107 protein-coding genes, 1 pseudogene and 1 riboswitch (2 of these 109 cut by a window edge) are annotated in these 112,541 nt (G+C 62.3%); of the genes and pseudogenes, 57 read left to right on the top strand and 51 right to left on the bottom strand.

Going from position 1 to position 112,541, the window contains the following annotated elements; genetic code table 11:
* From J3364_RS11230 to J3364_RS11240, 3 genes are all read right to left on the bottom strand, one after another.
* Nucleotides 1-256, bottom strand: partial view of an acyl-CoA thioesterase gene (locus J3364_RS11230; RefSeq protein ID WP_349558440.1) — the 5' portion only. The gene continues 146 nt to the left of window position 1, outside the view; the window shows 256 of its 402 coding nt (coding positions 1-256); the start codon lies at nt 254-256; its stop codon lies beyond the left edge, outside the window.
* Between the two features lie 67 nt (nt 257-323).
* On the bottom strand, nt 324-1,676 hold the full coding sequence (locus J3364_RS11235) for a TRAP transporter large permease (RefSeq protein WP_349558590.1): 1,353 nt from the start codon (nt 1,674-1,676) through the stop codon (nt 324-326).
* Nucleotides 1,677-1,705: 29 nt separating this feature from the next.
* Complete coding sequence (locus tag J3364_RS11240) at nt 1,706-2,260, bottom strand: TRAP transporter small permease subunit (RefSeq protein WP_349558441.1); 555 nt, start codon at nt 2,258-2,260, stop codon at nt 1,706-1,708.
* A 410-nt stretch (nt 2,261-2,670) separates the two neighbouring features.
* Between J3364_RS11240 and J3364_RS11245 the strand changes: the two genes are divergently transcribed.
* From J3364_RS11245 to J3364_RS11270, 6 genes are all read left to right on the top strand, one after another.
* Complete coding sequence (locus J3364_RS11245) at nt 2,671-3,723, top strand: substrate-binding domain-containing protein (protein WP_349558442.1); 1,053 nt, start codon at nt 2,671-2,673, stop codon at nt 3,721-3,723.
* 207 nt (nt 3,724-3,930) lie between these two features.
* A complete protein-coding gene (gene pstC / locus J3364_RS11250) occupies nt 3,931-5,319 on the top strand; it encodes a phosphate ABC transporter permease subunit PstC (RefSeq protein WP_349558443.1) in 1,389 nt (462 codons plus the stop codon).
* Complete coding sequence (pstA, locus tag J3364_RS11255) at nt 5,312-6,583, top strand: phosphate ABC transporter permease PstA (protein ID WP_349558444.1); 1,272 nt, start codon at nt 5,312-5,314, stop codon at nt 6,581-6,583. The genes pstC and pstA overlap by 8 nt, the downstream gene beginning before the upstream one ends.
* Nucleotides 6,584-6,597: 14 nt before the next feature.
* On the top strand, nt 6,598-7,479 hold the full coding sequence (gene pstB / locus J3364_RS11260) for a phosphate ABC transporter ATP-binding protein PstB (protein ID WP_349558445.1): 882 nt from the start codon (nt 6,598-6,600) through the stop codon (nt 7,477-7,479).
* A 26-nt stretch (nt 7,480-7,505) separates the two neighbouring features.
* Nucleotides 7,506-8,225 carry a phosphate signaling complex protein PhoU gene (phoU, locus tag J3364_RS11265; RefSeq protein ID WP_123634712.1) on the top strand — a complete coding sequence of 240 codons (720 nt, stop codon included), beginning with the start codon at nt 7,506-7,508 and terminating at the stop codon, nt 8,223-8,225.
* Nucleotides 8,226-8,375: 150 nt separating this feature from the next.
* Nucleotides 8,376-9,227 carry a DUF2059 domain-containing protein gene (locus tag J3364_RS11270; RefSeq protein ID WP_349558447.1) on the top strand — a complete coding sequence of 284 codons (852 nt, stop codon included), beginning with the start codon at nt 8,376-8,378 and terminating at the stop codon, nt 9,225-9,227.
* Nucleotides 9,228-9,247: 20 nt separating this feature from the next.
* Here the strand turns inward: J3364_RS11270 and J3364_RS11275 are convergent, their stop codons facing one another.
* Both J3364_RS11275 and J3364_RS11280 read right to left on the bottom strand, forming a co-directional pair.
* Nucleotides 9,248-10,231 carry a PA2778 family cysteine peptidase gene (locus J3364_RS11275; protein ID WP_349558448.1) on the bottom strand — a complete coding sequence of 328 codons (984 nt, stop codon included), beginning with the start codon at nt 10,229-10,231 and terminating at the stop codon, nt 9,248-9,250.
* 4 nt (nt 10,232-10,235) lie between these two features.
* A complete protein-coding gene (locus tag J3364_RS11280) occupies nt 10,236-10,637 on the bottom strand; it encodes a PA2779 family protein (RefSeq protein WP_131478700.1) in 402 nt (133 codons plus the stop codon).
* A gap of 334 nt (nt 10,638-10,971) precedes the next feature.
* Between J3364_RS11280 and ada the strand changes: the two genes are divergently transcribed.
* From ada to J3364_RS11310, 6 genes are all read left to right on the top strand, one after another.
* Entirely contained in the window at nt 10,972-12,057 is a 1,086-nt protein-coding gene (ada, locus tag J3364_RS11285) for a bifunctional DNA-binding transcriptional regulator/O6-methylguanine-DNA methyltransferase Ada (RefSeq protein WP_349558449.1), read from the top strand.
* Nucleotides 12,054-12,962 (top strand): DNA-3-methyladenine glycosylase family protein, encoded by a 909-nt coding sequence (locus J3364_RS11290; protein ID WP_349558450.1) that lies wholly within the window; start codon nt 12,054-12,056, stop codon nt 12,960-12,962. Before ada ends, J3364_RS11290 begins: the two co-directional genes overlap by 4 nt.
* Nucleotides 12,963-13,071: 109 nt before the next feature.
* Nucleotides 13,072-13,425: a DUF1428 domain-containing protein gene (locus J3364_RS11295; RefSeq protein ID WP_349558451.1), complete on the top strand. Its 354-nt coding sequence runs from the start codon at nt 13,072-13,074 to the stop codon at nt 13,423-13,425.
* An 85-nt stretch (nt 13,426-13,510) separates the two neighbouring features.
* The gene (locus J3364_RS11300; RefSeq protein ID WP_349558452.1) at nt 13,511-13,735 is read left to right on the top strand and encodes a hypothetical protein; all 225 of its coding nucleotides are present in this window, start codon (nt 13,511-13,513) and stop codon (nt 13,733-13,735) included.
* A 102-nt stretch (nt 13,736-13,837) separates the two neighbouring features.
* The gene (locus tag J3364_RS11305; RefSeq protein WP_349558453.1) at nt 13,838-14,464 is read left to right on the top strand and encodes a LysE family translocator; all 627 of its coding nucleotides are present in this window, start codon (nt 13,838-13,840) and stop codon (nt 14,462-14,464) included.
* 19 nt (nt 14,465-14,483) lie between these two features.
* Nucleotides 14,484-14,738, top strand: a complete 255-nt coding sequence (locus J3364_RS11310) for a DUF2164 domain-containing protein (RefSeq protein WP_349558454.1) — start codon at nt 14,484-14,486, stop codon at nt 14,736-14,738.
* Between the two features lie 137 nt (nt 14,739-14,875).
* Here the strand turns inward: J3364_RS11310 and J3364_RS11315 are convergent, their stop codons facing one another.
* The gene (locus tag J3364_RS11315; protein WP_349558455.1) at nt 14,876-16,156 is read right to left on the bottom strand and encodes a maltoporin; all 1,281 of its coding nucleotides are present in this window, start codon (nt 16,154-16,156) and stop codon (nt 14,876-14,878) included.
* 361 nt (nt 16,157-16,517) lie between these two features.
* On the opposite strand from J3364_RS11315, the gene J3364_RS11320 reads away from it, so the two are divergent.
* Together J3364_RS11320 and J3364_RS11325 are read left to right on the top strand one after the other, a co-directional pair.
* Nucleotides 16,518-17,453 (top strand): 5'-nucleotidase, encoded by a 936-nt coding sequence (locus J3364_RS11320; protein WP_349558456.1) that lies wholly within the window; start codon nt 16,518-16,520, stop codon nt 17,451-17,453.
* A gap of 39 nt (nt 17,454-17,492) precedes the next feature.
* Nucleotides 17,493-17,912, top strand: coding sequence for a GFA family protein (locus J3364_RS11325; RefSeq protein ID WP_349558457.1), 420 nt, complete (start codon nt 17,493-17,495; stop codon nt 17,910-17,912).
* Between the two features lie 43 nt (nt 17,913-17,955).
* Here the strand turns inward: J3364_RS11325 and J3364_RS11330 are convergent, their stop codons facing one another.
* The 5 genes from J3364_RS11330 to mnmH form a co-directional block, all read right to left on the bottom strand.
* Nucleotides 17,956-18,321: a histidine triad nucleotide-binding protein gene (locus J3364_RS11330; protein ID WP_349558458.1), complete on the bottom strand. Its 366-nt coding sequence runs from the start codon at nt 18,319-18,321 to the stop codon at nt 17,956-17,958.
* 28 nt (nt 18,322-18,349) lie between these two features.
* On the bottom strand, nt 18,350-19,636 hold the full coding sequence (locus tag J3364_RS11335; RefSeq protein WP_349558459.1) for an FAD-dependent monooxygenase: 1,287 nt from the start codon (nt 19,634-19,636) through the stop codon (nt 18,350-18,352).
* 77 nt (nt 19,637-19,713) lie between these two features.
* Entirely contained in the window at nt 19,714-20,220 is a 507-nt protein-coding gene (locus J3364_RS11340; protein ID WP_123634694.1) for an aminoacyl-tRNA deacylase, read from the bottom strand.
* 188 nt (nt 20,221-20,408) lie between these two features.
* The gene (locus J3364_RS11345; protein WP_349558460.1) at nt 20,409-21,248 is read right to left on the bottom strand and encodes a mechanosensitive ion channel family protein; all 840 of its coding nucleotides are present in this window, start codon (nt 21,246-21,248) and stop codon (nt 20,409-20,411) included.
* A gap of 214 nt (nt 21,249-21,462) precedes the next feature.
* Nucleotides 21,463-22,563, bottom strand: a complete 1,101-nt coding sequence (gene mnmH, locus J3364_RS11350) for a tRNA 2-selenouridine(34) synthase MnmH (protein ID WP_349558591.1) — start codon at nt 22,561-22,563, stop codon at nt 21,463-21,465.
* 71 nt (nt 22,564-22,634) lie between these two features.
* On the opposite strand from mnmH, the gene J3364_RS11355 reads away from it, so the two are divergent.
* Nucleotides 22,635-23,294 (top strand): class I SAM-dependent methyltransferase, encoded by a 660-nt coding sequence (locus J3364_RS11355; protein ID WP_349558461.1) that lies wholly within the window; start codon nt 22,635-22,637, stop codon nt 23,292-23,294.
* Nucleotides 23,295-23,756: 462 nt separating this feature from the next.
* Here the strand turns inward: J3364_RS11355 and J3364_RS11360 are convergent, their stop codons facing one another.
* Nucleotides 23,757-24,185: a VanZ family protein gene (locus J3364_RS11360; RefSeq protein ID WP_349558462.1), complete on the bottom strand. Its 429-nt coding sequence runs from the start codon at nt 24,183-24,185 to the stop codon at nt 23,757-23,759.
* 91 nt (nt 24,186-24,276) lie between these two features.
* On the opposite strand from J3364_RS11360, the gene cysZ reads away from it, so the two are divergent.
* The 3 genes from cysZ (at nt 24,277) to J3364_RS11375 (ending at nt 30,580) form a co-directional block, all read left to right on the top strand.
* Entirely contained in the window at nt 24,277-25,023 is a 747-nt protein-coding gene (gene cysZ, locus J3364_RS11365; protein WP_349558463.1) for a sulfate transporter CysZ, read from the top strand.
* A 58-nt stretch (nt 25,024-25,081) separates the two neighbouring features.
* Complete coding sequence (rapA, locus tag J3364_RS11370; RefSeq protein ID WP_349558464.1) at nt 25,082-27,943, top strand: RNA polymerase-associated protein RapA; 2,862 nt, start codon at nt 25,082-25,084, stop codon at nt 27,941-27,943.
* Nucleotides 27,944-28,129: 186 nt separating this feature from the next.
* Complete coding sequence (locus J3364_RS11375; protein ID WP_349558465.1) at nt 28,130-30,580, top strand: acyl-CoA dehydrogenase; 2,451 nt, start codon at nt 28,130-28,132, stop codon at nt 30,578-30,580.
* 68 nt (nt 30,581-30,648) lie between these two features.
* Here J3364_RS11375 and J3364_RS11380 read toward each other — a convergent pair whose 3' ends face one another.
* The gene (locus tag J3364_RS11380) at nt 30,649-30,963 is read right to left on the bottom strand and encodes a DUF190 domain-containing protein (protein ID WP_349558466.1); all 315 of its coding nucleotides are present in this window, start codon (nt 30,961-30,963) and stop codon (nt 30,649-30,651) included.
* A 5-nt stretch (nt 30,964-30,968) separates the two neighbouring features.
* Nucleotides 30,969-31,361: a fluoride efflux transporter CrcB gene (crcB, locus tag J3364_RS11385; protein WP_349558467.1), complete on the bottom strand. Its 393-nt coding sequence runs from the start codon at nt 31,359-31,361 to the stop codon at nt 30,969-30,971.
* 192 nt (nt 31,362-31,553) lie between these two features.
* A riboswitch (Fluoride riboswitch) is annotated at nt 31,554-31,673 on the bottom strand.
* A gap of 336 nt (nt 31,674-32,009) precedes the next feature.
* On the opposite strand from crcB, the gene J3364_RS11390 reads away from it, so the two are divergent.
* Both J3364_RS11390 and J3364_RS11395 read left to right on the top strand, forming a co-directional pair.
* A complete protein-coding gene (locus J3364_RS11390) occupies nt 32,010-32,216 on the top strand; it encodes a cold-shock protein (RefSeq protein ID WP_123634704.1) in 207 nt (68 codons plus the stop codon).
* 193 nt (nt 32,217-32,409) lie between these two features.
* A complete protein-coding gene (locus J3364_RS11395) occupies nt 32,410-33,681 on the top strand; it encodes a D-amino acid dehydrogenase (RefSeq protein ID WP_349558468.1) in 1,272 nt (423 codons plus the stop codon).
* A 19-nt stretch (nt 33,682-33,700) separates the two neighbouring features.
* On the opposite strand, the gene J3364_RS11400 is transcribed toward J3364_RS11395, so the two are convergent.
* Nucleotides 33,701-34,996: a glycerophosphodiester phosphodiesterase family protein gene (locus tag J3364_RS11400; RefSeq protein WP_349558469.1), complete on the bottom strand. Its 1,296-nt coding sequence runs from the start codon at nt 34,994-34,996 to the stop codon at nt 33,701-33,703.
* Between the two features lie 126 nt (nt 34,997-35,122).
* Here J3364_RS11400 and J3364_RS11405 point away from each other — a divergent pair, with 126 nt between their 5' ends.
* Complete coding sequence (locus J3364_RS11405; protein WP_349558470.1) at nt 35,123-35,854, top strand: lysophospholipid acyltransferase family protein; 732 nt, start codon at nt 35,123-35,125, stop codon at nt 35,852-35,854.
* Nucleotides 35,855-35,902: 48 nt separating this feature from the next.
* Nucleotides 35,903-36,472, top strand: a complete 570-nt coding sequence (locus J3364_RS11410) for a glutathione S-transferase family protein (protein ID WP_349558471.1) — start codon at nt 35,903-35,905, stop codon at nt 36,470-36,472.
* A 44-nt stretch (nt 36,473-36,516) separates the two neighbouring features.
* On the opposite strand, the gene J3364_RS11415 is transcribed toward J3364_RS11410, so the two are convergent.
* Complete coding sequence (locus J3364_RS11415; protein ID WP_349558472.1) at nt 36,517-37,242, bottom strand: dienelactone hydrolase family protein; 726 nt, start codon at nt 37,240-37,242, stop codon at nt 36,517-36,519.
* Nucleotides 37,243-37,448: 206 nt separating this feature from the next.
* Here J3364_RS11415 and J3364_RS11420 point away from each other — a divergent pair, with 206 nt between their 5' ends.
* Nucleotides 37,449-38,057, top strand: a complete 609-nt coding sequence (locus tag J3364_RS11420; RefSeq protein ID WP_349558473.1) for a Yip1 family protein — start codon at nt 37,449-37,451, stop codon at nt 38,055-38,057.
* A 480-nt stretch (nt 38,058-38,537) separates the two neighbouring features.
* Here the strand turns inward: J3364_RS11420 and J3364_RS11425 are convergent.
* A pseudogene (locus J3364_RS11425) lies at nt 38,538-38,714 on the bottom strand (TetR/AcrR family transcriptional regulator); the annotation flags it as partial.
* A gap of 96 nt (nt 38,715-38,810) precedes the next feature.
* On the opposite strand from J3364_RS11425, the gene J3364_RS11430 reads away from it, so the two are divergent.
* Complete coding sequence (locus J3364_RS11430; RefSeq protein ID WP_349558474.1) at nt 38,811-39,653, top strand: SDR family NAD(P)-dependent oxidoreductase; 843 nt, start codon at nt 38,811-38,813, stop codon at nt 39,651-39,653.
* Here the strand turns inward: J3364_RS11430 and J3364_RS11435 are convergent.
* Nucleotides 39,622-42,213: an EAL domain-containing protein gene (locus tag J3364_RS11435; RefSeq protein ID WP_349558475.1), complete on the bottom strand. Its 2,592-nt coding sequence runs from the start codon at nt 42,211-42,213 to the stop codon at nt 39,622-39,624. The two genes, J3364_RS11430 and J3364_RS11435, sit on opposite strands and share 32 nt — an antisense overlap.
* Before the next feature lie 263 nt (nt 42,214-42,476).
* Between J3364_RS11435 and J3364_RS11440 the strand changes: the two genes are divergently transcribed.
* The 7 genes from J3364_RS11440 to J3364_RS11470 all read left to right on the top strand — a co-directional run bounded on the left by J3364_RS11440 (nt 42,477) and on the right by J3364_RS11470 (nt 48,200).
* Nucleotides 42,477-43,070 (top strand): DUF938 domain-containing protein, encoded by a 594-nt coding sequence (locus J3364_RS11440; RefSeq protein ID WP_349558476.1) that lies wholly within the window; start codon nt 42,477-42,479, stop codon nt 43,068-43,070.
* Between the two features lie 42 nt (nt 43,071-43,112).
* The gene (ilvD, locus tag J3364_RS11445; protein WP_349558477.1) at nt 43,113-44,789 is read left to right on the top strand and encodes a dihydroxy-acid dehydratase; all 1,677 of its coding nucleotides are present in this window, start codon (nt 43,113-43,115) and stop codon (nt 44,787-44,789) included.
* Nucleotides 44,790-44,875: 86 nt separating this feature from the next.
* A complete protein-coding gene (locus J3364_RS11450) occupies nt 44,876-45,505 on the top strand; it encodes a TetR/AcrR family transcriptional regulator (RefSeq protein WP_349558478.1) in 630 nt (209 codons plus the stop codon).
* A 143-nt stretch (nt 45,506-45,648) separates the two neighbouring features.
* Nucleotides 45,649-45,972 (top strand): thioredoxin, encoded by a 324-nt coding sequence (trxA, locus tag J3364_RS11455; RefSeq protein WP_349558479.1) that lies wholly within the window; start codon nt 45,649-45,651, stop codon nt 45,970-45,972.
* Nucleotides 45,973-46,082: 110 nt separating this feature from the next.
* A complete protein-coding gene (locus J3364_RS11460; RefSeq protein WP_349558480.1) occupies nt 46,083-46,547 on the top strand; it encodes a CopD family protein in 465 nt (154 codons plus the stop codon).
* Nucleotides 46,548-46,778: 231 nt separating this feature from the next.
* Nucleotides 46,779-47,681 (top strand): D-alanyl-D-alanine endopeptidase, encoded by a 903-nt coding sequence (pbpG, locus tag J3364_RS11465; RefSeq protein ID WP_349558481.1) that lies wholly within the window; start codon nt 46,779-46,781, stop codon nt 47,679-47,681.
* 27 nt (nt 47,682-47,708) lie between these two features.
* Nucleotides 47,709-48,200: an asparaginase domain-containing protein gene (locus tag J3364_RS11470; RefSeq protein ID WP_123635145.1), complete on the top strand. Its 492-nt coding sequence runs from the start codon at nt 47,709-47,711 to the stop codon at nt 48,198-48,200.
* Between the two features lie 16 nt (nt 48,201-48,216).
* Here J3364_RS11470 and J3364_RS11475 read toward each other — a convergent pair whose 3' ends face one another.
* The 4 genes from J3364_RS11475 to J3364_RS11490 all read right to left on the bottom strand — a co-directional run bounded on the left by J3364_RS11475 (nt 48,217) and on the right by J3364_RS11490 (nt 51,731).
* Nucleotides 48,217-48,909, bottom strand: coding sequence for a pseudouridine synthase (locus tag J3364_RS11475; RefSeq protein WP_349558482.1), 693 nt, complete (start codon nt 48,907-48,909; stop codon nt 48,217-48,219).
* A gap of 150 nt (nt 48,910-49,059) precedes the next feature.
* Complete coding sequence (locus J3364_RS11480; protein WP_349558483.1) at nt 49,060-49,806, bottom strand: THxN family PEP-CTERM protein; 747 nt, start codon at nt 49,804-49,806, stop codon at nt 49,060-49,062.
* A 160-nt stretch (nt 49,807-49,966) separates the two neighbouring features.
* On the bottom strand, nt 49,967-50,512 hold the full coding sequence (gene nudE / locus J3364_RS11485; RefSeq protein WP_349558484.1) for an ADP compounds hydrolase NudE: 546 nt from the start codon (nt 50,510-50,512) through the stop codon (nt 49,967-49,969).
* A gap of 4 nt (nt 50,513-50,516) precedes the next feature.
* A complete protein-coding gene (locus J3364_RS11490) occupies nt 50,517-51,731 on the bottom strand; it encodes a lytic murein transglycosylase (RefSeq protein WP_349558592.1) in 1,215 nt (404 codons plus the stop codon).
* Nucleotides 51,732-51,932: 201 nt separating this feature from the next.
* Between J3364_RS11490 and J3364_RS11495 the strand changes: the two genes are divergently transcribed.
* Nucleotides 51,933-52,757, top strand: coding sequence for a response regulator (locus J3364_RS11495; RefSeq protein WP_349558485.1), 825 nt, complete (start codon nt 51,933-51,935; stop codon nt 52,755-52,757).
* Between the two features lie 6 nt (nt 52,758-52,763).
* Here J3364_RS11495 and phoR read toward each other — a convergent pair whose 3' ends face one another.
* The 5 genes from phoR to J3364_RS11520 form a co-directional block, all read right to left on the bottom strand.
* Complete coding sequence (gene phoR, locus J3364_RS11500; RefSeq protein ID WP_349558486.1) at nt 52,764-54,077, bottom strand: phosphate regulon sensor histidine kinase PhoR; 1,314 nt, start codon at nt 54,075-54,077, stop codon at nt 52,764-52,766.
* A 67-nt stretch (nt 54,078-54,144) separates the two neighbouring features.
* The gene (gene phoB / locus J3364_RS11505; protein WP_349558487.1) at nt 54,145-54,837 is read right to left on the bottom strand and encodes a phosphate regulon transcriptional regulator PhoB; all 693 of its coding nucleotides are present in this window, start codon (nt 54,835-54,837) and stop codon (nt 54,145-54,147) included.
* Between the two features lie 201 nt (nt 54,838-55,038).
* Nucleotides 55,039-55,929, bottom strand: a complete 891-nt coding sequence (gene ubiA / locus J3364_RS11510) for a 4-hydroxybenzoate octaprenyltransferase (protein ID WP_349558488.1) — start codon at nt 55,927-55,929, stop codon at nt 55,039-55,041.
* 79 nt (nt 55,930-56,008) lie between these two features.
* A complete protein-coding gene (locus J3364_RS11515) occupies nt 56,009-56,605 on the bottom strand; it encodes a chorismate--pyruvate lyase family protein (protein WP_349558489.1) in 597 nt (198 codons plus the stop codon).
* On the bottom strand, nt 56,586-57,143 hold the full coding sequence (locus J3364_RS11520; RefSeq protein ID WP_349558490.1) for a hypoxanthine-guanine phosphoribosyltransferase: 558 nt from the start codon (nt 57,141-57,143) through the stop codon (nt 56,586-56,588). The genes J3364_RS11515 and J3364_RS11520 overlap by 20 nt, the downstream gene beginning before the upstream one ends.
* A 272-nt stretch (nt 57,144-57,415) precedes the next feature.
* Between J3364_RS11520 and rd the strand changes: the two genes are divergently transcribed.
* Nucleotides 57,416-57,583, top strand: a complete 168-nt coding sequence (gene rd / locus J3364_RS11525; RefSeq protein ID WP_123635153.1) for a rubredoxin — start codon at nt 57,416-57,418, stop codon at nt 57,581-57,583.
* 65 nt (nt 57,584-57,648) lie between these two features.
* A complete protein-coding gene (locus J3364_RS11530) occupies nt 57,649-58,803 on the top strand; it encodes an FAD-dependent oxidoreductase (protein ID WP_349558491.1) in 1,155 nt (384 codons plus the stop codon).
* A 52-nt stretch (nt 58,804-58,855) separates the two neighbouring features.
* Here the strand turns inward: J3364_RS11530 and J3364_RS11535 are convergent, their stop codons facing one another.
* On the bottom strand, nt 58,856-59,224 hold the full coding sequence (locus J3364_RS11535) for a hypothetical protein (RefSeq protein WP_349558492.1): 369 nt from the start codon (nt 59,222-59,224) through the stop codon (nt 58,856-58,858).
* 145 nt (nt 59,225-59,369) lie between these two features.
* Here J3364_RS11535 and tesB point away from each other — a divergent pair, with 145 nt between their 5' ends.
* Nucleotides 59,370-60,236: an acyl-CoA thioesterase II gene (gene tesB / locus J3364_RS11540; protein WP_349558493.1), complete on the top strand. Its 867-nt coding sequence runs from the start codon at nt 59,370-59,372 to the stop codon at nt 60,234-60,236.
* Nucleotides 60,237-60,267: 31 nt separating this feature from the next.
* Here the strand turns inward: tesB and J3364_RS11545 are convergent, their stop codons facing one another.
* The 3 genes from J3364_RS11545 to J3364_RS11555 all read right to left on the bottom strand — a co-directional run bounded on the left by J3364_RS11545 (nt 60,268) and on the right by J3364_RS11555 (nt 64,680).
* A complete protein-coding gene (locus J3364_RS11545) occupies nt 60,268-62,841 on the bottom strand; it encodes an EAL domain-containing protein (RefSeq protein ID WP_349558494.1) in 2,574 nt (857 codons plus the stop codon).
* Between the two features lie 233 nt (nt 62,842-63,074).
* Nucleotides 63,075-63,530 carry a flavodoxin gene (locus J3364_RS11550; protein WP_349558495.1) on the bottom strand — a complete coding sequence of 152 codons (456 nt, stop codon included), beginning with the start codon at nt 63,528-63,530 and terminating at the stop codon, nt 63,075-63,077.
* A 61-nt stretch (nt 63,531-63,591) separates the two neighbouring features.
* Nucleotides 63,592-64,680 (bottom strand): GGDEF domain-containing protein, encoded by a 1,089-nt coding sequence (locus J3364_RS11555; protein WP_349558496.1) that lies wholly within the window; start codon nt 64,678-64,680, stop codon nt 63,592-63,594.
* A 441-nt stretch (nt 64,681-65,121) separates the two neighbouring features.
* Between J3364_RS11555 and J3364_RS11560 the strand changes: the two genes are divergently transcribed.
* Both J3364_RS11560 and J3364_RS11565 read left to right on the top strand, forming a co-directional pair.
* A complete protein-coding gene (locus tag J3364_RS11560; protein ID WP_349558497.1) occupies nt 65,122-66,687 on the top strand; it encodes an inorganic phosphate transporter in 1,566 nt (521 codons plus the stop codon).
* A 97-nt stretch (nt 66,688-66,784) separates the two neighbouring features.
* Nucleotides 66,785-67,051, top strand: coding sequence for a hypothetical protein (locus J3364_RS11565; protein ID WP_123635161.1), 267 nt, complete (start codon nt 66,785-66,787; stop codon nt 67,049-67,051).
* A gap of 346 nt (nt 67,052-67,397) precedes the next feature.
* Here the strand turns inward: J3364_RS11565 and J3364_RS11570 are convergent, their stop codons facing one another.
* The 5 genes from J3364_RS11570 to J3364_RS11590 form a co-directional block, all read right to left on the bottom strand.
* The gene (locus tag J3364_RS11570) at nt 67,398-67,868 is read right to left on the bottom strand and encodes an Mpo1 family 2-hydroxy fatty acid dioxygenase (protein WP_349558498.1); all 471 of its coding nucleotides are present in this window, start codon (nt 67,866-67,868) and stop codon (nt 67,398-67,400) included.
* Nucleotides 67,869-67,993: 125 nt separating this feature from the next.
* The gene (panP, locus tag J3364_RS11575) at nt 67,994-69,664 is read right to left on the bottom strand and encodes a pyridoxal-dependent aspartate 1-decarboxylase PanP (protein WP_349558499.1); all 1,671 of its coding nucleotides are present in this window, start codon (nt 69,662-69,664) and stop codon (nt 67,994-67,996) included.
* 261 nt (nt 69,665-69,925) lie between these two features.
* Nucleotides 69,926-70,264, bottom strand: coding sequence for a DUF503 domain-containing protein (locus J3364_RS11580; RefSeq protein ID WP_349558500.1), 339 nt, complete (start codon nt 70,262-70,264; stop codon nt 69,926-69,928).
* Between the two features lie 84 nt (nt 70,265-70,348).
* Nucleotides 70,349-72,055 carry an isovaleryl-CoA dehydrogenase gene (locus J3364_RS11585; RefSeq protein ID WP_349558501.1) on the bottom strand — a complete coding sequence of 569 codons (1,707 nt, stop codon included), beginning with the start codon at nt 72,053-72,055 and terminating at the stop codon, nt 70,349-70,351.
* A gap of 4 nt (nt 72,056-72,059) precedes the next feature.
* Nucleotides 72,060-72,707, bottom strand: coding sequence for a TetR/AcrR family transcriptional regulator (locus J3364_RS11590; RefSeq protein WP_349558502.1), 648 nt, complete (start codon nt 72,705-72,707; stop codon nt 72,060-72,062).
* A 300-nt stretch (nt 72,708-73,007) separates the two neighbouring features.
* Here J3364_RS11590 and J3364_RS11595 point away from each other — a divergent pair, with 300 nt between their 5' ends.
* Complete coding sequence (locus J3364_RS11595; RefSeq protein ID WP_123635167.1) at nt 73,008-73,238, top strand: hypothetical protein; 231 nt, start codon at nt 73,008-73,010, stop codon at nt 73,236-73,238.
* A 146-nt stretch (nt 73,239-73,384) separates the two neighbouring features.
* Nucleotides 73,385-74,404: a lipase secretion chaperone gene (locus J3364_RS11600; protein WP_349558503.1), complete on the top strand. Its 1,020-nt coding sequence runs from the start codon at nt 73,385-73,387 to the stop codon at nt 74,402-74,404.
* A gap of 18 nt (nt 74,405-74,422) precedes the next feature.
* On the opposite strand, the gene lpdA is transcribed toward J3364_RS11600, so the two are convergent.
* The gene (lpdA, locus tag J3364_RS11605; RefSeq protein WP_349558504.1) at nt 74,423-76,561 is read right to left on the bottom strand and encodes a dihydrolipoyl dehydrogenase; all 2,139 of its coding nucleotides are present in this window, start codon (nt 76,559-76,561) and stop codon (nt 74,423-74,425) included.
* Nucleotides 76,562-76,906: 345 nt separating this feature from the next.
* Between lpdA and hemB the strand changes: the two genes are divergently transcribed.
* The 4 genes from hemB to J3364_RS11625 are packed head-to-tail and all read left to right on the top strand — an operon-like array spanning nt 76,907 to nt 82,183.
* Complete coding sequence (gene hemB / locus J3364_RS11610; protein ID WP_236012249.1) at nt 76,907-77,845, top strand: porphobilinogen synthase; 939 nt, start codon at nt 76,907-76,909, stop codon at nt 77,843-77,845.
* Between the two features lie 35 nt (nt 77,846-77,880).
* Nucleotides 77,881-79,986 carry a polyphosphate kinase 1 gene (ppk1, locus tag J3364_RS11615; protein ID WP_349558505.1) on the top strand — a complete coding sequence of 702 codons (2,106 nt, stop codon included), beginning with the start codon at nt 77,881-77,883 and terminating at the stop codon, nt 79,984-79,986.
* Nucleotides 79,987-79,991: 5 nt separating this feature from the next.
* Nucleotides 79,992-80,894 carry a cobalamin-binding protein gene (locus tag J3364_RS11620; RefSeq protein ID WP_349558506.1) on the top strand — a complete coding sequence of 301 codons (903 nt, stop codon included), beginning with the start codon at nt 79,992-79,994 and terminating at the stop codon, nt 80,892-80,894.
* A complete protein-coding gene (locus J3364_RS11625) occupies nt 80,891-82,183 on the top strand; it encodes a DUF945 family protein (RefSeq protein ID WP_349558507.1) in 1,293 nt (430 codons plus the stop codon). Before J3364_RS11620 ends, J3364_RS11625 begins: the two co-directional genes overlap by 4 nt.
* Here J3364_RS11625 and ggt read toward each other — a convergent pair.
* From ggt to J3364_RS11645, 4 genes are all read right to left on the bottom strand, one after another.
* The gene (gene ggt / locus J3364_RS11630; protein WP_502882510.1) at nt 82,176-83,879 is read right to left on the bottom strand and encodes a gamma-glutamyltransferase; all 1,704 of its coding nucleotides are present in this window, start codon (nt 83,877-83,879) and stop codon (nt 82,176-82,178) included. The genes J3364_RS11625 and ggt overlap by 8 nt on opposite strands.
* An 8-nt stretch (nt 83,880-83,887) precedes the next feature.
* Complete coding sequence (locus J3364_RS11635) at nt 83,888-84,136, bottom strand: YfhL family 4Fe-4S dicluster ferredoxin (protein WP_123635174.1); 249 nt, start codon at nt 84,134-84,136, stop codon at nt 83,888-83,890.
* 152 nt (nt 84,137-84,288) lie between these two features.
* Nucleotides 84,289-84,771 (bottom strand): pantetheine-phosphate adenylyltransferase, encoded by a 483-nt coding sequence (gene coaD, locus J3364_RS11640; protein WP_123635175.1) that lies wholly within the window; start codon nt 84,769-84,771, stop codon nt 84,289-84,291.
* Between the two features lie 151 nt (nt 84,772-84,922).
* Nucleotides 84,923-86,368 carry a coniferyl aldehyde dehydrogenase gene (locus J3364_RS11645; RefSeq protein ID WP_349558509.1) on the bottom strand — a complete coding sequence of 482 codons (1,446 nt, stop codon included), beginning with the start codon at nt 86,366-86,368 and terminating at the stop codon, nt 84,923-84,925.
* A gap of 269 nt (nt 86,369-86,637) precedes the next feature.
* Between J3364_RS11645 and J3364_RS11650 the strand changes: the two genes are divergently transcribed.
* A complete protein-coding gene (locus J3364_RS11650; RefSeq protein WP_349558510.1) occupies nt 86,638-87,333 on the top strand; it encodes a TetR/AcrR family transcriptional regulator in 696 nt (231 codons plus the stop codon).
* Nucleotides 87,334-87,500: 167 nt separating this feature from the next.
* On the opposite strand, the gene yihA is transcribed toward J3364_RS11650, so the two are convergent.
* A complete protein-coding gene (yihA, locus tag J3364_RS11655; protein WP_349558511.1) occupies nt 87,501-88,163 on the bottom strand; it encodes a ribosome biogenesis GTP-binding protein YihA/YsxC in 663 nt (220 codons plus the stop codon).
* Between the two features lie 270 nt (nt 88,164-88,433).
* Between yihA and J3364_RS11660 the strand changes: the two genes are divergently transcribed.
* The 3 genes from J3364_RS11660 to J3364_RS11670 all read left to right on the top strand — a co-directional run bounded on the left by J3364_RS11660 (nt 88,434) and on the right by J3364_RS11670 (nt 90,781).
* A complete protein-coding gene (locus J3364_RS11660; protein ID WP_349558512.1) occupies nt 88,434-89,048 on the top strand; it encodes a c-type cytochrome in 615 nt (204 codons plus the stop codon).
* Nucleotides 89,049-89,243: 195 nt separating this feature from the next.
* Nucleotides 89,244-89,876 (top strand): thiol:disulfide interchange protein DsbA/DsbL, encoded by a 633-nt coding sequence (locus J3364_RS11665; protein ID WP_349558514.1) that lies wholly within the window; start codon nt 89,244-89,246, stop codon nt 89,874-89,876.
* 35 nt (nt 89,877-89,911) lie between these two features.
* A complete protein-coding gene (locus J3364_RS11670) occupies nt 89,912-90,781 on the top strand; it encodes an endonuclease/exonuclease/phosphatase family protein (protein ID WP_123635180.1) in 870 nt (289 codons plus the stop codon).
* 89 nt (nt 90,782-90,870) lie between these two features.
* On the opposite strand, the gene rpmG is transcribed toward J3364_RS11670, so the two are convergent.
* From rpmG to radC, 3 genes are all read right to left on the bottom strand, one after another.
* Nucleotides 90,871-91,026: a 50S ribosomal protein L33 gene (rpmG, locus tag J3364_RS11675; protein WP_123635181.1), complete on the bottom strand. Its 156-nt coding sequence runs from the start codon at nt 91,024-91,026 to the stop codon at nt 90,871-90,873.
* Nucleotides 91,027-91,037: 11 nt separating this feature from the next.
* The gene (gene rpmB, locus J3364_RS11680) at nt 91,038-91,274 is read right to left on the bottom strand and encodes a 50S ribosomal protein L28 (RefSeq protein ID WP_004579959.1); all 237 of its coding nucleotides are present in this window, start codon (nt 91,272-91,274) and stop codon (nt 91,038-91,040) included.
* Between the two features lie 208 nt (nt 91,275-91,482).
* The gene (gene radC / locus J3364_RS11685) at nt 91,483-92,160 is read right to left on the bottom strand and encodes a RadC family protein (RefSeq protein WP_349558515.1); all 678 of its coding nucleotides are present in this window, start codon (nt 92,158-92,160) and stop codon (nt 91,483-91,485) included.
* 227 nt (nt 92,161-92,387) lie between these two features.
* Between radC and coaBC the strand changes: the two genes are divergently transcribed.
* The 4 genes from coaBC to argB all read left to right on the top strand — a co-directional run bounded on the left by coaBC (nt 92,388) and on the right by argB (nt 97,830).
* Nucleotides 92,388-93,599: a bifunctional phosphopantothenoylcysteine decarboxylase/phosphopantothenate--cysteine ligase CoaBC gene (gene coaBC, locus J3364_RS11690; RefSeq protein WP_349558516.1), complete on the top strand. Its 1,212-nt coding sequence runs from the start codon at nt 92,388-92,390 to the stop codon at nt 93,597-93,599.
* A 25-nt stretch (nt 93,600-93,624) separates the two neighbouring features.
* Complete coding sequence (gene dut / locus J3364_RS11695; protein ID WP_349558517.1) at nt 93,625-94,086, top strand: dUTP diphosphatase; 462 nt, start codon at nt 93,625-93,627, stop codon at nt 94,084-94,086.
* Nucleotides 94,087-94,166: 80 nt separating this feature from the next.
* On the top strand, nt 94,167-96,809 hold the full coding sequence (locus J3364_RS11700; RefSeq protein ID WP_349558518.1) for a phosphomannomutase/phosphoglucomutase: 2,643 nt from the start codon (nt 94,167-94,169) through the stop codon (nt 96,807-96,809).
* A 124-nt stretch (nt 96,810-96,933) separates the two neighbouring features.
* The gene (gene argB / locus J3364_RS11705) at nt 96,934-97,830 is read left to right on the top strand and encodes an acetylglutamate kinase (protein WP_349558519.1); all 897 of its coding nucleotides are present in this window, start codon (nt 96,934-96,936) and stop codon (nt 97,828-97,830) included.
* Nucleotides 97,831-97,838: 8 nt separating this feature from the next.
* On the opposite strand, the gene J3364_RS11710 is transcribed toward argB, so the two are convergent.
* Nucleotides 97,839-98,276 (bottom strand): PilZ domain-containing protein, encoded by a 438-nt coding sequence (locus J3364_RS11710; RefSeq protein ID WP_349558520.1) that lies wholly within the window; start codon nt 98,274-98,276, stop codon nt 97,839-97,841.
* A 172-nt stretch (nt 98,277-98,448) separates the two neighbouring features.
* On the opposite strand from J3364_RS11710, the gene J3364_RS11715 reads away from it, so the two are divergent.
* Genes J3364_RS11715 through argA form a run of 3 tightly spaced genes read left to right on the top strand, consistent with a single transcriptional unit; the run spans nt 98,449 to nt 102,327 of the window.
* Complete coding sequence (locus tag J3364_RS11715) at nt 98,449-99,828, top strand: hypothetical protein (protein ID WP_349558521.1); 1,380 nt, start codon at nt 98,449-98,451, stop codon at nt 99,826-99,828.
* On the top strand, nt 99,803-100,987 hold the full coding sequence (gene argE / locus J3364_RS11720; RefSeq protein WP_349558522.1) for an acetylornithine deacetylase: 1,185 nt from the start codon (nt 99,803-99,805) through the stop codon (nt 100,985-100,987). The genes J3364_RS11715 and argE overlap by 26 nt, the downstream gene beginning before the upstream one ends.
* 32 nt (nt 100,988-101,019) lie before the next feature.
* On the top strand, nt 101,020-102,327 hold the full coding sequence (gene argA, locus J3364_RS11725; protein WP_349558523.1) for an amino-acid N-acetyltransferase: 1,308 nt from the start codon (nt 101,020-101,022) through the stop codon (nt 102,325-102,327).
* Here argA and J3364_RS11730 read toward each other — a convergent pair.
* A complete protein-coding gene (locus J3364_RS11730; RefSeq protein ID WP_349558524.1) occupies nt 102,324-103,424 on the bottom strand; it encodes an aminopeptidase in 1,101 nt (366 codons plus the stop codon). The two genes, argA and J3364_RS11730, sit on opposite strands and share 4 nt — an antisense overlap.
* Nucleotides 103,425-103,631: 207 nt before the next feature.
* Here J3364_RS11730 and J3364_RS11735 point away from each other — a divergent pair, with 207 nt between their 5' ends.
* Both J3364_RS11735 and J3364_RS11740 read left to right on the top strand, forming a co-directional pair.
* Entirely contained in the window at nt 103,632-107,387 is a 3,756-nt protein-coding gene (locus J3364_RS11735) for a DUF1631 family protein (protein ID WP_349558525.1), read from the top strand.
* A 153-nt stretch (nt 107,388-107,540) separates the two neighbouring features.
* Nucleotides 107,541-108,407 carry a phosphoribulokinase gene (locus J3364_RS11740; RefSeq protein WP_123635193.1) on the top strand — a complete coding sequence of 289 codons (867 nt, stop codon included), beginning with the start codon at nt 107,541-107,543 and terminating at the stop codon, nt 108,405-108,407.
* Between the two features lie 291 nt (nt 108,408-108,698).
* Here J3364_RS11740 and J3364_RS11745 read toward each other — a convergent pair whose 3' ends face one another.
* The 4 genes from J3364_RS11745 to J3364_RS11760 all read right to left on the bottom strand — a co-directional run bounded on the left by J3364_RS11745 (nt 108,699) and on the right by J3364_RS11760 (nt 111,840).
* A complete protein-coding gene (locus tag J3364_RS11745) occupies nt 108,699-109,544 on the bottom strand; it encodes a pirin family protein (RefSeq protein WP_349558526.1) in 846 nt (281 codons plus the stop codon).
* Between the two features lie 39 nt (nt 109,545-109,583).
* Nucleotides 109,584-110,186 (bottom strand): FMN-dependent NADH-azoreductase, encoded by a 603-nt coding sequence (locus J3364_RS11750; RefSeq protein ID WP_349558527.1) that lies wholly within the window; start codon nt 110,184-110,186, stop codon nt 109,584-109,586.
* Between the two features lie 154 nt (nt 110,187-110,340).
* Nucleotides 110,341-111,135 carry an adenosylmethionine decarboxylase gene (speD, locus tag J3364_RS11755; RefSeq protein ID WP_123635196.1) on the bottom strand — a complete coding sequence of 265 codons (795 nt, stop codon included), beginning with the start codon at nt 111,133-111,135 and terminating at the stop codon, nt 110,341-110,343.
* Between the two features lie 282 nt (nt 111,136-111,417).
* A complete protein-coding gene (locus J3364_RS11760; RefSeq protein WP_349558528.1) occupies nt 111,418-111,840 on the bottom strand; it encodes an OsmC family protein in 423 nt (140 codons plus the stop codon).
* A 324-nt stretch (nt 111,841-112,164) separates the two neighbouring features.
* Between J3364_RS11760 and crp the strand changes: the two genes are divergently transcribed.
* Nucleotides 112,165-112,541 carry the 5' portion of a cAMP-activated global transcriptional regulator CRP gene (crp, locus tag J3364_RS11765; protein ID WP_004579976.1) on the top strand. It continues 265 nt past the right edge of the window, so only the first 377 of its 642 coding nucleotides appear in the window; it begins with the start codon at nt 112,165-112,167; the stop codon falls past the right edge of the window.

Genomic DNA, 112,541 nt, shown 5'->3' on the forward strand with positions numbered 1-112,541 from the left:
TGTCCACCAGGTCGGTGTAGCAGGCCACCTGCGAGCCCACCCGCAGGGGAGACAGGAACTCCATGCGTTCGATCGCCACCGTGGCATTACGCCCACGGGAGAGGCGGCCGGCCGTTGTGGCGGCGGCCATGTCCATCTGTTTCACCAGCCAGCCGGCAAAGACGTCGCCGTTGGCATTGGTGTCCGAGGGCAGGGGCACGACCTGCAGGGCAAGCTGGCCCCGGGGATTGGGTTTGTCGTCGTCCGTCAGATTCATGGATGTGTTTCGCCAGTCAAACTCTTATTGATTATGAAATGTGCGTGCGGAGCCATGGCCCGATGGCTTATCCGTACAGCGCATCGGGCAGACCAGTGGCCAGTACCGGCCAGATGGCCAGCAAAATGAGCATGATCAGCTGAATGATAATGAAAGGGATCACGCCACGATAGATCTGGGAGGTTTTAATTTCCGGCGGCGCCACGCCGCGCAGGTAGAACAGCGAGAAGCCGAAGGGGGGCGTCAGGAAGGACGTCTGCAGGTTCAGGGCAATCATGATACCCAGCCAGACCGGGTCCAGTCCCATTTTCAGCAGCACCGGCGCCACGATCGGCACCACCACGAACGTGATTTCGATGAAGTCCAGGATAAAACCCAGCAGGAAGATCACCACCATCACCACGATCATTGCGCCGACCACGCCGCCGGGCATGTCGTTGAAGATTCCATGGATCAGTTCATCGCCGCCGTAACCCCGGAACACCAGCGAGAAGATGGCCGCGCCCACCAGGATCAGGAACACCATACAGGTGACCCGGGTGGTCTGCTGGCAGACCTCTCGCAGCACGGTCATGCCCAGTTGCCGGCGGATAGCGGCCAGGATGGTCGCCCCCAGGGCACCGACACCGGCGGCCTCGGTGGGCGTGGCAATGCCGGCCAGGATCGAGCCCAGTACCGCGACGATCAGGATCATGGGCGGCGTCAGGTCGCGCCACAGGTTGAGATCCCGCTCGCTCTTTTCTTCCTCGGTCCGGTTGTCGGACGGGGCGGCGGACGGTTTGATGAAGGCGACGGCGACGATATAGAGGATGTACAGCACCACCAGCAGCAACCCGGGGATCAGGGCGCCGACGAACAGGTCGCCCACCGAGACGGTGTCCGGGCTGAAAATGCCCTGCATCCGCTGGGCCCGCTGGTAGGCGCTGGACATCACATCCCCCAGCAGCACCAACGCAATCGAGGGCGGAATGATCTGACCCAGGGTGCCGGTGGCGCAGATGGTGCCGGTGGCCAAGGACGGGCTGTAACCCCGCTTGATCATCGTGGGCAGTGAAATCAGGCCCATGGTGACCACGGTGGCGCCGACAATGCCGGTACTGGCCGCCAGCAGCATACCGACGATGGCCACCGACACGCCGAGCCCGCCACGCACGCCCTTGAACAGATCGGCCATGCTTTCCAGGAGGTTCTCGGCAATTTTTGATTGCTGCAGCATGCAGCCCATAAAGATGAACAACGGCACCGCGATCAGGGTTTCGTTGGTCATCAGCCCGTACAGGCGGTTGGGTGTGGCGCCCAGGAAGCTGGTATCGAACACGCCGAACAGCATGCCGCCAAAGGCAAAGGCCAGGGCGGTACCGGCCAGCGAGAAAGCCACGGGGAAGCCTGCCATCAAAACGATGCAGACCACTCCGAACATGATCAGCGGGAGGAACTCGACAACAGGACTCACAGGGTATCCTCCGCGGCCGGACCGGTTTCCTTGGGAATCGCGCCGGCCAGAACGGCAATATTGCGCATCACTTCAGCGATGCCCTGGATCACCATAAACACGCACATGAGCGGGATCAGGGTCTTGAGCAGGTAAACCAGGGGAATGCCGCTGGTCTCCGGGGAGCGCTCCTTGATCGCCCAGGAACTATCCACGTAGCCCAGGCTGACAAAGAAGATGAAGATCATCACCGGCATCAGTAGGAAGAGCGTGCCGAGCAGGTCCACCAGGGCCTTGCCCTTGCCGGACAGGCGCGTGTAGAGAATATCCACCCGCACGTGTTCGTTGTATTTCAGGGTATAGGCGCTGGCCAGCAGGAACACGATCGAGTGCAGGTACATGACGCTTTCCTGCATGAAGATCGACGAGTGGTTGAACAGGTAGCGCAGCACAACGACGGCAAAGGTCAGGACCACCATGCCGATGTTGAGCCAGGCCAGGGTGCGTCCAGTGCGTTCCGTGAATCCGTCCAGGTAGCCAGTAAGGCGAAGGAGAAGGCTGTTTTGAGTCATGGTTTTTATAGTGATTTGTTGTTTGAGTGGGCGCCGCGATAACCGGCTCCCCAGCTCTCATGTTAGTGGCATCGGACGCATCTGCAACAAAAATGATCGCCCCGACCGACCAATGGCTAAGAGGGTCGGATGGGCGGGCCATAAAGGATGACGGTTTCCGTTTCATGACACGCGGGGCTCACTGATGGCTTATATCAATCGCCGTGTTCTGCATCAAAGCGGCGTGTTGACAGCGCGCACCAAAAAAATCTAGACGGTGGTGCTTGCTGTAATATAAGTGTCACAAAGAGTCCTTAGTCTTCTCACTCATCGGCTCACGACTGCCGGTTTGTAAAGCGGGCCTGGTTGACGCACACATTCACAACGACCAGCAGAGCCCGCGAAAAAAATCGCATGTATGGAGGCTCAACGTGAAAACTATCAAGACAGCTGTCGCCAGTGTTGCGGTAGCCGGCGCCCTGGCTGCCGTATCCACGCCGACCCTGGCTCGTGACACCATCAACATCGTCGGTTCGTCCACGGTTTACCCGTTCGCGACGGTTGTGGCTGAGCGTTTCGGCCGTAACACCAAATTCCCCACTCCGAAGCTGGAATCCACCGGTTCCGGCGGCGGTCTGAAGCTGTTCTGTGCCGGCGTCGGCACCGAGCACCCCGACATCACCAACGCATCCCGTCGTATGAAGCCGAGCGAGTTCGAACGCTGCCAGAGCAATGGCGTGAAGGACATCGTCGAAGTGAAAATCGGCAGTGACGGCATCGTGATCGCCAGCTCCAACAAGGCCGAAAACCTGGATGTGAATCTGAAAGAACTGTACCTGGCCCTTGCCAAACAGGTTCCGGACCCCGACGGTGGTGACAAGCTGGTCGCCAACCCGTACAAGAACTGGAGCGACGTCGATTCCAGCCTGCCTAACAAGCCGATCCGCGTGATGGGTCCGCCGCCGACGTCCGGTACCCGCGACGCGTTCGTCGAGCTGGCCATGGAAGGTGGCTGTGAAGAAGTGGCCAACATCGAAGAACTGGCTGGCGACAAGAAAGACGAAGTCTGCCAGGGCATCCGTGAAGACGGCGCCTTCATCGAAGCCGGCGAGAACGACAACCTGATCGTTCAGAAGCTGGCCAGCGACACCAGCGCCTACGGCATTTTCGGCTACAGCTTCCTGGAAGAGAACTCCGGTACCCTGCAGGCCGCCACCATCAACGGTGAGCAGCCGACCCAGGAGGCCATCTCCAGCGATGCCTACCCGCTGGCCCGTTCACTGTGGTTCTACGTGAAGAAAGCGCACGTAGGCGTGATCCCGGGGATCCCCGAGTATGTGGGCGAGTTCACCAGCGAAAGCACCTGGGGTCCGAACGGCTACCTGGCTGACGTCGGCCTGATTGCACTGCCGCGCGATGCCCGCGTTCAGCAGGCCAAGAACGCCAAGGCAATGACGCCGATGACGGGTGACGAGCTGAAATAAGCCCGCTCAGTCAGGCAGTCACGGGAAGTGCGGGGCCGATATCGGCTCCGCACTTTTCGCATATTGAAGGCCGCATCAAAAGATGACTTTGTGACTCAGTCGAAGCAGCAGGCTAGACTGGTGTCCCACACAAGGGAGTCCCTGCAACGGTCTGATTCAGACGGGTCATTGCAGAGGCTTCTTTGAATTCACCGAAAGAGAGACAACATGCAACCGGGTAATCTGTTTCCGCTGGTGGTGGTGTTGATCGGGATCGCCTTTGCGCTGGGCTACGCCCGGTCCCGGGCACTCGCGACCCCGCTGGGCGGCATCCGACACCTCAAGTCGCTGCCGTTCTACTACGCGGCACGCGCGTCGCTCTGGTGCGGCCTGCCGGCCCTGATCATCTTCGCCCTGTGGCTGGGCTTCGAGGACAAGGTGATCCAGACGCTGGTGATCGGCTCACTGCCGGCGGACATCCAACCGGATTCGCCGGGCCGGGCCAGCCTGATCCTGTCCCAGATCAGCAATGTGGCGTCCGGTGCCCTGTCGCCGGAATTTGTGCCCGAGCCTATCGCCGGTGCAGCAGATCGCCTGACCGCTCTGCGGGCTGAAAGCAAACTGATGATGACCATCCTGGTCATTTGTGTGGCGGTACTGGGGGCGTTCGTCGCCTGGTTGCGGATCGCGCCGCACATCAATGCGCGGGCGAAAGTCGAGTCGACCCTTCGCAAGATTTTCTTCATGTGTGCCGGACTGGCCATCCTGACCACCGTGGGCATCATCTTCTCGGTGATTTTCGAGACCATCCATTTCTTCCACAAAGTCTCGTTCCTGGAATTTTTCTTCGGCACCAGCTGGAGTCCGCAGACCGCGATCCGAGCGGATCAGGTCGGCTCGTCCGGTTCCTTCGGCATGATTCCGCTGTTTGTCGGCACCCTGCTGATTTCCGGGATCGCCATGGTGGTGGCGGTGCCGGTGGGGCTGATGTCGGCCATCTACCTGTCGGAGTATGCCTCCAAACGCATGCGCAGCATCGTCAAGCCGCTGCTGGAACTGCTGGCCGGTGTGCCGACGGTGGTGTACGGCTTCTTCGCGGCGCTGACGGTGGCGCCGTTCATCGCCGATGCGGCCGGCTGGATGGGGCTCGATGCCTCAACCGAAAGCGCGCTGGCCGCCGGTCTGGTGATGGGCATCATGATCATTCCGTTTGTGTCATCGCTGTCCGACGACGTGATCAACGCGGTGCCGCAGACCATGCGCGACGGTTCCCTGGCCCTGGGTGCCACCCAGGCGGAAACCATGACCAAGGTGATTTTCCCGGCCGCCCTGCCGGGCATCATGGGCGGCATCCTGCTGGCCGTGTCGCGCGCCATTGGCGAAACCATGATCGTGGTGATGGCAGCGGGACTGGCGGCCAACCTCACCATCAACCCGCTGGAAGCCGTGACCACTGTCACCGTGCAGATCGTGACCCTGCTGACCGGTGACCAGGAATTCGACAGTGCCAAGACGCTGTCCGCTTTCGCCCTGGGCATGATGCTGTTCATCGTGACCCTGGCGCTGAACGTCATCGCTCTTCATGTTGTACGCAAGTACCGGGAACAGTATGAATAATCATGAGCAGGCGGCGCTGGTCCGCCAGTCCCTCAAACGGCGCTATCGCAAGGAGCGCCGCTTCCGCCTCTACGGCATCCTGGCGATTGCCATTGCCCTGGCCGCCCTGGTGACGCTGTTCGCGGACATCATCGGCAAGGGGTATACCGGGTTCATCAAGACCACCATGACCCTTGAGGTCCGGTTCGACCCGAAAGCCATGTACCTGGAGGACGCCACGGACAAGGATGCCTTCAGCATGGCCGACTTCAAGGCGCCGCTGCTGGCCGCCCTGCACGGCGTCGTGCCGGAAGCCGGCGACAGTGACGATCGGGATCTGGGGCACCTGTTGAGCAGTTACGCCGCCAACAAGGTGCGCGATACCCTGGAAGCGGACCCGTCGCTGCTGGGCACTACCCAGACCATGACCTTCCTGGTCAGCGATGATGTCAGCGTCTACGTGAAGCACGCCGACGATCCCAACTATTCCATCCAGCTGTCCGAGAAACAGCAGGGCTGGGTGGATCAGCTGCAGGAGCGGGGCATCATCCAGAACAGCTTCAACGATGTGTTCTTCCAGAATGGCGACAGCCGGGATCCGGGGCATGCCGGTGTCCTGGGGGCAATCGTGGGCTCCGTACTGACCATGGTGGTAACGCTGCTGCTGTCGTTCCCGATCGGTGTGGCGGCGGCGATCTACCTCGAGGAATTCGCGCCACAGAACAAATTCACCGATTTCATCGAGGTGAACATCAACAACCTGGCGGCAGTGCCGTCGATCATCTTCGGCTTGTTGGGTCTGGCGGTGTTCATCAACCTGTTCGGTCTGCCGCGCTCGGTGCCGTTGGTGGGCGGCCTGGTGCTGACGCTGATGACGTTACCGACCATCATTATTTCCAGCCGGGCTGCTATCAAGAGCGTGCCGCCGTCGATCCGCGAAGCGGCCGAAGGCATCGGCGCGTCCAAGATGCAGGTGGTGCTGCACCATGTGCTGCCGCTGGCGCTGCCGGGCATGCTGACCGGTTCCATCATCGGCATGGCCCAGGCGCTGGGGGAAACCGCGCCGCTGCTGCTGATTGGCATGGTGGCCTTTATCGTGGATGTCCCGTCCGGCTTCGTGGATGCCGCCACGGTGCTTCCGGTACAGATTTTCCTCTGGGCGGGCAGCCCGGAACTTGCCTTTATTGAACGGGCATCCGCCGCGATCATGGTCTTGCTGACCTTCCTGATCGGCATGAATGCCCTGGCCATCTGGCTGCGCCGTCGCCTTGAGCGTCGGTGGTAACAGGAGATTTGAGTATGAATACGATGAATCCGGCGATTGACCAGGACGTGCCGGTCAAAGACGAGCCCGAGACCAATGCCGGGGCGACGTTCAATGACGCCGAACTGGAAGGTCGAACGGTCGGTAAGCCTTTTGCCGACGATCCGAAGTTCACCCTGCGTGACGTGGAAGTCTTTTACGGCGATGCCCGCGCCATCAAGGGCATCAGCCTGGATATCGCCAAGAACGAGGTGATTGCCTTTATCGGTCCGTCCGGTTGCGGTAAATCCACCTTCCTGCGCTGCCTGAACCGGATGAACGACAGCATCGATATCTGCCGCGTGAAAGGCCAGTTGCAGCTGGACGGCGAGGACATCTACGACGCCAAACGGGATGTGGTGGAGCTGCGTGCCCGGGTGGGTATGGTGTTCCAGAAGCCCAACCCGTTTCCCAAATCCATCTACGACAACGTGGCCTACGGCCCGCGCATCCACGGGCTGGCCAACCGCAAATCGGACCTGGATGACATCGTCGAACGCAGTCTGCGCGGCGCCGGCCTCTGGAATGAGGTCAAGGACCGTCTGGATTCTCCCGGAACCGGCCTTTCCGGCGGCCAGCAACAGCGGCTGTGTATCGCCCGAGCCATCGCCGTGAGTCCGGAAGTGGTGCTGATGGATGAGCCCTGTTCAGCACTGGATCCGATCGCCACCGCGCGCATTGAAGAGCTGATCGCTGAACTGTCCCAGAGCTATACGATCATCATCGTGACGCACTCGATGCAGCAGGCGGCCCGCGTGTCCGATCGGACGGCCTATTTCCACCTGGGCCACCTGGTGGAGGTAAATGAAACCAACAAGGTGTTTACCGCACCCCAGCATGAGCTGACTGAATCCTACATAACCGGCCGGTTTGGCTGATCCAGGTTTGCGAGCGGAGATTGATGATGAAGAATGACGAAGACGTATACGGCGATCACATATCCCACCAGTTCAACGAAGATCTGGCCGGTCTGAAGGAAGATTTCCTGCGCATGGGCGGGATGGTCGAGCAGCAGGTGGTGGATGCCATCGACGCGCTGATCGAAGGTGACGGCCATCGCGCCGACGAGATCCGGGCACGGGACAAGCAGGTCGACCAGCTGGAGCTGGAAATCGACGAGGAAGCGACCCGCATCATCGCCCGGCGCCAGCCAGCGGCGCGGGATCTGCGCCTGGTGTTGTCGGTCATCAAGATGGTGGCGGATCTGGAGCGGATCGGCGACGAAGCCAAGAAGATCGCCAAGTTTGCACTGAGCCTGTCCGAGGAAGGCAAGGCGCCGCGCGGTTACGTGGAGACCCGTCACATCGGCAATCACGTTAGCCAGATGCTGCGCGACAGTCTGGATGCCTTTGCCCGACTGGATTCCGAGCTGGCCCTGCGCATCATGAAGGAAGACAAGCGGGTGGACGAAGAGTACCAGGCCGCCACGCGCACGCTGGTCACCTTCATGATGGAAGATCCCCGCAACATTACCCGCTGCATGTCCGTCATGTGGGTGCTGCGCGCGCTCGAGCGGGTGGGTGACCATTCCTGCAACATTGCCGAGCATGTGATCTTCATGGCCAAGGGTGAGGACGTGCGCCACACCCCGATGGAAGAAGCCGAGAAGGTTGTCAGCAACTGAGTGTGACTCCCGAGGCGGTCGGACCGGTTGTCCGGTCGGGCCGCCTGTCCACTTTCTCACCAAACCGTCATCCAATCGTACTGCAGATCCCTTGCTGCATCCGGGACGCCATGGCATAACGGGCGGACCGAAAACAGGAGCACATCTGTAATGCGAGCGATTCCTTCCCCCAATGTATTAGCCCCGTTGCGGCGTTTGACCCTGATGGCGCTGGTGCTGGCCAGCAGTCTGGCGGACGCCAGCCCCTTGTCCGAATCCGTGGTCAGCGAGTCACCGCTGGGCGAGATCATCGACCAGTACCCGGCGATGATGAGCGAGGGCATTCGCGAGGGTCTGAAGCAGACCGGCCAGGTGGATCCGATGGTCGCCGACATGGTGGGTGGCATCGTCAGTCGGGCCTTCAGCAGTGCGGCCATCCGTCAACAGGTGGTGGATGATCTGGCCAGCAAACTCGACGACGGCCAGCTGGAAGCGGTCCGGGACTGGTACCAGACGCCTTTGGGCCAGCGGATCGCTCAGGCGGAAGTTGCCGCGTCCCGCCCGGCGGCTTGGAAGACCATCGAGACGCAGGGCCCATCCCTGGTGAAAAAATACGAGGGCACCGAAAGGGCCGACACCTTCTCCCGCTTCGACCGCGTCTCCCGGGCGACCGAAAGCACGGTGGATACGGCCGTGGCCGTGCAACTGGGGCTGGCGTCGGCCATGTCCGCCTTCAGCGGCAAGGAGGGCCCGACCCTGGAGCAGATGAAGCAGCAGATCGAGGATCAACGCTTCATGCTGCGCGGTGCCGTGGAGCAGCAGGTCTACGCCGCCTACCTGTATACCTACGAGCACTTCAGCATCGATGAGATCGATCAGTATCTGGATTTTCTGGAAACCGATGCCGGGGCCGCCTATAACCGGGTCGTCACCAACAGCATTCAGCAGGCCATCCTGAAACCGGTGGAGTCGGTCGGTAACCAGTTGGTGCGGCTGCTCAACCCCAACGCCGCCGGCTCATAACGCCGGAGCCGGTCGACCGCTCAGGGGATGGGGCAATCCACCACGGGGCAGTCGGCCGGTGCGTTCCCTTCGATAGCCGCGCTCGTCGCGTCGTCATAGCGCTCCGGCTTCAGGCTGCGGGCGCAGGCATGGGCGCGGGCGGCGGCTTTACCACAGCCTTGTTTTGCCAAGGCCTCGCCGAGGTTGTTCCAACCGGCGTTGATGCGCGGAAAATCGGCGGTCAGGCGCTGATACTGCTTCGAGGCCTCGTCCCAGTGCTGCTGCCGATAGGCGATGTTACCCAGACCAAGCAAGGCCGCGGGCTGATCCGACCAGGTCGCCAGGGCGGTCTGGTAGGCGGCGCGGGCGGCTTCCAGCTGGCCGGTGGTCTCCAGGTCGTTGGCGCTGACCAGATAGTCCAGCGGTTCGGCCGTGGCGGGCAACTCGCGGGGCGGTAACATCACCCGGGCCCAGTTGTCCGCCCGGTCCCACGTTGCCATAAAGGCCGTCAGCGGCTCGTGGTAGGCCTTTTCCGTGCCGCTGTGGAGAATCATCTCATTCGCCTGGGTGTCGTAGCCGATCACCACCGCAAAGTGCCACTGGGGCCACCAGCCAAAGCGCAGATTTTGCAGGACCAGCACCGGGTGACCGGCGTCGATTTCGGCCAGGACGTCGTCCAGCGTCGGTTTCAGCGGATACACCAGCATGCCGTGCTGGCGGGCGGCAGCGACCATTTCCAACTGCAGGGAACCGTGGCGCTCCGGCAGGTAAACCTGTCCCACCAGAGCCTCCGGCGTGACGTCCGCCCCCTGGGTGTTGAGCATCATCGCCAGGGCTGCGGGGCCGCATTGGTATTGTTCCTGGGGATAGAACGGCACCGTGTCCAACTGACGGGAGGGCGTCTGGTCGAGCTGAGCCTTATCCGGCCAATGCGCGGTGGTGGCGCAACCGCTGAGCAGGCTGAAAATCAGGAAGAGCAGGGCGGCCCCGGTCGGAGCCACCCTGAAAGCATTCACTGACGGCATGGCGTTAGCGGATGCAGTTGATGAACGGGAAGATATCGGTGGCGCAGAGCATGTCGGTGATGATGAAGATCACCAGGAACAGCACGATGATGCCGACGACGCCCTCACCGGTGGGGGCATCCGCCAGCTGTTGCTTGAAGGAGGCCAGTTCGGACGGCGTCAGGCTCTGGATCCGGTCCCGGACTTCCTGTTCGCTCACGCCCATGTCGGACAGCGCCTGTTTGACGTCGTCACGGGCCAGCATGCGGGTGAGGTCTTCACGGTCGATGTCGGCCCGCTGTTGGGTCAGCAACTCGCCGGTACCGACGACGCTGGCGGAGGCCGGGGCTGCAGCCAGGGTAAAGAGCAGCATCACGACGGACATCAGGGTGGCGATGGGGCGGTTGTACTGCCTTATTGTGTGCATCAGCTTTAACTCCTGTCATACGCTGTCTGGACGCCGGCCAGAGTAGGCAACGACGCCTGCAATTTATGATTCAACCGTCATCATATAGTTTAGGGCCAGATGACGTCGGTGCCGAGAATCCAGGGTTAACAGGGTTTAATGTGACGCTTAAAGCGACGTAGTCTTGCGCCGCAGATGACCCCACAAGGCCCAGTCCCAGTGGGTTCCCCACCTCACCGGATCGTAATCAGGGGCGGCCTTGAATCGTCCGGATTCGGGCGCAAGAAACGGAGTGTCCGGGGTAGGCCGCGGCGATAGTCTTGGCGTAGGATGACCGAATCAGAGGAGGGGTGAGATGCTCACCAACGCCACAACCGCAGCGATTACCGACGACCCGCGCTGGCCCCTGTTGCTGGCTCGCGACCCGGCGGCCGACGGTGCCTTCGTCTATTCCGTGCGAACCACCGGAGTCTACTGCCGCCCCAACTGTCCGTCGCGGCTGGCCAAACCCGAGAACATTGCCTTTCACGCCACACCAGCGGAGGCCGAGCGGGCCGGGTTCCGGCCGTGTCGACGCTGCCGGCCGGAGGCAGGGTCTCCAGCCAGTGAGCGGACTGAAAAGGTGGCGGCGATTTGCCGGCTGATCGACACCGCCGAAACCCCGCCCGACCTGGAGAGCCTGGGGCGGGCCGTCGGCTGGAGCCCCGCTCACCTCCAGCGCACCTTTAAGGCGGTGACCGGCATCTCGCCAAAGGAATACGCGGCCGAACGACGGGCTGACCGGGTGCGTTCCGCCCTGGCGCAGGGCGAGTCGGTGACCGACGCTGTCTACGCGGCCGGCTACAGCTCCAGTGGTCGTTTCTATCATGAATCCAGTGAGGTACTGGGAATGACCCCCAGCCGTTATCGGGACGGCGGCCCCGACAGCCGGATCCGCTTTGCGGTGGGTGCCTGCTCGCTGGGCGCCGTGCTCGTGGCCCAGAGCCAGGGGGGGATTTGCGCCATCCTGTTGGGCGATGATCCCGAAGTGTTGGTCCGCGACCTGCAGGATCGTTTCCCGGCGGCCGACCTGGCGCCGGGTGGGCCGGATTTTGATTCCGTGGTGAGTCAGGTGGTTGGCCTCGTCGAGGCACCGGAGCTGGGCCTGGATCTGCCGCTGGACATTCGCGGCACCGCCTTCCAGCGTCGGGTCTGGGACGTCCTGCGCCAGATCCCGCCCGGCCAGACCCTGAGCTATACCGAAGTGGCCGAACGCATCGGTTCCCCGAAATCGGTGCGGGCCGTGGCCGGCGCCTGTGCCGCCAATCGGCTGGCCTGCGCTATTCCCTGCCACCGCGTGGTGCGCAACGACGGCGGCTTGTCCGGCTACCGCTGGGGTGTGGAGCGTAAACGCCGCCTGTTGGAACACGAAGCCAGGGCGTCCTCAGGAGAACGCCGTTGAGTGAACCTTCGCCCCTCCGGACAACCATCCCGCTGCCAGCCGGCTTTCGCGCCCGGGATGTCCTGGCCTTTCACCGCCGTGACAGCGAGCAGCTGGCTGAGCAGGTCACGGAGCAGCGTGTCCGCAAAGGGTTGTTCTGGGACGGCGTGCCGGCGTGTCTGGCGCTGGATTTCGGGACGAACCAGGTTGTGGTTGAGCTGGTGGTGGACGGTCGCCGACCCGAAGGTAGCCTGGCCCGGCTGGACCAGATGACGCGTCGCATGTTGGGGCTGACCCAGCCAGTGGAGGCCTTCGAGGCAGCGATGGTCGACCACCCGCAATTGGGCCCCGTGGTCGCCCGCAACCGCGGGTTACGGGTGCCGCAAACCGCTACGCCGTTTGAAGCCCTGACCTGGGCGGTGACCGGACAACAGATCAGCGTCAGTGCGGCCGTCTCCGTCCGCCGACGATTCATCCAGGCCGCCGGAGCGGCGCATTCCAGCGGGCTGTGGTGTGTGCCGGATGCCCGCAGGGTCGCGCAAACCGAGCCCGCCGTGTTGCAGGCGGCCGGGTTGTCCCGGACCAAGGCGGCGACGCTCAAGGCCGTCAGTGAGCAGGTGGTCGCCGGCGAGCTACCGCTGGAAGATCCCCTGGCTGAGACGTCTGCCGAGGCCATAGGCGCACAATTGAACCGGATCAAAGGCATCGGACCCTGGACCGTCAGCTATGCCCTGATGCGGGGTTTTGGCTGGATGGATGGCTCCCTTCACGGTGACGTTGCGGTGCGCCGCAACCTGCAGACTCTGCTGGAAACCCCGGAAAAACCCACCGAAGCCGAGACCAAAGCCTGGCTCGAACCCTTCTCGCCCTGGCGCGCCCTGGTGGCGGCCCACCTTTGGGGACTGCAGTCCGCCGCCGGGTATTAGTTCCCGAAGCCGGCGCCCCTGTTGCCGTCGATTTTTTTGCACCGAGAGTCGAAATACCGGCTCCCCGTTCGACCAATACCTGTCACCCATCAATCAAAGGAGAGGCGACATGGCTTACGTTGACGGATTTGTGGTGCCGGTTCCCAAAGCGAACAAAGAGGCGTACCTCAAGATGGCCCGGGAGGCCGCGGCGATCTTTCGGGACCACGGTGCGCTGCAGCTGGTGGAATGTTGGGGCGACGATGTGCCGGAAGGGAAGCTGACCTCCTTCCCCATGGCCGTCCAGTGCAAGGCGGACGAAGTGGTGGTGTTTTCCTGGATCCTGTGGCCTTCGAAGGCGGTTCGGGATACCGGCTTGAAGCAAGCCATGGAAGACCCGCGCATGAACATGGACATGAGCAAGATGCCGTTCGACGGCAAGCGGATGATCTTTGGCGGGTTTGAGCAGGTGGTGGATGCGTGAGGGATCATCAGGTCTGCCTTCCATGGCCATCTTCTAGTAAGCTCTCCGCTCCATATCCAGACAGGTTTTAACGGGAGTATCAGCGGTGGACATAGGCCTCTTATTCGGACTGTTTGCAATTGCGGTGGGACTGGTCTCGCTGGTGGGCCGCCATCTTGCGCCGGAGAAATTCCTCAAGCTGCAGATCCTGCAGCAGAAGCTGGGCAAGCGGAACGGCTACATCCTGCATTTCCTGGCCTACACCGTTCTGCCGCTGCTGGTGGGGATCTCCATCCTGATCCAGGCCTACGTTCCCGGCACGGCTTCCTGATGGATTCAGGCTCAAAGTCGCTGAAAGGGATACGCCCGGGCGATTGAGGGTGGTAAGTTTCCGGTATTCCCCTGACGTGCAGCGGAGCCCCTGGAGGTGCCTGTGTCCCTGGAAACCTGGTTTGCCTTTGTGATCGCGTCCACCGTCCTGTTGGTGATCCCGGGGCCGACCATCCTCGCGGTGATCAGCTACGCGGTGAGCCATGGCCGTTCGGCGACGATGCCGCTGGTGGCTGCCGTCGCCCTGGGCGATACGACGGCGGTTGCGGCGTCCATTATCGGACTCGGCGCCCTGCTGGCCACCTCGGCCTTCTGGTTTACCGTTATCAAACTGGCCGGCGGTCTGTATTTGTTGTATCTCGGCTTCCGGCTGTTCCGGGCGGGCTTGTCGCCGCTGGCCCTGCCGGATACCGTGGCTGCCCAATCCCGCTGGCGGCTGTTTGCCAACACCTATGTGGTCACGGCACTGAACCCGAAGGGCATCGTCTTTTTCCTGGCGTTTCTGCCGCAGTTTGTCACTGCCGGGCCGGAGAGCCATGGTCAGCTTTGGCTGTTGGCGGCCACATTTGTCGCTCTGGGCGCCCTCAATGCCGCCCTCTACGCCCTGTTTGCCTCCTCCGCCCGACGCCTGATGACCTCGTCCCGTTCGCGCCGCTGGTTTAACTGCACGGGCGGATCGTTATTGTCAGCAGCCGGAATATGGGCCCTGCTGGCCCGGCGTCCGGTGTAAGTGTCTCGCGGAGTTGATCATGGAAAAGATCCGGTTTACCACGGAAGAAAAGCGACAGGTGGTGCAGAAGGTAAAGCTCTATTTCAGGGAAGAGCTGGACCAGGATATTGGGCAGTTCGACGCGGAGTTCCTGATCGATTTCTTCGCCGGGGAAGTGGGCGCCTACTTCTACAATCGCGGACTCTATGACGCCCAGGCCCTGTTCCAGAAAAAGGTGGACGAACTGGGGGAAGCGGTGCTCGAGCTGGAGCAGCCCACTGATTTCCGCAAATAGTCGCAGGGTTGGCGCTTCGTGTGACGGGAAAGGGTTGTCGCCGCCTTGGAAGCCGCATAGACCGATTGAATCAAAAAGGCGTGGGTCAGCCGAAGCTGCCCACGCCAAAAGACGCAACAAGGAGAGTTAGCGGAGGTTTACCACCACACTTCAGCCTGGGCGCCGAAGGTCACGCCATCCGTATCGTCGATATCGATGGCATCCTGGTCGGGGCCGTTGGCCACGACAGCGGCATTGTAGTTGTCGCTCCAATGCGCGTAAGTCGCGAACAGGCGCAGCTGGGGACGTGCGAAGAAGGTGCGGCCCGGTTCCCACTGCTGGGACAGGGTCACTTTCTGCAGGTCGTAGTCGTCTTCGCCGTCAGCATCCGGCTTCACTTTGTCGAGACCCAGTTCGACCGCCGTGCTCATCAGGTCATTCCAGTAATAGGTCGGCCGGAAACCGGCTGACATCCACTGACCGCCGTCATTGCTGTCGAAATCGTTGTCCTGGTAGATGCCAACATAGAACATCTGCAGGTTTTCGGTGCCGACGGGAATGACACCCTGATCAATCACACGGTACATCTTGCCGCTGTAGACACTGTTGCTTTTACCGGTGCCATTGATCATGGAATCCGTGGCGTACTGAAGGGTGAATTTGTTGTAGCCACCGAGGAAATCGGACTGCTTGTGCTCTGCGGTCACCATGTAACCGCTCTGGTCGTCGGCGATGTTGGCGTCATCCTGAGCGTCGGTCAGGTTGGCGTGGCCATAGTCGAAACCGACTTCCAGCGTGCCGCCCGGGTTGACCGGCAGGTCGGTCCAGCGGACGTCGAGGATGTCGTTGGTCACGTCGTCGTCGGTGCTGACGTTGGTGCCAGAGGTGTCGTTGGTGGAACGGGTCCAGGCCAGATGCAGCTTACCGGTACCGACGTCGATGTCTTCCAGGCCCACACCCGGACCGGAAACATCCCAGTAGTAGAAGTCATTGATGTGCACGTCATGACGCTGGTAATAGCGCTTACCGATCCAGAGTGTGGAGCCCGGCAGGGATTTAATGACGTTTTTACCCTGAACGTTGAACTGCCTTACGCCCACATTGGCGTTGCCATCGGAGCTGAATTCACCGTCGTTTTCCTGGTTGGTGACGTAGGCAATCATGGAGTCTACGTAAAAGCTGGTATCGCCTTCCTTGTAGACTTCATCACCCATCTGGATTTCAGCGTAGGTTTCGCACTCGTTACCGAGACGGTATTTGGCGCCGGCGCCGGCAGCCTTGAAACAGGCCTGGTCACCACCGCCAACGGTGTCACCGATACCGGAACGGAAGTAGCCGTGGAAATCGACAGCTGCGGCAGAGGTTGAGACCATCACGGCCGCGACGGCGGCAGCCAGTTGATGGCGACGGAGCAGAGGAAACTTATTGTTATCGCTCATGATCTTTGTCCTGGTGTTGTTGTTAGTCAGACATGGAGCGCAACGCGGGTTGTCCTTCTTCCCGGAGGACGTGGGTTCTGCGAGCCACTCCCGCTTGCGGCTCCTCATCCTTTTGCAATTTTTTAGGGGTGTAGCCCTGAGGCGTATTTGCAAAAGTGTTAGTAAAATTACATACAAAGACCTTAAAAATAAAGTCAGGGAGTCGCTTAAAGAGGTCTTATTTCTAAAAAACGCCGATCTTTTTTGTTACTGACTTGATACATGTTCAAAAATTACGAGGCGCTTCAACAGGATCCATCATTGGGTCTGAAGGTCACCGTTCGGCTATCCTGCCGAACAGACAGAATGAGCCGAGGTAGGCATGCCGTTTCCAATCGAACAGAAACTGGTGATTGCGGTGGCGTCCAGCGCGCTCTTTGATTTGAGCGAATCCGACGCCGTCTTTCGCGAGGAGGGGCCCAACGCCTATCGCCACTACCAGGAGCGGCAGCTGGACGTTCCGCTGGGCAAGGGTGTGGCTTTTCCCTTTGTGCGGCGTTTCCTGAGCATCAACCGGCATTTTGCCGAAGAGCGGCCGGTGGAGGTCATCCTGCTGTCCCGTAATTCGGCGATTACCGGCAAACGGGTGTTTCGTTCGATCCGCCACCACGGCCTGGACATCACCCGGGCGGCTTTCCTCGAAGGCAAATCACCATATCCCTATATTCCGGCATTCAACGCTTCCCTGTTTTTGTCAGCCAACCAGGGGGATATCCGGCACGCGGTCGAGGCTGGCTATCCGGCGGGCCTGGTGCTGCCGTCGGCGGTGGTGGACGATGACAGTGACGGGGAGCTGCGTATCGCGTTCGACTTCGACGGCGTCATTGCCGACGACGCCTCGGAGCGGATTTACAAAGAGGGCAAGCTGGCGGATTTTCACCGGCATGAGCAGGATCAGGCCGACGTACCGCTGAACCCGGGGCCCTTGGCGGACCTGTTCCGCAAGCTGTCGCTGCTGCAGGCGCTGGAGGACAAGGCGGTGGACCAAAATGCCGACTATCGCCGCATTCTGCGGATGGCGATTGTCACTGCCCGCAATGCACCGGCTCACGAGCGGGTGGTCACCACGCTGGAGCACTGGGGCGTGAACGCCAACGAAACCTTCTTCCTGGGTGGTATGACCAAGGAGCGCATTCTCGCAGTATTGCGCCCGCATATGTTCTTCGATGACCAGAAAAGTCACCTGTCATCCGCCGGCGGTGCGATTCCGATGGTGCATATTCCATTCGGCATCGCCAACGCGGCGCCCGCGCTATAGTGATTCCATACCAGCAGGCAAATCATCGGGAGGGAGAGCATGGAGCACACACAGATCATGAAGGGGCAGTGCCTGTGCGGCGCCGTCAGCATAACAGCGCCACGACGTGACCGGGTCGAAGTGTGTCACTGCGGCATGTGCCGCCGTTGGGGTGGCGGGCCCCTGTTGGCCGTCCACTGCGGTCAGGAGGTCCAGATCACCGGACTCGACAGCGTGACCGTCTACACCTCGTCGGACTGGGCAGAGCGGGGCTTCTGCAATCGCTGCGGCACGCACCTGTTCTACAAGTTCAAAGGCTCGGGCCAATACGCCATGACGGCCGGCTTTTTCGAGACGGGAACGGACTTCGCGATGGGCAACCAGATCTTTATCGACAGCAAGCCGGGCTATTACGACTTTGCCAACCAGACGCCGATGCTGACCGAGGCCGAGGTTCTGGAACGCTACGGGATCAAATAGTCTGCAGCGGGTCGGGAGCCGGCCCGCTGCGCCTGCGCAAACGTCAGGCCTGCTTCATGCGATCCGTGTAGGGCGGCCAGCCCAGCGGTTTGCCGGCCAGCAGGTGAAGATGGAGATGGAACACGGTCTGGCCGGCCTGCTCGCCGCAGTTCATCACCACCCGGTAACCGCTTTCGTCAAACCCCATCTCCCTGGCCAGGTCGCGCGCGACCGTGAACAGATGGCCGATCAGCGTTTCCTGATCGTCCTTGAGGTCGTTGATGGTGGCGATCCGGACCTTGGGAATGATCAGCAGGTGCACCGGAGCCTGCGGGTTGATGTCCTTGAACGCCAGGCTCTGGTCGTCTTCATAGACGATGTCGGCCGGAATCTCGCGATTGATGATCTTGTCGAAGATGGTTTCCGCCATGATGGCTCCTTTGTCGGTGTTGTCCGTGCTATTTCAGAAAGGCGGGCCGCGGCGCCCGGTCGACCAGTTGCTGCAGGAGCGGCGGCAGGGTGTCGTCGATTCCCATGGCGTAGCGGGCGACCTGATGCTTGGCGAAGGGCAGGTGATTGGCCAGCGCCAGCCCCAGGTTGCGCGCCAGATGGACCGGCGGCAGACGATTGCTGAAGGCATGGTAGAACAGGTCCATGGCCAGCATCATGCGCCGGTTGGCCGGGCGCCGTCGGCGTTCATAGCGCGCAAGCAAGGCTGGCGTTGCGATCGGGAGACCGGCACGACGGGCTTCCACCACTTCTTGCTGCAACACTTCCGCGTCCTGGAAGCCGAGATTGACGCCCTGGCCGGCCAGGGGGTTGATGGTGTGGGCGGCATCCCCGACCAGCGCGATGCGATCCACGGAATAGCGTTTGGCGTGCTGACGGGCCAGGGGGAAGCTGGCCCGCCCGGCAACGGCTGTCAGCGGCGGCAGGTCGGCCGGAAATGCATCGGTAACGGCGGCCAGGAAATCGCTGTCCGGAAGCTGTTTGAGACTGGCCAGGCGGGCCGGGTCGTCGTACCAGACGAGGGAAGCCCAGCTGTACTCTCCGTCGCTGTGCAGGGGCAGGAAGGCGCGTGGGCCACTGGGGTGGAATGCCTGCCAGGTGATGTCCTGTTGGGGCCCGGTGTAACGCACGCTGGCCACCAGCGCCTGCTGGGCGTATTGGTCGCGGGTGGTGCCAATGCCGGCCAGCTGGCGGATGCGGGACTGGGCACCGTCGGCGCCCACCAGTAATTCGGCGTGCAGGATACGGCCATCGTCCAGGGTGAGCGTCACCTGTGCATCGTCCGATACGGCTGAGACGATGTGGTCCGTGGTCATCCGCTCGACGCGCGCGCACTCGCCGGCCTGATCCCACAGCGCCCGTTGGGTGATGCGGTTCTCGACGATGTGGCCGAGGTGGTCCCGGCCCAAGGGAGCCGCTTCAAACGTGGTCCGCGCGATGCCACTGGGCATCAGGCGACTCAGGGGATGAGGCGCCGCATCCCACACCGACAGACGCCGGTAGGGCACCGCCCGCATGCTGCGGATGCGAGACCAGGCGCCGAGCCGCTCCAGGTAGGCTTCGCTGCCGGCGCTGATGGCTGAAACCCGCAGATCCGGCTCGCGGGCCGGATCAAAGGCGGCGGGTTCCTGGCGGTCGAGCAGGGCAACCGTGAGCCCGGCCCGGCCCAGGCCATTGGCGAGTGCGGCGCCGACCATGCCGGCGCCGACGATGATCACGTCGAAAGTTTGCGTCATGTCCGCTTCCTGATTCGAATGGCCTCATATTAGAGCCCGTTCGAAACCACCGCAAACCCCGACGTGCCCCGCCCGTGCTAGGACACTTTGCGCAGCCAGGCCGGCCGTGGCGAATCCGGACGCCGGAATCCCTGGTTGATCACCATGGGATTGGACAGTCGCAGGAAGTCGCTGGTCGCCATGCGAATCGACTCGGTATGACTGCCGGCGGCGAACACCAGGTGAGCCTGGCTGGTCAGCGCCTCGCTGCAGTAGACCGACATGCCGTAGAGATTGCCGAACGGCGGCATGGCGCCCACCTCGCAGTGGGCGAACCGGTCCTTGAACTCGTCCTCGTCGGCGAGTTGGACGAAGTCTGTATCGAGTACATAGGAGAGCCGATCCCAGCGGACGCGCCAGGTGGCCGGCATGACGAGCATGGCCATCTTGCCGTCGAGTTCGACGATGACCGTCTTGACGACCTCATCACCGCACACGTGCGCATGATGCGCCAACTCCTGGGCGGTGAAAGCCGGAGGGTGGGAGAGGCAGTCGTAGGGTACTGCCTTAGCGTCGAGAAATTCTTTCAATTGCTGAACCGGCATCGAGACAACCTCCAACCAGCAATGACAGCACGAACCCCTGCGCCGCCATGCGGACAAAGGCCACCTGTTTCACTGGCAAGCATAGTTCAGCGGTCGGAGAACGCGAGGCGCGGGTGTGGGGAATGTGACGGACGGCTGATCTGGCGGGATGGATGGAGCCCGGCGGGCGCCGGGCTCCGGGGCGGGGGTTATTCCCCTTTGGTTTCATACAAATGAACGTCGCGCTGCGGGAAAGGGATGGTGACCCCTTCGGCGTCGAAGGCTTTCTTGACCTTTTCCTGCATGTCCCAGATCAAAGGCCAGACGTTGGGAGTGTCGGTCCAGACGCGAACATTGATATCGACGGAGCTTTCACCCAGTGAGCCCACAAAGATGTTCGGGGCGGGATCGGCGTGGGAGCGCTCGTCTTCCTCGATCAGACGCTTGAGGATGGCCTTGGCCTTGTCGATGTCGTCGCCGTAGCCGATGCCAAAGACCATGTCGGCCCGCCGCGTGTTGTAGGCGTTGACGTTGGTCAGGCTGGCGTTGGACAGCTGGCCGTTGGGAATGACGATGCGGCGGTTATCGAAGGTGTTGATGATGGTGTAGAGGATCTGGATTTCAACAACACTGCCGAAGAAGCCCTGGGCTTCGATGACATCACCGACCTTGAACGGCTTGAAGATCAGGATCAACACGCCGCCGGCAAAGTTGGCGAGGCTGCCCTGCAGGGCCAGACCCACCGCCAGGCCGGCGGCACCCATGATGGCTACGAACGAGGTGGTGGCAATGCCGACCATCGAGGCCACTGAGATGAACAGCAGGATCTTCAGGACGGCGCCGATCAGGCCGCACAGGAATTTGTTGAGTGTCGGATCCTTGGCGCCCAGTTTCTTGTCCAGGACGCTGATAAAACGATTGATCAGCCAGAGGCCGATGATCAGTGTGACGATCGCCAGAATCACCTTCGGCGCGTACGCCATCACCATGCCGTAGGCCATCTGGGCCAGTTCAGCGACCTGTCCGTCGCCGGAGAAGAGATTTTCCATGAGAACTCCTTGTTGCTGTCTTTAATTCCGGTTTGGATTGCTGGAACGCCGGAGAGGTGGCACCGCGGCCCCGCGTACTTGAGGTTTACTGGTTTTATATAGCAGAAAATGCCGAGTCAAATACACCGCTGGATCAGGTCGTTATCGGCCAGTCTCTCAGCGGAGACTGTACGTCGCCGGTCGTTATTGGATTCATTGTGTGCCATGTGGGATTTCAGCCTGATGCGTTGGCAGCCCACTCGCGAAGCTCGTCGGGATTGCCCCGGGCCGCGATGCGTCCGGCTTTCTGGCTCAGTTGATAGTCGTACATGGGATCGTAATAGTCCTGCAGCAGCACCTGAATCCACTCGGCGTGACGGCTGACGTCGCCGCTTCGCTGCTGTTCGTCCAGGGCCTGAACCATCACGTCCCTCAGCGCCTGGTGGCGCTGGCCACCGAGGCGTTTGCGGATCCGGTCCAGGGCGCTGAGCAGGTAGTCTCGGAAATTCAGCCAGCCGGCCTCCTCGCCATCACGCTCGATAAAGGCGGCGAGCATGTCGGTGACGTAGTCCTGGCGGATGATGTCGACCCGCTCTTCGAGTGTGTTCTCCAGAATCAGCAGCGGTGCTTCGGCCATGCGGTCGCGCAGATTGTGGGGCAGGGCGCAGCGCCCCACCAGCCGACTCTCGTCTTCCAGGAAGACCGGGCCGCCAAACCGGTGTTTTGCCTTGAGCAGGGCGATCGCCACGCGGTTTTCAAAGTCGATCTGGCTGGGCTGCGGCGTCAATGTCCGGCCAAAGCTGGAACCCCGGTGATGGGCCATGCCTTCCAGGTCGACCGGATTGGGGGTGTCCAGCAGGACCCGGGTCTTGCCGGTTCCGGTGCGGCCGCTGATGATGTAGATCGGCAGCTCCGGTAGCAGGGCCTCCTGGGCGTCGATCAAAAAGCGCCGGAGGGCCTTGTAACCGCCCTTGACCAGCGGGAAGTCGACACCGGCATCGTGGATCCAGCGCTGGGTCAGCTGCGAACGCAGGCCGCCGCGGAAGCAGAACAGATACCCGTCCGGATGCTGCTGGGTGAACCGGATCCAGGACTCGATCCGCTGCTGCTTGATGTCGCCCTGCACCAGTTGATGGCCCAGTTCGATCGCGGACTGCTGACCGGCCTCCTTGTAGCGGATACCCACCCGGTGCCGCTCGTCGTCGTTCATCAGGGGCGCATTGATGGCGGTGGGAAAGGAGCCCTTGCTGAACTCCACCGGGGCTCGGACATCCATCAGCGGCGTGTCGTTGAGGAAGAGGTCGAGGTAATCCTGGGTGTCGGGTCTGGGCATTATTTCGGCAGTCTGGAAGTGGTGGGCGCAGTATAACGGATGGCCGGCCCCGTATCAGCCGGTTAGAATGCGGCATGCTCCAGACCCATGACCACCTCAACACGCGCATGCGCCGCACCCTGAGCCGGGGGCGCGTTGCGCTCACGGCCCCTGCCGGTTGTCCGGCCATCGACCTGTACCTGTTCGATCCCGCAGTGCTGGAAGGTCCGCTCAGTCACGATGAAGCCCAGGCCGTGGTGGCCGAACCGGCCTACTGGTCCTTCTGCTGGGCCAGTGGGCAGGTGCTGGCGCAATACATCCTGGCTCATCCGGAATCGGTCGCCGACCGGCGGGTGATCGATTTCGGGTCGGGATCGGGCATCGTGGCCATCGCTGCAGCCCGGGCGGGGGCCCGCCAGGTGGTGGCCTGCGACATCGATGACGATGCCTTGGCCGCGGTGATGGCCAATGCCGAAGCCAATGGCGTGCAGGTGGACTTGTGTGACGACTGGCACCGGCGCGGGGATGGATTCGACGTGGTCACCGCGGCGGATGTGCTGTACGACCCGGAGAACCGACCGTTGCTGTCGGCGTTTCGTGAGGCAGCGCCGCGGGTTCTGCTGGCGGATTCCCGGGTGAAGGATCTGGGGGACGATCACTACCTCCTGCAGACGGTGCATGAGGCCCGAACCTGGCCGGACCTGCACGAATTCGAGGAGTTCAATCGCGTGCGTATCTATCAGGCGCAAAGGTAGGCGTCGGCTTTGGGGTGGCGGTACAGGCATAAAAAAGGGCAACAAACGTTGCCCTTCGTCGGAACGGGTATTCGCATCCCTGCGCGCGTAGACACCCTGTCGCGTTTTGAAGTCCCTGGCCAACTCCGTGGCGCCGGCGTCCGAGCCAGCGATCCAGTAATTAGAGTCCCTTAAGCGTGAAGTCCCTTTGTTCCCTGCTTCCCCTCACAATCCTGTGAGGAACTTCTCCGTGTATCGTCCTTTCCCTGTCTTCCTGACAATTTAACTATATCAATCTGAATATGATTTTCGTGTGACGGTGTTCCTGTAGAAATGTGACGGTTGCGTCATGGAATCTGAATACCCTTAAATAACATTAAGATACAAATTTAAGGTTGGCGTTGTTGTACCACTCCCACAGCACAAAATCGCCATTTCTTACGTGGGTGTGCGATATTTCCTACGCGGATGCTGGAAGGTTTCCTACGAGGCAGCCGAAAGGCGGGCACCGGTAAAGCGCCAGAGGATGAGACCGGCGGCGATACCCAGGCTGTCGGCAAAGACATCCAGCAGCGACGTTTCCCGGTAAGGCAGGGGGAACTGGACAATCTCGATGAGCACCCCAAAACCCAGCATGGCCACGGCGACGTGCAGGGCTTTCATCTGCGGCCAGCCCAGGCGGGTGAGCAGGGTGACCTCGATGAAGGCCACCAGATGGTTGATCTTGTCCCAGCTGGAGACCTCGATCGGATGGTCCAGTTGCGCCGTGGCCAGCCACAGGATAACGGCCATCGACACGAACAGGGCAGCGCGCCACAGGCGGGTTTGATGGATCAGCGAGCGAAGCAGGTCGGTCATGGTGTGGATCGATGCTCCCGGGGTTGTGGCGGGTATGGTCAATGAGCCGGTCATGGTATGCTCTGCGCCCGAATTCCGCCAGGGGGCCCTGCATTCGCCAGAGGCTTCCGGCCGGAACTGCGCCAGGAAACCGGAGGAGACTGACATGCTTAAGGGCAATTTCTTTCAAGGCCTGGGCTGCCTGGGAGAGGGTTTCCGGCTGATCCGCCGGCCCGGCCTCCGGTTGTTCGTGATCATCCCGATCGTCCTCAACATCATCCTGTTTGCTGCCCTGTTCTATTTCATGGCCCACGGCTTCAGCGCCCTGATTGCCATGGCGATGGGCTGGCTGCCCGACTGGAACTGGCTGCAGTCCCTCGACTGGCTGTTCTGGCTGCTCTATGGCGTGGTCATCCTGCTGATGATGGCCTACGGCTTTGTGATCGTTGCCAACCTGATCGGTTCCCCGTTCTACGGCTATCTCGCCGAGTTGACCGAAAAGGAACTCACTGGCCAGGAAGTGACCGTCGACGGTGGCTGGGGGCAGATCATCAAGGACATTCCACGGGCACTCTGGCGCGAAGTCCAGAAGATCCTCTACTACCTGCCCCGGGCGGTCCTGTTGCTGGTCCTGGGGTTGGTGCCCGTCGTGAACCTGGTGTCGGCGGTCCTCTGGTTCCTGTTCAACAGCTGGATGATGGCGCTGCAGTATGTGGATTATCCGGCCGATAACCACCGGGTCAGCTTTGGCAACCTGCGTCGCATGCTGGCGGCCAAGCGCCTGTCGGCCATGGGCTTCGGTTTGCCGGTGGCGCTGGCCGCCATGGTCCCGGTGCTCAACCTCTTTGTCGTGCCCGCCGCGGTGTGCGGCGCGACGGCCTACTGGGTTCGCGAGCGTTCAGGCCAGGCCTGAACCCGCGCCCGGGCTCCCCTTTTTCCGTTCAAATCAGTTCTGCAAGGTGAATCAAAGCATGGAATTTGTCATTGGTCAGCGGTGGGTCAGTCACAGCGACGCCTCCCTGGGTCTGGGTATCGTCACGGATATCTCCGGCCGTCGGGTGACCCTCGGGTTCCCAGCGGTGGACGAGGAGCGGACCTACGCCACCGATAACGCGCCGTTGGCCCGGGTCAGCTACCAGCTGGGCGACACCATAGAGACGTTCGACGGCGAATCGCTCACCGTGCGGGCGGTGGAGGACATCGACGGCGTCCTCATGTATCACGCCGAAGATGCTGAGGGTGAGCTCCAACAGATCTCCGAGGTCAAGCTGGGTAGCCATGTGCGTTTTACCGACCCGCGCCAGCGCCTGTTCGCCGGTCGCTTCGATCGTAACGGGGCCTTCCGGCTGCGTATGGCCACGGTCGAGCACCAGGAGCGCCTGCGCCAGTCACCGGCCCGGGGCCTGATCGGCGCGCGCACCAGCCACCTGCCGCACCAGATCTATATTGCCGGCGAAGTGGCACGGCGTTACGCGCCGCGGGTGCTGCTGGCGGACGAAGTGGGTCTGGGCAAGACCATCGAGGCGGGTCTGATCCTGCATTCCCAGCTCCAGACCGGCCTGGCCCGCCGCGTGCTCATTGTGGTGCCGGACTCGCTGATCCATCAGTGGCTGGTGGAAATGCTGCGCCGTTTTAACCTGTCGTTTTCCATCGTCGATGGTTCCCACTACGAGCTGGACGACGCGGCCGACAAGATCCTGGCGATGCTGGGAGAGGCCTCGGACGAGGACGACGATGGGGACGGTGAAAACCCCTTCGAACAATCTCAACTGGTCCTGTGCAGTCTGGACTTCCTGGCCGGCAGCGAGAAAGCCCAGCGGGACGCCCTGCGAGCCGGATGGGATCTGATGGTGGTGGACGAGGCCCATCACCTGGCCTGGTCGCCGGAAGCGGCCAGCCCGGAATACCAGGCGGTGGAAAAACTGGCGGCCGAGATCCGCGGTCTCCTGTTGCTGACCGCGACACCAGAGCAGATGGGCCTGGCCGGCCACTTTGCCCGCTTGCGGCTGCTGGACCCGGCCCGCTATCCCGACCTGGCGGCCTTCGAGCAAGAGGAAGCGCGCTACGCGGATATCAATGCCCTGGTGCGGGATCTCCAGGCCCGTGGCGGTCAGCCGGATGCGCAGCAACGGGAGCAGCTCGCCAACTGGCTGGGTGACGAGCTGGACGGGCTGTTGGCTAAAGACGACAGCGGCGAGGCCCTGATCAACACCTTGCTGGACCGCCACGGCACCGGCCGCGTACTGTTCCGCAACACCCGCTCAGCCATCCAGGGCTTTCCGGAGCGTCGCGTGCATCCGGCGCCGTTACCCTGCCCGGATCTGTATGCCGAGCGCCGTGCTGGTGAAGACGGGATGGCGCCGGAAGCCGGGCTGGTGGAAGAGACCTGGCTGGCGGATGATCCCCGGGTGAACTGGCTGGAAAAAACGCTGACCGGCCTGCGTCCGGCCAAGGTGGTGGTGATTTGTGCCAACGCCGAGACCGCTACCGCGCTGGAGCATCACCTGCAACTGCGCGCCGGCATTCGCAGTGCCGCCTTCCACGAAGGCCTGAGCCTGGTGGAGCGGGACCGTGCCGCCGCCTACTTCACCGAGACGGAACAGGGTGCCCAGGCGCTGATCTGCTCCGAGATCGGCAGCGAAGGCCGCAACTTCCAGTTTGCCCATCACTTGGTGTTGTTCGACCTGCCGGCCAACCCGGATCTGCTGGAGCAGCGTATTGGTCGCCTGGATCGGATCGGGCAGGGGGATGTGATCGATATTCATGTGCCCTACCTGGAAGGCACGTCTCAGGAAACTCTGTTCCACTGGTATCACGACGGCCTCGATGCCCTGAGTCGCAACACCGCCGTGGGCGTGGCCGTGAAAGCCGAAGTACAGGCGCAACTGGACGCTGCGCTGGACAATCCGGAAGCCGATCGGCAGGCCCTGATCGATGCGACCCGCGAGCAGGCCGAGGCCTTGCGTGAGCGCCTGCAGGCCGGTCGGGACGCCCTGATCGAGATGAATTCCTGCCGCCCGGAAGCGGCCCAGACGCTGATCGAAGCGATCGAGACCGAAGAGCAGGCGTCCGGCCTGGTGGATTACATGACCGAGGCCTTCGATATCTTCGGCGTCGAGACCGAGGACCACACCGAAACATCGGACGTGCTCAAACCGTCCGACCATATGCTGACCGGCCACTTCCCGGGATTGCCGCAAGACGGTATCACCGTAACCTTCGACCGTCAGCAGGCCCTGGAGCGGGAAGACCTGGCGTTCCTGAGCTGGGAGCACCCCATGGTGGCCGGCGTGATGGAGCTGATGACCGATTCGGAGCTGGGGAACGCGGCGCTGGCGAGCCTGTCCGTGAAAGGGCTGCCGCCGGGTACGCTGCTGTTGGAGACCCTGTTCACCCTGCATTGCCCAGCGCCGGACAGCCTGCAGCTGTCCCGTTGCCTGCCGTTGGCGCCGCTGCGCCTGCTGGTGGACGTGAATGGCAAGGACCTGTCCGGCGCGCTACCCCATGATCGGCTCAACGAACTCTGTTCCAACATCCGCCGGCGCACGGCCCAGGCAGTGGTGCCGCAGGTGCGTGCCGAGGTCGAAACCATGATCGACCACGCCGAAGGCTTTGCCGCCGAGCGGCTGGGTGAGGTGCAGGCATCGGCGCTGCAGCGGCTGCGTGCACTGATTACCCCGGAAGTCGATCGCTTGCGGGCCCTGCAACCGATCAATCCGGCGATCCGTGACGAGGAGATCCAGTTCTTCGAAGCGCAGCTGGCGGCCGGCGAGGCGGCCATCGACAAGGCGCGCATGTCGCTGAGCGGCCTGCGGGTGATCGTGTCGTCGTAAGAGGTCGGAACGGTGCCTGGATCACGCCATCGGGGATTCGCCGAAAGGCGCATTGACAGATGGCGACTCAGTCACTGGCCGGGAGCCATCCATTGCGGTAGGTTAAACGTAGCATTAAGTGGATTGCCAAGGGCTGCCCGTGTGGCAGCCCAGTCATTTCAATAACATGGAAGACTGAGACCGCCTATGACGACTTTGATTCTAGTCCTGTTGTCCCTTGCCGGACTGCTTCTGGTATTACGCAAGGAGTCCGGTGCCAAGTCGGCGATTGGCGTGATGGCCGGGTTCGGCCTGGTGTCGCTGATTTTCGCCTCCGGCTGGCTGGCGCTGGTGCTGTTCGCCGGTGCCGTGATCACCGCCGCCTGTGGTCTGCCCGGTTTCCGCAGTGCCTGGCTGACCCCGCGTATTTTCGCCATGTTCAAGAAAGTGGCGCCCAAGGTGTCCGACACCGAGAAGGTGGCCCTGGAAGCGGGCAGCGTCGGCTGGGACGGTGAGCTGTTCACCGGTCGGCCGGACTGGCAGAAGCTGCTGATCGACCGCAACAACGGCCTGACTGACGAAGAGCAGGCGTTTATCGATAACCAGTGCGTACACGCCATCAGCCTCTGCAACGCCTGGGACGTGGCCGTCGAGCGGGCCGACCTGCCGCAGGAAGTGTGGGATTACCTGAAGAAGGAAGGGTTCTTCGGGATGATCATTCCCAAGGAATACGGCGGCCTGGAATTCTCCGCCAAGGCGCAGTCGGCTGTGCTGCAGCGTCTGGCGTCCAACGAGTCGCTGATGGTATCCGTCGGCGTGCCCAACTCCCTCGGCCCCGGCGAGTTGCTGCTCAAATACGGTACCGAAGAGCAGAAAAACCACTACCTGCCGCGTCTGGCGGATGGCCGTGACATTCCCTGCTTCGGTCTGACGGGGCCGCGGGCCGGTTCCGATGCCACCTCGCTGCCGGACACCGGCATCGTCTGCAAGGGCGAATTCGAGGGCAAGGAAGTCATCGGCCTGCGCCTGAATTTCGAGAAGCGCTGGATCACCCTGGCGCCGATCGCCACGGTCGTCGGTCTGGCGTTCCGCATGTTCGACCCGGATAACCTGCTGGGTGACCAGGAAGACCTGGGCATTACCTGCGCCCTGGTGCCCCGCGAAACCAAGGGCATGGAGATTGGTCGCCGCCATTGCCCGATCGGCTCCCCGTTCATGAACGGGCCGATCAAGGGTAAGGACGTCTTCATCCCGCTGGACTACATCATCGGTGGACCGGATATGGCCGGTGAAGGCTGGCGCATGCTGGTCGAGTGCCTTTCCGTGGGCCGCTGTATCACGCTGCCGTCAGGTGCGGCGGGCGCTGCGGCTGCGGCCGTGGGCACCGCTGGTGGCTTCACCCGCGTACGCCGTCAGTTCAATACGCCGGTGGCGGAAATGGAAGGCGTACAGGGCCCATTGGCGCGGATCGCCGGCCTGACCTACATCGCCCAGTCGTCGGTCTACCAGACGGCCAACATGGTGGACAAGGGCGAGAAGCCGGCCGTTCCGTCAGCCATCCTCAAGTACCACCTGACCGAAATGCAGCGCCAGTGCCTGACCGATGCCATGGACGTCCATGGCGGCAAGACGGTCACCTTGGGGCCGCGTAACTACCTGGGTATCGGCTACAGCGGTGCGGCGGTCTCCATCACCGTGGAAGGCGCCAACATCATGACCCGCAGCCTGATGATCTTTGGTCAGGGCGCTATCCGCTGCCATCCGTACGTGCTGGAAGAGCTGGCGGCGAAGGACAACGACGATGTCGACGCGTTCGACCGCGCCTTCTTCGGCCACGCCGGGCTGATCTTCGGCAATGCGGCGCGGGCCTTCACCCAGGGTCTGGGGCTGGGCCATCCGGATGTGCCGTTCGATGCCGTCACCCGGCGCTACGCCCAGGCCGTCTCGCGTTTCAGTGCCGCCTTTGGCCTGTGTGCCGATGCCGCCATGACCACGCTGGGTTCACAGCTCAAGATGCGCGAGCTGATTTCCGCCCGCCTGGGGGACATGCTGGCCAATCTGTACCTGGCTTCCATGGTGCTGAAGAACTGGAACGAAACCCAGCCGGTGGAGGGCGAGAAGGAACTGGTCCAGTACAGCCTGGGTCTGTTGTTGCACCGCACCGAGACCGCCCTGGACGAACTGCTCCAGAACCTGCCCAATCGGCCGGTGGCCTGGGCACTGCGGGCGCTGACACTGCCACTGGGCCGGCGCTGGGATATGCCGCATGACGACGTGTCACGGGCCCTGGCCAAATCCATTACCCTGGCGACGCCGCTGCGCGAGAAACTGCTGCGTCCGGCCTGGACCACCCACGTCGAGGGCGGAGTGGACAACCCGGTGGCGCAGTACAACGATCTGCTGGTCGAATACGAGCGTGCCGAGAAACTCTATCGCGCGGTGAACAAGGCATACGCCAAGGGCGAGCTGCCGCAGGAAGCGTTGCATCCGGAAGACCGTTTCGAGGCGGCCCTGAAGGCGGACATCCTGAGCCAGGAGGACGCGGAATTCATGCGTGATTACGAAGCCCGCGTACTGGAAATGCTCACGGTCGACGATTTCGCCTTCGATGCCTTTGCGCAGCAGAAGGACTCCATCGTCCGCCACGACGCGGCCTGATCCGATCCCTTCAGCCCCGCCCGATCCGGCGGGGCTTTTTCGTTACGGCGACGGAATCGCCGGACACCTCAGCCCAGCTCCCCGTATTCCACTTCCTTGCGAATGCAGAAAACGTGAATGCCTGCCTGTTTGACGTCCTCGATCAACTGGTCGCCGGTGGCGGAGTCCACCACGAACATGATTTCCACCGGCTGATCGGCCAGCTCGAAGAAATGCGCCGAATGCAGATGGCCGCCGGCGCCTAGCCCTTCACGGTCGATCCGTTTGGTCATCCGGGAGATGCCCCGTTTTTTGGCCATATCGGTGATCAGTTCGCAGACCCGCTTGTTGTTGTGGCGGCGGTTCTCCGGTGTGATGAAGATGATTTCGTAGCCTTTTTCCATGTTGCTCACCCCGCAGTTATCCAGCGAATGAAGAGGAACGTGCCCATACCGGCCAGCGTCATCAGCAGCGAGCCGCCCACGTGCATGGCAATGCCGCCCAGCGCCCACATGAAACGTCCGCCCTGTAACAGTGTCACCATTTCCGCGGAAAATGTGGAGAAGGTTGTGAGCGCGCCCATAAAGCCGGTGATGACGAACAGGCGCCACTCCGGAGACAGGTTCACGGCTTGCGAGAAGATCATGATCGACAGGCCGATCAGGTAGCCGCCCAGCAGGTTGGCGACCAGGGTGCCCAGCGGCACCGTTGGGAACAGGGCGTTGAGCTGTAAACCGAGAAACCATCGCAGGAGTGCGCCGCAGGCAGCCCCCGCGCTGATGGCAATGACCGACATCCACATGAAGACAGGCCTCACTTTGGTTGCGTTATACCGGGATTGCTGGCGCAAGGGAGCAGGCGAGGTGGTGCGCGAGGTATGTCGTGGGAACACGCCCGACCGGCGGGGCGCCCACAGTAAACGGGACGTGATGAATAGACATACCTGTATCGAACCGTACCCCAGGAGTGGATCACAGGCTCCTAAAGCGGACAGCGGTTTACAGGCATCATCAGCGACATCGCAAATTGAAAGGGGGCGAATGCAGCGGTTTTGGGCGGCGACGAGAGCGTATCCCACGCCGACCGATGGAGGAATGCCATCTCCTGTGACCTTAAGTTAATGAAAAAGCGCCGTTCGTGCAACGGTGACCCCGCGTGAAGCCCCTGCTGCAGCGGCGTTGGCGCGACCGCGCAGGCATGCGACTAACGTAGTTATACCTACAACGTAAATATCTGTTGGCAAACTTCAGGATCAGCGGTACAGTGACCCGGTAGGAAAGTTATAGCAAAGCGTTTCATAAATAAGACGTATCCCTCTGTAGTTAAGTAGTGCATCGTCCTGTTTTTGATTATGCGAATTGCGTTTCCGAATACCGCCTTGGAGAGTGAGTGTATAGACACCCGTTTTCCAGGCACTTATTGAATATTGAATACAGACAGGAACAGAGTTATGTCTACAGAGACCGGTACCGTTAAGTTCTTCAATGAAACCAAGGGCTTCGGCTTCATCACTCGTGAAAGCGGCCCGGACGTTTTCGTTCACTACAGCGCCATCCAGGGTTCAGGCTTCAAGACCCTGGCTGAAGGCCAGCAGGTCGAGTTCACTGTAACTCAGGGCCAGAAAGGTCCGCAGGCTGAGAACGTTACTCCGCTCTAAGCCGTATTAGTACGAGCGTTACGGCGGGTCACCAGACGCGCCGGACAATCGAGAAAGGGCAGCCTCCGGGCTGCCTTTTTTTGTGCCCGAGTTTTCGCTTCCAGCAGCTTGTCTTCGGAAAATACCCATCCCGTTCAGGTTGACGGATGCCGCTCCAATCACTGTGATAGGACAGGACGTCAAGGAGGCAGTTATGCACATTGTGGTTATCGGGGCCGGGGTTGTTGGAGTCACGACGGCCTGGGCCCTGCAGCAGCGGGGACATGAGGTTACGGTGATCGAGCGTCTTGAAGGGGTCGGCCAGGAAACCAGTAAAGGCAATGCCGGCCAGCGCTCCTATGGCGTGGTGTATCCCTGGGCGTCGGCGGCGATGGTGCGCAAGGCGCTGCCTTGGTTGCTGGACCGCCAGGGCCCGCTGAAAATGAGCATGCCGCCTTCCCTGAAGACCCTCCGCTTCCTGCTGGACACCCTGCGATTTGCCTATGCGCCGGGCGTTTTCGGCCTGAACAAGCGGGCCATGCTGCGCCTGGGTATTCACAGCCGAACCTGCTTCCAGGCGCTGGAAGAGGCGGTGGAGCTGTCGTTCGATGGGGATCATGCCGGCCTGTTGCACCTGGCCAGCTCACCATCGGCCATGACCGACTACGCGGATACCGCCGCCCTGCTGGCTGAACTGGGCATTGAGCACGCTCTACTGACCCCCGATCAGGTCCGTGACGTCGAGCCCGGCATGCGCGGTCCCGGTCCCCTCTTCGGCGCGCTGCAATACACCACCGACGGCACCGGCGACTGCCACCTGTTTTCACGGGCACTGGCCGAGGCCTGTGAGAAGCGCGGTGTGACTTTCCGGTTCAACACGTCGGTGCGGCGCCTGGTGGCCGACGACCGGCACGTCCATGCGGTGGAAGTGGCGGATGCCGGCGGCGCTGTGGAGCGTATCGAAACGGACGCGGTGGTCATGTCGGCGGGTTGTGCCTCGCCGGAACTGCTGCGGCCGCTGGGACTGCGCCTGCCGGTCTACCCGGTGAAAGGCTACTCGTTGACAGCGCCACTGATCGACCGCGAGCGGGCGCCGCGTTCCACGGTTCATGACGACAACTACAAGGTGGTGTCTACGCGCCTGGGAGACCGGCTTCGCGCGACCGGCTTTGTCGAACTGGCGGATTTCGACCGGCGGATTCACGAATCGCGGCTCGATACCATCAAGGCGTCGGTGGCGTCCCGTTTTCCGGGGGCGGCCGATATGGACCGGGCCAGCACCTGGACCGGTTTCCGGCCCATGACACCAGATGGCCCGCCGGCCATCGGCCGCGGCACCCGCGATAACCTCTACCTCAACACCGGTCACGGCACCTTCGGCTGGACCCTGTCCGCCGGCAGCGCCGATCTGATCGCGCAGGTGATTGACGGGGAGACGCCGTCGCTGGATCTGGATGCTTTCCGGCCTGGCCGCTTCGCCGAATAGCGAGCGGCCAGGTGGGGCCTCAGAGTTTCATGCAGTTAGCGTAGTAAGTGACGGTGGCGGGCCAGTCCGAAAAGATAGCCATGACGCCGACATCCCGCGCCAGCACGTCCAGCACGGTGTACATATCACCATCGTTATTGATGGCGTCATTCACGGACTGGTAATACCAGCCGCCGCCCTCGGCCAGCGGACCGCTTCGCTCCATGCTCCATGCGATCATGTCCAGACCGGCGGCTTTCGCGTGTCGGGCGTAGTCGGAGGGCACAATCTCACCATACGGGTCCAGATCGATCAGCTTCCAGATCGGCGGCGCCACAATGTTAACCCCCTGACTTTTCAGAGACTGCAAGTAGGCGAGGGACGTGACGTCCGGCTCGTTGGGACGCTGGTCGAGGAAGACGGCCTGTTGGCCGAACGCCGGCGCTTCCTGAATCCAGAACAGGATGTCCTCGAGCTGGAACGATTGCGGCCAGACATCGCGTGGATCGACGCCGGCATCGCGGTAATCCTGAATCATCTGCCGGGCGTAATCCTCCTGGGTGTAGTCGCCCTCGAACGGCATGTCCTCCACCGGGGCCTTGAGCTCCGGAGTAAACTTGACCCCCAGTGATTTGAACAGCGCGATACTCTCGCGATGGGTCATCAGCGTGCCTTCCGTGGCATAGAGATCGGTGCGCCAGCCCGGCGTTCCCTCGACGAATGCTTCGGGGGTGGTGGCTTGCGGGTTGTAACCGTCCATCTTGCCCTTGAGCTGTTTGAACTCGGCGAGCGTAATATCGCTGGTGCGGCATTCGGCCGAGGCCGGGGTACCGCTGGCGGGATCGGCCGGCACAAACGGCTGGGTGCATTTCGCATTCAGTTCGGGAAGGGTGACGATGTTGGTGGTGGTCGCCAGATCGTTCTGGGCGTGGCGGCACACCAGTTGGCGATCCTTGGTGAAGGCCACATCGCACTCAACAATGCCGGCACCCATGCGGGCCGCGGCGATGTAGGATTCGCGAGTATGCTCGGGAAACTGCAGCGGGGCGCCGCGGTGGCCGATGGAAAACGCCGTCCGCTTCACCGGCTTCTTTGAGCAGGCCTGAAGCCGACGTTTGAGAGGCCCGTTGTCCATGTGGTTGACCAGGAAATAGGGGCGAGGTCCCAACTGGATGTTGTCGTTGCCGTGGTGTGGATGGTGTCCGGGGTGGCCCCGGCCGGAACGGTCGTCGTGATCATGATCCCGCCAGTTGCCCGCCTGCAGGTCGGCACTGCCCAGGACGTTGAAGAGAATGGCCAATGACAGCAGCCACGGCCAATGTCGTACTGGTTTCATAGTAAGATCCTTTTACCATCAGAAGGGTGGGTTGCTGCTTCAGGCTGCCTGTGATCCGTGACAGGGCCGTGAAGGTAGGATGAAGCATGGCACCGTTTCAGCAGACCAAGGACCGTAGTCGATTCCATGAAAGCCCTGAAATCAGTCTGGATCATATTCTGGGGTATTGCCCTGACGCTGCTCCTGTTCCTGCCCATCGTCGTTGCGGCGTTGTTGGGACGGCGTGGCGATATGGCCTTCCACGGCACCCAGGTCTACGCATGGATCCTGCTCAGGATGACGGGCATGCGTCTGAAGGTGACCGGTCGCGAGCATATCGAAGCGGGCCGGCGCTACGTGATTCTCAGCAATCACGCGTCCTACCTGGACCCGCCGGCGCTGGTGCTGGCCCTGGGCATCCAGTATCGCTGGGTCATCAAGAAGGAGCTGCGCAAGGTGCCGCTGTTCGGTCTGGCGCTGGAAGCTTCCCGCAACCTGTTTATCGACCGGGCCAAAGGTAGCGATGCCATGCAAAGCATTCGCGAGGCGGTGGCGCAGCTGCCAGACGGTACCGGCGTGCTGCTGTTCCCGGAAGGCACTCGCAGCTGGGACGGCGAGCTGCTGCCATTCAAGAAGGGCGGTTTTGTGATTGCCAAGGACGGCCAGCTGCCGATCCTTCCGATCACCATCCGCGGCAGTCACGACCGGTTGCCCAAAGGCACCGGGGCGTTCACGCCGGGCGAGATCGAAGTGGTGATTCATCCGCCCATTCCCACCGAAGATCTTTCTCTGGAAGAGCTGATGGAAGAGACCCGGGACCGGATTGAAAGCCGTCTGCCGCTGCCTGAGAAGAAAGCCGAGCAGGTGCGTTACACTTGAACCCTGGCGCCCTGCAAACATTCACTGGCCATCATATGGAACAACGTCATGAAATTGATCGGTTCGACCACCTCGCCCTACGTACGCCGCACGCGCCTGTTGCTCGGTGACACCGACTACGAATTCGTCAACCTGGACATCTATGGCGAAGGTCGGGACGAACTGCGACGCAACAACCCGGCGCTGAAAATTCCCGTGCTGATCGACGGTGATCAGGAAGTGTTCGACTCCCGCGTGATTTCCCGCTACATCGCCGGAAAACGGGGGGATACGCCGCTGAGTTGGGAGCAGGAAAACCAGCTGACCCTGATCGACGCGATCAACGATTCGGCGGTCACATTGGTGCTGTCCATGAAGTCCGGCATCGATGTGGAACAGGATCTGATGTTCTACAACCTGCAGCGCGAGCGCATCATGATGTCCATGCGGACCCTGGCGGCCATGATTGACGCCGGCGAGTTCGAAGCCTGGCAATATCCGGCCATGTGTCTGTACAGCCTGGTGGACTGGCTGGAGTTTCGGGATGTGGTGGATTTCACCGGGGTGGAGAGTCTGCTGTCGTTCCGTGACCGCAACCGGGAGCGGCCCATGGTGGCGGATACCGATCCCCGAAGCTGATAGCATCGGGCTCCGGTTAGCCGGAGCCCGCGCCGTTTGGCCGTTTAACCGAACAGTCGGCGGTAGAAGGCAAGGGAGCCTTCCCAGGCATCCTGCGCCGCATCGGCGTCGTAGCCCACCGGGAAGCCGAATTTCTGCCCCTTGGCGGTGGCCCCCGGATTGGTGAAGCCGTGTTGGGCGCCTGGGTAATTGATCAGGTCGAAGCGCACGCCCGCTTCCTGCATTTCCTCGACGAACGCCGCCACCTGGGACGGTGGAATCATGGCATCGGCGCCGCCGGTATAGACCTGCAGATGGCCCTTGATGTCGCCCGGCTTGATGGCGATTTCGGTGCCCAGGTTGCCGTGGAAACTGACCACGCCTTTCAGGTCCAGTCCCAGGCGGGCCATGTTCAGCGATACCGCACCGCCGAAGCAGTAGCCCTGGGAGGCGATCCGCTCCGGATCCACACTGTCGTGGGCCTTCAGCACCTCCAGGGCGGCCCGGTAACGTTTCTCGAGTTCGCCCGGGGTGTCCTTGACCGCCAGCATCATGCTCTTTGCCTCGTCCGGCGTTTCAGCCTGCCGGGCTTCTCCATACATATCAACGGCGAAAGCGGTATAGCCTTCCTGCGCGAGTTTTTCTGCCTGTTCGCGGACAAAGTCGTTCAGTCCCCACCATTCATGAACCAGGAGGATGCCGGGGCGCGGGCTGCTCTGACTCTCGTCATAAGCGATGTGGCCGATGTAGCGCTGGCCGTCGATCGTGTACTCCAGTGCTTCGCTTTTCATAGGAACTCCTTGGTCGCGTGGCGATGAATGTCCGTCCACGGACACTAGACCGGTCGTCTATCGGCGTCAAAGGCCGGGATGAGGAAGGTCAGCCCGAAGGCCCGATTGTATAATCATTAACCGGTTTTCCGGGTTTGATCTATGCTGTGATGAGGGACGCTGAAGGCCGTTCCGGCTGCCGTCGAACAAGAAACGAGGAGAGGGCTATGCTTCTCAAACATGCTTTCGGTCTGTTCACCCATCCCGACAGCGAATGGGCTGAAATCCGCCGGGAACACGAAACACCCTGGCATGTGCTCTGGGCTTACGTGCTGGTCCTGGCCGCGATCGGGCCGATCTGTGCTTACATCTCCACGGCCATGTTTGGCTGGACCGTGGGCAATGAACGCCTGATCAAGCTCTCCAATATCAGTGCCGTACAACTCAGCGTACTGACCTATGTCGCGATGTTGGTGGGGGTGTTTGCGCTGGGCTGGATGATTGACTGGATGGCCACCACCTACGGCGCCAAGAGTGAGAACGACAAGTCCAATGGCATGGCGCTGGCGGCTTACGCGGCGACACCGATGTTCCTGGCCGGATTTGCGCTGCTCTACCCGGTGCCCTGGTTCAACGCCCTGGTGTTCCTGGCCGCGGCGGCCTATTCCGGTTACCTGTTATTCGACGGGTTACCGATCGTGATGGGTATCCCCAAGGAGCGGGCCATCGTCTACGCCGGCGCGGTGCTGACGGTTGCCCTCGTGATCCTGGTTACCACCCGCATCGGTTCGGTCCTGATCTGGAACTACGGCTTCGCGCCCCAGTTCATCGGTTGATCCAACCTCGCTACCCTGACCGGTCTGAGCCAGCCGTTCCCGGGTGGCCCTGGCGATGCGGATTTCCTGTTCGGTGTAGTGGCCGACCATCCGGGCCAGCCCGTCGGCCAGTTCGTCGAAGCTGATCGTCGGGTTGGGATCGGTCAGGTGGCGGACCACCGCGAAGATGCCGCCGTGGATCATGATGTAGCTCATGGTCGGGATGTTTCGGATCTGCAGGGTCTCGGGGTGATGCATCAGGTACTGGGTGACCAGGTCCGACAGCGCTTTCTGCAACGGCTCCAGATACATCTCGAAGTCCAGCGTCATGGCGTGCTGCACACAGTTGAGATAGCGCCCGTCGTTGTGCTGCAGGAACTCGCGGAAGGCCTGCAGCAGGGCTTTGACCGCCTCGTCTATCGGCATCCGAACAAGTCGGGGCACCTGGGGCTGGATCATCGCGACCGTGTCGGCCACGAAACGCTGGGACATCTCGCTGAAAATCGCTTCCTTGTTGTCGAAGTATTCGTACAGCGAACCGACGCCAACCCCGGCAATATCAGCGATCTGTCGCGTCGTGGTGGCCGCCGGGCCACTTTGGGCCATGGCGATGAAGCCGGCCTCGACGATGGCGTTGACGGTCGCCCTGGAACGTTCCTGTTGCGGTTTTCTCGCCATATTTTTTCCGAATTGAATCCGAACAAGTCTTCGCTTTAATTTCTCGTCAGGCTGGGCCGATCGATGGCCCTCACACTCAACCAGTTTAGGTGGCCCATGTTCGGAAGTCGTTTGCCCCAGAAACCGGACCGCCCGGTTTCTGCAGTCGTAACCGGTGCCGGTAGCGGAATCGGTCGGTCCTTTGCCCTGGAAATTGCCCGTCGTGGCGGAGCCGTCCTGTGTTCGGACATCAACGAAGCCAGCGCCCAGGCGACCGCTGAGGAGATTCGCGCTCTCGGGGGCGAGGCTCACGCGGTGGTCTGCGATGTCAGCAAGCTCAGCGCCGTACAGAAATTGGCGAAGGACGCCGAAGCGCTGCTGTCCGAGCCCGTCAGCCTGGTGATCAACAACGCCGGGGTCGGCGTCGGCGGGACGCCGGTAGGGGAAACCACCATGGCGGACTGGAAGTGGACGCTGGGGATCAATCTGTGGGGTGTTATCCACGGCTGCCACGTGTTTGCACCGAAGCTTCGGGAGCAGGGCTATGGTGGCATCATCAACGTCGCCTCTACAGCCAGCTATTCGGCGGCGCCGCTGATGGGGCCCTATAACGTGTCCAAGGCGGGCGCGCTGGCGCTGAGCGAGACGCTGTCGGCCGAGCTGGCCGGTACCGGCGTCAAGGTGACGGCGTTGTGCCCGACACTGGTCAAGACCAACATCGGTGACAATGGGCGCATCATCGGCGACACCTCCAGGCTGTTCCACCGGCTGATGGACCGTTTCGGCGTGTCCCCGGACAAGGTGGTGCGGATGACGCTGGATGCCCACCAGCGCGGTGATCTCTACGTCATGCCTCAGTTTGATGCCCGCCTGATCTGGCGGACCAAGCGATTTGTGCCGCGCAGTTACGCGATGGGTGTGGGGCTGGTCAATCGCTTTGGACTGAGTCGTATCCACTGACCGAGGTCGCGGCAAGCGGGGCCGGGCGCCCCCAGAAATAACCCTGCCCACAGAGTCCGGGGTAGCGCTTGAGCCATTGGGCCACCGCCTCGGATTCGACCCCTTCCACCACAATCCGTAATCCCAGGGCTTCGCCCAGTTCCACCGCGGCGTGGAAAATCCGCTGACGTACGGAATCCGTCGGTATGTCAGTGAGGAAGCTGCGGTCGATCTTGAGCTCGTCCAGGCTGAAGGTGGCCAGGGCGCTCAGTGAAGAATAGCCGGTGCCGAAGTCGTCCAGGGCGATGCGGAAGCCGGCGTGACTCAGTTTCTCCAGCATCTGCCGGGCCTGGTCCACATCCCGCATGACGGCGGTTTCAGTAATTTCCAGCATCAATCGCTGGGGCGACACGCGATGGCGGGCCAGGATCGCCAGGGCCTCGCTGTGGAAGTCGGTTCGGGCGAGATCCCGGGCGGAAATATTGACCGACACGGTGACCGGCGCCCCGCTTTGCTGTTCCAGGGCGGCCAGGTCCTGTGCCGCGCGCTCGATGGTCCAGAGCGTCACACCGTGAATGGCGCCCACCTGCTCGGCAAAGGGGATCCACTGGCCGGGGCTGATGGCGCCGTACTCCGGATGCTGCCAGCGAATCAGCGCTTCGTAGGCGAGCACCCGCTCATCGATGAGGCTGACCTTGGGCTGGTAGTGCAGCTGGATGCCACCCGTGCGCAGGGCGCGGTCCAGGTCGAGGATCAGGAAGTGCTGCAGGTTCTGCTTGCGCTCGGTGTAGGGGTCGTAGACGTTGATGGTCACGTCGGTGGACAGGGCGGCAAAGCCGGCCCGGGAGATCAGTTCACTGCCGCTGCCGCCGTGTTCCGGGGCGTAGGCCAGGCCCAGTCGCGCCATCCAGCTGAAGGCGTAGTGATCTTCGCTGAAGGCCTTTTCCAGCCAAGTGCGAATCTCGTTCCAGGGGATGCTGTCCACGTCGGTACGCAGGGCGATGACGTGATTGAAGGTGTCCACGGTGCCCAGCGGGTGGCCGCGGAACAGCACCAGCTGGCGGGGGAAAGCGGTCTCCAGGAACCGGCAGAGCCGGGTCAGGTATTTGCGCAGCAGGTTCTCGGCTTCCTGATAGCCTAGCGCCCGTTCGATTTCACCGTAGCGTTCCAGACGCAGCAGGCCGACCACAAAAGGTGCGTGTGACGCGGCGAGCTGGTCCAGGGTCTGCTCCACGACCGGCCGGTCCGGGCGACCGGTGACCCGGTGAGAGGCCATCAGCTGGTCGTAGTCCTGCTCCAGTCGGGCGCGCAGGCGCCGTTCTTCGACCACCTTGAGAGTCGCATCGAAACGCCGGCGTCGTTCTTCCACCAGGCGGTACCCGACGACCAGCGTGAGGAATACCGACGCGGCACCGGTCCCCAGGTAGAAACCGGAGCTGGTCAACGCATTGACCGGCATCCAGCCCACTGTCCGTGCCATGGCCGTCGCGGCGCCGGCCAACAGCAGGAGCAGGGCGATCGCGAGGTGACGCGCCGATACGCTGCTGGGCCAGCGCAGCAGCGACAGTCCCAGGACCAATACCAGGGTGGCGCTGCCGGCGATCAATACGGTTCCCTGGCCCAGCAGCGGCAGATGCAGCGGAGCCAGTAGGGCGAGCATCAGCATGACACCGTTGCCGGCCTGGCAGAGCCGTGCCGGGCGACCGGTCAGGTGCAGGAAATGTCGGGTAAAGCCCAGCAAGGCGGCGGCGCTGAGGGCCAGCATGGGCGTGAGCAGGTTGTTCAGGGCCGGCCACTCGGGCCAGACCAGCCAGAGACCGAATCCATCCACACACAATTGGCTGTAGAGAATGCTGGCCAACAGGCAGGTGAGCCAGGCGGCGGCCATGCTGCGCAGCGTGAGCAACAGGGCCAGATCGAACACCAGGGCAAAGAGCAGGACGCCATAGAGGACGGCTTTCCAGGCGATCACGTTGCCGGCCTGGCTCAATAGATGTTCGGGATGGGACAAGTGCAGGGGGAACAGGGTGGGGCCGGCGTTGATGACTTCAAAAAGGAGCGTGTTCTGGCTGTGCGGGGCCAGGCGTAGGGGCCAGATCAGCGATGGCAGCTCCACCAGGCGCTCGCCGAAGGGGAAACTGTCGCCCAGTGTCGGCAGGGTATGCGGCGGTTCGTGACCGACGATACGAACGGCCCGTACCTGATCCAGGGACGGCGCCTGCAGATCCAGGAGCAGGGGCATCGTATCGGCGGTGGGATTGTCGAGTGTCACTCGGAAGGTGGCGGGCCCGGACAGATAGCCCAGGCCGTTGTCGTTTGGTGCGAGCGTTTGCCAGCCGGCCTCGTTTTTCCAGGATTGCTCGGACAGGATTCGATCCAGGCTGGTCAGTCGGTAGCTCACGTGTGACTGGCCCGGCTCAAGGGCGGCGGTAGGCAGCAGCGGGGGGAGCAGGCGGCTGTCCGCACCCGGGTCGAAGGCCGGCGTCAGGTTGAGAAGATAACCATAAATGCCGAGGGCCAGAAACAGCGCCAGCGGAAACCACATCCAGTATCGGCCACGAGGCGCGTGCGGATCAGCCATGGCGGCCTCGCATGATGTTGGGGTGCTTCCGTTCCGGCATGGGCCCTTCCTGGACAAGGCTGTCCAACCTATCGTCACCGGTTACATTTCACTTACACACGGTAAAGTTATGTAACATGCTGAATTTGCGCACATTTTACTCCATTTGAAGATTTTTTGCATTTCATCTTTTGGTGATTTGAGGTCGGCGCCACAGATCAGAGGGCAGCGCCTTATTTAACGGGGTGTTACCCTGAAGCGATGTCCCTGTGGAGCGACTCCGGATGAAGCCTGTTGCCGAACATTGCCTGCGAAATCAGGCGCCCATTGCAGAGGCCCTGCGGCCTTATCTGGACGCGGGCGGCCGTTGGCTTGAACTGGGCAGCGGGACGGGACAGCACGGCGTGTTCATCGCCGGGCGGGAGCCTCAGGTGACCTGGCAGTTGACCGACCTGGCCGAATCCCTGCCCGGTTTGCGGGCCTGGCAATCGGAAGCCGGACTGACCAACCTGCCGCCGCCGGTGTTGCTGGACGTGACCCGGACCGGACCGCCGGCGCATGATTATGCCGGCGTCTTTACCGCCAACACGGTGCACTTTGTCGGCTGGACCGTCGTGGACGCGCTGTTACGCTGTGCATCGGAAGCGCTGGCCGCTGACGGCTGGTTGGCGATTTACGGGCCCTTCAATCGGGAGGGACAATACACCAGCGCGGGCAACGCCGCGCTGGATGCCTGGTTGCGGGAGCGTGATCGCGACAGCGGTATCAAGGACGAGGCGGATGTGATCGAGCAGGCCGCCCTCTATCACCTGGCGTTCGTCACGGCACAGGCTATGCCGGCGAACAATCGTCTGCTGATGTTCAAGAAGAACGGATAAGCGCCGCCCGGATCGAGCGGGTGCGGTGCAACGGGAGAGACTATGAGCGAAGACAAGCGACGCCGCTATTCGAGCCCCGTGGTCGACGGCCTCGGGAAATCCGCCAGCCGCGCCATGCTGCGCGCGGTCGGCTTTACCGATGAGGACTTCAAGCGCCCCCAGGTGGGCATTGCGTCCACCTGGAGCAACCTGACGCCCTGCAATATGCACATCGACGGGCTGGCCCGGGAAGCGGCCAGCGGTGCCGACGAGGCCGGTGGCAAGAGCCTGATCTTCAACACCATTACCGTGTCCGACGGGATCGCCAACGGCACCGAAGGCATGAAGTATTCGCTGGTGTCGCGGGAAGTGATCGCTGACTCCATCGAAACCGTGGCGGGCTGCGAAGGCTTTGACGGGCTGGTTGCCATCGGCGGGTGTGACAAGAACATGCCCGGTTGCATGATGGGGCTGGCCCGACTCAATCGGCCGTCCGTTTTCGTCTACGGCGGTACCATCCAGCCCGGTGACAATCACACCGATATCATCTCGGTGTTCGAGGCCGTCGGTGCCCACGCCAAGGGCGACATGGACCTGATCGAGGTGAAACAGATCGAGGAGACGGCAATTCCCGGACCGGGCTCCTGCGGCGGCATGTATACCGCCAACACCATGGCCTCGGCCATTGAGGCGATGGGTATGAGCCTGCCGGGCAGCTCGGCGCAGAATGCGGTCTCCGAGACCAAGGAAGCGGATTGCCGGGCCGCCGGTGCGGCGGTGCTCAACCTGCTGGACAAGGACATCAAGCCCCGCGACATCATGACCCGCGAGGCGTTCGAGAATGCCATCACCGTCGTTATTGCCCTGGGCGGCTCCACTAACGCCGTGCTGCACCTGCTGGCCATGGCCAGTACCGCCGAAGTGGACCTGGAGATCGATGACTTCGTCCGCATTGGCAAACGGGTGCCCGTGCTGGCGGACCTGCGACCCAGCGGCCACTACATGATGTCGGAACTGGTGGCCATCGGCGGCATCCAGCCGCTGATGAAAATGCTGCTGGAGGCGGGCATGCTGCACGGCGACTGTCTGACCGTCACCGGCAAGTCGCTGGCGGAAAACCTGGCGGACGTGGCGCCCTATCCGGACAGCCAGACGATCGTGCATGCCCTGGACAACCCCATCAAGAAAGACAGTCACCTGCGGATCCTGCGGGGAAATCTCGCGCCCACCGGCGCCGTGGCAAAGATCACCGGCAAGGAAGGCACCCACTTTTCCGGTCGGGCCCGGGTATTCCATTCCGAGGAAGAGGCCCAGGCCCGGATCATGGATGGCACCGTGGTGGCCGGCGACGTGCTGGTTATCCGTTACGAAGGCCCCAAGGGCGGGCCCGGCATGCGTGAAATGCTGACGCCAACCTCGGCCATCATGGGCAAGGGCCTGGGGAGCGATGTCGCGCTGATTACCGACGGTCGTTTCTCCGGTGGAAGTCACGGTTTCGTGGTGGGCCACATTACCCCGGAGGCGCAGGACGGCGGCCCGATTGCCCTGGTGGAGGATGGCGATACCATTACCATTGATGCCGAGGCCAACACCATCGAGCTGGCTATTTTCGACGATGAAATGGAAGCCCGCCGGGCCCGCTGGCAGGCGCCGGCGCTGCGCTACCCGAGAGGGGTGCTGGCCAAGTACGCACGGACGGTCAACTCGGCCTCCAAGGGCGCTGTGACGGACGCCTCCTGAAGGCGTGAGGGGCCAAGGGAGGCGCTCGATCCTCTGGCCCCATGAGCCATTTGACGCTAACTAGACGACTGGTCTAATATAAATTAATGATGACAACGCTTTCCAAATCCCAAGCCAGACCCGGCAACGAAACCCGGACCGAGCTGATTCGTGTCGGCAGCGATATTATTGCCCGCCGCGGATTCAACAACACCGGTATCAACGTGGTGTTGAAGGAGGCGGGAGTGCCCAAGGGCTCCTTCTACTATTATTTCGGTAGCAAGGAGGATTTCGGGCTGGCGGTGATCGATGATTTTGCCGCCGCGTCCGACGCCCGACTCGACAATACGTTGGGCGATCACACCCAGCCGCCGCTGGTGCGGATACGCCGTTACCTGGACACTTCCATCGCCGATATGGCGGCCTGTGATTTCTGTCGCGGGTGCCTGATCGGCAATCTGGGGCAGGAGCTGGCCGGTCAGAACGAAGCTTTCCGGGCGCGTCTGGACGGGATTTTCGGTGCCTGGCAGAAACGGTTTGCCGGCTGCCTGGATGAGGCCCGCGAGCGCGGTGATATACAGAGCGAGATGGATCCCGATGCCCTCGCACAACTGCTGCAAATGGGCTGGCAGGGAGCGACATTGAGGGCCAAGGTGGCCAAGTCCGTGGTTCCGATGGAGCGCTTTGCGGCGATGTTTTTCGAGACCGTGCTCGGCGTGCCGGTGCCTGGTGCTTGAGGGCGCCAAGCTCGCAAATGATTGATTCGAAGTGGAGAGGCGGTCTGCTGTGACCGTCTTTTTTTGACACGGGATACTAGTAGACTGGTCTATAAAATGCCGGTGATGACAGGTCATCGGTTCCAAGCAGAGGAGGACAAGCCATGACTCAACCCATTGCAGTAACCGTCGACACCTTCGAAAAAGACGTCCTGCAGGCGGATAAACCCGTACTGGTGGACTTCTGGGCGGCCTGGTGCGGCCCCTGTAAATCCATCGCCCCGCTGCTGGAGGATATCGCCGACGAACGCGCCGATAGCCTGCGGGTCGCCAAGGTGGACGTGGACGCCCAGGGCGAACTGGCGGTGAAGTTCGGCATTCGTTCGATTCCCACGCTGATGCTGTTCAAGGACGGCGAACCGGTCGGTACCCAGGTGGGTGCGGTTGGCGCTGGCGCCCTCGATGCCTTTATCGCCGAACACGCCTGATTGAAGACGGACAACCCCGTTGCCCGGGGTTGTCCGAAGCATCCGCCGACGCCCATCTGGAAGCGGCTATCTGGTAGAGTGCGTTCATTCCGGATTGAGGAGTGATAACCATGGGATACCTGATAGCCCTGCATACCCTGGCGGCCGTGATCTGGGTCGGCGGGATGTTCTTTGCCTACATGGCGCTACGGCCCGCCGCAGCCAGCGTGTTGGAACCCGCCCAGCGGGCACCGCTGTGGTGCCAGACGCTGACTCGCTTCTTCGCCTGGGTCTGGGCGGCCATTGCGGTCCTTCTGGTGACCGGGCTGACAACCCTGTTCCTCTACTTCAACGGCATGGCCGGAGCCGGCTGGCACATCCACGTCATGATCGCCCTGGGCGTTGTCATGATGCTGCTGTTCATGCACGTCTGGTTTGCCCCGTTTCGCCGCCTGAAACAGGCCGTAGCGGCCAACGATATCCCCGAAGCCGGTCGCCGGATCGGCCAGATCCGCCGCTTCGTCGGGATTAACCTGATCCTGGGGCTGATCGTGATTGTGGTCGCCTCCGGCGGGCGTTACGTGTTCTTTGGCTGAAAGCGGCCCGGACCGGTTGGATTGTTACAAACGTCCGGTCGGGGCTGAATTCTGTGGACCATCCGTGTATAAAACCTGAGAGCTTCTGATGGACGCCGGCGTAGCCTCCGCGCACGCCATGGTCGCGTTTTTCAGCGAATCAGAGGCTCGCCTGTTCAACAAAAACAGCCCGAACCCGGAGGTCAGGTCAGAATGCAATGGGGCGGATGCCGATCGCGATTTCTCTTTCTTATGCTGTGGCTGGGCCTGGCTGCCCGCGCCTGGGCCGCGCCGGATCCGGCCGGCCTGGAACTGGCCTCGGTGAATGCGGCCGTTGCCTACATGGATGACGGCGACCTGATCTACAGCAAGCATCCGGACCGTTCCGTGCCGATCGCCTCGGTCACCAAGCTGATGACCGCCGTGGTGGTGATGGATGCCGGCCAGCCATTGAATGAGTGGATCGAGGTTTACAAACGGCATCGGGCGGCGCCGAACAATGGCTATTCACGCATCCGCATCGGCTCGACCCTGAAGCGCGGCGACATGTTGCGGATCGCGCTGATGTCTTCGGAAAACCTGGCGGCCTACACCCTGGCACGTCATTATCCGGGAGGTTTTGATGCGTTCGTGCGGGCGATGAACGACAAAGCCCGGGAGCTGGGTATGAGCCACAGTCACTTTGTGGAGCCCACTGGCCTGTCGCCCAAGAATCATTCCTCTGCCGGTGACCTGGTGAAACTGGTGCGGGCCGCCTTCAAGCATCCTGAACTGCGCCGATACACCACGACTGAATATTACACCGCCCATTTTCGCCAGCCGCGTTATTCGCTGGCGTTCGGCAACACCAACATTCTGGTTCACCGTAAAAGCTGGCAGGTGGAACTGAGCAAGACGGGATACCTTACCGAAGCCGGACGCTGCCTGCTCATGGTGACCCGGATCGACGGTCGCGAAGTCATTTCCGTGCTGCTGGATTCGTTCGGAACGCGTACGCCCATCGGCGATGCCGGGCGCGTCAAGCGTTGGTTGACCACCGGTCATGGCGGTTCGATTGCCAAGGCGGCCCGGAACTATGAGAATCGTCGCAATGCCTACTACGCTGAAAAGAACGCCGGATCGACCGATACGCAGACGGCGAAACTCGATCCGTAGAGCGATGTGAACAGGAGAGTCGGGACGATGAGCGACGATGGACTGCTGGTGCTGACCACAGGCGGTACGATCGACAAGATCTATTTTGATGCCAAGAGTGAATACAGCACCGGGGACAGCGAGTTTCCGGAGATCGCCCAATTGGCGCAGGTACAGATGCCCTACCGGCTGCAGTCCGTGTTTCGCAAGGACAGCCTCGACATGACGGACGAGGACCGGGAGGTCATCCGGGAGGCGGTGGCCGCGGCGTCCGAGAAACGGGTGTTGATCACCCATGGCACCGACACCCTGGTGGAGACCGCCCGCCGGTTACTGGATATACCCGGCAAAACGATCGTCCTCACCGGTGCCATGCAGCCTTCCCGCATGCGCCTGACCGATGCCCCGTTCAATGTCGGCTTTGCACTCGGTGCGCTGCAGAGCCTGCCCGAAGGGGTCTATGTGGCGATGAGTGGCCAGATCCTGGACCCACGCAAGGCCCGCAAGAACCGCGAAGCCGGTCGTTTCGAGACCGATTGAGCGGCAGCGTGGCCTGTCAGCCCAGGCTGTCGATTTCGTCCAGAGTCAGTGCGCGGAACTCGCCCGGCGCCAACGCCGGATCCAGATGCACCGCTCCAATGGCTTCCCGGTGAAGGTTGTTCACGTGATTGCCCACCGCGGCCAGCATCCGCTTCACCTGATGATAGCGGCCCTCACTGATGACCAGTCGCAACTGCCGATCCCCCAATACCTCCACCTGCGCCGGCGCCGTCGGCTTGTTTTCGCCCTTGAGCAGGACGCCGGCGCGGAGTTGGGCCAGCATGGCAGCCGTGCAGGGCTCCGCCAGCTCCATACGGTAGGTCTTGTCGCATTGTGAACGCGGCGACGTGACCCGGTGTGACCACTGGCCGTCGCTGGTGAGCAGGAGCAGGCCGGTGGTATCCCGGTCCAGGCGACCGGCAATATGCAGGTCGCGGCGCAGCTCTCGCGGCACCAGGTCGAGCACCGTCGCGTGCTCGTCATCGCGGGTGGCGCTGACGACATCGAGCGGCTTATTCAGCATCAGGTAGCGATCACCGGGCAGGGACACCGGTTCGCCGTCGAGGCAGACGACTTCTCCCCCTGCAAGTTGCGTGGCGGCTTTTTTACAGGTCTGCCCGTCCACACTGACGCGCTCGGCCAGAATGAACCGGCGAGTCTCTTTGCGAGAGAGATTCTTGCCTTTGGAAATCAGGTAATCGAGGCGCAAGGTGACAGGGGGCTCTTGAGAAATTTGAGGCATTGTCGCCGGAACATTCCTCAGTGGCAATGCGGCTGGCGAGATCTCACGATCGGACGCCGGATCCTATAACAAAAAGCCCCGCAGGAGCGGGGCTTTTCTGGCGACCGGGATGTCCGATCAAGCGGCGCGTCGACGTGCGGCGCCCAATGCCAGCAGACCCAGACCCATCAGGCCAAGCGTGCCCGGTTCCGGGACGTCGCGGACATTGAGGCTTGCAAGCAGGTTCACTGACGTCTGACTGTACTCGGATGTTGTCAGCATGGACGAATCGCCCTCAAAGCCCAGAATGCTCAGGGAGTAGATTTCTGAACCGATCGTGAATTCAGAACTGGTCAGGGCGTTGTCAAAAATGATCTGAACGATGTCGTCGACCGGTCCGTCGTGGGTGGTGTAAGACGTATCAATACCGAAAATGGCCAGGAACTGACAGAGGCTTCCGCAATGTTCAACGGGCGCATTATTCGGTGTTTCATTATGCAGGAAGGTGAATGCAAAGGGGCCTTGCGACGTGCTGCCGTCTGCCGTTGAGAAATCGGCGTAGATGTTGAGGTCTACACTGTCGATGGCGCTTTCATTCGAGATCGGGTAGTTGTAATGCGTGAACGTTCCGAGTGAGAACGGCGAGGAATCGTTAATGGTTACGGAAGGCGGAGCGCTTCCCACGAAACCATAGCCGCTTTGCGGATAGCCGTAACCCCAGCGAATCTGGTTGCCGGCAGCGTTGTAATGTACGTTTTGTCCGCCCGAATGATTCGACCACTGTCCTGAAACAGAGTCCAGGTCAATCGGGAAGGCCCAGGCACCTGACGAAGCCAGGGCAAGAGACAGCGCTGTAGCACCCAAGCATGTTTTTATGAATTTCATAGCGTTATTCCTGTTGTCCATTCCGAAGGAGGTTCGTTCTTTCGAACGTACGGCAGGAAAAGCTATATTTGTGCCAATTTTAAAAAGTCTTTAAATACAGAGAGGTATATCGAGCGATCTGTCAGGTCTGTATAAAAAGCTGACATTTGGCTCGTGAGTATTACAACCGACGTAAACCCTCCCGCACCATATACAACGCCGCAATGACCCGCGCTTCGGTCATATCCTCGCGCTGCACCAGCGATTCCAGGTCCGACAGTTTCCAGGTCAGCACTTCCAGCGGCTCGGGTTCGTCCCCTTCGAGCCACTCTTCATAAAGATCCCGTGCAATCACGACGCGAATCTTGTGGCCCATGTAGCCGGGTGACAGGCTCATGTCCTTGAGATGGGTCAGCGAGCGGGCGCCATAGCCAATCTCCTCGCGCAATTCGCGATTGGCCGCCTGCCGCCAGTCTTCGCCGTGCTCATAGGCGCCTTTGGGCAGGGTAAGTTGATAGTTTTCCAGGCCGGCGCCGTATTCGCGAATCAGCACGACCGTATCGTCGTCCAACAACGGGACGCACATGACACCCGCCAGTGGTGGCGTGCGCAGTCTCTCGAACTCCCGTTCCTCGCCGTTGCTGAAGCGCAAGTGGACGGACTCGATGCCGAACAGGCGACTGCGGGCGACCAGGCGGGTGTCGAGAATTTCGGGTTTGTCGTCCATACCCTCAGCCCGCATCCGGATCGGCGAGTTTGACGTCCAGCGCGTCGAACAGGGTCTTGTCGGGGAAGCCGTCGGCGATCAGGTTCTGGTCTTTCTGGAAGTCCCGGATCGCGCTGCGGGTAGCCGGACCCAGGATGCCATCCGGTTTGCCGCTGTCGTAGCCGCGGGCGCTGAGGGCTTTCTGCAGGGCTTCCACTTCGGCCCTCGACAGGCGTGGCGCATCCTCCGGCGGTGGATTCTGCAGGCCTCCGGCACCGGCAATCCGGTCCGCCAGGTGACCGACCGCCAGCGCGTAGTATTCCGACCGGTTCCAGCCCATGATGACGTGGAAGTTGTGGTAGACCAGAAAGGCCGGGCCCTCGTGGCCGGCCGGTACCAGCAGGGCGGCGTTGATGTCGGCTTGGGGCAGGGTATGGCCGAAGGCGTCGGTCACGCCCAGCTTGCGCCAATCGGACAGGGGCTTGCCCCGCTGCAGGCCCGCAAGGCTGTAGTCAAAGTTCTTGGGCAGCCGGACTTCACGGCCCCAGCGGTAGTCGCCGTCCCAGCCCAGGTTTTGCAGGAAATTACCCGCCGACATCATGGCGTCGGGTATGCTGTGCCAGAGGTCCCGCTTGCCGTCCCCGTCAGCGTCCACGGCATAGCGCAGGAAAACCGACGGCATGAACTGCACGTGGCCCATGGCACCGGCCCAGGAGCCTTCCATCTGGTCCGGATCGATGGCGCCTTCGTCGATGATGCGCAGGGCCGAGATCAGCTCACCGGAAAAGTAACGGCTGCGGCGGTGATCGCAGGCCAGGGTCGCCAGGGCGCTGGGGACCGACATCTTGCCGAAATAGGTGCCGAAGTTGGTTTCCAGCCCCCAGAACGCCAGCAGATAAGGGCCCGGCACGCCCGTCTTGGCGGTCACCCGGTGCAGCAGTTCCGACTGGCTGCGCAGCAGCTCCCGGCCCTTGCTGATACGATCCTCGTTAACCCGGCGGTTAAGGTAGTCGGCGAAGGTGGTGGTGAACTCCGGCTGACGGCGATCCAGCTCGATCACCCGGTCCAGCAGACTGACGTGGTCGAGGACGTTGGCGGTAGTGTCCGCAGAAATACCTGCCTGCAGGGCCCGGTCCTTGAGGCTGGCGACGCAGTCGCTGAACGGGGTGGTGCCTTCCTCTGTCTGGGCCAGGGCCGGGGACAGGAAGCCGGCCAGTAAAAGGCCGCCCAGGGTGCGCATGGCAGGTGTTCGTCTTGTCACAAAAGCGTCCTCTCGCTGCGAGTCCGGGGAAACCGCATGGTAGCCTGTTTTGGGCCGCGGAAAATACCGCCTCCGGCGACCCGGCGTGACAATTTTTTAAGGATCGGGGCCGACCGCGCTCCGGTTGTGGGGGCACTCTGGTCTATAGTTGTCATCAGTTACTGTTGAAGGGGCCGTAGTATGGCGACACTCAAGGCGCTGGTGGTCGATGACGCCAGCTTTGTGCGGGATCTGGTCAAACGCACCGTCCGCACCCGTTTTCCGGTCATCGAGATCACCGAGGCCGCCAATGGCAAGAAGGCGCAGTTCCTGATGACCCGGACGCGGTTTGATCTGGTCCTGTGCGACTGGGAGATGCCGGAAATGTCGGGCCTGGAACTGCTGCGCTGGGTGCGCCAGCAGGACAATTACCAGCGCTGTCCGTTCATCATGATTACCAGTCGGGGCGACAAGTCCCACGTGATCGAGGCGGTCCAGGAAGGCGTGTCCGAATACCTGGGCAAGCCGTTCAGCCCCGATGGCCTCAGCAAGAAGATCATCAAGGTGATGGGGCGCCGGTTGAAGGACGCCATGACGTCCTCCGGAAAGTCACTGGATGGGCCCGCTGACGCGTTCAAGGAATCCGCGGCGCTGCTGACCGGTAAACCCAAGGAAGCGGCCGCCGCTCCCGAACGCACCGTTGCCAGTAAGTCCCGTAGTGTAGCGGCGATCCGCTTTGCGGATTCGGTGCTGCGCTGTGTGGTCAAGGACATCACCCTCACCGAAATCCGGGTCATCGCCAAGCGCGACCAGTCCTTCCCGGGTATCCTCGACCAGGCGGTGGTGGATATGGAATTCAACGAGGGCGAGGTGGCGCGGCTGAACGGCTACGTGCACCAGCTGCAGGCGGTGGAGAAGCGCCAGGACACGGACTTCGTCAGCCTGGTGATTCGCTTCGTCGATGAAGATCCCCAGAAAATGGAAGACCTCTCGCGCTTCATTGCCCGCTTCCGCGCCGGCGGCTGATCGCCGTCAGGCGGTCTCGATCGGCGCCTCGGTGATGCGCTGGCGCGGGAAATGGCAGACGAACTCGCTGCCTTCTCCGGGCTGGCTGTTGATCTCCAGAGAACCGTCGTGGTTCAGCAACACGTGCTTGACGATGGCCAGGCCCAGGCCGGTGCCGCCGGTCTGCTGGTGGCGGCTGGGATCGGCCCGGTAGAAGCGTTCCGTCAGACGCGGGATATGGACCGGATCGATGCCGATGCCGCTGTCCTTCACGGCAAGGTGGGCGCCTTCCCGGTCGGTATACCAGCGTACCTTGATGGTGCCGCCGGCCGGCGTGTACTTCACGGCATTGAAAATGATGTTGGAGAAGGCGCTGCGCAGCTGGTTCTCGTCACCGAACAGGTGATGTCGCTCGCCGATGTCCATTTCGATGATGTGGCCGGCGTCGCCGCTGACGGCTTTGGCGTCGCTGCAGGTCTGGCGGATCAGCGCGGCCACATCGGTCACCCGGTCGTCGATGTGTTGCTCACCGGTTTCCAGTTTGGCCAGCAGGATCAGGTCGGTGATCAGCGCTTCCATTCGTTCCGCTTGCTGGGACATGGTGGTCAAAGCCCGGCGCCATTTGGCAGGCACCTCGTCGGCGTGGTCAGACAGGGTTTCAAGGTAGCCGCTGATGACCGTCAGCGGGGTACGCATTTCGTGAGACACGTTGGACACGAAATCCCGCCGCATCTGTTCCAGCTGGAACAGGCGGGTGACGTCCTTGGCCACGATCAGGCGGTCGTCGTCGCCGAACAGGCTGATCTGGATCTGCAGGTGAATGTGCGGCTTGGCTGGCGAACGCAGCTCCAGCGGGTCGCGGTAGTCCCGTGCATCGAAGTAGGCCTTGAAGGCCGGGTTGCGGATGAGGTTGTGGATGGGCTGGCCGCGGTCGGTCTCCCGACGGAAGCCCAGCAGGTATTCGGCGGACCAGTTCCACCACTCCATGGCACCGTCGGCGTCGGTCATGATAACGCCGTCGCGCATGGCGTTGGTGGATTCCTGCACGCGGTTGATGCGGGTCTGCAGTTGATCCTGCCGGCGTTGGTTGGCCCGGTGCATGCGGTGCAGGCCGTCGAAGATCTCGCCCCAGATGCCGATGCTGCCCGGCGCTTCGTCATCCTCGTCCGGGTGGCTGAGCCAGTGGTGGAGGCGGCGCATCTGCACCAGCGTCCAGATCAGGTAGCCGAACAGACCGACCGCCAGGCCGATCAGGGGGTGTCCGAACCAGAGCCCCACCAGCATAATGCCCAGCAGGACACCGATAATCAGGCGCAGATGATGCGACCAGTTGTGCTGCATTGAACGATCCCGTCAGGGCGCCCCAATAAATGGCGACGCCTGTTTGCGATTCAGTGACGGCAAGCCGTCAGGCGGCGCGGGTGGAAAACCGGTAGCCGGTGCCGCGAACCGTCTGGATCAGGTGATCGTACTTGTCGCCCAGTGCTTTGCGCAATCTGCGGATATGGACGTCAACGGTCCGCTCTTCCACATAGACGTTGCCCCCCCAGACCTGATCCAGCAACTGTGCCCGGGTATAGACCCGTTCCTGATGGGTCATGAAGAACTGCAGCAGCTTGTATTCGGTCGGGCCCATGTCCAGCGCACCGATCGGGGTGGTGACGCGATGGCTGGCCGGGTCCAGGTGCAGGCCGTCCACTTCCACCGGGGTTTCCACGCCGGCCGGCGTCGTGCGTCGCAGCACCGCCTTGAGGCGCGCCACCAGCTCCCGCGGGGAGAAGGGTTTGGTAATGTAGTCATCGGCCCCGGATTCCAGACCCTGGACTTTGTTGTCTTCCTCCACCTTGGCGGTGAGCATGATAATCGGAATTTCCGCCGTGGCTTCGTCTTTCTTCAGTCGCCGCGCCAGCTCGATGCCGCTGGTGCCGGGCAGCATCCAGTCGAGCAGGATCAGGTCCGGCTTCTTGTCCACGATCATGGCGTGCGCATCCAGCGCGTCGGCAGCTTCGAGGTAATCGTAATCGGCCATCTCCAGGGCCACGGCGATCATCTCGCGAATCGATGCTTCGTCATCGACGATAAGAACTGTTTTTCCCGTCATGACATCCTACCTTGTCATCACCAGCGGTTATGGAATCGCTGAAACAGGCTGTGCCAGGCTCCTGGACCGCTTGCTGCAGGAGCTGCATGAAGGCGTGCTTGAATTCAGTCTGTTTCCGGAACGGCGGAGCGCCCTTCGCTCCGGTTCCTTTGTTGCTGGCTCATTACAACCTGCCTTTGTTACAAGTATATGACAGACGGGTCAGCGCATCAGGCTGTCGAGGAACAGGCCGGCAAATACGATCGCACCGGCCCAGTTGTTGTTGAGGAAGGCGTGGAAGCAAGGCTCGCGTTCGCGGAAGCGGATCAGGTGCTGCTGGTACAGGAAGAAGACCGCCATGCCCACCAGCCCGAGATAGTACAGCACACCCAGTTCCGCCTGGGTTCCGACCATCGCGAGGATCAGGATCACCAGGGCCTGCAGGATCCCCACGATCAGACGGTCCGCGTCGCCGAAAAGGATGGCGGTGGATTTGACGCCAATCTTGAGATCGTCATCCCGATCCACCATGGCGTAGAGCGTGTCGTAGGCGACGGTCCAGAGCACGTTGGCGGTAAACAGCAGCCACGCCAGCCGGGTCACTTCATTGGCTTCCGCCGCCCAGGCCATGGGAATGGCCCAGGAAAACGCCGCCCCCAGGAACAGTTGTGGCAGGTGGGTGTAGCGTTTCATGAACGGATAGATGAAGGCCAGCACCAGACCGCCGAACGACAGGTACAGCGTCAGCGTGTTGGTAAACAGCACCACCATCAGGAACGACGCCAGGCACAGCCCCAGGAACAGCAGGACCGCCTCGGCGGGGGCGACCCGGCCGGTGGCCAGCGGCCGCGCCTGGGTCCGCTTCACATGGCCATCCACCTTGCGATCGGCGAAGTCGTTAATGGCGCAGCCGGCCGCCCGCATCATGAACACACCCAGGCCGAAGACCAGGATGTTGCCGATGCCCGGCATGCCGTCGTCAGCTGCCAGCCACAGGGCCCAGTACGTCGGCCAGAGCAGCAGCAGGGTGCCGATGGGACGATCGATCCGCAGCAGTTGCATGTAGGCAATGAGCTTGGATTGCAGGTGGTCGGGCAGGAAATCGAGGGTCATGGCGGCTCGGCTTGTCGGCGTAAAAATGGACGTCCGCCTGATTATAGCGAGCGGATGCGTCGGGTTTGAAGCACGTGGCTTACCCGGGACGCTGGTTCGACGTCTCCTGCAGCAGGCGGGGCAGGAAATATTCGCCGACCAGCAGGGCGTCGTGGTCGCGGTGGAAGCGGGAACGGCGTCCCACCGCTGGCTGGCCGGGGACCGGGTTTTGGGTCAGGCCGATCTGGAACGGGCCTCGATGCCAGCGACGTTGACTGAACAGGAATGCGCCCAGCGGTCGGCCGCCCAGATGGCGCAGGCGTCGACCGCGGCCCCGGAGGGTTGCCAGCGGAATCACCGTGCGGGCCATGACCCAGGGCTGACCGTCGCCGCACAGCTGGACTTCGCGAATCCAGGCCAGCTGGCGAGATGGAATGTGGAGGGTTTGAGCTTCTTCCAGGGTCGGTCGAGCGAAGCCCTCGCGGAGGACGTCAACGTGAAAGCGCTCACGGCAGCGGAGCTGCAGAGCGCGAGTCAGCGATCCCTCCAGCTCCAGCCAGTACAGTGCGTCAGCCACCGGCTGTGGCCGGATCAGCTGTGCCGCGGCAACGCCCGGATACCAGCGCGCCGTCGGGACACGGGGCAGCGTCATGGCGCCGGATGGCAGGGCAGAGATATCACAGCCCCTTGACGGCATAGATGCCGGGCGCGTTGCGCCAGTAACCCTTGTAATCCATGCCGTAGCCGAACAGGAAACGGTCTTCCACGTCCAGGCCGGTGAAGTCGGCCTTCAGACCCGGCTTGGCTTTGCGGTCGTGTTGTTTGTCCACCAGCACCGCGGTCAGCACGTCGGCGGCACCCTGGGCCTTGCAGTAGTCGGCAATGGCGTTGAGCGTGGTGCCTTCATCCAGGATGTCGTCGACGATCAACACCGTGCGCCCGTGCATGCCCACGTCCGGGCGGAGCTTCCATTCCAGGATGCCGCCGGTGGTTTCCTGACGGTAGCGGGTGGCATGCAGGTACTCGGCCTGCAGCGGGAAGCACAGACGGGGCAGTAACTGGCCGGTCAGGATCAGCCCGCCGTTCATGACGCAGAACAGCAGCGGGTCGCGGTCTTTGAGGGTGTCGGTGATGGCGGCGGCCATCCGGTCGATCGCGGCCTGGACCTCTGGCTCGGTGCAGAGGCAGTCGGCCTCGTCAAAGACCCGTTGCAGCTCGTCGTGGGAATCAGTCATACCGTGCAAATCCTGTATCGGGGGGAGGGCGCCGCCGCCGGCGTCTCCCCAAAAGCGCGCCATTATACCGGAGCGAGCCGCGTCGGGGGAGGCCTGTCTCGTGTCCGGTGCTGGCCGCTGTGGAGAATCCCTTGTCCCCCTTGGCATTGGTCATCGCGTGGACAACGGGTATCATGTCGGGCCCAATGATTGACCGCTGATCCGGCATGCATGGCATGTGGGATTGTAGACCAAATAAGAGTCCCGACCGTCCGGGAACTGGAGGAAAGACGATGAAAAAGTGGCAGTGCGTTGTCTGTGGCTGGATTTACGATGAAGCCGAGGGCTGGCCGGAAGACGGCATTGAGCCGGGAACCGCCTGGGAAGATGTCCCCGAGGACTGGGTCTGCCCGGACTGCGGCGTGGGCAAAGAAGACTTCGAGATGATTGAAATCGGCTGAGATCGGCCAGCCCGATCCCGCTGAACGGCGCGAGCCGTCAACACTTACAAGAGGAGAGCTGTGGCATGAGTCAGAATGCCCCCATCGTCATTATCGGTACCGGCCTGTCCGGTTATTCGCTGGCCCGGGAAATCCGCAAGCAGGACAAGGAAGTGCCCGTCCTGATGATCACCGCCGACGATGGTCACAGCTATTCCAAACCGATGCTCTCCACGGGGTTTACCAAAGGTAAGACCGCCGACGAACTGGCCCAGTCCGATGCCGCCGGCATGACCGAACAGCTCAATATCGAGTTGCGTACCCATACCACGGTGACCGGCATCGACGCGGCCAACCAGTGCGTCCTTATCGGCGACGAGCGCCTGCCTTACCGCAAGCTGGTGCTGGCCTGGGGTGCGGACGTTATCCGCATCCCGCTGGACGGCGACGGTCAGGAGTTCGTCTATTCCATCAACGACCTGATGGATTACCGGGCCTTCCGCAACACGCTGGAAGGTCAGTCCCGGGTCGCCATCATGGGCGCCGGCCTGATCGGTTGTGAGTTCGCCAACGACCTTCGTAATGGCGGCTACGATGTGGACGTGATTGCGCCATCCGATACCGCCATGCCGGGGCTGGTACCGCCGGTGGCCGGCAATGCCGTGGTCAGGGCGTTGACGGAAGAGGGTGTGCGCTTCCACCTGGAAACGGTGGTCGAGCACATCGCCCATCAGGGCGACGGCGTTCGCCTGACCCTGTCCAACGGTGAGACCGTGGACGCCGACCGGGTGATCTCCGCGGTCGGCCTGCGTCCTCGGGTGGAACTGGCCGAAGCCGCCGGGCTGGCCGTGGGTCGGGGAATTCAGGTCAACCGCCAGCTGCAGACCAGTGCTGACAACATCTACGCGCTGGGCGATTGCGCTGAGGTGGACGGCCACGTCCTGCTCTACGTGCTGCCGCTGATGGCCTGCTCCCGCGCCCTGGCCAAGACCCTGACCGGTACGCCCACAGATGTGGCCTACGGCGTGATGCCGGTGATGGTGAAAACCCCCTGTTGCCCGACGGCGGTCTGCCCGCCAGCACCGGAAGCCCAGGGGGAGTGGGAAATCGAGCAGGACGGCAACAACGTGCGAGCCCTGTTCAAGGATGCCGACGGCAACGTGCTGGGCTTCGCCGTGACCGGCGATTACGCGCTGGAAAAGCAGGCGTTGTCCAAACAGGTTCCGCCGATTCACGGCTGAGCGGCAACCCGGTCCTGCGGCGCCCTCGGGCGCCTTGCAGGCCCGCCCGCGCTCAGAAGCGGTAGCGCAGCCCCATCTCCAGCCGATAATCCAGTCCCCGCAACGATTCGGGGAGGCTGTCCAGCAGCGCCGAGTCGTGAGCGCCGTTCAGTCGTGACTGATCCTGCGACTGCTGGTTGATCCGCACGGCTTCCCGCCGATCGACAAACGCATCCGGCCGCCCGGTCGTCACCTGGGGGTTGATCAGCGACCAGCCCCGATCGTCGTCCTGTTGCTGTGGCGAGGCCAGCAGAGGCGGCGGCTTGTCTATCGTGCTCGCGTCGTCAGAATCTGGCGGAATCGGCTCGATGACGTGTCCGGGGGTATCATCACGGTACTGCCAGTCCAGGGGATCGGCGAATCCGGAAAGGCAAAGGCTCAAAAGCGCGATCCCGAACCCAAACTGCTTTAAACTGGGCGCAGGGCATCGGCTGGATGCAGCTGACTGCCCGCGCCGGCCATTGCTTTGGTCGGTCCGCTGAGGTAGAAAAAGCGCCCTTCGAGAGAATGAATCAACAGGAGCAGGCATGCTGGACGTCACACGCAAACTGGTCGAATTGCTGGATCTGGCCCCCATTGGTGATGATCACTTTCAGGGCGAGAGCGAAGATCTGGGGTTCCCCGCCGTGTTTGGCGGCCAGGTGCTGGGGCAGGCCCTGATGGCGGCCAGCCGTACGATTGAGGATCGGGCGGCGCATTCGCTGCATGCCTATTTCCTGCGTCCGGGGCATCCGGAGTTGCCGATAGATTACGAAGTCCAGCGGGTGCGCGATGGCGGTACCTTCTCGGTACGCCGGGTGATCGCCCGCCAGGCCGGCAAGGAGATCCTCACCGGGTCCATGTCCTTCCAGGTGGAGGAATCCGGCTTTGATCACCAGGATACCATGCCCTACGCACCCGGCTTCGATACGCTCAAATCAGAGCACACCCTGTCCCTGATGATGAAGCAGTATATTCCCGAACACCTGCGGGACAAGCTGACCCGGGAACGCCCCATCGAAATCCGCCCGGTGGCACCGGTCAACCCGCTCAAACCGGAGCCGCGGCCGCCGCACAAGCAGGCCTGGTTCCGCGCCCAGGGCGATCTGCCGGACGATCCGGTGCTGCATCGCTGCCTGCTGGCCTACTCTTCGGATTTTGGTTTGTTGGGCACGTCTCTCAACCCCCACGGCGTGAATTTCATGAATCGCGGGATGCAGGTAGCCAGCCTGGACCACGCCATCTGGTTCCACCGGGATTTCCGCATCGACGACTGGCTGCTGTACGACACCGACAGCCCCAGCGCCTCCGGCGGCCGCGGCTTCAACCGGGGCAATATCTTCAACCGGGACGGCGTGCTGGTGGCCTCCACGGCGCAGGAAGCGCTGATCCGTCAACGCGGGGACAAGAAGTAGCGCTCGCCCCATACCTCGGGTCTGGCACCTGTCAGGCCCGCCGCCGCTCCCGGCCGTTCTGGCCGGTCAGCCACAGCAGTATCTCCTCCATCGGCTGGGGCGGCGTCAGGTGAAAGCCCTGGATCATGTCGCAGTCCATGCCGGCCAGCAGCTCGGCGGTTTCCAGATCCTCCACGCCTTCCGCCACCACCTTGTAGCCCAGGTCATGACACATGTTGATGGTGGTCTGCACGATCACCCGGTCTTCCGCCTGGAACGTCAGGTCGGTGATCAGTGAACGGTCGATCTTGATCTCGCTGGCGGGCAGACGCTTGATATAGGACAGGGACGAGTAGCCCGATCCGAAATCGTCGATCGACAGCGGGATGCCGGTGTAGTCGAGCGAGCGCAGGGCGCGCAGGGAGTTGGCCGGATCCAGCATCATCGAGGTTTCGGTGACCTCAAGGATGATCTTGCCGGCGTGCTGCGGATAACTGGTCATCAGGCGCTGGACGAACAGTGGGAATTCCTGCTCCCGCAGGTTGTTGGGCGAAATGTTGACCGACACGCTCAGGTGCCGGTGGCCAGCCGCCACCAGTTCGTCCCGGGCCACCATGGCTTTTTCCAGCACCCAGCGTGTGAGCGGCTTGATCAACCCGGTCTGTTCCGCCACCGCGATGATCTGGTCGGCCGGCGTGGGAGTCTTGCGGCCGGGCCAGCGGATCAGCGCTTCCACCCCGACGATGCTTTGGTCTGTCAGGGATTGCTTGGGCTGGAAAAACAGCGCCAGCTCATCCTTGCGAAGGGCGTCCCGTAGGCTGGAAGCCAGCGTCAGGCGGTCGGCGCTGTAGGAGTCCTGGTTGGGATGGTAATAGGCCAGGCCCCGGTCCCGGGCGTCATCGCTTTCCTGGGCGACGTAGGCCTTGCGGATCAGGGTATTGGTGTCCGTGCCGTGTTCGGGATAGACGGCCACACCGGTGCGCGGTTCCAGCGGCAGCTGCATCCCCAGGTAGTCGATGGGCGCGCGGATGGCCTCCAGGCATTCGATGATCCGGCGCGGCTGGCGTCGGGCCTCGTCGGCGTCGACGATAAAGCCGAAGGCGGTGGATTCCAGTGATGCAGCGTGGAAACAGCGGTTTTCGTCCCGCTCGATTGGGTGGACGCCGGGCAGGTCGCGGAAAACGCCGTTGAAACGCCGCGCCGCCAGCTCCAGCACCCGGTCCGCATTCTGATGGCCGAGGGTGCGGGTGATGGTGTCGAGATTGTTCAACTGCACGATGCCGACGGCGTGGCGCTGGCCGCTCTCCCGGGTCAGCAAGTCCTGCAGCTGCAGTTCAAACGAGCTGCGGTTGGGCAGGCCGGTCAACGGGTTGTGCAGGGCCTGTTCCATCATGCGCAATTCCGCCTTGCGCCGGGCCGCGAGGGCCCGCAGCTGGGATTCGCGGGCGTCCACCTTGTCTTCCCGCTCCTGGTAGAGCCGGGCGGCCAGGGCAATGGTCAGCAGCAGGGCTTCCAGCGCCGAGCCGATCTCCATGCCGAATTCCGTAATGAAGTTGGTGGGCACCCAGCCGTACTTGTTGGCGGCGGTCATGGCGCTGCCCAGCGTGAGCATGCCCCAGGCGATGGTGTAGAGCTTGGCCTGGCGGTTGCCGCGGAACCATTCCCATGGGCCGATGAACGTCAGCAGCAGGCAACTGGGGATGGCCAGGGCCACCGACAGGCGCATGGAGGTGTTGTACGTCAGCAGGAAGCTGCCCAGGATCGCCAGCAGGTTGATGATGATCCCGGCGCGCACCACCCGGTCCAGCCTCGGGCTGCGGCTGTGCAGTTCCAGGAATGAACGCGCAAACAGCAGTGAGAACAACACCGCGATGGGCACCGACATCATCATCGACTGGTTCTGCAGCCAGGGATTGTCGGGCCACAGTAAGGGGTAGGTGGCGCCCCGAAGGGACGACAACAGGAACAGGTAACCGAAGGTGGACAGCGCGTAGTAGAGGTAGGTCGCCTCGCGCATGGCCAGGAAGACAAACAGGTTGAAGAAGATGACGGTAATCAGGATACCGTAGTAGATGGCGTGGGCCTGGTCGACTTCCGAAATGTAATTGAAGAAGGCGTCCCGCTTCCAAATGGAAATGGGTACCTGCAGCGCGCCGCTGGTCTGGACCCGGACCAAAAACTGGTAGTCGTGCCCGGGCTCGACGGTGTAGTGATACAGGAAGTGCGGGTGCTGCAGTTGGCGGCTCGACATGGGCAGCCAGTCACCGGTTTCCAGTTCGCCGGCCGGCTTGCCGTCGCGCATCAGGTAGATGTGAACCGAATCGAGCTGCGGGTAGCCGATCTCCAGGATCTGGTGACGGGTGTCGCCCGACGTGGGCACCGGGAACCGGAACCAGGCGATGTCCTGGATATAGCCAAAATTGGGCGTTTCCCCGGCCGGCAGTGATTGCCACGGGGCAAGGGCGTTGATCTGTACCGGATCCCGGATGCTCGGCTGGTCGTCCGCAAACAGGAGATAGTCGATGGCAGGCTCGACATGGCCATCGTGGGCAAAGTCGGCGCGTGCATCGGGCACAACGATAATCGCAACGCCCAACAGGGCGTAAAGCAGAACGGTTCGAAGCACGGGTATGGATCTTTGTTGTGGTTGTTGTGCTGGGGTTGATCGCCGTAAGACGTTCCCCGGGCCCCGTATAGGCCTCAGATTAACGCGTCCGTCCTGACGCTTTGTCAGCAGGGTGTCTGGTGCCACTGCTTTCCACCTTGACCAGTATGGTCAGGTTTACAGATCGTCTCAAGTGAAATGACGTGGTGTTCAGTGACCGGGTCTGTCCGTCGGCCCGGAATGGGAAGCCGGTCTCAGATCGCATCGACCTGATGGGCCCATTCCTGTGCCCAGGGCAGGGCTTCGACGTCCGGCTCGACCGTTTCCAGGGCGTCGATACGCAGGGTGTCCCCCACCTTGCGGCAGGCAATTTCGTAGAGGGCCTCCTCCATCAGCTCGCCGGCGCCGCAGAAGGTGTCGCCATAGGAGCTGTCGCCCAGCACGATCACACCGAACGGCCGGCCCGGCTGCATGGGAAGGGTGTCGCGCAGGTGCGCGTAGAACGGAAGCAGCGAGGCGGGGAGCTCCCCCTGGCCTGTGGTGGAGGTGCACACCAGCAAGGCGTCATCGCTGCTGGTCAGGTCATCCAGGGTGGGTTGTTCCAGTACGGTGACCTGGTGTCCGGCGGCGTTGAGATTCGTGCGGATGGCGCGGGCCGTCATCAGGGCGCCGCCGAAAACACTGCCGACCAGGATGCGAATCTGGGCCATGGATGAGATGCCTCGCGTTGCTGTGTTGGGGGCGCCATGGTAGCGGCTGCCCCGGGCGGGCTCAAGACGAGGTCGGCGAGCGGGTCGACGGCGTACGCACCCGGGGGGAGATACGGTTGCGGCCTGATTCCTTGGCGTCGTAGAGGTTCTTGTCGGCCTGGCGCAGCAGGTGGTCGATGGAATCGCTCTGGCTGATCGAGCAGACGCCGGCGCTGATGGTTACCGGCAGGCGTTGGGATTTATGGACAAACCCGTATTGCTCCACTTCATGGCGTAGCCGCTCGCTCAGGGTCAGCGCCTGCAACAGGGCGGTATCCGGCAGCAGGATCAGGAATTCTTCGCCGCCCCAGCGGGAGGGCCGGTCGCTTTGCCGGCAGAGATTCTGCATCAGATCGGCGAAGGCCTGCAGGACGTAGTCGCCGGCCTCATGGCCGTAGGTGTCGTTGATGCGTTTGAAATGGTCGAGATCAATCAGCACCACGGAAAAATGATGTCCCGACCGCTGGTAGCGTGAAAACTCGTTGGCCAGCTGCATCTGCATGTCCCGCCGGTTGGGCAGGCCGGTCAGGGCGTCGGTCCTGGCCGCCTGCTCGTGGCTGGCGGCCAGGCGCATCAGTTCGTTGCGGGCGTTGAGGCGGCTGGTTTCCAGCACGAAGCAGAATACGGATTCGAACAGCATGGTGGTAAAGAAACGCAGCTGGAAATCCGTCTCGTACTGCGTCAACACGAACGGCAGCTGGGGGAACTGGAACACAAGCAGCGTGAAGACCAGGCAGGCCGCCAGGAGGATCGTGCCGATTCGCAGGCTGGTCAGGTAGAACACCAGTGGCGGGAAAACATACAGCCACAGCGGTCCGGTATTGCTTTCGCCGCCGGACGCGACCAGGTAAACGAACAGGCCGCCGACGATGAACAGCATGCCGGTCTTGTTTTGGGCCCGGTTGCGGGTCACCCAGTAACTGACCAGGTTGATGACCACCAGTCCAAAAAACAACGCCAACACGATGGCATGGCGGTGATGGCCGGATTCCCAGGACTTGAAGCTGATGCCCGACAGACACACCAATGCGGCCAGCGACAGGCCGGTCAGGACCCGGGAAACCCGGACTTCTTCCTGACCATTGAAGTTCAAGCGCTTGCGTCGATTCATGGCGTCTCTGTTTTATTGTTGTGGCTCTGGAAGTCTGCGTTCGTTGCTGCGGCCTGCTGCGTAGACTCTCGGCACCGGCGATGCGCATTTCGGCGACACGATAAAAAAGTGACACCTAATTCAATTATTGTGCGTCAAAAAAGTTGCCAATAAACAGTTATTTCACAATCTATCCCGTCATGAATTGTAAAATCTGGCCCGCCAGTCGAGGGCGTCGGCTCTCGGTGGTCCGAGCGTTTACTGTATCGGTAATGCGTCGGTCGAAAAGTGAACAGCGTTACAGTGGCTGATTTTGGTATTGGCCGGTTCGGCCGGTGAGGCCTGACGTACTTCCGGGAGCCGGGGTGAGTGATTGTCGCCCGGGTAACATCGGGATATTTCAATTCCGTGACGAACTGCCTATAGTGGCGCCACCTGACATTGTCTTAATGGTGATTCCGCATGCCCCAGAATGTGTCTTTCATGGACAGCGCCCTGACCAGTAAGCAGACCGAGCGCTTCCGTCTCGGCATCAGCTTGTTCTTCCTGATGATTGTATGGCTCTTCGTGGGCCAGATCGGCGATGGAATGCCGGGTAACACCTTGTTGATGGCCGCCGCGGTGATTGGCGGCTACATGGCGCTGAACATCGGCGCCAACGATGTCGCCAACAACGTGGGGCCGGCCGTCGGTTCCGGCGCGCTGTCGCTGGGTGGCGCGATCCTGTTGGCGGCCATTTTCGAGGCCAGTGGCTCGTTGATCGCCGGTGGCGATGTGGTGTCCACCATCAAGAAAGGCATCATCAATCCCGCCAGTTTCACCGACGTGCAGACGTTCGTTTGGCTGATGACGGCCGCCCTGCTGGCCGGGGCCCTGTGGCTGAATCTGGCGACCTGGATGGGCGCACCGGTGTCCACCACCCACTCCATTGTCGGTGGGGTTCTGGGGGCCGGGATCGCCGCCGGTGGCTGGGGCGTTGCCAACTGGGGCGTGATGGGCGCCATTGTCGCCAGCTGGGTGATTTCCCCGGTTCTGGGCGGTCTGATTGCGGCGTTCTTCCTGTATGTGATCAAGCAGACGGTGTTGTACCAGCCGAACATGGTGGCGGCGGCCCGCAAGATCGTTCCCTGGGTGGTCTCGGTCATGGCTTGGGCCTTCGGCACCTACCTGATGCTCAAGGGCGTCAAGCACATCATCAAGGTCGATTTCATGGGTGCGGCTCTGGTGGGGCTGGGTTTTGCGGTGGTGGTGTTCCTTGGCATGCGGGTCCTGATTCGCCGTCGTGCCGCCACTATGACCAATGGTGAGGAAGGCGTAAACGGCCTGTTCACCTGGCCGTTGATCTTCGCTGCTGCATTGTTGAGCTTCGCCCATGGCGCTAACGACGTGGCCAACGCCATTGGTCCGTTGGCGGCGATCAACGAAGCGCTGACTCACGGTGCGGTGGCCACGGCAGCCAGCATTCCGCTGTGGGTGATGATGGTTGGCGCCATCGGGCTGGCACTGGGTCTGACATTGTTCGGGCCGCGGCTGATCAAGACTGTTGGCAGCGAGATCACCGAGCTGGACAAGACCCGGGCCTTCTGTATTGCCCTGTCTGCCGCCATCACGGTGATCATTGCCTCCCAGTTGGGTCTGCCGGTCAGTTCCACGCACATTGCTCTGGGCGGTGTGTTCGGTGTCGGTTTCCTGCGGGAATACCTCAAGCGCAGCTACGCCAGTCAGTTGCACACGATCATCGAGAGCCACGATCCCGAGGACCGTGAGCGCCTGGAAGCCTTCCTGTCCCGTTTCCGGGAGGCGACGGTGGAAGAAATGGCGGTTATGCTCAAGACGGCGAAGAAGAACAAGTCCGAAGTGCCGCTGTCCAAGAAAGAACGCAAGCGGCTCAAGAAGATATACCAGGAAGAGCTGGTCAAACGGTCCCAGTTGGTAAGGATCGCGGCGGCCTGGATCATTACGGTACCGGCATCGGCCATGATGGCGGCCGTCCTTTTCTTCACCGTTCGTGGCATCATGTTGGGCTAAGCTGGAAGAGAGGCGGAGCGTGTTTGTTGCGCTATCCCTGGTTGGTTAGTGTGAACAGTCCCCGCTAAACGGGCATAAACAGGATCTGGAGTTGTATATGAGCACTGCTTCCGAAAGCCGTCAGGCGCGCATGATTGATGAGTTGCGGGTCTTCATCAAGAAGGTCCTGAGTGATCCGACTGTGGCGGTCAAGTGTGTGGAGATCGCCCGCCGCTACAAGGACGATCCGGACGCCAACCGAAAGATTGCCGAGGAAATCAGTGCCAACACCACGGTGCGTATTCCGGAGAACTGGAGCGAAGCGGACCGGATGTTCCTCGATATCCTGCGGGATGTGTTGGATGACGAGGCGGCTCTCTATTGAAGGTAGGATCTGTTTGAAGCATAACGGCGCCCATTCGGCGCCGTTTTTGTTTGGGCAGTGTTCTGGAGACTGGTGGCGTGGTGCCAGAAGCGGCCGGATGCCCTCGCTTCCGTCACACGAGAGGGCCGTCCGCGGCCGCCAGGGCGTAGGTTGGGCTGACGCAGGAAGCCCAACATGGGCGGGCACCGGAGGTTCCCGTTATCGCGGGCATGCCTGGAGCGTAGGTTCTAAAAAAGCAGCTTGTCGATCATAGGATGATATTCGCCGCAACCCCGATTCGTTGGGCTTCCTGCGTCAGCCCAACCTACGTGGTGGTCGTGGCTTGCATCGCTTTTGCAACACCCTCTCAATACCGGATGCCCAGACTCCGGTAGATAAACCCCATCAACCAGGCCGGCCCAATCAGCAGGAACTGGATGTCCTTGAAAAAAGACGGCTTCTTGCCTTCGATGTGATGGCCGATGAACTGGAAGACCCAGCTGACCACAAACAGGATGATTGAGGCCGCCCACACCGGCATCAGCCCGGTGTGCTCAAAGCCGGCAATCACCAGCGCCATCAGCACGCTGAACAGCGCCATGCCGACACCCAGGGCGGGTGACAGGCGAACGTACCAGAGCGTCGTGACGACCAGGGCCAGGGTGCCCCAGTTCAGGTAAGGCACGCGGTCAAAGACCGCTGGCGTCGGAATCGACCAGAGCAGGCCGATGATGGTGGTAAAGATCACCGGTACGGCGATCCAGTGAATGGCCTTGTTGGTGGGGTTGCGGTGGCTCTCGCCGTACTCGTCAAACCACTGGTCTGCTGTCTTGCGCATGGGATCTCCCTGGCTGTTGTTATCAAGCCAATACGGCTTTTTCTTATCCCACGAGTATAACGCTGCGGCCGGCTGGGGCCATAGCCGCAGCGACAGGGTGGTTTGGTGGGCCGGTGAGGGGCGGTTTACGCCCGATTGGCCTGGGGCGTATCGAGGACCGCCCGGGTCAGGTTGTTCAGGACGTCCATTTCATCCTGCACATCCGCATGACCGGCCAGTTCGACCTGCTCGTCGAGGATGTCGCGGAGGATCTCCTGGGTGGTCAGGGGGTTGGCCAGGACCACCCGGAACACCACGCAGGGATAGCGGTGATGGCGGGCCGGCTCCAGACGCGTCCGGGAAACGAACGCCTTGCCGTGTTCCCGCTGGGTCTTCTGCAGGAACTTGGTGATGCGGTTGAGCGAGGCGTTGATGCGTTCGGATTGCAGGGTGTCCGCCTGGGTCAGGGCCTCCTGGGTCTCCGCCGGGCAGTAGCGGTAGGTGAGGATGTTCAGCTCCGGCTGGGTCACCAGCTCGAAATCCGGCCGCTCCTCGATCATTTCGGCAAAGCGTTTGGCCTTCTCGATGCCCTGGTCGATCAGCAGCTCATAACCTTCCCGGGCGAGGATCTTGAGGCCGGACTGGATCAGCATCGCCATGCCCGGACGGGAGCCCTCCAGCGTGGTGCTGCCCAGGTCCCGGGAGCCTTTACGGATGATGTATTGGGCGTGGTGCTCGATGGCGCCGACCAGGGCGGGATCGCGGAAGACCACCAGGCCCGCGCCCATGGGCACGTAGAGCTGCTTGTGGGCGTCGAAGGTCACCGAGTCGGCCTTTTCAATGCCTTTCAGCAGCGGGCCGTAGGTGCGGGAGAACAGCGTCGGGCCGCCCCAGGCGGCGTCTACGTGGAAATGGGCGCCGAATTCGGTGGCGATGTCGGCCATTTCCTCAAGCGGGTCCACGTTGCCGGTTTCGGTGGTGCCGGCAATGCCGCAGATGGCCAGGATCTTCACCTTCTGGGCCTGGAGTTCCAGGCACTTCTCGCGCAGGGCGTCGGTCTGGATGCGGTTGTCGTCGTCCGTCGGCACGGAAATGAGCGAACTGCGGCCCAGGCCGAGCACGTCGGCGGCCTTGCTCAGTGAATAGTGACCGCGTTTGGACACCAGTACGGCTGCGCCTTCATGGCCGTAGTACCGCAATGCGCGGAACAGGCCTTCCTCGTGGATTCCGCGGAAACTGCCTTCGGCCGGGAAGGCGTTATTGCGGGCGACCCACAGGGCCGTCAGGTTGGCAATAGTGCCGCCGGAGCACATGGCGCCCAGGGCAAAGCGTGGGTCGTGCATCCACTTGCGGTAGTAGGCGCTGTCCTCGTTGTAGACCAGTCGGTGGATCATGCCCAATACCTGGCGTTCCATGGGTGTAAAGGCCTTGGAGGTCTCGGTCTTCACCAGGTTCTGGTTGAGGGCGATCATGATCTTCGACAGCGGCAGCATGAAGTACGGCAGGGCCGAGGTCATGTGGCCGATGAAGCTGGGCGAGGCGGTGTGCACCGAATGGGCGACCAGTTTGTCGAGCAGGAACTGGGTCTGTTCGGACACGAAAACCGGCTTTTCGGGCACGGCGGACTCGCTGAAGTCCTTCACCACGTCACCCAGGTCGCGCTCGATGGCGACGATGTGTTCCTGCAGGAAGCCCGCCAGGTTGCGGGAAATGTCCTGGTCAATCCGGCTCAGGGTGGAGTCCGGCGCCTCGGGCACCGTGAACACCCTGTACATGGCTTCCAGCGAAGCCTGAGCCGTTTTTTTCTTACCGGTCATACGCGCCATACATCTTGCAGTGGTTGATGCGGTTCCGGCCGGATTCCTGCCGGCGGAGACATCGCGATTCGGGGGTTGCCCGTTTCATTGTTGCAGCGCCGGGGTCCGCCGGACGGCTGCTTTCGCGTCCCTGGATAAGGATGTGTCGCGGCCAGCGCCGGACACCCACGGGTCGCGTAGTATAAGACGTCGACAGATACGACACCAGACTGGGCGATGGCCCGGTGCAACGCAAGCAAACGGATCCGGCGTGCGGGGCTGTCAGAGCATCTCGCGCTGCACATCGAGCACGGGCGCGTCGATGCGCTGCTCGATGGCTTTCTCCACCTGGTCGAGGCGTTGCTGGATCAGCTGGGTGGAGGTGCCGAGCGCGGCGATGGACCAGGTGGCCCGGTCCAGGGCGTCGAGATCGCCGGTCTCGACGACCGCCAGGTCCGGCTCCTTGCCCCAGATAGCGCGCATGGGGGTAAAGGTCCGGCGCTTGGCTTTGATGTCGTCACAGCCATACAGCTGGAATTGCAGGGTCAGGACGCCCAGGTGAGGCGTGATGACCGGGTGCTCCGTGGTCTCGGCGAGCAACCGGCGCAGGGCTTCGGACATAGTAACTCCGCTACAGCATCAGATACGGGCGGGCCGGGTCATTCACGTTGTTCGAGTGAACCACCCGGATGGGATACCGAACCCTCAGTCTACAACAGGCGTGGCCCGCTCGATAATAGCGGCCGCATCCACACCGGACGGCAGGTTGCCGATGTTCAGGCCGCCGTGGCTCTCAAGTCGGCTCGCGCAGAAAGCATCGGCGACCGCCGGTGTGCTGTGACGCAGCAGCAGCGATCCCTGCAGCGCCAGCGCTAACCGGTCCACCAGGTTGCGGGCGCGGAACTGGATGTCGTCGGTGCGACCGAAATCCGTCTGCAGCTGGGCCAGGAAGCGATCGAAGCGGTTGTCCGATCCCTTGGCCTGGGCCAATTCGCCGAAGAAGGCATCCAGACTCTCCGGGGATTTCTGCAGCGCGCGCAGGGTATCCAGACACTGGACGTTGCCGCTGCCTTCCCAGATCGCGTTGACCGGTGACTCCCGCAGCAGGCGCGGCATGATGCAGTCTTCCATCACCCCGCTGCCGCCGATGCACTCCATCGCCTCGTAGGCGTGGTTGGGCGTGCGTTTGCAGATCCAGTACTTGCCCACCGGCGTGGCCAGGCGGGTGAACAGGCGCTCCTGCTCATCGTTCTGGTTGTCCAGGGCGCGGGCGACCCGCATCGTCATCGCCAGGGCGGCCTCGCTTTCCAGTGCCAGGTCGGCCAGCACGTTCTGCATCAGCGGTTGCTGATCCAGTCGCGCGCCAAAAGCCTCCCGGTGGCGGCAGTGGTGCAGGGCCTGGGCGGCGGCCTGGCGCATACCGGCGGAGCTGCCGATCATGCAGTCGAACCGGGTCATGGCCACCATTTCGATGATGGTCGGTACGCCGCGACCTTCCTCGCCCACCATCCAGGCGAGGGCGCCGCGCAGTTCCGCTTCGCTGGAGGCGTTGGCGACGTTGCCCATCTTGTTTTTCAGGCGCTGGATCTGCCAGGGGTTCTTGCTGCCGTCCGGGCGCCAGCGCGGCATCAGGAAGCAGGACAGGCCCCCCGGCGCCTGCGCCAGCACCAGGAAGGCGTCGCACATGGGCGCCGACACGAACCATTTGTGGCCCACCAGTTCGTAGGCTTCACCGGGGCCGCCGCTGCCCAGGGGAAAAGCGCGGGTGCTGTTGGCGCGCACGTCCGAACCGCCCTGCTTCTCGGTCATGGCCATGCCGATGGTGACGGCGGTCTTCTGCTCCGCCGGGATGTTGCGCGGATCGTAGCTGCGGGCGGTGATCTTTGGTGCCCAGATTTTTGCCAGTTCCGGTTGTTTGTTGATCGATGGCATAGCGGCGAATGTCATGGTCACCGGGCAGCAGTGGGCGGCTTCCACCTGGGAGTGCATGTAGTACTTGGCGGCCCGGCTGACGTGGGCGCCTTGGCGGGGATCGGTCCAGGGGCTGCTGTGCAGGCCGTTCGTCAGCGCCATGTCCATAAGTTGATGATAGGACGGGTGAAACTTCACCAGGTCCCGGCGGTGACCAAACCGGTCGTGGGTGTGAAACACCGGCTTGTTCTCGTTGGCCAGGAAACCCAGTTCAATGATGTCGGAGCGGCCGGTGAGGGCGCCGTAGGCGGCCAGGTCATCGCGGGCCCAATCCGCCCCCTCGCGGGACACGCTCTCCTGCAGCGCCCGGTCCTGGTCGAACAAATTGTAGTTCTCCAGGGCCGGCGGCTGGTTGCGGACCTCGTGCGTGGTTGCCAGGAAGCGGTCGTAGCCGTCCTGCGCGTCGGCGTGCTGTCTGACAGACGAATCGGGTGCGTTCATGGGGCTATCTCCGTTGGCCGGTTACCCCCTGCAGGCAGAAGGTGAGGATCGGCTCGATCAGGGTCTGGATCTGCCCGTCACTCAGGGCAGCGGGCTGTTCCTGCAAGGTCGGCGCCTGTTGCGTGGGCGACAGGGGGCCAACCAGACTTTCGGCAATCGCGCCGACCAGGCAGGTGGCGCTCAAGCGCGCGTCCTGTGGCGGCAGCGAACCGTCTTCAACGCCCTCGCCGATGGTGCGTTCAAAATGCTCGGCGTAGGCACGGCGATACTCGAGACGCTCTCCTTCAACCCGCGGGTCCACTGGCTCGGCAATCAGCGACCAGGCCATGACCGGGCCATGGAGGGCCCGCTCGGCAAACTGGCGCAGGGCTCCTTCCAGCCGGTCGGCCGCATGGCCCGGCCCGGCCAGGGCCTCCGCGACCTTGTTGACCTCGCGCTCGGTGGCCAGTCGGAAGACTTCCGCGAACAGTTCTGCCTTGGACTCGAAATGGCGATAGACCGTCCCGGTCGCGACGTCGGCTCTGTCCGCCACCTGATTGATCTGGGCATTGCGGAAACCGCCTTCGGATACGCATCGGAAAGCGCAGCGGAGAATGCGCTCACGAACCTCGGCTTTCCTTTGACGCATTTTTTCGGTTTCACGGTAGGCCATGGCGTCTCCCTAGAAGAAGTGAATCATTATTCATTTGTTGTGTCAATCGTGCTCTGGGTTGCCAAAAGAGCGCTTGATTGCGCCGGTGTAGCGTGGTCGTTCAGATTTTCGACTCTCGTTTTACAAAACGTTACAAAAAAGTGCTTGGTACTGAATGGTGTTTGCAATGAATCGGGATTATATAGTCGGCAAGGCACGGCAGTCGCCAAACGGGGCGCTGTTTTCCGCGGCCGAGACGGGTCCGATTTCTGAGCTGAAATGCTGGACCCCAGGTTTGTTTTCGCTGGTGGAGGTAAAGCCATGAGTGAATTCGACGAAAGCAATCTGGAAAGCTCAAGCAGTAGCAGTACCTGGGACTCTGATGCCGAGGATACACACACGGTGGCCGGTCGTGCCCGCATTCGGGCAAAACTGCAGGCCGATATCGATGAATTCCTTGGCCGGGGTGGCCAGATCACCGAACTGGATACTACGTTGCGCTCGGACGCGCCACGGCGAGCCGAACCCGGTTTCAACAACCGGACGGTCTGACCGATTCCATTGCCCCGCAGGGCGGCCGTCCTGCGGGGTTTTTCGTGTCTGGATCCGCCAAACTGTGCGCTGTACGACGCCTTGGCGCCCCGCCGGTTGTTATGCTGGCCCTTCTCTGGTGACCACCTGACAACCCGAATGGCACTATGACTTCCCATCTTCGTTATCTTCTCGTTTTTGTTGGCATTATAGCGGTTGTCGGCGCCGCTGCCCTGATTCTGCGCCCGGCCGATCAGACCCGGGCTCCGGAATCGGCGGCGTCGCGCGCCTTGCCGCCGACGGCTGTGGATAAGGCGACGATTCCCTCGACGCTGGTCGAAAACGCCCCGGCGGCGTCTGTGCCGGACGCCTTGCCGGGTTCCCTGGAGGGTACACGACCGCCGGGCGGCTGGGACCGTGTGGATGAGGCGGGGCATCTGTTGCCCACACCCGCCTTGCGCGGCCTGTTCGAGTACTACCTGGCCGCTCTGGGCGAGGAATCCCTGCCGCAGTTGGTGGCGCGCATCCGTCAGCGTCTGGAAACGCTGCCCGAACCGGCCCGTGGCGAGGCCCGTCAATTGTTGGGGGATTACCTGGACTACAAGCTGGCGGTGGGGCAACTGGAAACGCAAGTGGGGAGCGGAACCGGGATTGCGGGCGCCGAGAACGCTCTGGCGACCATGCGCGACCTGCGTCGCCAGTACCTGGGCGAGGTGGCCGCCGACGCCTTCTTTGCCCGGGAAGAGGCGGTCGACCGTTACCAGACGGCCCGCCGTGAGATTCAGGCCCGGAACGACCTGACCGATGCCCAGCGCCAGGCCCGCCTGCAGGCGGCCGAAGCGGAACTGCCGGAATCCGTGCGCGAAGCACGGGCCGAAAGCCGAAAGTTTGTGGATTACGAGGCACAGCTGCAGGCTTTACAAGCCGATCCAGACACGTCCCAGGCTGAGATCAGCCAGTTGCGCGAATCCACGTTCGGCGCGGAGGTGGCGGAGCGCCTGGCCCGGGTCGAGGCCGAGCAGGCGGATTGGGACCGGCGTTGGTCCGACTACCGGGCCGATAAGGCTCGCCTGGACGACGCCGGCCTGGCGGCGCCGGAACAGCAGGAGGCGGTCCAGCGCCTTCGGGATCAGTATTTCAATGACCAGGAGCAGGTCCGGGTGCAGGCCCTGGATTCCATTCGTTAACGCTCACAACAGCCTGAACTAACCTCGCCGCCAGCGATGGAAACGGGCCAGCCACTGCAGGGCGATTTCCGGCGCGTGGGCTTTTTTCCAGTTGCCGGCGGTGAACTTGTTGGCTTCGGACAGGGTGGGGTAGACGTGGATCGTCCCCAGGATCTTGTTGAGGCCAATACCCTGCTTCATTGCGGTGACGAACTCGGTGATCAATTCGCCCGCCTGCGGACCGACGATGGTGGCCCCGAGAATCCGGTCCTTGCCCGGCGGCGTCAGCACCTTCACGAAACCTTCCGCCTCGCCTTCGGTGATGGCCCGATCCAGGTCATCCAGGCCGTAGCGAGTGACCTCCACGGCAATACCCTGTTCCTGAGCCTCCTGTTCGTTCAGACCCACCCGCGCCACTTCCGGATCGGTAAAGGTGGCCCAGGGCAGCACCCGGTAATCCACCTTGAAGGTCTTGAAGCGGCCAAACAGGCTGTTCACCGAGGCGTACCAGGCCTGGTGCGCCGCCGCGTGGGTGAACTGGTAGGGACCCGCGACATCGCCACAGGCGTAGACGCCCGGCAGGCGGGTTTGCAGCGTCTCATCCACGGTAACGGTGCCATTGGGATTCCGGTCGATGCCCAGCGCCTCCAGGCCGAGGTGGTCGGTATTGGCCTGACGGCCGACGGCCAGCAGCACGGCGTCAAAGTCGAGGTGCAGGGTGTCGCCCTCCCGCTCGCAAACCAGGATTGACCTGTCCCCGTCCCGCTCGAAGCGGATCGCCCGGGTGTTGGTGTGCAGCTCCACGCCGTCCCGCTGCAGGCTGTCGGCAACAATCTGCGCGGCATCGTCGTCTTCTCGCGGCAGGATGCGCGGCGCCATGTCCACCTGGGTCACGGGCACGCCCAGGCGCGCGAAGGCCTGGGCCAGTTCGCAACCGATCGGCCCGCCGCCGAGCACCAGCAGTTTCCGGGGCGCCTCGCGCAGCTGCCAGACGGTGTCCGAGGTGACGTAGTTCACCGTCTCGATGCCCTCGATCGGCGGGACGAACGGACGCGCGCCGGTGGCAATGACGATGTTTCGGGTGGTCAGCGTGCGGCCGTCCACTTCGACTCGCCAGGGATCGACGATGCGGGCTTCGCCCTGGATGCAGTCCACACCCAACTCCGTGTAGCGGTCGACGGAGTCGTGAGGTTCGATGGTCTGGATGACCGACTGGATGCGTTCCATCACCGCCGCGAAATCGACGTTGACGGTTCCGGTCTCGATCCCGAAGCGTCCGGCCTGCCTCGCCTCATGGGCGGCCCGGGCGCTACGGATCAGTGTCTTGCTGGGCACGCAGCCGGTGTTGAGGCAATCCCCGCCCATGCGGTGCTTTTCAATCAGACTGACGCTGGCGCGGGTGGCGGCGGCGATGTAAGCGGTGACTAACCCGGCCGAGCCGGCGCCGATGACCACCAGGTTGCGGTCAAACCGGGCCGGCTTGCTGTAGGGCTTGAGGGCCCGCCCACGCTTGATGCCGTTCATGACGCTGCGGGCGATCAGAGGGAAGACCGCTAGCAGGACAAAGGAGCCGATCAGGCCTGGTGATACGATGCCGCCCAGGCTGTCCACCTGCCCCAACTGGGTGCCGGCGTTCACGTACACGAAGGTGCCCGGCAGCATGCCCAGTTGGCTGACCCAGTAGAAACGCCGCACCGGCATCGGGGTGAGCCCCATCACCAGGTTGATGACGAAGAAAGGGAAAACCGGCACCAGCCTCAGGCCAAACAGATAGAAGCCGCCATCCCGCTCCACGCCCCGGTTCACTGCCCGCAGGGAATCGCCGAAGCGGCGCTGCACCGAGTCTCGGAACAGCACGCGGGAGGCCAGGAACGCCAGGGTGGCGCCGATGGAGCTGGCGAAGGACACGATGACCAAGCCCAGCGCCAGTCCGAACAGGGCGCCGCCGAGCAGGGTCAGCACCGCGGCGCCGGGCAGCGACAAACCGGTGACCGCGATGTAGATGCCGAAGAAGATCAGCTCGCTGAGCCACGGCTGGCTTTCGACCTGCGCCTGCAACAGGTCGCGCTGGTGGGTGATGTAGTCCAGACTGAGAAAACGACCGAGATCGAACGCAAAGAAGAGCGCGATCAGCGCGGCGATGGCGATCAGCAGCAGGGTCTTGCGGGATGAGGGCATGGCTTGGAGTTCCTTGTCATGGGCGCGGATGCGTGGACACCACCTACAGACCGGCAGTTGCTGTCAGGATAAGGTCAGACGTTCACAATTCTATCCGCAAACCTGAACGTTCCTGTGGCCGGTTGCGACCGATTGTCCCCGGACTGTCACATTTGGCCGGTACCCTCGCTATAATGCGTTGAAATAGTGTGGGATACGACCCTGCGGCCGACCAGGATCAGGTCCGGAGAAGTTCCCCACTGCTGTCGCATGTATTCAGGAGGTCTCGCTGTGTTTTCATCGAACCAACGTCTTTATCCCGCCACCCGCCTGCGCCGTAACCGGAAAGACGATTTCACCCGCCGCATGGTCCGCGAGCACCGACTGAGCGTCGACAATCTGATCTACCCGGTGTTCGTGCTGGACGGCGAGAACCAACGCGAAGCGATTCCCTCCATGCCGGGCATTGAGCGGTTGAGCATCGACCTGCTGGTGGAAGAGGCGAAGGAGCTGGTTGAACTGGGTGTGCCCGCCATTGCCCTGTTCCCGGTGACGCCGCCGGAACTGAAGAATCTCGACGGGTCTGGTGCCTGGGATCGCCACGGCATCGCACAGCGCGCCACCCGGGCCCTCAAGAAGGCCTGCCCGGAACTGGGCGTGATCACCGACGTGGCGCTGGATCCGTTCACCTCCCACGGGCAGGACGGCATCCTTGATGACGACGGCTACGTGCTCAACGACGTGACTGTGGAAGCCCTGGTGCGCCAGGCCCTGTCCCACGCGGATGCCGGCGCCGACATTGTGGCCCCGTCTGACATGATGGATGGCCGCGTGGCCGCCATTCGCGAGGCGCTGGAAGAGGCCGGCCACATCAACACCCGCGTGCTGGCCTACTCCGCCAAGTACGCCTCCGGCTACTACGGCCCGTTCCGGGATGCGGTGGGTTCCGCCGCCAACCTGGGCAAGGGCAACAAGGCGACCTACCAGATGGATCCGGGTAACAGCGATGAGGCCCTGCACGAGACGGCCGTGGACCTGGCCGAAGGCGCCGACATGGTGATGGTCAAGCCGGGCATGCCCTACATGGACATCGTCTACCGGGTGAAGCACGAACTGAAAGTGCCCACTTTTGTCTATCAGGTCAGCGGGGAGTACGCGATGCACATGGCCGCCGCCGAGAACGGCTGGCTGGACGCCGATACCGTGATGATGGAAAGCTTGTTGTGCCTGCGCCGGGCCGGGGCTGACGCCATCCTGACCTATTTCGCCAAACGCGCCGCGCAACTGCTCAAAGGGAGCGGTTGAGCCGACACATCCGATCCAACGGGATACCGAACACCATGACCACCGAAACGGAAGCCACTGCGGAAGCCGCCCTGCCGGTCGAACAGCTGCCGGACCTGAACGCCAGCGAGAACTACTTCAACCGGGAGCTGAGCCACCTGCAGTTCAACTACCGCGTTCTGCAGCAGGCAATGGACGAGACCCATCCGCTGATCAACCGGCTCATCTTCTGCTGCATTTTCAGCAGCAACATGGACGAGTTCTTCGAGATCCGGGTGGCGGGTCTGCGCCAGCAGATGAAGTACGGTCGTGAAAGTGTCGGTCCCGATGGCCTGCTGCCGGAACAGCTGCTCAACGAGATTTCCCGGGTCGCCCACGACTATATCCACGAACAGTACGACATCCTCAACAACGTGCTGATCCCGGCGATGGAGCAGGAGAACATCCACTTCGTCCGCCGTCGCGACTGGACGCCGGCCCAGGCCGAGTGGGTGGCGCGCTATTTCGAGGACGAGATCCTGCCGGTGGTCAATCCCATCGGGCTTGACCCGTCCCACCCGTTCCCGCGACTGGTCAACAAGAGCCTGAACTTCATCGTCGAACTGGATGGCAAGGACGCGTTCGGCCGGGAGACCGGCATGGCCATCGTGCCGGCACCGCGTTCCCTGCCGCGCCTGGTGCGTTTGCCGGACGACATCTGCAACGGCGGCGACAACCTGGTGTTCCTGTCGTCGATGATCCACGCCCACGCGGATGAGCTGTTCCCGGGGATGGAAGTGAAGGGCTGCTATCAGTTCCGCCTGACCCGGAATGCCGATCTGGAGCTGGAAGACGACCTGGAAGACCTGGCCTCCGCCCTGCGCGGTGAGCTGCTGAGCCGCCGCTTCGGCGACGGGGTGCGGCTGGAAGTGGCCGACAACTGCCCGGAAGAGCTGACCGGTTTCCTGCTCAAGGAATTCGGTCTGACAGAGCGTGAACTCTATCGGGTCCATGGCCCGGTGAACCTGACTCGCCTGATGGCTGTGGGCAGTTTGGTGGATCGCCCGGACCTGACCTACAGCGGTTTCTCACCGGCGGTGCCACGCCAGATCCGCAACAAGGAAATCATTTTCGACGCCATTCGTCAGCAACCCATTCTGCTGCTGCATCCCTATGAGAGCTTTACGCCGGTGGTGGATTTCTTGCGCCAGGCGGCCAAGGATCCGCAGGTGCTGGCCATCCGCCAGACCCTGTACCGCACGGGCGCCGATTCGGAAATCGTCGAGGCCCTGATGGACGCCGCCCGGCGCGGCAAGGAAGTCACCGCCGTCATTGAGCTGCGGGCCCGTTTCGACGAGGCGGAAAACCTGGAGCTGGCGAGCCGCCTGCAGGAGGCTGGGGTGATCGTGGTATACGGGGTGGTGGGCTACAAGACCCACGCCAAGATGATCCTGATCGTGCGCCGGGAAGACGGCAAGCTCAAGCGCTACGTCCACCTGGGGACCGGCAATTACCACGCCGGCAATGCGCGTCTGTACACCGACTACAGCCTGCTGTCGGCGGACGACGCCCTGGGCGACGACGTCAATAAGCTGTTCCAGCAGCTCACCGGCATGGGCAAGGCGCTGAAAATCAAGAAGCTGTTCCACGCGCCGTTCACCCTGCACAAACGCCTGATCGAGCTGATCGACCGGGAGGCCCTGATGGGCAGTCACGGCCACATCATCATGAAGATCAACGCGCTGACCGAGCCGGAAGTGATTCGCGCCCTGTATCGGGCCTCCCGGGCCGGTGTGCGGGTGGAACTGATCATCCGTGGCATCTGCTGCCTGCGACCGGGTGTGCCGGGCCTGTCGGACAACATCCACGTGCGGTCGATTATCGGCCGCTTCCTGGAACACACCCGGGTCTACTACTTCGGTCATGGCGGCAAGCAGGAAGTCTACTGTTCCAGCGCCGATGCCATGGTCCGTAATCTGATGAACCGGGTGGAAGTGGCGTTCCCGGTGGACGACAAGGAACTGGCCGAACGGGTCCGCTCGGATCTGGAGACCTACCTGGCCGACAACTGCCAGAGCTGGGAGTTGCAGGCGGACGGGGCGTACATCCAGAACAGCCCGGGCGAGGGCGAAGACCGCCTGGCGTCCCAGTTGCTGCTGCTTGAACGCCTGACGGCCAAGTAAGCGCCATGCCGGCCATGATCCGACCGGCGTGGTGGGGGCTGTTGTTGTGGGGCTGGGCGAGCGCTTGCCTGGCCCTGTCGGCGGTCGATGATGGGGGCCAGACGGTCACCCTCGACGCGCCGCCCCAGCGTATCGTCAGCCTCGCGCCGCACACCACCGAACTGCTGTTTTCGCTGGGCCTGGGCGAGCGCATCGTCGGCACCAGCGAGTACAGCGATTACCCGCCCGAAGCGCGTGCTATTCCCCACATTGGCAGTCATGACCGTTTCGATGTAGAGCGCATCCTGTCGCTGCAGCCGGACCTGGTCGTGGCCTGGCAGAGCGGTAACGGGCCGGATGTCATTGAACGCCTGCGTCAGTTCGGCCTGCCGGTGTTTGCCCTGGAACCGGATTCCCTGACCGCCGTGCCTGACGATCTGGAGCGTCTGGGCCAGCTGACCGGTCGTGACGCCATCGCCCGGGAGAAGGCATCGGCCTATCGTCAGGTACTCACCCGGCTGACACAGACCTTCGGCGACCGCTCCCCGGTGCGCGTGTTTTACCAGGTGTGGGACAGCCCCCTCATGACGCTGGCCGGCGACCAGTACGTCTCTGACGCCATCCGCCGCTGTGGCGGGCGCAACCTGTTCGCGGATTTGCCGGGCAAGACTGCAACGGTCAGCGTTGAGGCCGTGCTGGAGCGTCGCCCGCAGCTGATCCTGGCGGCCGGAGATCCCGGGGCGGACGTGTTCCAGCGTTGGCGTGTGCTTGGCGCGCTCCCTGCGGTAAAGTACGATCAGCTCGTCCTGTTACCCCCGGATACCCTGGCGCGGCCCACGTTGCGACTGGTGGACGGCCTGGCGAACCTGTGCCGGGCGATTGACGGGGCCAGGCAGACGATTAATGAATCAGGAGACAGCAGTACATGAAAAAATGGATTTTGGCCGGCGCGCTGGTGCTGGTTGTGATTGTAGCGGCCCCATACGGTGTGGGCGTGTTGACCCAGCAGCAGTGGGGTGAGGCGGTCAGCCGCATGAACCACGACCAGCCCCTCGTACATGTGGCTACGGATCGCTATGACCGGCACTTCTTCGGCGCCGAACTCAGCGGTGAAATGACCGTGATGGATCCGGAGACCGGGGAGGCCCACCGCATTCCCTATACCGGCGACGTTTCTCACGGCGTACTGAGCAGTTCCGTCGAGCTCAAACCGGTTCCGGACAGCGAGCCGATGCTCAAGACCCTGTTTCCCAAGGCGCTGCCCAAGCTCACGCTGACCACTTGGCTGTGGGGCACGCTGGAAGCGGACCTGAACGTGCCGGCCATCGACCTGACCGACGACGACACCGGGGAAACCCTCAACTCGGCGGAAGCCTACGGCTGGGCCAAGGTGACCGACGCCGGTGATCACGTGGAGCTCAACCTGAACTGGCCGGGTATGGTGGTGCGCAGCGATGCCATCCGCGCCAGTTTCGACAACCTGCAGCTGAGCCAGGAAGGCGACCGGGTGGCGGGCAGTCTGTGGTCCGGCGACGCGGCGCTGACCGTGGAGAAGTTGGCCTATGTGGAAGGGGATCAGGTGGATGTCAGTCTGGAAAACCTGCAGCTGACCGGCAATACCCAGCCGGAGAAGGACGACACGCGCGTGTCCTCGCATTCGGCGCTGACCCTGGATGCCGTCAATGTGGGTGATGAGAGTTACGGTCCGCACCGGGTCGAATTCAACCTGGACAACCTGGATGTGGACGCCTGGCTGAACTTCCAGTCGGTGGCCACGGAAATCCAGATGATGCAGGCCCAGCCGGATCCGACCCTGTCGCAGCAGGCTCTGTTCCAGAAGCAGATGATGCTGATGCAACGTTTCAGCAACGCTGCCAAGGCGGTGGCCGCCGGTGGCCTGACCGTCGGCATGCCCACCATCGACCTGAAGTCCGCCGATGGCGATATTCAGGGTCACTGGTCCCTGACGCACCCGGAAGTCCCCAAGGCCAAACAGGCGGATATGCCGCTGATCGTCCAGCAATTGACCGGCGAGCTGGAGTTGTCGGCGCCAGTGGCGCTGCTGGAGGAAGACCCGGATGTCTCACGCAACCTGCAGGGTCTGGTGCAGCAGGGTATTCTCAAGCGCGATGGCGACGTCTATCGCATCAAGGCCAAATTGGACAACATGATGCTCGACATCAACGGCCAGTCCTACCCGCTGCCGCCGCTCATCTGACCGGTTTCACCACCGCCTGGCCGATCCCCCGCGGGTCGGCCGCCGCGGTGGTTTCCCCGCTCTCCCGGTCCCGCAGGATCAGCTGCATATTGCCGTAATGGCGCCCCACATCTTTCAGCGTGTAGCCCATCGCTTCCAGTGCCGACTGCTGTTCCGGTGTAAAGGTGTCCGGTTCGTGCTGGATCACGTCCGGCAGGTACTGATGGTGAAAGCGCGGATCCGATACCGTGGCTTCGGCGGATTTCCCGTCCAGCACATCCAGTAACCCCAGATAGACCATGGTGATGATCCGGCTGCCGCCGGGTGTGCCGATAATGGCCGTGCGGTCGTCGCTGGTCAGGATGGTGGGTGTCATGCTCGACAGCGGCCGTTTGCCCGGTTCGATGCTGTTGGCCTCGCCGCCGACCAGCCCGTAGGCGTTGGGAACGCCGGGCTTGATGGCAAAGTCGTCCATCTCGTCGTTGAGCAGCACGCCGGTGCCGGCGGACAGGAACGCTGAACCGAACGGCAGGTTGATGCTCAGGGTGGCGCTGACCTTACGCCCGTCGGCGTCCATCACCGACAGGTGGGTGGTGTGGTGGCCGCTGTCCAGGTCGCCATCCAGGGATTGGCTGGGCGTAGCTTGCCCGGGTTTCAGATTGGCCATGCGTTTGGCCAGGTAGGCCGGGTCGAGCAGGTGTTCCACCGGGATGTCGGTGTAGTCCGGGTCGCCCAGATAGATGGCCCGGTCGCGGTAGGCCCGGCGCATGATTTCCACCCGATAGTGGGTCCGGGCGACCGGATCGTCCGCCAGCGTGTCGGGAAAAACCTCGCTGAACGGGCGCTGTTGCATCATGCCGAACATCTGGGCCAGGGCAATGCCGCCGGAGGAGGGCGGGGGTGTGGTCCAGAGGGTGGCACCGTCATAGTGGATCACCACCGGCTCGCGCTCGACCACGGTGTAGTCCTTGAGGTCCTGAAGCTGCCAGATACCGCCGGCGGCCCGGACGTCGGAGACCAGTTGCTGCGCCACCGGCCCGTCGTAGAAACCGTCCCAGCCGCGTTCGGCAATGGCTTCCAGCGTGTCGGCCAGGGCCGGTTGGCGAATCAGCGTGCCGACCGGTGGCACCTTGCCGTCCACCAGGAACGTCTGCCGGGTCGCCGGGTAACGCTGCATGATCTCGTGACGCCACTCGGCCAGGTCGTGGTAGCGCTGATCCACATGGAAACCCTGACGGGCGATGCGGATGGCGTCCTGCAGGTTGGCCCGCAGCGGCCGCTCGGCATAGTGCTCGTTGATGTAGGCGAACGCGCCGGGCTGGCCGGGAATGCCGGCGGCCAACGGGCCGTTGATGGAGAGCTTGTCGGGGTGCACGTCGCCGTTGGCGTCCAGGTACATATCCCGTGTGCTGGCGGCCGGGGCTTTTTCGCGGGCGTCGACCAGGGTGGTTTGCTGATCGGGTTGTTGCAACAGCCAGAAACCACCGCCGCCGAGGCCGGCGCTGTAGGGTTCGACAACGGACAGGACCGCCGCGGTAGCAATGGCGGCGTCAAAGGCGTTGCCGCCTTCCTCAAGCGCCCGCAGTCCCGCCTGTGTGGCGAGCGGATGCGCGCTGGCGACCGCGAGACTGCCAGGTTTATGCGGGTTAAAGACAGCACAGCCACCCAGAAGCAGCAGTACCGTGAGGAGAATGCTTAACCGGGGCGTCCGTGCCATCGTCATCGTCAGGCTCCTGTCAGTCGATGATACTTGTCCATCAGCTGGGCTTCGGATTCCTTGTGCTCGGGATCCAGTGGGATGCAGTCGACCGGGCACACCTGCTGGCATTGTGGCTCATCGTAGTGGCCCACGCACTCGGTGCACTTGTTGGGATCGATGATGTAGATCTCGTCGCCCGGCGAGATCGCCTCGTTCGGGCATTCCGGCTCACAGACGTCGCAGTTGATGCACTCGTCCGTAATCATCAGGGCCATGGGTTTCCCTCGAAAATACGGAAAATAAGGATGGGATGGCGTGACGACCGCGTCGGGTCACCACACCATCTGGAATGATGGTGACATTTTACCGGATTTCGACGGCAACTGTGAGTGGCGATGACGGCTGCCCGCGGGCAGCCGTACAACCATCACGATTTGGCGAATTTCTTTTCCAGCGCCTCGGCCACCACCGGCGGCACGAACTCCGTCACATCGCCGCCGAGAGAGGCAATTTCTCGGATCAGGCTGGAAGAGATATAGGACAGATGGTTGGCGGGCGTCAGGAAGATGCTCTCCACACCCGGCGCCAGCCGGCGGTTCATGTCGGCCAGCTGGAACTCGTATTCGAAGTCGGAGACCGCACGCAGGCCGCGGATCAGGATGTTAGCGCCCTGTTCCTGCACAAAGTCGGCCAGCAGTTTGCTGAAACCCACCACCCGGATGTTGGGCATGTCGCTGGTGGATGCCTCGATCAGCCGGATCCGTTCCTCCAGGGACAGCAGGGGATTCTTCTTGGTGCTGGCGGCGACCGCGACGATCACGGTATCGAACAGCCGCGAGGCCCGGGCGATCAGATCGACGTGGCCGTTGGTGACCGGGTCAAAGGTCCCGGGATAGACAACAGTGTTCATGGCATGCCCTCGCTGACGGTAATGCTGCGCGATAGTAGCCCGACTCTACAGGCATGTTCAAATCCGGCGCAGGCAGCACCCTGATGGCACAGGATGGGGCGATCCATCGCCCGGGGTTTCGACACGCTCCCCGGGCGTTATCGGGTGGGGCCTAGCGGATAAACATCCGGTACACCATCTTGTGGAACGGCGTGTTGTAGGGCGGGTAGACAAAGCGGCCGCTGTTCAGCTTCTGGCGCCCGTAGACGGACTTGCCATGGGAGAAGGTCAGGAAGCCTTCCTTGCCGTGATAGTGCCCCATGCCGGATTCGCCGATACCGCCGAACGGCAGGTCGTCCTGGGCCACATGCATGAGCGTGTCGTTGATGCACATGCCGCCGGCGTGGGTGTTGGCGACCACATGGTCCTGGGCGTCCCGGTCGTAGCCGAAGTAGTACAGCGCCAACGGACGCGGTCGGTCGTTGATGAAGTCCAGCGCCTCGTCGATGCTGCCGTAGGTCACCACCGGCAGGATCGGGCCAAAGATCTCCTCCTGCATCACCAGCATGTCGTCGGTGGGGTTCAGGACCAAGTGCATCGGCAGCTTGCGGGTGCCGTCGCCCAGGCTTTCTGCCGCCGGGTTGACCTCAATGACCTTGGCGCCCTTGTTGCGAGCGTCGTCGATGTAGCGCACCAGGCGCTCGTACTGGCGTTCGTTGATGATGGCGGTGTAGTCGTTGTTGTCCCGCAGGGTGGGGTACATGTCGGCAAACCGGGTGCGGAACTCGTCGACGAAGGCCTGCAGGCGGTCTGCCGGGCACAGCACATAGTCCGGTGCAACGCAGGTCTGGCCGGCGTTGACGGCCTTGCCGAAGGCCAGTCGCTCGGTGGCGTCGCGCATGGGCACGTCGTTGGAAATGATGGCCGGCGACTTGCCGCCCAGCTCCAGGGTAACCGGGGTCAGGTTCTCGGCGGCGGCGCGCATCACGTGGCGGCCGACGGCCGTGGAGCCGGTAAACAGCAGATGATCGAACGGGCGGGCCGTGAAGTCCGCGGCCACATCGGCCTCGCCGTTGATGATGCTGATCAGGTCTTGTGGAAACTTGTCTTCAATCAGCTGCTTGATCAGGGCCGAGAAGTGCGGGGTGAATTCCGACATTTTCACCATCACCCGGTTGCCGGCGGCCAATGCCGCGGTCATGGGACCGATCGACAGCAGCAGTGGATAGTTCCAGGGCACGACGATGCCCACGACGCCGACCGGCTGGTAGACCACCTTGTTGCTGGCGGGTTGGAAAAGCACCGACACATGGCGCTTGGACGGCTTCATCCAGTCGCCGAGGTTCTTGAGGGCGTAATTGATGCCCTGAACGGCGGGCATCAGCTCGGCGATCTTGGTCTCGTCGGCGGACCGACAGCTGAAGTCTTCGTCGATGGCCGCAATCAGTCGATCCTCGTTGGCCAGCAGCAGGCGCTTGAGTCGTTTCAGGTTTTCCTTGCGCTCGGTCAGCGACGGGTAGGCATTACGGCGGAACGCCCGGCGCTGCTCGTCGAACAGCCGTGCGGTTTGCTGGATCTGCTTCTTGCTTTCGGTCAGATGAACGACGTTCGCGGTCATGGTGACTCTCCTCGCCTCATGGGCCCGATGCCTGTCCGGTCGAAGCCGGGCGTCTGCGGTTCAAACGCGGTTCCGCGTCAGAGATACGTTGAGGCTGTTCGGGGTGATCAATAATTGTTCGATTTGTGTTTGAGGGTATTATTAGAGTATATACTCTAGTGAGTCAAGGATCTCATCTGGCCGCTTGGGCCAATGTGTTATCCGGCGCCTCCGGCATAGGATGAATGTCGAAAACCGGTGCGGTTCATACACAACAACAAGCCTGCTTCATGAAAACACGCGACAAGATTCTCTTAACCAGTCTGGACCTGTTCAACGAGCGGGGTGAGCGCAACACCACCACCAATCACATTGCGGCCCACCTGGGCATATCGCCGGGCAACCTCTATTACCACTTCCGCAACAAGTCGGACATCATCTACGAGATCTTCCAGGAATACGAAAAGCTGGTGGACTACTACCTGGAGATTCCCGACGACCGGCCATTGGGCCTGGACGACATGATGTTCTACCTGGAGTCCGTGTTCGACGGCCTCTGGAGCTACCGCTTCCTGCACCGGGACCTGGAGTTCCTGCTGGACAACGACGCGCGTCTGCGGGAGGACTACCGTCTCTTTACCGGCCGTTGCCTGGCGGCCATCAAGCAGATCTTCTCCGGTCTGACCGACGGTGGTCTGTTCGAGGCCCAGGCCGACGAGCTGAAAGACGCCATGTCCCTGAATGTCTGGCTGGTGATCACCAACTGGATGGCGTTCCTGAAAACCGCCCACGCCGGCGACAGCACCGACAGCATCACCCGGGAACAGCTCAAACAGGGCATTTTCCAGGTGCTGACCCTGGAAATGCCGTACCTGCGGGATGCCTACCGGGAGGATGTGATGGCCATCCGGGAGCGCTATCGGCCCGAACTGATCGGTGCGGGGGAAGAAAAGGGAGTGTTATGCGGGTTTTCACGGATGAAATAGGTGCAAAAGGCAAGGAACTAACGGGAGAACACCCGGTCTCAGTTATCGGACGTGGACCAGAACGGATTACTGGTTGCGTCTTCCTGAGCGCCAAGCTCAGGTTTTAGCTGAAAGCAAAACCCTGACGTTCTCCCGGCTCCTGCAAGCCGGGAGCTTTTTTTGTGGCCTCAGGGCGCCACAGTGATGGGTTGCTCTTCGGCTTCCAGCCAGTCGGTCAGGGCATTGCGGGCCTGGTCCAGCCCCTGTTTTTTCATGGCCGAGAACTGAATCAGATGCTCCAGGCAGTTCACCCCTTCCAGTGCCTTTCGAATCTTCAGCATCGCCTGTTTGGCCTGTCCTGACTTCAGCTTGTCCGCCTTGGTGGCCAAGATCATCAACGGCAACTGGCTCTGCTCGCACCACTCGATCATCATCCGGTCAAAATCCTGCAGCGGGTGACGAATGTCCATCACCAGCACCAGGCCCCTCAGGCTCTCGCGGCGGGACAGGTAGTCGTCCAGGTGTTTTTGCCAGTCCTCCTGCATCTCTTTCGCCACCTTGGCGTAGCCATAACCCGGCAGGTCCACCAGTCGGCAGCCCGGGCGGTTGAGCGAGAAGAAGTTGATCAGTCGCGTGCGTCCCGGCGTCTTACTGGTGCGGGCCAGCTTGCTGTTGACCGTAATGGCGTTGATGGCGCTGGACTTGCCGGCGTTGGAGCGGCCGGCAAATGCCACCTCGCTGCCGTCATCGGGCGGGCATTCCGCCACCCGGGAGGCGCTGGTCAGGAAGCGGGCGCTGTTGTAGGCAATGGGCTTGAGCTCGGCGGTGCCGGGAGAAGCGGAGTCAGACACGATCAGAGAGTTTCCGGTCAACAGTGAATGGGCAGATTGGAGCGCGATTCCCGGTTCGAATTCGTTAGCTTCACTAAGGAATTGAACGGTGCGGTTCCAGCAACTAATGTATAGTATCACACCAGTTCAGTGGGAACGGCGGGGCTGGCGCTCCGGCGGAAGCACTGCTATGACAAGAAACAAAGGAGCATCCGGGTGCGTTCGGGCGGAAAGCATCCGGGACACTTTCTGAAGCTCCACGGGATTTCTGATTGAGAGAGCGGGGCGAGCATGAAAAAACGGATCACAGGGATCGTTCTGGGCCTGGGAATGGCTCTGGCAACGGCGGCGCACGGTGCCGGTGACCCTCAGGCCGGTCAGTCCAATGCGGCGGTCTGTGCCGGCTGCCACGGCCAGAATGGCGCGCAGCCCGTTCAGCCGGTTTATCCCAAGCTGGCCGGGCTCGGCGAAACCTACCTCTACAAGCAACTTCAGCACATCAAGGCGGGCGAACGGCAGATCCCGGAAATGACCGGTCTGCTCGCCAACCTGTCGGACAAGGACCTGCAGGATCTGGCGGCCTATTTCGACCAGCAGCAGACGCCGATCGGCAAGGCCAATCCGGATCTGGTCAAGAAAGGCGAGCAACTCTATCGCGGCGGCAACCTGGCCAGCGGCGTGCCTGCCTGTGCCGGCTGCCACAATCCCAAAGGTCTGGGTAACGAGCCGGGCGGTTTCCCGCGTCTGAGCGGGCAGCACCCGGACTATGTGATCAAGCAGCTCAAGGCCTACCGAACTGGCGATCGCAGCACCGGCGCCATGAGCCAGATCATGATGGATGTGGCTTCCCGACTCACCGAAGAAGAGATGGCCGCCGTCGCCAGTTACGTCTCCGGCCTGCACTGATCGGGTTCTGGCGATTGCAACACTGGGAACCCTCGCTTCGGCGGGGGTTTTCTGTTTCGGGTCGCGACGTTGCGTGCCCGCCGCTGAGCCGTAATAATGCCACCCATTCATATCAGTCCGTGCTGCGGCGCGTGGCGAACTTTCCCGCAGGTTTGAGGTCACAAGCCCCTGCGACGACAACGATAGGAGTGAATAATGTCGACATTCTGGAAAGGCTGGCTTTGTGCACTGCTTCTCCTGCCGCTGGCGGCCACTGCCCAGGCGGCACAGTTTCAGGAAGGTCAGGATTACGAGCGGCTGAGCTCACCGCTGCCTACCCAAAATCCCGACCACATCGAAGTCACCGAAGTCTTCTGGTATGGCTGCCCCCACTGCTACGCGTTCAAGCCCCTGATCGAAGACTGGGCCGCGAAGAAGGCGGATGATGTCGATTTTGTACTGGTGCCGGCGGCCCTGGGGCGGACCTGGGATGTCCACGCCCGTGCTTTCTACACCACCAAGGCCATGGGCGTGTTCGACAAGACGCACGATCTGCTGTTTGATGCCCTGGCGCGGGACCACAAACGTCTCAACAACGGCGAAAAGATTGCTGACTTCCTGGCTGACCATGGTGTGGACAAGGACGCGTTCCTGAAGACATTCAACAGTTTCGGCGTGAATGCCAAAATGCAGCAGGCCGAGGCCTATGTTCGGGGTGCACGGATCACCGGTGTTCCGACTATCATTGTCAATGGGAAGTACAAAGTCAGCGCATCCATGGCTGGCAGTCACGAGAACATGATCAAGGTGATCGACTACCTGGTCGACAAGGAGCGCAACGCGCAGTAACGCCTTGTCGCGGGCGGTTCGAAGGTCAGCAGGGCATGTACGAGCGAATTCGCAAACAGCTCAACGAGTTGATCGGTAATGCGCCGGTTCGGAGCGCCAGTGTCGGCGCCTGTTCCGGCACCGAACACGTGCCCGATTTCGAGCCGCACCGGCATATCCGTCTGCTGACCTACAATATCCAGGTGGGTATCAGCACCTCATCCTACCGTCATTACTTCACGCGCAGCTGGCAACACATCCTGCCCCACCGTCGGCGCATCGAGAATCTGGACAAGATTTCCCAACTGCTGCGCAACTACGATGTGGTGGCGCTGCAGGAGTGTGACGGCGGCAGTCTGCGCAGTGGCTTCATTAACCAGGTGCAGTACCTGGCCGAAGCCAGCGGCATTCCTTACTGGTATCAGCAGCTCAATCGTAACCTCGGTCGACTGGCCCAGCACAGCAACGGTTTGCTCAGCCGCTACCGACCGCTGGATGTCACCGAGTACAAATTGCCGGGCCTGATTCCCGGGCGAGGCGCTATCGTTGCTCGCTACGGCGACCCCAACGATCCCCTGGTGCTGGTGATGATGCACCTGTCCCTGAGTGCCCAGGCGCAGAACCGGCAGCTGGGTTTTGTGCGCGACCTGATTGGCGAGTACCAGCACGTGGTCCTGATGGGCGATATGAACAACCACGCCGAGCAACTGCTGGGCAACACGCCGCTGTCGGAAACGGACCTGGTGCCGTTGCCGGAAACCGCCCATAGCTTCCCCAGCTGGCGGCCCGAGCGGGCGCTTGACCACATTCTCGTGAGCCCCTCGCTGGAAATCCGGCGCGCCGAAGTGATCAACCACCCGGTCTCGGATCATCTACCCATCGCCATGGACATCGCCCTACCGTCTGGCTACGTTGCGAAATTCTGAAGCCCTTTTGAATCGGTTACCGGTCAAACAGGCACAAAAAAACCGACGGTCACAAAGTGAGCGTCGGCTTTTTCGAAAGCGGATCAAGATTACTTGATCTTGGCTTCCTTGTAGGCAACGTGCTTGCGAACAACCGGATCGTACTTCTTGATCTCGATTTTCTCAGGCGTGTTGCGCTTGTTTTTGTGGGTCGTGTAGAAGTGACCCGTACCTGCAGATGATACCAGCTTGATCTTCTCGCGCATGATGCGGCTCCTTATACCTTCTCGCCGCGGGCACGAAGGTCGGCCAGCACAGCGTCAATGCCTTTTTTGTCGATGATACGCATACCTTTGGTAGAGACGCGCAGCTTAACGAAGCGCTTTTCAGTTTCTACCCAAAAGCGATGGTTCTGCAGATTCGGCAGAAAACGACGCTTGGTGTGGTTCATCGCGTGAGATACGTTATTACCGGTGACCGGCCGCTTACCGGTAACCTGACAGACTCTGGACATGTTTGCCTCCGACCTGAGCTCTTAAGTCCTGAAATACAGAATTCGTTATTTCGCGCCTCTGGGTGCTCGCCAGACGCCGCCAGAAAGGGACGCTTTTATACCAGAATGCCCAGGCCAACGCAAAAAATTGTTGGGAATTTGGCCAGTTTTTTCGGGCATTACTCATATGAGGGGCTAAATGGCGGCGTTTTGTCGTCTGTATAGCGTTTTATAGGAGGCCTCGTTCGGCCAGCGACACCACCTCGCCATGTCCCACCACCATATGATCCAGCACCCGGATATCCAGCAACTGCAGCGCTTCGGACAGGCGACGGGTCAGGCTGATATCGGCCTGGCTGGGTTCGGCCACGCCTGAGGGGTGATTATGGGCGAAAATCACCGCCGCTGCATTGTGATCCAGGGCCTGTCGGACCACTTCTCGCGGGTAGACGGCCGCGCCGTCGATGGTGCCGCGGAACAGCTCCTCATAACGGATGATGCGATGGCGATTGTCCAGAAACAGGCCGGCAAAGACCTCATGGGGATAGTGGCCCAGCCGGCTGCTGAGGTAGCGGCGAGTGTCCTCCGGCGAGCGCAGCGGATCGCCCTGGTGCAGGGGTGCATCAAGAACCCGCCGGGCCATCTCCATGGCGGCCTGGACCTGGGCGTATTTGGCGGTGCCCAGGCCGCGGATCTGGCAGAACCGATTGGCGGAGGCTGTCATCAGCTCCCGCAGACTGCCAAATTCATTGAGCAGCGATCGCGAAAGGTCCATCACGGGCTGGCCAGTGGTGCCGGTGCGCAGGAAAATGGCGAGCAGTTCGGCATCGCTGAGACTGTCGGGGCCGTGCTTGAGCAGGCGCTCACGGGGCCGTTCATCCGTCGGCCAGGCGGTTGGTGTGGTCATCCCGATTCCCTCCGGGTCAATGCGCCCCCGGACCACAACGGCACTCCAGCGGGGAGTCGTGTGATGAATATCGGGGCGCCGTGGCTTCCTTATAGATGCAGTGGGCGAATCCGTCGCCGCGGCGCAGCTTACCATGGTCGCCGGGCTGTCGGGAGGGTGCCTGTGGTGCTATCTTATGGCGTTTATGGTGGCCCCGTTGTGTGGACCGGAACGAGATGGGAGAGGGCATGGCGCAGAAAAACATCCTGCTGGGCGTGACAGGCGGTATTGCGGCGTACAAATCTGCCGAACTGGTGCGGCTGCTGAAAAAGGCCGGGCACGCGGTGCAGGTCGTCATGACGCAGGGCGCCGAGGCGTTTATGACGCCACTGACTTTCCAGGCCCTCAGCGGCGAGCCGGTGCGCACGTCGTTACTGGACCCCGAGGCGGAAGCCGGCATGGGCCATATCGAGCTGGCCAAGTGGGCCGATATGGTGATGGTGGCGCCGGCCTCCGCCGACTTCATGGCCCGTCTGGCCCAGGGCATGGCGGACGATCTGCTGACGACCGTCTGTTGTGCCACGACCGCGCCGATCATTCTGGCGCCCGCCATGAACCAGGCGATGTGGAGCAACGGCCGGACCCAGCGCAACGCCCGCTTGCTGGCGGACGATCCGCAGGTGGAGCTTTGGGGTCCGGATGCCGGTGATCAGGCCTGTGGCGATGTGGGCCCCGGTCGCATGCTGGAGCCGGACGCCCTGGCCGGTCGCCTGCTGGACCGCCTGGAGGGCCCGAAGCCCCTGGCCGGCAAGCGCGTGGTGATTACTGCCGGCCCCACCCGGGAGCCGATCGACCCAGTGCGCTACATCACCAACCACAGCTCCGGCAAGATGGGTTATGCCCTGGCCAGCGCGGCCCGTGACGCAGGCGCCGAGGTGGTGCTGATCAGCGGCCCGGTCACCCTCGACTGTCCGGCCGGCGTGCGCCGGGAATCGGTGATCACCGCCGAGGAAATGCTGAAGACCGCGGAAGCGGCCGTGGCAGCCGGTTGCGATCTGTTCATCGCCACCGCCGCGGTTGCCGATTACCGGCCGGAAACCTGCGCCGGCGACAAGATCAAGAAATCCCGCGACAGCATGAGCCTGTCCCTGGTGCGCAACCCCGACACCCTGGCGACCATTGCCGCCCGCGCCGACAAGCCCTTCACTGTCGGCTTTGCCGCCGAAACCCGCGATGTCGAGCATTACGCCCGCGACAAGATGGCGCGCAAGCATCTGGACATGATCGTCGCCAACGACGTCTCGCGTCCGGGTCTGGGCTTCAACAGCGACCACAACGCCGTCACCGTGTTCTGGGATACCGACAGCCGCACGTTCGAACCGGCCAGCAAGCAGGCCCTGGCACGGGACCTGCTCAGCCTGATCGCTCAACGCGCTTTCCCCGCTGACTCCAATCTTTAACAAATGACAGATTAAGGTGTACTGCATGACCCGACAGACCTTCCAGGTTCGCATCCTCGACGAACGCATCGGCCGCGACATCCCGATGCCCACCTACGCCACCGAAGGCTCTGCCGGCCTGGATCTGCGGGCCTGCCTGGACGAACCGCTGACCCTTGAGCCGGGCGACACGACGCTGCTGAAGACCGGCCTGGCGCTGCACATCGGTGATCCGTCCCTGGCGGCGATGATCCTGCCGCGCTCCGGTTTGGGGCACAAACACGGCATCGTACTGGGTAACCTGGTGGGGCTGATCGATTCCGATTACCAGGGCGAACTGATGGTCTCCTGCTGGAACCGTGGCCAGACCTCCTTCACCATCGAACCCGGCGAGCGGGTGGCCCAGTTGGTGCTGGTGCCGGTGGTCCAGGGCGACTTCGAAATCGTGGACGATTTTGATGCCAGCCACCGTGGGGACGGTGGATTCGGGTCGACCGGTACGGCATAGAAGTTGCGGTTGCCGAAGCAGGTGGCGACCAGCGATCTATACTGGCTACATCAGGATTCAAGAAGAACAATGGGATAACTATGAAGCTTGGCAAAAAGAAGACAGCAGACGCCGAGAACGAGGCAGCGCAGCCAAAAGGAAAAAGCAAGAAAGACAAGGCCCCCAAAGCAGGGAAGGGGCCCAGCCTGAAGGGGCTGGCGAGCGTTGCCGGCCAGCAGGCGGCCATCGTCCTGCTGGCGGGGATTGCCGCCGCTGCACTCCTGTATTATCTGGTCCTTATGCCGGCCCAGTCGGAGCGCCACACGCAGCGTGCCGAGCACGCGGCCGACATCGCCAAGACGCGCATCGACCAGCGCCTGGCCCTGCTGGAACAGGTGGTCATGGGCTACTCGCGCCAGGGGCATGTGCGCCAGGCACTGGAAGGCAACGCTGATAGGTCGCAGGTGCTGGGGGATCTGAAACAGATGCTGCCCGGAACCCAGGCGGCGTTCCTGTTCCCTTACGGCGAGATCAACCGCCAGCCCGGTCAGGGTTTCGAGTTGAGCTTCGTCAACCTCGATCTGGCCAAGCAGGCGGAATCCGGGCGCAAGGTGCATCCCGATGCGTTCCCGCGGGACGGCAAGTGGTACATCCAGTTCGCCGCGCCGGTCACCGACCCTGGCAGCCAGGCGGTCAAGGGCACCCTGCTGGTGGTGTTCGATCCGTCTGTCATTACACCGACGCTGGCCGCGAGCGATGCAGAACTGGGTGGCCAACTGGCGCTGGTCCAGAGCGTCTCCGGCAGCAGCAAGACGGTGGCAGCCAGTGGCAGTGGGGGCGGACAGGCGATCAGCCGCACGCTGTCCTCTCCCAACTGGTCAGTGGAATTCAAGCCCCAGCGCGACCTGAATCCGCTGGTGGATCCGATCCTCTCGCTGATCGTGGTGGTGGTGCCGTCCGTGATTGCCATGATCCTGGTGTGGGTGCTGCTGGGGCAGGCCCGTTCTGATCTGCGGCGTGATGCGGCGGGCCTGATCCAGTGGGCCCACAAGGCCTTCGCCGGCGAGCGAATCAAGGCGCCGACCTACAAGTGGGATCTGGTGGCCTCGATCGGTGAAGTGCTGGGCCGTCTGGCCCAGGCGGTGGACAAACGCATTGCCAAGGCTGAGGAGTCCGCCAAACAGGCGGCACGTAAATCCGCGCCGGCGCCGGGACCGGCCGCCAAGGCCAAGGGCAGCGACGAGCCGCTGTTCGAGGAAAACGACATGCTCGACATCGACATGCTCGACAGCGACGAGGACGTTCTCGGGCTGGGCGGCGGCAGCGACGGCGAGGATCCGTTTGCGATTGAGGAGACTCCGGCGGTCTCGGTCGAGATTTCGCCCTCCATTTTCCGCGCCTATGACATCCGCGGCATCGTTGGCGAAACCCTCGACGGCCAGGTGGTGCATGAAATCGGCCGGGCCATCGGCAGCGAGGCGCAGAGCCGCCAGGTGACCGACATCTGCATCGGCTACGACGGCCGCCATTCCAGCCCGGAACTGGCGGATGCGCTGGCCCGGGGCATCATGAGTACCGGCTGTAACGTGATCAATATCGGCGCCGTACCGACGCCGGTGCTGTATTTCGCCACCCACGAGTTGGGCACCGGTTCCGGCGTGATGGTGACCGGCAGCCACAACCCGGCCAACTACAACGGCCTGAAGATGATGCTGGCGCAGGACACCCTGTCCGGCGACGACATCCAGAAGCTGTTTACCCGAATACAAACTGGCGACCTGGTCCAGGGGCAGGGCCAGTATTCCGAGCAGGACGTGCGCCGGCCCTACCTGGATCGCATCGTCGGTGACATTGCGGTGGCGGCACCGCTGCGGGTGGTGCTGGACGCCGGCAACGGCATTGCCGGGGAACTGGCGCCGATCCTGGTGGAAGAACTGGGTTGTGACGTCATTCCGATGTTTTGCGAAGTGGACGGCAATTTCCCCAACCACCATCCGGACCCGGGCAAGCCCGAGAATCTGCAAAGCCTGATCGAGAAAGTGAAGTCCGAGAAGGCGGATATCGGGCTGGCCTTTGACGGCGATGGCGACCGGCTCGGTGTGGTGACCAACACCGGCAAGATCATCTGGCCGGATCGTTTGCTGATGCTGTTTGCCCGGGACGTGGTCTCGCGCAACCCCGGCTCGGACATCCTCTACGATGTGAAATGCACGCGCCGGCTGGCCTCGGTGATCAACGAAGCGGGCGGCCGGCCGATCATGTGGAAAACCGGCCACTCCCTGATGAAGGCCAAGATGAAAGAGACAGGCGCCCTGCTGGCCGGGGAAATGTCCGGTCACATCTTCTTCAAGGAACGCTGGCTGGGGTTTGACGACGGCCTCTACGCGGCGGCCCGGCTGCTGGAAATCCTGGGCGTGGAAGACCGCGACAGCGACGATGTCTTTGCCGAATTCCCCGAGGACATCAGCACACCGGAATTGAACGTCACCGTCACCGACGAGAACAAGTTCGCCATTGTGGACAAGCTTAGCGCCGAGGGGGATTTCGGCGACGGCAGCGTGTCCAACATCGACGGTGTGCGGGTCGATTACCCGGATGGCTGGGGCCTGTGCCGGGCCTCCAACACCACTCCGGTACTGGTGCTGCGCTTCGAAGCCGAGTCGGACGAGGCGCTGGATCGCATCAAGACCGTTTTCCGCGAGCAGTTGCTGAAGGTCGCGCCGGACGTGGTCACCGAGTTCTGACCGGGAACCCGGCTGCGGACCATTGCGTCGCCGCAGCCGGGGTTTACAATAGTGCCCTACAAATCCTGTGACGCCGGCCGCTGGGCGCCGGCGCATTCTCCGCAGCGCAATAAGGTTGAATTCCATGGCATTGGATCGTGATACCGCAATGCAGGTGGCCTCGGTACTGAGCAAGGGCCTGCCTTACATCCAGCGTTTTACCGGCAAGACCGTGGTGGTCAAGTACGGTGGTAATGCCATGGAGAACGAAGACCTGAAAAGCAGCTTCGCCCGGGACATGGTGTTGATGAAGACCGTCGGCATCAATCCGATCGTGGTCCACGGCGGCGGCCCGCAAATTGGCGACCTGCTGGAACGGCTCAACATCAACTCCCGTTTCGTCAACGGCATGCGTGTCACCGACAGTGAAACCATGGACGTGGTGGAAATGGTGCTGGGTGGCCAGGTTAACAAGCAGATCGTGTCGCTGATCAACCAGCACGGCGGCACCGCCATCGGCCTGACCGGTAAGGACGCCAACCTGATCCGGGCGCGCAAGCTGGAAGTGGTCAACCGGTCGCCGGAAGTGACCCGCACCGAAATCATCGACATCGGCCATGTGGGCGAGGTGGAGGCGGTCAACACCGAGGTGATCAACCTGCTGACCCGCAGCAACGTGATTCCGGTCATCGCGCCGATCGGCGTCGGCCGTGACGGCACCTCCTACAACATCAACGCCGATCTGGTGGCCGGCAAGGTGGCCGAGGCGCTGGATGCGGAGAAGCTGATCCTGCTGACCAACGTGTCCGGCCTGAAGAGCAAGGAAGGCAAGGTGCTGACCGGCCTCAAGGCCAAGCAGGTCAATGACCTGATCGAGGACGGTACCATCCACGGCGGGATGCTGCCCAAGATTCGCTGCGCCCTGAGCGCGGTGGAGAACGGCGTGGCATCGTCCCATATCATCGATGGCCGGGTGGCCCATGCCACGCTGCTGGAAATCTTTACCGACGAGGGCGTGGGGACACTGATTTCCCGCAACTGATCGGTCGGCTATTCCTCGGACCAGTCGCCCTGGGCAAACTGGTGCGCGTAGCGCTCGATCCATTCCCGCGCGGCCTGGTCAATGCTCAGGTCGCGTCCCTCCCGGGCCAGCATGTCCCGGCGGTACTGTTCAATCTGGCAGATCTGCTCGACCATCCGGACCTGATAGGCATCGCCGGGACTGTAGAAGGCGATGCCGACTTCAAAGCCGCCGTCCTTGGGTTCGCACCACACCACCTGGCCGCGGACTTCCAGAGGGTTGGGGCAGCAGCGAATCACCAGGTCCACATCCTGGCCGGGCGAGTAGGGCACGGCGCAGGAAAACGACAGGCCGCCCCGGCTGAGATTGCGGATCGCCCCGGCACAGACGGTCTGACTGGCGGGCGACACTTCCAGAGGAATGTCGGCCGGGTGCCGGATATAGGCGCGTTCGTGGTTGTGCATCATGGACGGCATCCCGCCTGCAGTGGTGTCTGGGTGGCAAGCCGGGCAGTGGACGGACGAGGCACCGCCTTGAGCGCCGGCCCCCGGTTTTTTGCGCGATGTCCTTGCCAAAGTATAGGACCTGCGACAGTCTGATGTCCTGTGTGTTCCTGGTTAGGCCCAAAGAGTCGTTGGCATGAAAAAGCTGTTGTTGTCCCTGGTTTGTCTTCTTCTACTGGCGTATATCGGCTTCAAGGGAGCGGCCTGGTACCAGGTGCACAGCCTGCTGGAACAGGCCCATGATGCGCTTGAGAAGCAGGGCGTACTCAAGTGGGGCCGGATTGGCTCAAGCCTGTCGGGCCACATCTCGGTCTATGACCTGGAATACCAACCCTTCCTGTTGAATCAGCCGCTGCGGGCGACCCGCGTGACCTTTTCGGCGGATGCCGTGCCGGAGCTGATGGATGCCCTCGGCGGAGGTCCGCTGCCCGGCCACTGGACCCTGCGCGCCGAAAACCTGCACCTGCAGCTGGCGTCTCCCCTGGTCCGCGACTGGGCCGGCCCGGGCAATGCGGCCATCAACGCCGGTCTGATCAACATCCCCTGCGGAACCGGCGCCTTGGGCCTATCGACCCTGATGTCGATGGGCGTGAGCCAGGTGGCCGGCGATCTCAGGATTGAACAGGACAACATGCTGGACGACACCGGTGGCCTGAAGATCGATCTCCAGGCGGGCAAACTGGGCAGCGCCGAAATCCGGCTGCCGGGATTACGCCTGGATCGCACGCTGGACGAAGACGGCAACCTGCCGGGCTACAGTGGCCCGGTGGATGTGGAATTGCGCGACGGCGGGTTTATGCGCCGTCTTGCCGCCTATTGCGCCCGGGCCGTGGATGTGGGGCCGGAAGACTGGGCCGAACAGGCCACGCGGGTGTTCAGTGAGCAGCTGCAGGTCACCGGGTACCAGCCCAGCGACCAGCTGCGGGCCCTCTACAAGGTCTGGTTGCGCGATGGCGGTGAGCTCAAGGCGACACTGGCCGCCGGTGAACCGCTGCTGGGGCTGCCCGAGCGCAACCGGCCTGCCGGCGACGGGGCGGTCGATCCGACTTTGGGCAGCTTTGATGTGTTATACAACGGCGCCCGGGTGCCCGATCTGTTTGTCCGCTATTTGCAGCGTCCGCAGGCCCAGCCGGCAGTGCTCCCCCAGTCGGGGAGTTCCGACAACGAGGCCGCGACCGACGGTCCGGCGTTCCGACCGGCCGATCCCAGGCAAGCGGCGCGCTGGCCGGACCGGCGCGTACGGGTGACCCTGAAAAGCGGCCGCGTGGTGGACGGTCGCCTGTCCAAGGTGACCGATAAACAGCTTGAGGTCACGCGCACCGTGGATGGCGGCGAGGTTGCCTATCCTCTGGCCCGATCAGCCATTACACTGTTCGAAGTATGGCGTCGTACGGGCGATGTCGGCATCGAGCCGGCGCCCGAGACCGAGGCGGCGTCCCCGCTCCAGGCGGCGATGCCAACGACCACCGATGATGCCGGGACCGAGCCCCATGACAGTGAGCAGCACCAGCCGTAACACCGATATGCCGGGCATCCAGGAGATGCTGGAGCGCCTGATCTCGATCCCTTCGATCAGCAGCGCCTCGCCGGAATGGGATCACAGCAACGAAGCCGTGGTGAATACCCTGGCCGAGTGGCTGGAGCCGCTGGGTTTTGCGGTCGAGATCATGCCGGTGCCGGGCATGCCCGGTAAGTTCAACCTGATCGCCACCCTCGGCAGTGGTCCGGGCGGACTGGTCTTGTCGGGCCACACCGATACCGTCCCGTTTGATGACCAACGCTGGCAGAGTGATCCGTTTAAACTGACCGAGCGGGATGACCGCTGGTACGGTCTGGGCACCTGCGACATGAAGGGGTTCTTCGCGCTGGTGATTGATGCCGTGCGAAAGATGGCCGACCAGCCCTTGCGCCAACCCCTGATTGTGCTGGCCACCGCCGACGAGGAAAGTTCCATGAACGGCGCCCGGGCGCTGGCCGAAGCGGGTCGGCCCGAGGGGCGATACGCCGTCATCGGCGAGCCCACGGGATTGAAGCCGGTGCGCATGCACAAAGGCATCATGATGGAGCGGCTGGTGTTCGAAGGGCAGTCCGGCCACTCCTCGGATCCCTCGCTGGGCCGCAACGCGATGGAAGGCATGCACGCCGCCATCAGCCAATTGCTGGCGCTGCGTAGCGACTGGCAGGCCCGCTACCAGAACCCCAACTTCAAGGTGCAAGTGCCCACCCTGAACCTGGGCTGTATCCATGGCGGCGATAATCCAAACCGGATTTGCGCCAACTGCGAACTGCATTTCGATCTTCGGCCACTGCCGGGGATGGATATGGATACCCTGCGCCAGGCCATCCTGGATAAGGTCGAACCAGAGGCCCGCAGTCGCGAACTGGGCCTGCGCTTCGAGCCCTTGTTCGATGGCGTGCCGCCGTTCGAGACCTCGGCGGACGCCGAACTGGTGAAAGTCTGTGAACGGCTGACCGGCCACACCGCTGAAGCGGTGGCGTTTGCCACCGAAGCGCCGTGGCTGCAGAAGCTGGGCATGGAAACGCTGGTGATGGGGCCGGGGCACATCGACCAGGCGCACCAGCCCGATGAGTACCTGGACCTCTCGCAGGTAAAGCTGGCCGTGGATATCCTCAGCCGTCTGATCCAGCATTTCTGTCTGGACGACCACCAATAACCCGATCATGAACCCCAAGGGAGACAACGCGTTTGAAATCGAATGACTGGCTGCACGGATTCCGCCATTCATCCCCCTACATCAATGCCCATCGGGGGCGAACCGTTGTCCTGACCCTGGGCGGGGAGGCGCTCGCCCACGAGAACCTGATCAACATCATCCACGACATCACCCTGCTGAGCAGTCTGGGCGTCAAGCTGGTGGTGACCTTTGGGGCTCGCCCGCAGATCCAGCAGCGCTTTGATCAGGCCGGCCTGGACTCTCGCTTCCACGACGGCCTGCGGGTGACCCCGGAAGATCAGTTGCCGCTGGTGATGGAAGCGGTCGGCGCCCTGCGCGCGCATCTGGAGAGCCGGCTGTCCATGGGGCTGATCAACTCGCCCATGCACGGGGCCCGCATCCGCGTGAGCAGTGGCAACCTGATCACGGCGCGGCCGGTGGGCGTGCTCAACGGCGTAGACTTCGGCTATACCGGCCGGGTGCGGCGGGTCGATGTGGAAGGCATTGAAACCCTGCTGCGGCTGGGCCATATCGTGCTGTTGCCGCCGCTGGGGTATTCACCCACCGGCGATATTTTCAACCTGTCCTACGAGGATGTGGCCAGCCAGGTGGCCTCGGCCCTGAAAGCCGAGAAGCTGATCATCTTCACCGGTGAGGACGGCGTGCTCGACGAGTCCGGCCATCTGATCCGGGAACTGACCGTGCGCCAGGCCCGGGAGCGGCTGGCGGACGGCGATCTGGAAGGTCATGCGGCCGATCTGCTGCGAGCGGCCTGCGAAGCCTGCGTGCGCGGCGTTCGGCGCAGCCAGATCATCAGTTACACCCGCGACGGTGCGGTGCTGCAGGAGCTGTTCACCCGGGACGGTTCCGGTACGCTGGTTAGCGACGACAACTACGAGCAGATTCGCAGCGCCCGGGTGGAAGACATCGGCGGCATTCTCGAACTGATCCAGCCGCTGGAAGAGCAGGGTATTCTGGTGCGGCGCTCACGGGAGCTGCTGGAGACTGAAGTGGATCGCTACACGGTGGTGGAACGGGACGGCACCATCGTCGGCTGCGCGGCGCTCTATGAGTATCCGGCGGAGCAGTCGGGCGAGCTGTCCTGCTTTGCCGTCGATCCTTCCTACCGCCGGGCCGGCCGGGGTGACGACATTCTCGCCGTGGTCGAACGTAACGCGCGCAGCCGGGGCCTGGAGCGCCTGTTCGTGCTCACCACCCAGACCGAACACTGGTTCCGTGAGCGCGGTTTCGAACCCACCAGCGTGCAATCGCTGCCAGGGCCCAAGCTGGCCAGTTACAACACCCAGCGTAACTCCAAGGTGTTCGTCAAACGGCTTTAGTGGCTGGTTTGATCGACCGCTGAATCCGCCACCACGGGCTGCCAGCGCTGATCGAGGGCGTCGAGCTGTTCCCGGCGCGACGCCCTGGATGCTTCGGCCAGCGTCTCGACCCGCTGATAGAACGTCGGGAAGTCCCCGCCGCTGTCCGCCAGTAACTGGCGGAAGGCGGGCACGTCGCTGTTGTACTGACGGAACAGTCCCAGGACCGCATTGTTGACGTGGGCCATGACGCCACCCAGCGGCCCGGGTTCCGGCCAGGTGGCCTCAAGCTGGCGGTAGGCGGTTTTCAGGTCGTCCAGCACGGCGGCCTTGCGTGCCCGCATGGCGTCTTCGGTCATCTCGTCTTGCCGGGCGTACAACGTTTTCAGGTGGCTGGCCGTGTCCTCGATCAACGCCAGCGTCTGGGCGCGCCGCTCCAGCCGGGCCTGGGCTTCCTGATATTTTTCCGGCTGGCCGGTGGCCTGCAGCCAGCGCTTGAGCCCCTCCAGTTCCACCGCCGTGGCGAAGCTTTCGTTAAAGCGGGTGTCGTCGGGAACATAGATCAGTTTGTGGGCCAACTCGTGGAAGATCAGCTCCACCATCCGATCATCCGGCAGGCGGGTCATGCCCGAGTGGATGGGGTCGTCAAACCAGCCCAGGGTGGAGTAGGCGGTCACCCCGCCAATGAACGTGTCGTTTCCCTGTTCGGCGTAGGGTTTGCGGGCGGCGCGGGCGTCGTCCAGGTGGAAGTAGCCGCGATAGGACTGGCAGCCGATGAAAGGGTAGCACCAGGTATGGGGATCCAGGGAAAATTCTGGCGCCACCATAAGGTTATACACGACGTAGGGTTGATCCAGGGCGACGTAATCAGAGAAGGTGTCACCTACGGGCAGGGCCAGATCATCCCGGGCAAAGTCGCGGGCCTGCAGCGCCAACGTCAGTTTGTGTCGCAGGGCGGGTGTTGTCTTTGGGTCTTCCAGGACCTCGTCGATGGGTTGGCGTTGCCAGAGCAGGGACAGCTGGCCGCTGGCGGCCTGATGGTAATAAGCGATGGAGTGACAGCCGGATAGACCAAAGATCAGTAGCAGAAGTAGATAGATCTGGCTAAGCTTTCCCATGATGGATCCTGTCCGTAATGAGCGACCGAACCGGAAATGGCGCCGGTTTGTAAAAGCTTGTCAATGTGAGCGGCAGGCCACTTTCCAGACACTATAATGGATCATGGGTCGATTGCTTCATGATGTGGAGCATGTCACGGCAGGCGGAGTACCCTGCTCGGGCAATCCGGACGCCCTCTGCTTCTACTATTGCATCTTAGGGATTTGATGGAACGACGCGCCAGTCCTCGCCGACCGATCAAGCTTGCCGCGCAACTCCAGGCCACTGCGGAACAGACATGGCCCTGCCAGATTGCGGATTTTTGCGCGGAAGGCCTGTTCATCCGATTCTCCGCCGATACGGATCGCCGGGTCCGACGTGTATTGTCCGAGCAGCAGCCCGACGAGCTGGTCGTTCGTTTCCGGGGCGCCGACGGGCGCAGCACCCATGCCCTTCACGTGCGTGTTGCGCGCCTCATTGAAGGCGCGATTGGCGTGTCCTTTACCCGCTCCAACCCGGATGCGGTCAATGCGATGCTCACCCAGTGCAGCGCCCACCGTGAGCAGGAGCGTGCCCACCTCAAGCCACCCAGCGAGCGGGTGCAGTTTGTCCTTCACCAGTGTGCCAAGTCGGTGGTCCATCATATCGAGCCGTTGATGGCAGAATGCCTGCCGCGGATGGTCAGTGCGCTGAAGGAAGCGGCCCAGCAGGCAAGCTCCGATCAGCAGGCCAACGAACTGATGGATGCCGCCGGCCAATTGGGATCGCGCCAGCGTGCGGTCTGGCACCAGATGATGCTGGCCCTGGAGTCGCCGCTCAAGCCGGAACGCCAGGGCGTGCCGGGCTCGGAACTGTCGCTGGTCGATAAGGGGGAATTCGAGGACTGGCTGACCATCAAGGTGATGGTCACCAAGGCTGACACGATGTACCGGGGCGATCTGCTGCAACTGCGCATGCGACTGGACAAGCTGAACGTGTCCAACGCCACCGGTCACCATAATCCGCTGGGGCCGTCGCTGGTCTGCGAAGCCTTCCACGGCAGCCTGCAACACCTGAAAGTCAGTCGCGAGGTGGAAAAAGTCTGCCTGCGCGTTTTCGAACAGGTGGTGCTCAAGGCACTGGGACCGCTGTATCAGGAACTGAACCAGATCCTGATTCGGCATGGCATCCTGCCGGACCTTGACCTGACCAAATACCTCAGTGATCGGGCACCTCGCCAGGAGGAGCCCAAGCCGGCGCCCAAGCCAAAACCGGTGCCTGAGCCCCTAGCCGGCACCGCGCCCGCGAGAAAGACAGATGCGCCCGCCGGACCCGAGAAAAGCCGTGCCCGAGGGGGACGGGACAGCTTCCGGAATTATTCCCTCAGTGCCCAGAATGCCTTCGCCACCGTCCGCAACTTGCTGGCCACCCTGAGTGCCAGCCGCCTGGAGCGGGGTGATTCCCAACCGCTGCCTTTCCCGGTCAATGCCCGGCCTCTGTCCGCCGGCGAATTCCAGCGTGAGCTGCAGAGCCTGCAGCGGATCCAGGCTGACACGCCGGATGCCGAACCCGCTGAATCCCTGCGTGAACGGGTGGTTGAGAAGGTCAGGGCCGGTGGTGACGTGGGGCTTGACGAAGAACAGCAGGAATCGCTGGATGTGGTGGACCAGTTCTTCCGCAGCGTGGTCGACAGCCCGCGCCTGAACGACTCGGCGCGCCACCACCTGCGCCAGCTCGAAGTACCCGTGCTCAAGGTGGTGCTGCGGGATCGTGCCTTCTTCGATGATCATAACAGTCCGGTGCGGGGTGTGATGAACCGCCTGGCCCAGCTCGGCGTGAAAGGGGGGCGTCTCAATCCGGTGGTCCAGCGCCGGGTGGATGAGATGATCCAGCGCATTGTCAGCGAGTTCGAGCAGGACACCCGGGTGTTCGAGACCGTTCAGGGCGACCTCGACAACCTGATCGAACGTCAGAACCTGGTCTATCGGCGCAACGTGGAGCGGGTCACCGCGGCCGCCGAAGGGGCCCAGAAGGTGTCCGAAGCCAAGCGCGCGGTGAGTGAGTTGCTGGATCAGCGCCTCGGCGGCAAGCGGATACCCAAGGCGGTGGTCAGCATGCTGAATGGCGGCTGGCGCGATCTGCTGTCGCTGACCTGGATTCGCCAGGGTCCGGACAGCCAGCTGTGGCAGGATTACCTGTCGGTGCTCGATTCCCTGCTGGCCTACGGCGAGGACCCCGAAGCCAACGTCAACCTGCCGGAACTGCTGCGGGTCATTCAGGATGGGTTGGCGTCCATCTCCAGCAACCACATGCCCTCGGCCCAGATTCGGGACGAGCTGAAAGCCTTCCTGGTCAAGCGTGGCCCGGAATCGTCGGAATGGGTGGACTTCCCCAAAGCGGAAAGCCCGGAGCCGGCACCCGAAGACAAAGCCAGCGAACGCCAGAAACGCAGCCTGCAACGCTGGATCGGCCGGGCTCAACGGCTGCAAACCGGCGAATGGCTGCGCAACCAGGAGAATCCGAAGGAGCCATTCTACGTACGCCTGGTCTGGGTGGCGCGGGAGTTCAGTCGTTTCGTGTTCGTCAATCACCAGGGGATGCGGGTCGTCGAGCTGGAACTGGAGCCACTGGCGCGTCAACTCCAGCAGGGCATCCTGGTGCCGGACAGCCAGTACGAACGGCCGCTGGTGGACGAAAGCATCGATCGTATGGTGAAGCAGGTTTACGACCAGCTGTCTTGGGTCTCTACCCACGACGAGCTCACCGGCCTGCTGGCCCGCCGGGAATTCGAACGTATCCTGGAACAGCATTTGTCCCGGTCCACGGAATCGCCTCTGGCCCTGGTGGAAATCGATCTGCGTCAGTTCCGGTTGCTGAACGACACCGCCGGCTACAAGCGCGGCGACGACACCCTGGCGCGGGTGGCCGAATGCCTGCGCCGGCACGTGGCAGAGGATCACCCGTTGGCCCGCCTGGGCGGTAACGAGTTTGCGTTTCTCTGTACGGAAGATCAGGCCGAGGGCCTGGCCCGGGGCATGATCGAAGACGTCGAGGCGCTGGACCTGAGTTTTGACGACCGGCGCTATCGCATCAGCGCCTGTGCCGGGATTGTGCCTGTATTGCCGGCACTGGTCACCGCCGAGCGCTGGTTGCGGGCGGCGGACGAGGCGACCAAGGAGGCCAAGCGGCAGGGCAACGGCAAGATCGCCACCTACCGGCTGGATTCGGAGGTGCAGTCGCAACAGGAACAGATCGCCGCCCGCATTGCCGGCCTGGGCAACTTGGACGATGAACAGGTGCTGCTGCGCTGCCAGAAGATCATCCCGCTGCATCCCGAAGCGCGCATGCCAACCCAGTACGAAATCCTGATCAGCATGTACGACGACACGGGGAAATTGATTACGGCGGCCGAGTTTGTGCGCATGGCAGAACGCTACAACCGGATGCAGGCGGTGGATCGCTGGGTGGTCGGGCACATGCTGGACGCCCTGCGGGACAGGCATTCCGGCGCCGACAAGCTGGGCGGTGTGTGCATCAACCTGTCCGGCTATTCGCTCAACGACGAATCGTTGCTGGAATTCATCTACGAGAAGCTGAGCGAAAAAGACGCGCCCATCGAGCGGTTCTGGTTCGAGATCACCGAGGCGGCGGCGATCCATAACTTGCAGGAAGTGGCGGATTTCATGGTCGAAATGAAGGAGCTGGGCTGTCGCTTCTGCCTGGGCAACTACGGCAGCGGTCCGACCTCCTACCAGTACATGCGCACCCTGCCACTCGACCTGATCAAACTCGACGGCGCTTTCACCCGCAACGTCACCCACAACGAGGCGGATCGGGCCATGGTCCGCTCCATGGTGGATATGGCCCACTACATGGGGCGCGAAGTCATTGCCTCACAGGTGGAAGACCGGGATACCCTGGATGCCCTGCGCGGCCTGGGTGTGGATTACGCCCAGGGCTACATCATCGAGAAACCGCAGCTGCTGCATAACGTCCTGAGCTGACACAGCGCTTCATCCCCGCTATGCTGCCCACCTTGGGCATTGCCAAAGCACGGCCGGCGCTGGTCGCCGGATCGCCATCGGCAAGGCCGCCATTCCACAGACCTGCACAGGCCCGAGACGTCCTGCAGCTGTGCTGCCGGGACCACAGCGACTATGTCAAAACGTCATCCCATTATTGCCGTGACCGGTTCCTCCGGTGCCGGCACGACGACCACCGGCCGGATCTTCAGCCGCATCTTTGCCAGCGAGGGCATCCGGGCGGCACGCGTCAGTGGCGACAGCTTCCACCGCTACACCCGGGACCAGATGACGGTGCTGGCGGAAAAGGGACGCTACGGCCAGCGCAACCACTTCTCCCTGGACGCCAACCACGTCGACCGCCTGGAAGGGCTGTTCTACGACTACAGCGTCAGTGGCAGCGGCCAGTTCCGGGAGTACGTGCATGACGAGGACCTGCACCTGATTCGCCAGGGGTATGAGCCCGGCACGTTCACCTCCTGGGCGCCCCTGCCGACGGACACCGACCTGCTGTTCTACGAAGGGCTGCACGGCGGGATCGTCAGTGAGCACTACAACCTGGCCCAGTATGTGGACCTGCTGATCGGCGTGGTCCCCATCGTCAACCTGGAGTGGATGCAGAAGATCTACCGGGACACCAACGAGCGCGGGTATTCCCAGGAAGCGGTGGTCAAGACCATCATCAACCGGATGGACGCCTACGTCACCGACATCGTGCCCCAGTTCTCCCACACCCATGTGAACTTCCAGCGGGTGCCGATGGTGGACACCTCCAACCCGTTCCTGGTGCGGGAAGTGCCCAACGACGACGAGAGCCTGATCGTCATCCGCTTCCGCGATCATCGGGACATCGATTTCCCGTATCTGCTGCAGATGATTCCCAATAGCCACATGTCGCGGCACGACACGCTGGTGATTCCGGGGACGAAGTTGCCGTTGGCGATGGATTTGATTGTGCGGCCGATGGTGCTGGAGCTCATGGCCCACAAGCAATTCGCATAGGGGGGAGGAGCGCCTGAGGCAACGAAGGGCTGCGTTACGCGGTGGTTGAGCGCAACCCCGGTCGGCTCACCTACCAGACGGTATGCCTCGCATCCTGCGCTCCGGGCGCCTTGCCCTTCGTTGCCTCAGACACTCCCGGAACTCACGATAGAGGCAAATCACTGATTATTTGCTGTGCTGCCACTCCCCATCGCGGGCTTCTTGATATTCCTTCACGCACAAAAAAGCGCATAGGTCAGCAACCTATGCGCCAAAGGGGATCACGCAGGGTTCGTGATCGACCATGAGCGGTCAGGCGGTCAGGCGACCGTCCCGGTAGTCCTGCAGGGCCTGTTCGATCTCTTCCCGGGTGTTCATCACGAACGGCCCGTACTGCACGATCGGCTCACCAATAGGCTTGCCGGCGATGAGCAGCAGTTGCGCGCCGTTTGCGCCGGCGGTGACGGTGATGCGGTCGCCGTCACCGAGCACGTTGGCCGCGCTGCGCTGAAGGGCCGTCTCGCCCAGGCTGGCGTCGCCGTCGTACAGGTACAGCATGCCGTTATGGCCTTCAGGCACCGGCAACGTGATCTGGCCAGCGGCATCCAGGTGGATGTCCGCGTAGATCGGCTGGGTACTGCGATCCGCTACCGCGCCGCGATGGTGGTCGCCGTCGATGGTCAACTCGCCCGCAATCAGCTTGAAGCGGCCGCCGTCGAAGTTGATGTCCGGGATCTCTTCCGGCTGGATGTCGCGGTAGCCGGCATCGGTCATCTTCTCCGCCGCGGGCAGGTTCAGCCAAAGCTGGAAACCGCGCATCACGCCTTCTTCCTGCTGGGGCATTTCCGAGTGAATAATGCCTCGACCGGCGGTCATCCACTGCACGCCGCCGTTGCGCAGGTCGCCCCGGTTGCCCAGATGATCTTCATGGAGCATGTGCCCCTCGATCATGTAGGTCACGGTCTCGAAACCCCGGTGCGGATGGGACGGGAAGCCGGCGATGTAATCCGCGGCGTCGGCCGAGCCGAACTCGTCCAGCATCAGGAAGGGGTCGAGCCGTACCGAGGGATGCTGGCCCAGCGACCGCTTGATGCGCACGCCAGCCCCGTCGGATGTCTCGGCACCCGGAATAACCTGTCTGAGGGCACGTTCTGTCATGACTGACCTCCTTCCACGAGGGAAAAGGGACTGCCTGGATCAGGCAGTCAGGGTTTCAATAGTACGCCCGGCTTCCTGCAGGGCACTCTCTTTCTTCTCGTCACCCATGTTCAGGCCTTCGGCGTAGACGAAGTGCAGGTCGGTCAGACCCAGGAAGCCCAGGAACGAACGGATGTACGGCGTTTGCGAATCGTTCGGCGTGCCGGCATAGATACCGCCGCGAGCGGCCAGTACGTAAACCGGACGGTCCTCCAGCAGGCCCACCGGGCCGTTTTCGGTGTAGCGGAACGTCACGCCGGCCCGGGCGATGTGGTCGAAGTAGGCCTTCAGGCCGGACGGGATACCGAAGTTGTACATCGGCACGCCCATGACGATCACGTCCGCATCCTTGATCTCCTGGATCAGGGAATCTGAATAATCCACCACCTGCTGCTGGTCGCTGCTGCGGTCATCGGCGCCGGTCAGGAAGGCACCGAAACGGGACGCATCCAGGTGCGGGACCGGCTCGGCGGCCAGGTCGCGATAGGTGGTGCGAATCTCGCCGTGGGTCTCACGGAGCTGATCCAGCGTGTGCTTGACCAGTTGGGATGATTGTCCGTCCTGGCCGAAGATGCTTGCAGTAATGACGAGAATGTTTTTCATGTTCAATGCCTCCGGTGCGATGCAAAGGGTATGAGGCTATTGAACTGCGTGGGAGGATAAGATGAAAACGGAGAATTCTGGAAGGTTTGTTCAGAATATTTGATGGAGGAGGGCGCGCGCCCCGGAGGGCGCGGCAGAACCGGTGTGGCGGCGCTTATTCGACGTTGCGGGAGTAGAAGATCTCCAGCATTTCCCGCTGCAGACGTTCCGAGATGGATTGCGCTTCCTCGGGATCCAGGTCACTGGCGTTCACGCCGAACACGTAGTTGTCCAGGTTGAACTCCTTGAGCTTCATCTTCGTGTGGAACAGGTTTTCCTGGTACACGTTGACGTCGATCATCTGGTACGCGTTCTGCGTATCTTCGGTCAGGTAGTTCTGGATCGAGTTGATGTCGTGGTCGATGTAGTGCTTTTTGCCGTTCACGTCACGGGTAAAGCCGCGTACGCGATAGTCCACAGTCACCACGTCGGAGTCGAAGCTGTGGATCAGGTAGTTCAGGACCTTCAGTGGCGAGATCAGACCGCAGGTGGACACGTCGATATCCGCGCGGAAGGTGCTGATGCCCTCGTAAGGGTGGCTTTCCGGATAGGTGTGGACGGTCACGTGGCTCTTGTCCAGGTGCGCCACGATGGTATCCGGCAGCGGGCCCGGCGATTCCTCGTTGTCCGTTGGCGTGCCGTCACCCAGCTCGTGCTCGGCGATCAGCATGGTGACCGACGCGCCGTGCGGCTCGTAGTCCTGGCGGGCAATGTTGAGGATATTGGCGCCGATGATCTTGACCACATCCGACAGGATCTGGGTCAGGCGTTCGGCGTTGTACATCTCGTCGATGTAGTCGATGTACGCCTTGCGTTGCTCTTCGGTCCGCGCGTAACAGATGTCGTAGATGTTAAAGCTCAAAGACTTGGTCAGGTTATTGAAACCATGCAGCTCAAGTTTGGTTTCCATCACAGCCCCCCCGGTTAAGGAGATGAATGACAGCGGACACAAGCGCAACTGTGCCGCCAAGGCCGCCACCGGTGTCTGACCAGGATTGCTCACCTTTTGCGCAGACCGGCGGAGAGGGGGCGTATTATGCCTATCCGGTCTGTGGATGGATAGATCGCCCGCCCCCTTTTTTGTAGCGGTTTCCCGCAGTTCGTTCCCGGCCGGGATCCTGCCCGGCAACGGTCATCAAACGGTCAGGAAAACAGTGTAGTACCTCTGCTTCTGTTTCCCAGAGAAGGGCCCTTAATCCGCGTCACGAATCTCGTAATCGTGGGTGATCTCGACGCCAGCCTTCTCCAGCATGATGGAGGCCGAGCAGTACTTCTCGGCGGACAGCGATACCGCACGTTTTACAAGATTTTCCTTCAGGTTACGGCCGGTCACGATAAAGTGAAGGTGGATGCGCGTGAATACGGCCGGCACCGCATCGGCCCGTTCGGCCGACAGCTCGGCGTGGCAGCCGGTAACGTCCTGGCGGGATTTCTGCAGGATGCTCATGACGTCGAACGAGGAGCAGCCGCCCAGGCCCATCAGCAGCATTTCCATGGGGCGCGGGCCTTTGTCCTCGCCACCGTGATCCGGCGGACCGTCAAGCTGGACGCTGTGACCGGTGCCACTGGTGGCGCGGAAGCTGGCACCGCCGGTCCAGTCGATGGTTGCTTTCATAGTTCGGTCTCCTGTGGATAAAGGCGCATGCTACCACAGCCGCGGGAACCGGCGCGCGATCGGGCATGACGGGCGCAAGTGGCGGAAAATCTGGACATTTGTTCTATACTCGGGAGGCAGCCCCCATCGGGCCAAGTTGCCGGGCTACAGCCTTCCTGTTATAAGTGGCTCGCCACTATCGGCATACCGGCCGGATCGTCAGAGCAACGACTCTGTACAGGGGAGATCCGGACACACCGGGCAACATAACAACGATCAGCCCACACGGACGCTGGGTTATTACAACAACACCGGGATTCGCCATTAAGGAGGCACAACAGCATTATGGCAACTATTCTCAGACCGGTTGAGCAGAAGACCAAACACCTCGACTACTTCCTGTCCCAATGCCACCGTCGTCGCTATCCGGCGAAAAGCACCATCATCTACGCCGGCGACAAGAGTGATTCGCTGTTCTACATCGTCAAGGGTTCCGTCACGGTCATCATCGAAGACGACGACGGCCGCGAGATGATCATGGCGTACCTCAACGCCGGAGATTTCTTCGGCGAGATGGGACTGTTCGACAATATGGATTCGCGCAGCGCCTGGGTCAAAGCCAAGACCGAGTGCGAAGTGGCGGAGATCAGCTACACCAAATTCCGCGAGATCGCCCAGCAGGACCCGCGCGTGCTGTATTTCATCGGCGAGCAGATGGCTAC

Source organism: Marinobacter sp. NFXS9, assembly GCF_040148665.1.
GTDB classification, from domain to species: Bacteria; Pseudomonadota; Gammaproteobacteria; order Pseudomonadales; family Oleiphilaceae; genus Marinobacter_A; species Marinobacter_A mangrovi.

Coding starts and splice junctions, on each gene's coding strand:
- J3364_RS11235 (WP_349558590.1), bottom strand. CDS start 1,676: ATGTTCGGAGTGGTCTGCATCGTTTTGATGGCAGGCTTCCCCGTGGCT.
- J3364_RS11240 (WP_349558441.1), bottom strand. CDS start 2,260: ATGACTCAAAACAGCCTTCTCCTTCGCCTTACTGGCTACCTGGACGGA.
- pstC (WP_349558443.1), top strand. CDS start 3,931: ATGCAACCGGGTAATCTGTTTCCGCTGGTGGTGGTGTTGATCGGGATC.
- pstA (WP_349558444.1), top strand. CDS start 5,312: ATGAATAATCATGAGCAGGCGGCGCTGGTCCGCCAGTCCCTCAAACGG.
- pstB (WP_349558445.1), top strand. CDS start 6,598: ATGAATACGATGAATCCGGCGATTGACCAGGACGTGCCGGTCAAAGAC.
- phoU (WP_123634712.1), top strand. CDS start 7,506: ATGAAGAATGACGAAGACGTATACGGCGATCACATATCCCACCAGTTC.
- J3364_RS11270 (WP_349558447.1), top strand. CDS start 8,376: ATGCGAGCGATTCCTTCCCCCAATGTATTAGCCCCGTTGCGGCGTTTG.
- J3364_RS11275 (WP_349558448.1), bottom strand. CDS start 10,231: ATGCCGTCAGTGAATGCTTTCAGGGTGGCTCCGACCGGGGCCGCCCTG.
- J3364_RS11280 (WP_131478700.1), bottom strand. CDS start 10,637: ATGCACACAATAAGGCAGTACAACCGCCCCATCGCCACCCTGATGTCC.
- ada (WP_349558449.1), top strand. CDS start 10,972: ATGCTCACCAACGCCACAACCGCAGCGATTACCGACGACCCGCGCTGG.
- J3364_RS11295 (WP_349558451.1), top strand. CDS start 13,072: ATGGCTTACGTTGACGGATTTGTGGTGCCGGTTCCCAAAGCGAACAAA.
- J3364_RS11310 (WP_349558454.1), top strand. CDS start 14,484: ATGGAAAAGATCCGGTTTACCACGGAAGAAAAGCGACAGGTGGTGCAG.
- J3364_RS11315 (WP_349558455.1), bottom strand. CDS start 16,156: ATGAGCGATAACAATAAGTTTCCTCTGCTCCGTCGCCATCAACTGGCT.
- J3364_RS11320 (WP_349558456.1), top strand. CDS start 16,518: ATGCCGTTTCCAATCGAACAGAAACTGGTGATTGCGGTGGCGTCCAGC.
- J3364_RS11325 (WP_349558457.1), top strand. CDS start 17,493: ATGGAGCACACACAGATCATGAAGGGGCAGTGCCTGTGCGGCGCCGTC.
- J3364_RS11330 (WP_349558458.1), bottom strand. CDS start 18,321: ATGGCGGAAACCATCTTCGACAAGATCATCAATCGCGAGATTCCGGCC.
- J3364_RS11335 (WP_349558459.1), bottom strand. CDS start 19,636: ATGACGCAAACTTTCGACGTGATCATCGTCGGCGCCGGCATGGTCGGC.
- J3364_RS11340 (WP_123634694.1), bottom strand. CDS start 20,220: ATGCCGGTTCAGCAATTGAAAGAATTTCTCGACGCTAAGGCAGTACCC.
- J3364_RS11345 (WP_349558460.1), bottom strand. CDS start 21,248: ATGGAAAATCTCTTCTCCGGCGACGGACAGGTCGCTGAACTGGCCCAG.
- J3364_RS11355 (WP_349558461.1), top strand. CDS start 22,635: ATGCTCCAGACCCATGACCACCTCAACACGCGCATGCGCCGCACCCTG.
- J3364_RS11360 (WP_349558462.1), bottom strand. CDS start 24,185: ATGACCGGCTCATTGACCATACCCGCCACAACCCCGGGAGCATCGATC.
- cysZ (WP_349558463.1), top strand. CDS start 24,277: ATGCTTAAGGGCAATTTCTTTCAAGGCCTGGGCTGCCTGGGAGAGGGT.
- rapA (WP_349558464.1), top strand. CDS start 25,082: ATGGAATTTGTCATTGGTCAGCGGTGGGTCAGTCACAGCGACGCCTCC.
- J3364_RS11375 (WP_349558465.1), top strand. CDS start 28,130: ATGACGACTTTGATTCTAGTCCTGTTGTCCCTTGCCGGACTGCTTCTG.
- J3364_RS11380 (WP_349558466.1), bottom strand. CDS start 30,963: ATGGAAAAAGGCTACGAAATCATCTTCATCACACCGGAGAACCGCCGC.
- crcB (WP_349558467.1), bottom strand. CDS start 31,361: ATGTGGATGTCGGTCATTGCCATCAGCGCGGGGGCTGCCTGCGGCGCA.
- J3364_RS11390 (WP_123634704.1), top strand. CDS start 32,010: ATGTCTACAGAGACCGGTACCGTTAAGTTCTTCAATGAAACCAAGGGC.
- J3364_RS11395 (WP_349558468.1), top strand. CDS start 32,410: ATGCACATTGTGGTTATCGGGGCCGGGGTTGTTGGAGTCACGACGGCC.
- J3364_RS11400 (WP_349558469.1), bottom strand. CDS start 34,996: ATGAAACCAGTACGACATTGGCCGTGGCTGCTGTCATTGGCCATTCTC.
- J3364_RS11405 (WP_349558470.1), top strand. CDS start 35,123: ATGAAAGCCCTGAAATCAGTCTGGATCATATTCTGGGGTATTGCCCTG.
- J3364_RS11410 (WP_349558471.1), top strand. CDS start 35,903: ATGAAATTGATCGGTTCGACCACCTCGCCCTACGTACGCCGCACGCGC.
- J3364_RS11415 (WP_349558472.1), bottom strand. CDS start 37,242: ATGAAAAGCGAAGCACTGGAGTACACGATCGACGGCCAGCGCTACATC.
- J3364_RS11420 (WP_349558473.1), top strand. CDS start 37,449: ATGCTTCTCAAACATGCTTTCGGTCTGTTCACCCATCCCGACAGCGAA.
- J3364_RS11430 (WP_349558474.1), top strand. CDS start 38,811: ATGTTCGGAAGTCGTTTGCCCCAGAAACCGGACCGCCCGGTTTCTGCA.
- J3364_RS11435 (WP_349558475.1), bottom strand. CDS start 42,213: ATGGCTGATCCGCACGCGCCTCGTGGCCGATACTGGATGTGGTTTCCG.
- J3364_RS11440 (WP_349558476.1), top strand. CDS start 42,477: ATGAAGCCTGTTGCCGAACATTGCCTGCGAAATCAGGCGCCCATTGCA.
- ilvD (WP_349558477.1), top strand. CDS start 43,113: ATGAGCGAAGACAAGCGACGCCGCTATTCGAGCCCCGTGGTCGACGGC.
- J3364_RS11450 (WP_349558478.1), top strand. CDS start 44,876: ATGATGACAACGCTTTCCAAATCCCAAGCCAGACCCGGCAACGAAACC.
- trxA (WP_349558479.1), top strand. CDS start 45,649: ATGACTCAACCCATTGCAGTAACCGTCGACACCTTCGAAAAAGACGTC.
- J3364_RS11460 (WP_349558480.1), top strand. CDS start 46,083: ATGGGATACCTGATAGCCCTGCATACCCTGGCGGCCGTGATCTGGGTC.
- pbpG (WP_349558481.1), top strand. CDS start 46,779: ATGCTGTGGCTGGGCCTGGCTGCCCGCGCCTGGGCCGCGCCGGATCCG.
- J3364_RS11470 (WP_123635145.1), top strand. CDS start 47,709: ATGAGCGACGATGGACTGCTGGTGCTGACCACAGGCGGTACGATCGAC.
- J3364_RS11480 (WP_349558483.1), bottom strand. CDS start 49,806: ATGAAATTCATAAAAACATGCTTGGGTGCTACAGCGCTGTCTCTTGCC.
- nudE (WP_349558484.1), bottom strand. CDS start 50,512: ATGGACGACAAACCCGAAATTCTCGACACCCGCCTGGTCGCCCGCAGT.
- J3364_RS11490 (WP_349558592.1), bottom strand. CDS start 51,731: ATGCGCACCCTGGGCGGCCTTTTACTGGCCGGCTTCCTGTCCCCGGCC.
- J3364_RS11495 (WP_349558485.1), top strand. CDS start 51,933: ATGGCGACACTCAAGGCGCTGGTGGTCGATGACGCCAGCTTTGTGCGG.
- phoR (WP_349558486.1), bottom strand. CDS start 54,077: ATGCAGCACAACTGGTCGCATCATCTGCGCCTGATTATCGGTGTCCTG.
- phoB (WP_349558487.1), bottom strand. CDS start 54,837: ATGACGGGAAAAACAGTTCTTATCGTCGATGACGAAGCATCGATTCGC.
- ubiA (WP_349558488.1), bottom strand. CDS start 55,929: ATGACCCTCGATTTCCTGCCCGACCACCTGCAATCCAAGCTCATTGCC.
- J3364_RS11515 (WP_349558489.1), bottom strand. CDS start 56,605: ATGCCGTCAAGGGGCTGTGATATCTCTGCCCTGCCATCCGGCGCCATG.
- J3364_RS11520 (WP_349558490.1), bottom strand. CDS start 57,143: ATGACTGATTCCCACGACGAGCTGCAACGGGTCTTTGACGAGGCCGAC.
- rd (WP_123635153.1), top strand. CDS start 57,416: ATGAAAAAGTGGCAGTGCGTTGTCTGTGGCTGGATTTACGATGAAGCC.
- J3364_RS11530 (WP_349558491.1), top strand. CDS start 57,649: ATGAGTCAGAATGCCCCCATCGTCATTATCGGTACCGGCCTGTCCGGT.
- tesB (WP_349558493.1), top strand. CDS start 59,370: ATGCTGGACGTCACACGCAAACTGGTCGAATTGCTGGATCTGGCCCCC.
- J3364_RS11550 (WP_349558495.1), bottom strand. CDS start 63,530: ATGGCCCAGATTCGCATCCTGGTCGGCAGTGTTTTCGGCGGCGCCCTG.
- J3364_RS11555 (WP_349558496.1), bottom strand. CDS start 64,680: ATGAATCGACGCAAGCGCTTGAACTTCAATGGTCAGGAAGAAGTCCGG.
- J3364_RS11560 (WP_349558497.1), top strand. CDS start 65,122: ATGCCCCAGAATGTGTCTTTCATGGACAGCGCCCTGACCAGTAAGCAG.
- J3364_RS11565 (WP_123635161.1), top strand. CDS start 66,785: ATGAGCACTGCTTCCGAAAGCCGTCAGGCGCGCATGATTGATGAGTTG.
- J3364_RS11570 (WP_349558498.1), bottom strand. CDS start 67,868: ATGCGCAAGACAGCAGACCAGTGGTTTGACGAGTACGGCGAGAGCCAC.
- panP (WP_349558499.1), bottom strand. CDS start 69,664: ATGACCGGTAAGAAAAAAACGGCTCAGGCTTCGCTGGAAGCCATGTAC.
- J3364_RS11580 (WP_349558500.1), bottom strand. CDS start 70,264: ATGTCCGAAGCCCTGCGCCGGTTGCTCGCCGAGACCACGGAGCACCCG.
- J3364_RS11585 (WP_349558501.1), bottom strand. CDS start 72,055: ATGAACGCACCCGATTCGTCTGTCAGACAGCACGCCGACGCGCAGGAC.
- J3364_RS11590 (WP_349558502.1), bottom strand. CDS start 72,707: ATGGCCTACCGTGAAACCGAAAAAATGCGTCAAAGGAAAGCCGAGGTT.
- J3364_RS11595 (WP_123635167.1), top strand. CDS start 73,008: ATGAGTGAATTCGACGAAAGCAATCTGGAAAGCTCAAGCAGTAGCAGT.
- J3364_RS11600 (WP_349558503.1), top strand. CDS start 73,385: ATGACTTCCCATCTTCGTTATCTTCTCGTTTTTGTTGGCATTATAGCG.
- lpdA (WP_349558504.1), bottom strand. CDS start 76,561: ATGCCCTCATCCCGCAAGACCCTGCTGCTGATCGCCATCGCCGCGCTG.
- hemB (WP_236012249.1), top strand. CDS start 76,907: ATGGTCCGCGAGCACCGACTGAGCGTCGACAATCTGATCTACCCGGTG.
- ppk1 (WP_349558505.1), top strand. CDS start 77,881: ATGACCACCGAAACGGAAGCCACTGCGGAAGCCGCCCTGCCGGTCGAA.
- J3364_RS11620 (WP_349558506.1), top strand. CDS start 79,992: ATGCCGGCCATGATCCGACCGGCGTGGTGGGGGCTGTTGTTGTGGGGC.
- J3364_RS11625 (WP_349558507.1), top strand. CDS start 80,891: ATGAAAAAATGGATTTTGGCCGGCGCGCTGGTGCTGGTTGTGATTGTA.
- ggt (WP_502882510.1), bottom strand. CDS start 83,879: ATGGCACGGACGCCCCGGTTAAGCATTCTCCTCACGGTACTGCTGCTT.
- J3364_RS11635 (WP_123635174.1), bottom strand. CDS start 84,136: ATGGCCCTGATGATTACGGACGAGTGCATCAACTGCGACGTCTGTGAG.
- coaD (WP_123635175.1), bottom strand. CDS start 84,771: ATGAACACTGTTGTCTATCCCGGGACCTTTGACCCGGTCACCAACGGC.
- J3364_RS11645 (WP_349558509.1), bottom strand. CDS start 86,368: ATGACCGCGAACGTCGTTCATCTGACCGAAAGCAAGAAGCAGATCCAG.
- J3364_RS11650 (WP_349558510.1), top strand. CDS start 86,638: ATGAAAACACGCGACAAGATTCTCTTAACCAGTCTGGACCTGTTCAAC.
- J3364_RS11660 (WP_349558512.1), top strand. CDS start 88,434: ATGAAAAAACGGATCACAGGGATCGTTCTGGGCCTGGGAATGGCTCTG.
- J3364_RS11665 (WP_349558514.1), top strand. CDS start 89,244: ATGTCGACATTCTGGAAAGGCTGGCTTTGTGCACTGCTTCTCCTGCCG.
- J3364_RS11670 (WP_123635180.1), top strand. CDS start 89,912: ATGTACGAGCGAATTCGCAAACAGCTCAACGAGTTGATCGGTAATGCG.
- rpmG (WP_123635181.1), bottom strand. CDS start 91,026: ATGCGCGAGAAGATCAAGCTGGTATCATCTGCAGGTACGGGTCACTTC.
- rpmB (WP_004579959.1), bottom strand. CDS start 91,274: ATGTCCAGAGTCTGTCAGGTTACCGGTAAGCGGCCGGTCACCGGTAAT.
- radC (WP_349558515.1), bottom strand. CDS start 92,160: ATGACCACACCAACCGCCTGGCCGACGGATGAACGGCCCCGTGAGCGC.
- coaBC (WP_349558516.1), top strand. CDS start 92,388: ATGGCGCAGAAAAACATCCTGCTGGGCGTGACAGGCGGTATTGCGGCG.
- dut (WP_349558517.1), top strand. CDS start 93,625: ATGACCCGACAGACCTTCCAGGTTCGCATCCTCGACGAACGCATCGGC.
- J3364_RS11700 (WP_349558518.1), top strand. CDS start 94,167: ATGAAGCTTGGCAAAAAGAAGACAGCAGACGCCGAGAACGAGGCAGCG.
- argB (WP_349558519.1), top strand. CDS start 96,934: ATGGCATTGGATCGTGATACCGCAATGCAGGTGGCCTCGGTACTGAGC.
- J3364_RS11710 (WP_349558520.1), bottom strand. CDS start 98,276: ATGATGCACAACCACGAACGCGCCTATATCCGGCACCCGGCCGACATT.
- J3364_RS11715 (WP_349558521.1), top strand. CDS start 98,449: ATGAAAAAGCTGTTGTTGTCCCTGGTTTGTCTTCTTCTACTGGCGTAT.
- argE (WP_349558522.1), top strand. CDS start 99,803: ATGACAGTGAGCAGCACCAGCCGTAACACCGATATGCCGGGCATCCAG.
- J3364_RS11730 (WP_349558524.1), bottom strand. CDS start 103,424: ATGGGAAAGCTTAGCCAGATCTATCTACTTCTGCTACTGATCTTTGGT.
- J3364_RS11735 (WP_349558525.1), top strand. CDS start 103,632: ATGGAACGACGCGCCAGTCCTCGCCGACCGATCAAGCTTGCCGCGCAA.
- J3364_RS11740 (WP_123635193.1), top strand. CDS start 107,541: ATGTCAAAACGTCATCCCATTATTGCCGTGACCGGTTCCTCCGGTGCC.
- J3364_RS11745 (WP_349558526.1), bottom strand. CDS start 109,544: ATGACAGAACGTGCCCTCAGACAGGTTATTCCGGGTGCCGAGACATCC.
- J3364_RS11750 (WP_349558527.1), bottom strand. CDS start 110,186: ATGAAAAACATTCTCGTCATTACTGCAAGCATCTTCGGCCAGGACGGA.
- speD (WP_123635196.1), bottom strand. CDS start 111,135: ATGGAAACCAAACTTGAGCTGCATGGTTTCAATAACCTGACCAAGTCT.
- J3364_RS11760 (WP_349558528.1), bottom strand. CDS start 111,840: ATGAAAGCAACCATCGACTGGACCGGCGGTGCCAGCTTCCGCGCCACC.